We start from the raw sequence: 115,343 nt of genomic DNA, 5'->3' as shown, positions 1-115,343 counted from the left end.
CTGACAGAAAAGTTTCCTGACAGATATCCTGAGTGAGTTGCTCATCACGTGTCATTCCATAGATCATCCGTCTGATACGAGGCTCATACAGCACCACCAGCGCTTCAAAAGCAGTGACTGATCCCTCGCACGCCTCTATAACAAGCCGCGACTCATTTTCTACAGCATTCATCAGAACCATTTTATTGAGCGGCTGATTTCAGTTCCCTCTACGCTAGACAATGCCCATTACTCCTATTTTGTCTCGATCAGATTTTAGCCAGTCCCGTGTTTCTCTTTGAGGGCATAAACTTCCACTCTCTAATTATCAGCAATACAACGCGTAATTTCTGTGAAGTAGTTCACATTTTTAGCGTTCTGGACGCTGAGCGAGGGAGGAAGTCACCTCAATATACCGGGCAAGAATAAAAATCAGATCGGAGAGGCGATTGAGATAACGTACCACTTCGCCGTTCTGGATGACTCCATCATGCAGTAACTTGACCGCCATCCGTTCAGCCCGCCGAATAATAGTGCGTGCGAGATCGAGGGCAGCGCCATCGACAGTGTCGCCAGGAATAATGAACTTATTGGGAATCTCAACCTTGCTCTTTAACTCCTCCTCTATCTGCTCCAGTTGGGCCACATGCTCTTTTGTCATGCGCAGACCCAGGGTCTCATAGTGTTCAGGAGGTGTAGCCAGTTCCCCCATCAAGACATACAGCTCTTGCTGAACACGAAACAGAATATCCTTGACCGTCTGATCCTGTGCCACAGCTCGTGCCAGACCAAGCGCCGATGTTGCCTCATCAACCGTCCCAAAAGTATCGGGACGAGGATCATATTTCGGGACGCGTTGGCTGCCCAATAAACCGGTATAGCCGGTATCGCCCGAACCTGTTGTCACCTTTGCCATAACACCTCTCCTTTCCAGGAAACAGTTTCCTGTTCTCAGACTTTATCAGGAATACCAGTATCCCCTGTATAACGGTAGGCCCGGCTGACACGCCGCCACTCCATCTCTCGGCCTCGCACATGACGTTCCTCATCAACGGGTTCCAGACGATTCGTTGCCAGAAAGCGCCGGCGGAGGTTTGAAAGGTCTACCTGTTCATCTGGCGGGAAGAAGGCCCGATAGAGCAAATTTGCCTCGGCGAGCGTCAAAATGCCGTCGCCTGTTTCTGGCTCCTTGATTACATTTAACGGCAGCGTTTCACGATTCGTCCCGTTGACTTGCTTGCCAGTGCGCCAGCTTCCCTCTTCCTTTGCCATTGTACCCATCTTCCCCATGTCGGCAAGGTAACGCAGAATCAGTTCGGGCTCACGAACGATATATGAGCGCAACGTATGCAGTGCAGCCGAGAGCACCGGCTTCATATCGGGATCAAGTTCTCTTCGTCCCGCCTCTACATCCTCGACGGGCACCCAACCTACATGCAAACTTGGGATTGGCTGCTTATGCAGATTCGGGCGAAGTTGATCGCGATTGGCTCGCAACAGGATACTATGAATCAGCGAGACAGCAGCCCCTTGCTCATTGCTGCCCCATACATGCACCTTCTGTTCTTGCCAACCCGCTTTTAACTGCACCAGCGGAGCGCTTCGCGGCCAGAGCAATAGCGCTTCAAGCGTACGCTCGACCGAATCAAGCACAGCCTCATTCCCCAGAACCAACCGCATAGGCGGGCCCCAGGGCCCCTCACGCAACAGCACCCAGAGCGACCAATCACTGATAGCGAAGGCAACAACGCTTACTGTCACAATCAGCCGTCTTGGCACTGCATCACGTGATGGTTGGGAAGAGAGTGGTTGCTTCGGTCCGGTTCCTGAGATGTTCATACCCGGCCCTCCCTGCGTATCACTCGATGCAACAACACGATCCAGCTTTCTTTCTCCATCGCAACCTTGCTCTTGCGTACATTCATTTTTGAAATAGCTCACTACATGTCTTACGGCTATTCTACTTTATTAGCATCTCTTACGTCCAGTAACAAAACACCAAGAAATACAAATGGGCGTCCTTCTGACGGACGCCCGGGTTATTGTGCCTTTTCTGAGAAGAAGTATTTTCTTAAAAGCCTAAAAGAAGCCGTAGAAAGAAAAGACTAAGGGAAGTCCCGGCACTCGCCAGAACACTCCAAAGCAACATGAGCCGATAGCGCCTGGTTATTTCACGTTGATCGATTGCAATTGCTTTTGCGCCACTGGATGGCTTTCTATAGTGCTGTCTCATATTTCTTTCCCCTTAGCACCGAGAAGTGTTTTCACTCTCTCGTTTTTTCGCTCTTACTGCTTTATACGAATCAGCCAGCGCTTAGTTGTACTCAGGATTGTACCTGACATAGCCGTGAAAAGCAATGAGAAGCCCCTTTCGTCCCCCACAAATACTGGTTTGAGCACCTATTCCACATGATCATCATGCAGTTCATGGGAGCCACCCTGCTTGCTTGTTTCCACCGGTCCAAGCAAGGTAGCAGTTACTCCGGGAACATCGCCTTCCAGTAACGGGTGAATCAGTTCCGCATGTAACTCCAGTAAACGGCGCACCTTACCGTGGTCCTTATCGTGAAATACACGCAATATCTGTTCACATGCAGCCAGTGCTTCAGCCGCCGCAGCCCGTCGGGCCGCGGTCAGCAATCCAAGCAAATCATGTCGTTTTGCCGTTCGAAACAAGACATGTGCCTTCTCCAACACCTCCGCCAGCTCAGCTTTCAACGCCTCGCTACAATGCTGTTCTTCTGTCAATTTCGCGACTCGGGCCAGCCATTGCCCACAGATGTTGACTATAGTGTTGTACTCACTGTTACGTGTTTCCAGTAGCGTTTGGAGAATACGCTGTTCATCATGAGGATCTAGCGCGATCACTGAAAAAATACTTGCCTCTCCACCCATTTCGTGAATATCATGAGCAAGCTGACGAAAGTGCCTCTCAACCTCATCCGAAAAAGGCAACAGATAGACTGAGTTTTGCAGGGCATACGCACCCAAACTTTGAAGTCGTCTCCATACCCACACCCGCTTCTGAGAAGGCTCGCTCGGGACCTTATACGTTAACTGCAACCAGCGCAGGGCCTCGCTCTCTCGCATGAATCTTACCCCTATCGATACGTTCGTAGTAACATGTGTTACTTTGTTTTTTATGGTACCTTGAGTAATCTGTAAAGTCAAGCATAACTTGCTATATCTATGCAAGACGCTGAAAAGGGCAGAAAAGCACCAGAAAATCCGCTCGCAAGCCACCTCTCTTCCCTCCCCAAAAAAGAAATGAGAGAGGCATATTCTGCCCCCCTCACGCTTCAATCGCTCATGCTTTAACGGGTCACATTCTCAAAAACGGCTGCAATCCCCTGACCACCTCCAATGCATAACGAGGCCACACCATACTTGAGCTTCTGCCGACGTAACTCATGCATCAGTGTGAGGGCCAGACGTGCGCCACTCGCAGCCAGCGGATGTCCGATCGAAATGGCTCCGCCATTGACATTTGTTTTGTTGCGATCCAGGCCAAGCCCTTTCTCCACCGCAAGATACTGTGCGGCAAAGGCCTCATTGACCTCAACGCGGTCCATATCTTCAAGATGTAAATCAGCACGTTTCAACGCCTGGCGAATGGCAGGAGCCGGACCAATGCCCATGATTTCAGGCGGCACACCAACTATGCCCCAGGAGACCAGGCGCGCCAGCGGTTTGAGTTGATATTCCTGCACCGCGCTCTCGGTCGCCAGCACCACGCAGGCCGCCGCGTCGTTAATGCCGCTGGCATTTCCAGCGGTGACCACCCCACCCTCACGGAAACGTGCCGGAAGCTTTGCTAACGCCTCCATCGAGGTATCTCGAATACCCTCATCCTGCGTGATCTCCTGCGGCTTCCCTTTGCGGTCCTTCACCGTTACGGGGACGATCTCTTCTGCCAGCCAGCCTGCTTCCTGCGCTTTACGCGCCTGTACCTGACTGCGAAGCGCGTATTCGTCGACTTGCTCACGCGTCAGGCCATACTTCTCGGCCAGATTTTCCGCTGTAATCGCCATGCCACAGCCAATATAGCTGTCAACCAGCGCCTCCCACAGGCTATCTTCCAGTTGAGGCGACATGCCAAGTTTCAGCCCTGCCCGCGCTCCACGGATGACATGCGGGGCCTGTGTCATGTTCTCCCCACCGCCAGCAAGCGCCAGCTTTCCTTCACCCAGACGTAGGAGCTGCGCAGCGCTGACAATCGCCTGCAACCCCGAGCCACAGAGACGATTGACAGTTAACGCCGGAACCTCTATAGGTAAACCAGCTTTTAAAGCAACATGACGAGCAAAATAAATCGCATCTTTGCTCGTCTGTATTACGTTCCCCAGAACAACCTGATCGATCTGTCCGGGCTCGACGCCGCTCCGTTTGATCGCCTCCTTTGCGGCTATAACGCTTAAATCTATTGCACTGATCTGAGACAGTGATCCCAGTAATACGCCTGAAGGGGTTCGCGCTCCTGCAAGCAGATAAATATCCTGCATGTTATCACCTCACTGTGAAAACAAAACACGTAGTATCTGTTTTCAGTCTAACACCTGAAACCTGCTCTCTGCAAGCACTGATTGCACTTTCGAGTCAAGCTCATCCTTGAAAGGGATGTTTCTTCCACATACCCTTTTTCATGCACTGCCAGCCTCACCTGATTCCTTGCCTTATTGGTCTATACGTCCAGACATCTCCCTTTTCCCTATATACTCCCTACGATCCTATATGCTATAATGTGGAAACTACAGAGGATAGACGATAGCGAGCAAGAGTCTGTCCGTATTGCCAGTGGCTCAATAGCATACCCTTCCACACAAAAGCCTATCTTGTAACCAGGAGGAATACTTCGTATGAGTAGCAACCTCAACTTTGAAAACACCGACACCATTTTAAATGAGGATCGTCTATTTCCCCCCAAAAGTGAGCTCGTCGAAAACGCTAACATCATGGCCTATATGAAATCCAAAGGGTTTACAGACTATGATGCCTTCCATAAGTGGTCGATTGAGAACCGCTTTGAGTTCTGGGAGGACATGGCAAAAGAGCTGCACTGGTTTAAGCCCTGGGAAAAGACCTTTGAATGGACCAACAAACCCTTCTTCCGCTGGTTCGTCGGTGGACAGTTCAACATCGTCTACAACTGCCTTGATCGGCATATGGAAACTCCTGTGCGTCAGAAGGTTGCCTTTTACTGGGAAGGAGACAATGGCGAAACCCGCACCCTGACTTATGAAGACCTGTATAAGCTGACGAACCGTCTGGCAAAGGGTCTGCAAAACCTGGGGGTGAAAAAAGGTGATCGTGTCGCGATTTATATGCCCGCGATCCCCGAACAGGTTGCTGCACTCCTGGCCGTTGCCCGCCTGGGGGCGGTCCATACCGTCATCTTCGGGGGCTTTGCTGCAAGTGCACTAAGAGAGCGCATCAATGATGCCGGGGCAAAGGTGGTCATCACTGCCGATGGGAACTATCGCGGTGGTAAGCACATCAAACTCAAGGAGATCACCGACGAAGCGCTTGAAGATACTCCCACCATCGAAAAGGTGGTTGTCGTCAAACGCCTGAGTAATGATGTGCCAATGCAAGCGGGACGCGATATCTATCTTGATGAGTTACTGGCAGACATTCCCGAAGATACTGTTGTCCCCTGTGAGCCAATGGACAGCGAAGATCTGCTTTATATCCTCTATACCAGCGGCAGCACAGGCAAACCAAAGGGGGTTGTTCACGTGCATGGCGGGCATGCCGTTGGTCTCTATATGACCACCCGCTTTGTGTTCGATATCAAGCCGGAGGATGTCTACTGGTGCACGGCAGATATCGGCTGGGTGACAGGCCACAGCTACATTGTCTATGGCCCGCTGATGAACGGCGCGACCAGCGTTCTGTTCGAGAGCACCCCCTATTATCCCAATCCCGACCGCTTCTGGAGCGTCGTCGAGAAGTTCAAAGTATCTATCTTCTACTCATCTCCGACCGCTATCCGTGGTCTGATGCGCTTCGGTGAGGAGTGGCCCGCGAAACACGATCTTTCCAGCCTGCGCCTGCTTGGCTCGGTCGGTGAGCCGATTAACCCTGAGGCCTGGATCTGGTACCGGAAGAATATCGGACACAACGAACTGCCCATCGTTGATACCTGGTGGCAGACCGAGACTGGCATGATCCTGATCAGCCCGACGGTCATTCTGCCGTTGAAGCCCGGCAGCGCGACAAAGCCCATGCCAACCATTGAGGCAGATATTGTTGATAAGAACGGCAATCCGGTTGATGCCACAAAGGGTGGCTTCCTGATCATTCGGCATCCGTGGCCCGCGCAGATGCGCACCATCTATCGAGATCCAGCCCGCTATGAGACCTACTGGGATACAATCCCCGGCGTCTACTTCGCTGGTGACGCTGCCACACGCGACAAAGACGGCTACTTCCGCGTACAGGGCCGCGTTGACGATGTTATCAAAGTCAGCGGCCATCGCCTCGGTTCAATGGAAATCGAGTCCTGCCTTGTCAGCCATCCAGCAGTAGCAGAGGCCGCAGCTATCGGCAAGCCCGATCCACTCAAGGGCGAACACGTCAAAGTCTTCGTTACGGTGAAAGAGGGCTTTGAGGCCAATGACGCGCTCGCCAATGAACTCAAGCAGCACGTGCGCTCAACTGTCGGCCCGCTGGCGACACCGGACGAGCTGGAGTTCCGCCCGACACTGCCAAAGACCCGCTCAGGAAAGATTATGCGTCGTGTTCTGCGTGCTCAAGAACTGGGTGAGCCTGTGGGAGATACCAGCACACTGGACGCGTAATTCTTTCGGGAACAAAGACAATCGCACATCAACACTTATACGCAAGGGCGACCCCCGGGACCTCTTTTCTCCTGGCGGTCGCCCATTTCATGACCTCACTTGACCATTTTTACAAAGCTAGCTATAGTAATTGGAACTACTGGTTTGTGAAGAGAGGGATGCATAATGACAGTCTCCAATGAGGCAGACCACCTGCCAGAATCCCAGCACCAAGATTTACTTGCACATCTTACTCAGCTTGTCAAACAAGCTGCGGCCAAATACATTGAGCAAGAGCAGCTCCAATGTGATGCTGCACAGTTGCCAATCGATCTCCGTTTTTCGGCACAGTCCAGCTTCGGTGATTATTCGATGCCAGTGATGCCCTGGATGCGCTTCAAACTCGGACGAAATCCGCTTCAGATTGCTGAAGGGTTAGTTGAGGCCCTCAAAGGGCTGAACGACCCCATTGTTCAGGAGATCACGGCAACCAAACCCGGCTATGTGAACTTCCGTCTTAACCGCCCTGCTGTCGGTCAGGTAATCATCGAAACTGTTCTTGAGGATGGTCCGGACTTCGGTCAGTCTGAAGTTGGCATTGGTACAAAGGTTGTGGTAGAACATACCGCGATCAATACCAATAAAGCAGCCCACGTCGGCCACCTGCGCAATTCCTGTATCGGCGATACTGTGGTACGTATGCTCCGCTCTCAGGGGTATCATGTCGAGGCAGAGAATTACATTGACGACTCAGGTGTCCAGGTCGCCGATGTCGTTGTTGGTCTGCTCCTTCTCCAACAGGGCAAGCTGCAACTTGCTGAGGGTAATGACCCGCTTCCCGGCGAGACTTATGACTACTATTGCTCACGCGTCTATGTAGCGGTCAATAAGCTTTACAGTGAAAAGGAATCGGAAGAGGGCAAGAACGCGCTTGAACTACGCTCAAAGGTACTGCACGCAATTGAGCATGGAGAGGAGCTTGAGGGAGAACCCGATTATGTCGCAATCGCCTCTGACCTCTCCCATCGAATCGTTCAGGCCCATCTGAAGACAATGGCGCGCCTGAATATCTCCTATGACCTCCTGACCTGGGAGTCCGCTATCCTTCAGGCCCATCTCTGGAAACACACGTTTGATGTCCTCCGCACACGCAACTTACTTGAACACCCCGAGACCGGACCGGCTGCCGGCTGCTGGATTCTCCCGTTTGGCGACGAGGAGAAAAAAGAGCAAGACAATGAGCGCATGAGCGATAAAATCCTTGTCAAGAGTGACGGCACCGCAACCTATACCGCGAAGGATATCGCAAACCAGCTCTGGAAGTTCGGTATCACCGACTCCGATGAGTTTAATGTCCATTTCCACTTTATCAAATGGGGCACGCAACATGACGGGCGCATCCTCTGGACAATGCGCACACCAAAGGATGTCGTCTCCACAGACGAAGAGGCAGACCCACAGCGCTTCGGACATGCAAAACGCGTCATCAACGTTATTGACGTGCGCCAGTCCTACCCGCAACAGGTGGTCTATGAGAGCCTGCGCCGCCTCGGCTATACCGAGCAGGCCGAGAACTCACGCCACCTTGCTTACGAGGTCGTCACCCTCTCCGCCTCAACCGCCGAGAGTCTGGGCATTGATACTTCTGATGGTCGCGAGTTCTACGCGATGTCAGGACGCAAAGGCATTGAGATCAAGGCAGACGATCTCATGAACGAGGCTGTCAAGCGCATGCACGAGGCACGCAAGCGGGATAACAAGCCAGATATCGATGACCATACGGCTGCTGCTCTGGCAGCTTCAGCTATTCGCTACTTTATGATCCGCTTCAACCTTCAGCAGATCATCGCGCTTGATATGGACGAGGTTTTGCGCCCGAACGGCGATACAGGCGTCTATCTGCAATATGCCTATGCTCGCGCAAACAGCATTTTGCGTCGCCTGCAAGAATCGGGATATGAGCTTCCTACACGACTTGAGGCACTCCCGGAGACGCTTGAGCAGAGCGAATGGGAACTGTTACGCCATATTGACGCCTATCCGCGCAAACTGGCAGAGGCAACAGAGCAGCTCTCGCCACCTGCACTGGCCTCCTATGCGTTCGATCTGGCCTCCCACTTCAGCGATTTCTATGAGCATACTCCACCAATCGTCAAAGAGACGGATGAGCGAGTAAAGGCCTTCCGTACGCTGTTGGTCAAGACAACTGTCCAAACTATGAACAACGTGCTTCGCACCCTCGGCTTTGAGCCACTGGAGCGCATCTAATCTCGAAGAAGTATTCCATCCCTTGCGGGGCGGTGAGCGCTCACCGCCCTTCCTGCCTGCGTTCTCTTCCCACTGGCCTTCCCTTCCGAAAAGATGATATAGTTATGCTATAAGAAAATTTGTGAAAGGGCAGCCCATGCAAACCGAGAAACCACTCCGTTTTGGTATCAAAACCTCTCCCCAGGATACCGGTTTTGAGGCGATCCTTGATACCTGGCTTGAAGCTGAAGAGTATCCTGCAATCGAACATGCCTGGATCAACGATCACTTCATCTCAATGGATGAACACCATCTGGATGCCCCGAGCCTGGAAAGCTGGACCGTGTTAACAGCCCTGGGAGCTCGCACATCGCGTCTACGTCTGGGGATTATGGTCATGAGCAATACCTATCGCAACCCGGCAGTCCTTGCCAAGATGGCGGCGACATTGGATGTCATTACTCACGGTCGGTTTGATTTTGGTCTGGGTGCTGGCTGGTATGAACGTGAGCATATCGCCTATGACCTGCCCTTCTACACTACCGCTGAGCGCATCCGCCGCCTTGATGAGGCCTGTGAGCTCATCAAACGGATGTGGACCGAGAAAGCACCCAATTTTCAGGGAACCTATTATCAGTTAAAAGAGGCCTACTGCGAGCCCAAACCGCTGCAAAAGCCGCATCCCCCGATTATGATCGGCGGCAGCGGTGAGAAACTCACCTTGCGTGTGGTCGCACGGCATGCGGATATGTGGAACTATATCAGCGGCACTCCGGAGGATTTTCGGCACAAGAGTAGCGTGCTGGATCGTCACTGTACCGCCATCGGACGCGATACAGCAACAATTGAGCGCTCCGTTCAGGACATTATTAATCTGGATAATCTAAAAGCAGAACGCGAATTACTCGCCCGTTATATCGATTCTGGCGCGACACATCTGATCCTCAGTCTGCGTCCTCCTTTCGTTACAGGGACTGTGAAGCGCCTTGTTACAGAGCTTGTAGAGCCTCTACAGGAGCAATTCTTGCACTAGAAGGACAATCTTGCTATGGCTGACGAAGAGAAAACCGTTTTCCCCAACAAGATGCGAACAATCAACGATTTCCAGGAATTTCATCGCTGGCTTGATAAAAAGAACAACTTTAATACAGACATCTTTCTGAACCTCACACTTCTCAGTGGCGAGGTTGGTGAGGTCGCACAGGTATTGAAAAACGTCTACTCAATGACCGATCCTGCCCGCAATGAAGATGAGATTGTCTCGCTGGATGAAGCCTTGAAGATCCACCGCGAGGACCTGGGACAGGAGCTGGCGGACTGTCTGGCGTACATTTTCAAGCTGGCAAACTATACCGGAGTTGATCTTCAGCAAGCCTACATCGACAAGATGGAAAAGAACGTCCATCGTACCTGGAAATATCACGGGAAAGACAAGCTCTCTTAGAGAAAAATGCAGGTGCTATCATTGTGCATGATAACACCTGCCTATCTTTGTTTACTGATGGCGCCGGGCCTTGTTAATTGCATCACGCAAGCGTTGTGCCTCGCGAGTTGCGGCATGGGCAAAATCAGGACCGCTCCCGGCAAACAGCACCGAGCGTGAGGCCGAAATAATCGCCTTCTCTCCCCGGGCATCAACTCCGGCCCTGACTGCCGCCTCAAGATCGCCGCCCTGTGCGCCGATACCGGGGATCAGGATTGGCAGATCCGGGCAAAGGGTACGCAAACGACACAACTCTTCTGGATAGGTTGCACCGACAACCATGCCGCAGTTTCCCGCCTCATTCCATGCCTGGATACGCTGTGCCACCACTTCGTACAGCGGACGCACCTGCCCATCAGGCCCCTGAACCGGCAAATCCTGAAAGTCGCGCGCGCCCGGATTGGAGGTTCGGCAAAGCAGGATCACACCTTTCTCGCGATAGGCCAGAAACGGAGCGACGCTGTCATAGCCCAGATAGGGGTTAACCGTCACCGCATCACACCCAAACTCATCAAAGATACTGACTGCGTATGCTTTTGCTGTATTTCCGATATCACCCCGCTTGGCATCTGCAATGACTGGTATCTCGGATGGAACCGCCTTAACAACCTGCTGAAACACGCGCATCCCATCAACGCCAAGCTGCTCAAAAAAGGCCAGATTCGGCTTGAAAGCGCAGACATAGGGGGCCGTTGCCTCGATGATCTCACGACAAAACTGAGTAACTGCCCGGTCAAGTGGAAGCGCTTGCAGGTGCGCAGGAAGCCGGGAAAGCTCGGGGTCCAGACCAACGCAGAGCAGGCTGTCATTGTGTCGCGCTGCCGTCAGAAGCTTTTCGACGAACCCCACGTCAGGCCCCCTTTCGTTTCGCCAGGAACGCTCGACCCTTTCCCAGTTCCGTATTCACAGGCACGCCATCCCGACAGAACGGGCAGGCCTCCTCCGTGTAGGTCTCAAGTGGCAGTTCGATCAACGCATGTATCGGAACACCGCCAACCGCTTCGGGAGTCACGCCGCCCCGGTTGCAGAGCGCGCTCAACCCGATGATATGTCCGTTGTGCCTGCGCACCAGCTCAATGGTCTGCTTCGCGGAGTTGCCTGTTGTGAGAATATCTTCGACCACCACAACATTTTTTCCTGCGATATATTTGTCATAGCCCCGACTGAAGAAGAACTGCTTATCGACACCATCAGCCCCCTTTTCGGCGAAGACAGCAAGCGTCTCACCCTGCTTGCGAAGCTGTGTCAAATAATAGGCAGTCCATTGCGAAAGAACAATCCCACCAAGCACAGGAGCCACCACAACATCAACGGTCTCCGGCTCGTACTGTTCCGCCATCAGACGACACAACGAAGAGATGATCGTGGGATGGACATAGAGAGCATCTTTATTGACATATACCGAGCTATGCCGCCCGGAGCTATAGACAAAATGACTACCCATCACAATCGCGCCAACCTGCTCAAACAGGTGCATTATCTCTGTCATATCATCCCTTCCTATTGCTGATTCTCGCGGCGGATACGCTGACCGCGTGCCTCGCCAATCACCTCACCTTGTTGATAGACAATATTGCCGCGTAAGAGGGTCATGATGGGACGTCCAACAAGCTGCATTCCCTCATAGGCAGACCAGCGATTCTTGGTAAAGAGATCCTCTTTTTTGACTTCCCAAACCTGCTCGGTATCGATCACTGTGACATCGGCATCTTTCCCGACCTCAAGCCCGCCTTTCTGGCCAAACCCGAAGATACGAGCGATATTGCGTGACGTCACCTGCGCGATGCGTACAAGCCCTTCTTCCAATGTCTCATGGCCGAACTGTTTGATCCAGTTTGTCACCAGTACAGGCAACGTCTCCTGAATGCCCGGCATGCCCGAAGCTGTCTCCCAGACGTTTGCCTTCTGCTTCTCTTCAAGAGAGTGCGGTGTGTGTTCGGAGATCACGGCGTCAATCTGCCCGTTACGCAACAGTTGCCAGAGCTTCCGCTGCTCCTCAGGTGAGCGCAATGCCGGCGCCACATTGATAAAGTTGCCATACTTCTCGTAGTCGCTGGTATTAAAGGCAAGCTGGTAGGAAGCGATTTCACCATAGACATCAACGCCGATACGTCGTCCGAACGCGACCGCCTCAAACTCCTCTGTCGTGGAAAGGTGCAACAGGTAGAGTTTGACATGGTTGAGCTTCGCCAGCGAGATCATTTCCAGCGCCGAAGTGAGCACAACCGCGAGATTTCGGGCCTCGCTCCATACGGCAGGATCGGTTCGTCCATATTCATCGCGATACTTATGCGTAAAATAGTTGACCAGCTCCTGATTTTCTGCGTGTAGCAGCGCCATAATCTGACGCTCGCCCAGGATCTCAAAGATCTGCGTGATATCGCTCAGATGCGGAATAGTTGTCGGCGTGGTGGCGTGCCCCGCGGTGAAGATCTTCACCCCGGTAATCAGGTCTTTATCGATCTTCCGCAGCTCATCGATATCCTCGACTGCGGTGCCCATATTAATGGTAAAATCGGTGTAGGAGCGCCCGGTGTAGCGCTTAATCTGATCTTTGACGCGTTCTACCGTCGTGGTTGGAGGGCGCACATTCGGCATATCAAACACCGTAGTATAGCCACCAGCAACCGCCGCCCGCGTCCCATGCGGAATATCTTCCTTATACTCAAGACCGGGCTCACGAAAATGCCCGTGCACCTCAATCAGCCCGGGTAAGATATATTTCCCTTTTCTCCGAACATCGATCACCTCGGTACCGTCTTTGGGGAAACCCTCTTCAATAGCAACAATTTTTCCCTCTGCAAGCCGCAGCGTCCCCTCAATGACGCGATCCGGCAGGACAATTGAACCGATAAGCGCTGACGCCATTTCGCTCCTTTCGATACTCCGCCCTGTGGATAGAGACTCTCCATCCAGCAGGGCGATTGATACACAACACACTTACTTCGTCACAGGCACAACCCTGGTAACCAGCTTGCCATCTTCACCGCGGAAGACACGAATGTTCTTCTCCCATTCCTCGCTCATCTGAGGATAGTCGGCGCGGAAGTGGGCTCCACGGCTCTCTTTTCTGACCAGAGCCGAGGTGACAATTGCTTCTGCCGTCTCCAACATATCGCGAATTTCCAGACTGGCCTGAAGCTCCTGCGTGTTGGTCGCCTTGATCTGCTGCGCCTCTTGTTGCAGCTTCTTGATCTCTTCCTGTCCCTTCAGCAGGCCCTCCTCCGTACGGATAATCCCGACATAGTTCCACATGGTATCTTTGATCTTCGACAGTACCTCAGCAGGCTTCGGCCCTTGCTCGCGCTGCAAGTAGGAGTGAATGCGTTGCAGTTCTGCATTGATGAGTTGCTCGCTGATCTCCGGCATCGAGACGCCCTTCACATACTCGGAAGTGCGGATACCAGCACGCCGCCCGAAGACTTGTCCTTCCGCGATAGAGTTGCCGCCAAGGCGATTCGCGCCGTGTACGCTACAGGAAACCTCACCGACCGCATAGAGTCCCTCAACATTGGTCTCACCCCATTCGGTAATGACGAAGCCACCCATCATATGGTGCATCGAGGGCGAGATTTCCATCATCTGCTTGCGAATATCAATCCCGACTTCCATATGTGCCGCAAACACATCAGGAATCAGCTTCTCAACCTTGCCCTCTTCCCAGTGGGTAACGTCCAGATAGACCGCGTTATGCTCGGTACCGCGCCCTTCCTGGATCTCCTGATAGATTGCGCGTGAAACCTCGTCACGGCCAGCCAGTTCCATACGCTGTGGCTGATAGCGGGCCATGAAGCGCTCACCATGCTTGTTCTTCAGAATGCCGCCATTGCCGCGCACCTTTTCCGTCACCAGCGTGCCGCGTTTCTCAGGAGGCCAGGCCATGCCGGTCGGGTGGAACTGCACGAGCTCCATATCAACCATCTCCGCACCCATGTCCAGGCCCCAGGCGTACCCCTCGCCGGTGTTGCTCGGAGCATTGGTGTTCACGCGATACATAGCGCCGCCTCCACCAGTCGCAACAATGACCGCCTTTGCCCGCACAACAGTTTGCTCTCCGGTCAGGCTATTCATCAGGAACGCACCGACCACGCGATCACCCTGCTTGAAGAGACGCGTTGCATAGGTATGCTCCAGATAAGGGACCCCCAGGCGCTTGACCTCCAGCAAGAGACCGCGCATCATCTCACGTCCGGTATAGTCTCCAGCACACAGATTCAAAGGCGCCGACTGCTTCCCGCTGGCCCAGGTAAAATAAGTGCCATCGGGCAGACGGTCAAAAAGGACGCCATAACGTTCCAGATCGTGGATACGGTCGGGCATCTCTTCAGCAAAGATCTTTGCCAGCTTGAAATTATTGATACGCCAGCCGCCGTTAATCGTGTCTTCAAAGTGCTGCTGTGGGGTTGCCGGTTCCTTGATCGCAACATTAATACCGCCCATTGCCCAGCCGGTATGGGCCTCTCTCAGCTCCTCTTTCGCGATAATCAGCACATTCGCACCGCGCGTCGTCGCTTCAATCGCCGCACGCAGACCGGCTCCACCAGAGCCAATGATCAGAACGTCGGTCTCTCTCTTTTGTACAGTTGTGGGCTGCGTTGACATGCTACTGCTCCTTGCTTTTACTCATGACAGAGGAGGAGGGGTAGCCCTCCTCCCCGAATGAAATGGCACTACTTCGCGTTTGTGTACTCGTTCCAGGATTTGATAGGAATGGTCTGCAAATCCTTCTCGGTGATCGCCTTTACGAACAGACGCGCCTGCTTCACTTTCGTGAACAGCGGAATGTTATGGTCAATCGCGTGACGGCGCATCGCGTAATCGTCGTCCACTTCCTTGAGTATATTGCGATCAACAATATTGATAGCCAGATCAACCTTGCCTTCCCTGAAGTACGTCAGGAAGTTTGGCTCCTTCTGTTCATGCAGCTTGTAGAGCATGGTCGTCTCAACACCGTGCTCGCGCAGGAAGTTGGCAGTGTTCTCTGTCGCATAGAGCGGGAGGCCAAGCTGCGCCAGCAAACGGGCGCTCTCAAGGAAGCGAAGCTTTTTATCTTCTCCGCCGAGACTGATAAACACACCTTTCTGCGGAATATGGTTACCCGTCGCGATAATAGCCTTGAGGTAGGCTTCCTCGATATCTTCACCGAAGCAGGCCACCTCGCCCGTGGATGACATCTCAACACGCAGAATTGGATCGGCGCCCTTCAAGCGCGCGAAGGAGAACTGAGGCGCCTTCACAGCGGTAAAGGTCGGGGCGGGCATGCGCACCGCAGGGATTTCTTCATTGAAAAGCGCATCCACGAACAGCTCGATCATGTTCACGCCCATCACCTTCGAGATAAAGGGGAAGGTTCGCGAGGCACGCAGGTTCGTCTCGATCACATAGACCTGATTATCTTTTGCCAGAAACTGGATATTGAACGGTCCGGTGATCTCCAGCGCTTCCGCGATGGCGCGCCCGACCTCTTCAATACGCACACGTGTCTCTTCATTAATCGTCTGTGGCGGCAGGACAATGGTTGCGTCACCGGAGTGCACGCCTGCGTTTTCGATATGTTCAGAGATAACGAAGGCTTTGACTCGTCCTCGCTGGGCCACGGCATCCAACTCGATCTCTTTGACCTTCTGGAAGAACTTCGAGACCGTCACCGGATACTCGGGCGAGACAGCTACCGCTTCATTAATATAGCGTTTGAGCTGTTCTTCATTGTAACAGACGTTCATTGCGCTTCCCGAGAGCACATACGACGGGCGCACCAGCACCGGATAGCCGACACGCTCTGCGAACCAGCGCACATCCTCGAAGCTGGTCACGCTTGCCCATTCGGGCTGGCGAATATGCAGGACATCCAGCAGGTTCGAGAACTTGTAGCGATCTTCGGCGCGGTCGATATTCTCAGCGGAGGTGCCAAGAATGGGGACACCATAGGCACTCAGCGATTTCACGCGATTATTTGGCGTCTGACCACCCACCGAAACGATGGCACCGTATGGGTTCTCAAAATCGCAGATATCAGCAAGACGCTCAAAGGTCAGCTCTTCAAAGTAGAGGCGATCGGACGTATCGTAGTCGGTCGAGACCGTCTCCGGGTTACAGTTAATCACCACCGAACGCTTGCCATACTTTTTCAACGCCAGCACGGTGCTGACCGTTGTCCAGTCAAATTCAACCGATGACCCGATACGGTAGGGACCGGAACCAACAATCACCACGCCCTCCTTGTTGAGCGGCTGAATATCGGTATGGTCGGCGTTATAGGTGGTATAGAGATAGTTCGTCTCGGATGGGAACTCGCCGGCCAGCGTATCGATCTGTAGAATCGCCGGGACAATATTGTATTGTTTTCGGAGTGCCCGCACTTCCAGCCCGGTTTTGCCGGTCAGCTCGCCAATCCGCTTATCGGAGATACCCAGTTGTTTGAGCTTCCGCAGCCGCTCCGCCGAGAGATCCTTAGTCTCCTGTAGCTCTATCTCAGCCTGCAAGATGGTCCGGATACGCTGCAAGAACCAGGGATCGATACCCGTGATGTCATAGATCTGCTCAATCGAATATTGGTTGCGCATCGCCAGAGGCAGCGCGAACATACGCTTGGGTGTTGGCGTGTACAAAAACTTCGCGAGCACATCGGCGTCTCGCTCGTGTCCTCTGAAGACCTTCTCCGAGGTCGCCCCCTCAAAATCGAGATCCAGCATGCGGATCGCCTTTTGATAGGCCTCTTCAAAGGTACGACCGATGCCCATTACCTCACCGACTGACTTCATGCCGGTGCCAATGGTTTGATCCGCGTCCTTGAATTTATCCAGGTCCCAACGCGGGATCTTCACAACAATGTAATCCAGGCTTGGTTCAAAGCAGGCCTGTGTGACACCCGTTACGCGATTGGTGAGGTCGGTCAGGCTATAGCCAAGCGCAAGCTTTGCCGCCACATAGGCCAGCGGATAACCGGTCGCTTTACTGGCAAGCGCCGAACTGCGCGAGAGACGGGCATTCACCTCAATCACATAGTAGCGGGAGGTCTTTGGATCAAGCGCGTACTGCACATTACATTCACCGACAATACCCAGACTCCGCACAATGGTGATCGCAGCGGTACGCAACATATGGTATTCATAGTTCGTCAGTGTCTGACTGGGTGCGACAACAATCGACTCACCGGTATGGATGCCCAGAGGGTCCATGTTCTCCATGTTACAGACGGTGATACAGTTGTCGTAGGCATCACGCACCACCTCATACTCTACCTCTTTATAATGGTGCAGATATTGTTCGATCAGCACCTGTGGAGCAAAGGCCAGGGCGCCATTGACAATCTTCGTCAGCTCTTCTTCGTTTGCAGCGATACCCGATCCCTGGCCGCCAAGCGCATAGCCAGCGCGAACCATCAGCGGGTAGCCCAGTTCACTCGCGATCGTCCGGGCTTCCTCAAGGGTTTCAGCCGTACGGCTCTGTGGGGTCGGAATATGGATATTACGCAGGTGCGTTGCAAACTCTTCTCGATCCTCAGTCAGGATAATCGCCGAGATCGGAGTACCCAGAATACGGACGCCGTACTTTTCCAGGACGCCCGACTTATGCAGGGCGATGCCACAGTTGAGAGCCGTCTGTCCACCGAAGGAGAGCAGAATACCGTCTGGACGCTCCTTCTCAATCACCTTCTCAACAAAGAACGGCGTCACTGGCAGGAAGTACACTTCGTCGGCCAGCTCTTTTGATGTCTGAATCGTGGCGATATTAGGATTGATAAGAACAGTGGAAATGCCTTCTTCTTGTAATGCTTTTAGCGCCTGAGAGCCAGAGTAGTCGAACTCGCCCGCCTGACCAATTTTCAGGGCTCCTGCCCCCAGTACCAACACCTTGCGTAGATTCGTTTTCACCTTCGGCCTATGCCCCCTTCTTGCTCTTTTCTTCTCTTACCACCTTCAGGAAGTGGTCGAACAGCCATTCTGCATCCTCGGGACCCGGAGTTGCTTCGGGATGGAACTGCACGGACAGGAACGGCAGTTCCTCATGTTTCAGCCCCTCATTGCTACCATCATTTGCATTGGTAAACCAGGCAGTGAAGCCCTCGGGAATGGTGCCAACGGCAAACCCGTGATTCTGTGTCGTGATATAGCAGCGCTTTGTATTGCTTTCAATGCAGGGCTGATTCTGACTGCGATGCCCGAACTTGAGCTTATAGGTATCCCCGCCAGCCGCCAGCGCAAGCAACTGATGTCCCAGGCAGATACCCATTGTCGGGATCTTGCTTGCCAGCGCCTTCTGAAGAATCCTGATCGTCTTATCAGCGTATTTCGGATCTCCAGGACCATTCGAGACCAGGATGCCATCAAAGTCAAAGCGATTGGCAGGGTCGAGGAAATCGAAGTCCCAGGGCACTGTAACCACCTGGACATTGCGCTTGAGCAGGCTTCGCTCAATGTTGCGTTTCGCGCCGCAATCAATCAGCACAATTGTTGTATCACCGGAACCGGCTTTCATTACTTCTTTTGTAGAAACGCGCGCCACTAAATTTTCACTGTTGGGGTCATAGAATGGAACATCTTCATCATTGATGAGAATTTTACCGAGCATTGTTCCATGTTCACGAATATGCTGTGTGAGGCGGCGCGTATCTTTGATTTCCAGGCCCGGGATGCCTTCGCGCTGTAACCATGTACCCAGGCTCATCGTGCTCTGTGCGTGAGAGGGCGTATCAATATAGTTCGAGACAATCAGACCGGAGACCCGGATCCGCTCATCCTCCCAGAGAGAAGGTTCTGGCACGCCATAGTTTCCCATAATGGGATACGTCATTGTCAGGATCTGCCCGGTATAAGAGGCATCCGTCATGGCCTCGGGATACCCGACCATACCAGTGCAAAACACCACTTCACCTGCAATCGATTCAGGGTGTCCGAATGAGATCCCCTCAAACCGTGTTCCATCTTCCAGCACCAGCGCGCCCTTTCTGGGCAACTGCTTCTTCTGCTCAGCTAGACTCTTAGAAACATCCTGTAGCAAAGTGTCCTCCATAGTATTGTGCATCGCCGTACACTGATCCTTTCCTTTATGCTTGTCCCAGAATGAGAGCTAGTAGCGCCATGCGGGCGTATAAGCCGTTACGAATTTGTGAGCGCAAATACACGGCTCGCTCATCACTATCCACGGCAGGATCAATTGTTCCGACCCGTGGAAGGGGGTCCATCAGAATCATGTCTTTATTTGCGTAACGTTCCATCATCGCAGGCGTTACAATAAATGACTTTGTTACCACCTGGTCATATTCTTCCAACGATGCGAAACGCTCCCTCTGAATGCGTGTCCAGTACCAGAAGTGACAGTCTCCGGGAATATCCTTCTCGCTGAAAATCTCTATCATTCTGATATTGCGTGATTGCAAGACAGCATAGTCCTCTCGGGAAAGACGCAGCTTCTCAGGCGATAGTAGATACACCGTGTTGTTCGGGAACAGGGACAACCCGCGAATAAGGGAATGCAAAGTACGACTGTTGAGGAGATCGCCAGCCAGCAACCCATTGAGGTTATCCAAACGCCCAAACTTCTCATAGAGGGTATAGAGATCAAGGATGGTCTGAGTCGGATGCTCGTTATTACCATCACCGGCGTTGATTACCGGCACAAATTGGGCGACCCGGGCCGCCTGACGTGCAGCTCCCGGCTGAGGATGACGCAGCACTATCGCATTTGAGTAGGCCTCGAAGACGCGAATCGTGTCCTCAAACGTTTCTCCTTTATTCACGGAGGAGACTGCTTCCGGGTTCTGAACTTCCAGCGTTTGTCCACCCAGGCGCTTCACTGCTGTAGCGAATGATCCGAAGGTGCGGCTGGAAGGTTCGAAGAAGAGCAGGGAGACAATCCGGCCCGCCAGAATATCCGAGGGCCTACTTTGCTCAACAATTCGCCTCATTTCGGGAACCAGGGCAAAAATTTTTTGCAGATCCCGAGCCTCAAACTGATCGAGTGAGACGACATCCTTCCCCGCGAAACTTCCGTGAATTGGCAGAATATCCTGCCGTGCTTGCTTGACGCTCAGCATTCTTAGAACCTCCTGTAACAACCGTCCCTATCGCACCATTGCTATAAAACAGGGAACAACAGGTTGATAGGTCATCATTTTCGTGTCTTACAGCTTTTTAAGGATTAACACAAAGATAATTTCGTTTTCCCTTTTGTCTCTTTATCGACACCTCACGGGAAACCCTCAAGGCAAAAAAAATTCCTCACCCCCAATAATGGAGCGAGGAAAAAAGACTTTTCCCTTGAACGATCGGTCCATCCTGATGATTTTCCGGAAAATGGAAAGGACAATACCAGTCCTGATTATTCATTTGGATTACCTGTGTTACACCGTTCAAGAGCATGATGATATAAGCCTTTGTATCTACTGGTTGGGAAATTACTGTCACAAATTGATCTCAAATTGTTAAGAGTATAACTCATAGTTTTGAGAAAAGTCAAGAGCCACAGGACTTTTTCTCGGCAAGGGGAACAGGAGCGTATTCTTTTCAGGGCACAGCCCCTACCTGTTCCCCACCGTTCTTGTTATCGTCCGCGCGAAGACGTAGGCTCTTTCTTCTCGGGCAGCGGCTCGTTCCCAACGGCGGAGTCGGCCACAACAGCTTCATCCGGCTGCGAGTCGCGCTCACGCAACACCTGATAGAGAATAATCGCTACAATCGTCGCGACACCGATACCACCCATTGAGATACTCCCGATGGTGATACCCGCGTTCCCCACCATACCGGAGCCAATAATCAGCGTTACACCGGCAGTCATCAGGTTACGGCTCTTTGAGAAGTCCACGTTGTTTTCGATCCAGATACGACCACCAGAGACGGCGATTAGACCAAAGAGCACGATAGAGAGACCACCTAACACGCCCTGCGGCATTGTCTGGATTAACGCGCCGAACTTCGGGCAGAAGCTCAACAGCAGCGCCATCACCGCAGCAACCACAAAGAGCAGGGTTGAATAGATGCGGCTCAAGGCCATCGCACCAATGTTCTCGGAATAGGTCGTGACACCCGTACCACCACCGGCACCTGCGATCATTGTCGCAAGGCCATCGCCCAGGAATGCGCGGCCCATATATTTATCAATGTTCTGTCCGGTCATGGCCGCAACAGCCTTAATATGCCCCGCATTTTCAACAACCAGGATCAACACGACCGGAGCAATCAGGCTAATCGCGTTCGGCGAGAAGGATGGGGCCGTAAAGTGAGGTAAGCCAATCCAGGCCGCCTGTTCCACCTTCGAGAAGTCAATCTGGGGTCCCAGGCCCATCAGACTGCCGATTACGTAGGCAATATAGCCAATGATACCACCGATCAAGATTGGAAGACGCCGTAGCCAGCCTGGCAGGAAAACCGCCACAACAGCGACGGCCAGCACAGTGATCGCCGCAATCCAGCCATCAAATGCCGAGCTGCTGGCCTGAGAGATCGCCGAAGATGCCAGGTTCAGACCAATAGCAGTCACAACCGCTCCAGTCACGACAGGAGGCATCAAGAAATCAATCCATTTATAGCCAAGCAACATGACGACCAGACCAACCAGCGCATAGATCGCTCCGGTCACGATAATACCACCCAGAGCTACGCCAATATTCGGGTTGGGGCCTGAGCCCATATAGTGTGTTGCAACGTTGACTACCGCGATAAAGGCAAAGCTCGACCCCAGGTAGCTTGGCACACGCCCACCAACCAGAAGGAAGAAAATCAGGGTTCCGATACCGGAGAAGAAGATAGCGGTATTGGGATCAAAGCCCATTAAGATAGGAGCGACAACCGTCGATCCAAACATTGCCAGGACATGCTGGATTCCTAACATGATGTTCTGTCCCCACGGTAGTCTCTCGTCCGGGGCCACAACACCCTCTTTTTTCAAGCGCCAGCGCGGAAAATATGAACGCCGCTCTGACTCTGTCATCTGTTTCGCCATTGGATTATTTCACCTCACACTTGCTTGTTGTACGGGCATCTGCAACAAATCCAGAAATACAAACACACAAAAAAAATTCCCACATCCACTAAAAGAGGGATGGGGAAAACCGCAAGAAAAAAATATCATACCAGGAAAAAAGTCTCCACCTCCAACGCCGCCAATGAGCGCTACAGAACTGATAGATTCGTACTGTCATCAGGAGAGACCCTTTCCGCTACACAATTGCTAGGCATACACAAATTGACGAAAGTATACACATTTCCTTCCGACTCGTCAAGCCCCCTCACTCTTTTTTTCTAAATCGACTCGCCACACCAAAAGAAAAGGCTCCGAGCTCAAATTGTGACTCGAAGCCGTTGTTCCTCTGCCAGTTTATTTGACAGCAACCAGCGTGACATCAAAGATCAGTGTCGCGTTGGGTGGAATGGTTCCGGTACTATCACCGTTCGGGCCATACCCCAGATCCGCCGGGATAATCAGGCGGCGCGTGCCACCGACCTTCATTCCCTGAAGCCCTTCATTCCAGCCCTTGATCACCTGTGCATTGCCCAGATTTTCTAGCTTAAACGCCTGCCCGCCGCGATCATAGCTACTGTCGAACTTCTTGCCGTCGCTCTGTAACCAGCCAGTATACTGTACATAGACGGTACTGCCTGCTTTTGCTTCGGGCCCGGAGCCAACTTTGAGATCAATATACTGCAAACCGCTCTGCGTCTTTACCGGTGTCAAATTCGTGGGCGGCGGGGTTGCAGGTCCAGCCGAAGGAGTGGGGGAACCAGAAGTCACTGTCTGCATACCCTGCGCGATCATCGTCGCTTCAGCGTTTGCCGCTGCGGTTGCCGCTACATTGGTTGCGGTCGCCTCAACGTTCGCGGTCGCGGTCGCGTGCTGATCTTTGATCCGATTCGCTGCCGCCTCCTGCTCGGCCACCTGACGCTGATACAAAAGAATCGCGGTGACACCAGCCAGAACCAGCACAACAGCCAGAATGGAGATCGTCCAGTTTCGGATACGACGGCGACGGCGCTCACGGCGCATCATTCGCTCTTGTTGGCGCTGTCCAGGACGGCCCCGTTTATCAGAAGCATTATTGTTCTTCATTGTCTGAGACATACAAATATAATCTCCTCCAGTCCTTCGATTCAGAATGAGTGCAAGATGAGGTTCCTCCATCAGAAAAACCGCTGTTCACTCTGGCCTCTGCTTTGTATACAGATACGGGAACTGCCTGAAAGATCCTCTCTTCTCCTGAAAGATAAGTCCGTCTAGAGCCTGAATAAAGAGAAAATACAGCTCACCCTTCACACCAAACACACGAGACTCACATCTCAAACCGGTAGTGTACCTGAAACCTTTCAGGAAACACGCATAATTCCCTCAGCACTCGCAAAATAGGCATTCGCACCTGTTGAACTCAGTATGTCAGAGTAGATCCCCGCCCTGCCTCCCGGATATTATAAAGCCTTTTCTATGCTTTGTCATGAGAGACAACCTGCAGCAAGGGATTCGGGAAAACAGGTTCTAGCCATATGCCGAGGAAACCGGATGATGCAACTGGACCATACAACATCTACAGAAAAATACGTACCCTGCCCTGTTTTTCTTACATAGGAGCCAATTATCCTACTCTTTCTCCTCTGTTGCATGTTCTTGCTTGTCGGCTCAGATGCATTGAGATCCATGTTGTCAGGTGCCTGCTATTGTATCATGAATGGTGTCCTGAGAGCGACCCCTTTCAAGCACAGGCATAGTTGAAGATCGCGCCTGCATTGCGACAAAACTGCGACAAAACATACAACTATTAGAGACAGAAAACTGGTAGTATTACAGCAAGAACATCGCCATCTATACGCTGATTCAGAGAAAAGCGGATCAAGCACACAAAAGAAAGTCAGGATCAAATCATGTCGGTCATGTACGATTACCTTAAAAGAGTTGCCGCTATCTGTTTCAACCTCCTCAATAAGCTGATGGGAGGAAATCTCCCGCCCTTCGGGAGCGCCTGCGTTATCGTGGAAGAAAAAAACCGCTATCTGGTCGTCAAACTTCCCGGCAATCGCGTGGTATTTCCTGGCGGCTTTATGAAGTGGAAGGAAACGCCGCCCCAGGCAGCCGAGCGCGAGGGGCGCGAAGAGACTGGGCTTGAGATCCAGACCACCGGGCTGGTCAACTTTTATACCAAAACGGCAACAAGCTGGACAACGATAAGCAATATCAGCTTTGTATTCGCAGGCAGAATCGTAAACGGGACATTACGCAACAATGTTGAGGGACAGCCCTGCTGGATGGATGAGCATGAATTGCGCCCGTTGCTCGATCCCCATGCGCAGGTGCTGCTTACTGACTACATTCGCTATCGGACAGCGCGAAAAGAGGCAGGCGGAGAGTCTTCTACCCTTCCCCTGGTGTCGTAAGTCGCCATCACGACACCGGGGAAAGATCGAAAGCTCAGACGCTGGAAGGATAGGTCTCCGGAACCTCGCCGTTCACCCATACTTCCGTCTTGTCCAATGGCTCCACCGCATGTGTTTCATCAATATGAATGGCATCAAACTGTAACGGCAAACTGGCGTAAAAGTAGTGGCCGATTCGTTCAGTCCGAGGCAGGTAGATTACCTCCGTTGTAGACAGGGTCCAGTCAATACCTGTTCCACTGTCCCATTATCACGGAGAATCAGATAGTAGTTCGGCTCTCCTGTCACCTTCCCGGCATAGTGCAGCAGCTCTTCGTAGCTGTTAGCAAGACCGGGACGCACGTTCTTTTGCTCGTGCTGACCCCCCCAATCAGTGGCAGCGGTTACCGTTCCGGTAAAAGTGCTGAACCCTATCAACACGGCATCACGCTCGTACTTCTGCCGGACAAGCTGTCCCACATTGAGTTCACCAGCCTCCGCAACGGAGGTTGCTCGTGCATCGCCAATATGCGAGTTATGTTCCCAGACAACCAGCTTTGGCATTTCACCGTTATACTTCAGATGCGAGGCAAGCGCGTCAAGTGTCTCGGCCATATGATGATCACGCAAGTTCCAGAAAGAGACCTTCCCATGAAACATAGCGCGATAGTATTCTTCAGCATTTTTGACCAGACGCGCGTTCTGCTGAGCATAAAAGAGCTCATCTCCCGCCAGCTTGCCATCTTTCTGAAGCAGGTGTGCCTTTTGTTGCTGTAACTCAGTCAACTGCTTCACTACTTCGGACTCGCACGAAGCCGAGAGCTGAGAACTGGCAGCATGACCATACGCCTGTGCATCTTCGCCAAAATGCTCGAAACAGCTATAGCGCTGGCGGGCTCGCTGCGCCGCCTGAGGGTCAACCTTTTCGAGATATTCAATAACCGCTTCGATTGAGGAATACAGGCTATACAGGTCCAGACCATAAAAGCCGACCGGTCGCTGCTTGTCCCTGTTATACTGATGCAGCCATTCAACAAAGTCGAGCACCTCAGTATTGCGCCACATCCAGGTAGGAAAGCGCTGGAAGCCACCCAATGCCACCTGTCCCGATGGATCCCGCTTCTCTCCTCGGATATAGCGATTCACGCGATAGGCGTCGGGCCAGTCTGCCTCAACCGCAACGCCACAAAAGCCCTTCTCAGTAATCAGCCGTTTTGTGATATTGGCTCGCGCCCGATAAAACTCCTGAGTTCCATGCGTTGCCTCACCCAGCAGCACAAAGTGGGCATCACCAATCATATCGAGCAGCGCATCATAGTTTTCTGTTTTACCTGTGAGCAGATGAGCCTCTTCCCTGAGCACTTTTGCCAGTTTCTCCCGTTCCACCTCAGTCATAAGACGCACCCTCTTTACAGCGCAGTACCGATCAACGAAACGCCTGCACCATCATTTCCTCAACGTCGCGACGAGTAGGCAGGGCCGTTCGTGCACCTATCCTGGTTGTTGTCAGCGCTGCCGCAGTACTGGCAAAGTTTCCGGCTTCAATCATGCCCTGCCCTTCGGCAAAGGCGACCGCAAGCGCACCAGCAAATGCATCCCCGGCCCCGATTCTATCGCATATCTGAACCGGGAGACGAGGTAGCCAATGCTCTCCATGCTTCCATACAAGTAGGTTGCCTTTATTTCCGGCTTCGATTGCGACTAGCTTCACGCCTTTTGTCAGCAGTTTCTGAGCTGCCTCCCGGGCTGTCTGCTGATCTGTTACCTTGCAGCCCGTAATGGCGCGTGCTTCCAGAGCATCCGGCTTCATCACCTCGACCAGCCGCAACAACCCATCAGGAAAGATCAGCGGAGGAGATGGATCAAAAAAGATCTTTGCGCCTGCTGACCAGCCAAGTTGCATCACCTCAGCAACGACTTCAACCGATACTTCAAGCTGAACCATAACAATCTTTGCCGAGCGGATCAAAGACGCAGCATTCCTCACATCAGCGATCGTCAATGCATGAGCGGCAGCCAGACCAAGCATCATAAGCCGCTTATCTCGCTCATCTTCCATCACCAGACACATACCGGTCGGTTCTTGCGAACTCCGCCAGAGATACCGAATATCGACACCCTCACGGAGAAATGCTTCTGCAATCGCATCCCCACGTGGATCGTTCCCGATCTTGCCAATAAATGCGACATTGCCGCCCAGACGGGCAGCGGCAACAGCCTGATTTGCGCCCTTGCCCCCGGGCAGTTCCAGCATTGTTCTCCCTACCACCGTCTCCCCTTGCGCCGGGAGCCGGGAGCCCCGCACCATACAATCGGTATAGGCTCCCCCGACAACCACAATTTCCGGATCTGCCATAACGAACACTCCTTGCTTAGTGCAGCCTCGGGATAACATCCCTGCCGTATTCGTTCACAAAGGCCTTTTGATCAGGACCGGCAGAATGCACAATCACATGATCGAATCCAATGTCCGTGTACTGTTTGACAAATTTCGCATGTTCCTCCGGGTCCGCTGAAATGCAATTTGTCTGCTTGATTGTGTCCGCACCTACGACCTGCCCATTTTCTTCTGACATCGCCGGGGTATAGATCTTTTGATTAAAAAGAGCCGGGATATAAGAGCCAGCCCAGTATTGAAGCTGTCCCTGAATAGCGGCATCTGTATCCTGCGTATATTGCACATTTAGCTCAATAATTTTAGGAAGTTCCGCCGGATCTTTCCCAACCTCTCGCGCTCCCTCTTCAAAGTTCTTGATGATCTCTTTATAGAGCTCTATTGGCTTGCCTCCTACGGTAAACAGACCATCCCCATACTTTCCGGCAAACTCAGCGCTCCCGGGAACCATAGCCGAAACATAAATCGGGATCTGCTGTGTTGGAGGCGTATACAATTTAGCCTTTCGCGTCTGATAGTATTCTCCATCGAAAGAAACTGTTTCGCCGGTCCATAACTCACGCATGAGTTCAATCGCTTCTTGTAACCGCTCGCGGCGCTCAGTATAGCCCGGCCAGTACGCCATCACAGGATACTCGTTCAATGCCTCACCGGTCCCTACTCCCAGAAAGACGCGCCCGGGAGCCAGGTTATCCAACGTTGCCGTTGCTTGCGCGATAATAGCAGGATGATAACGCAGGGTGGGACAGGTGACACCCGTTCCGAGCAAGATTCGTTTTGTCCTGGCCGCCACGGCTCCAAGCAGGGTCCAGCAAAATGACGCCTGTCCCTTCTCACTCCAGGGATGAAAGTGGTCACTTGCTTCCACAATATCAAAGCCTGCTTCCTCGGCTGTCACTGCGTAATCAAGCAATTCAGCAGGGGGATACTGTTCTATTCCGCATTTCCAGCCAATCGAGACCATGTATCTTGCTCCTCTCTAACGCTGCAAACTCTCTATGATCCGTCTCTACATCACCCCTTCCCCGCATCCCACACAAGGTACACGTCCCCTATACAAAAAAGGTTTATTGCGCTCGCGCCATGCTCGCTGTCACATTCGTCTCCTGATTGTTCGTGTCTCTTTTACATCACCATTACAGCGAAGGGAACTCCTTTACTATCTCAGCAGAAAAGAGAAGGAGAGATCATGGCACGTGAAGTTGTTGTTATTACAGGTGCTTCAGCAGGGGTAGGACGGGCCACCGCTCGCACATTTGCACGTCATGGTGCAGCAATTGCGTTGTTGGCCCGCGGAGAAGATGGATTGGAAGATGCCCGCCGCGAAGTAGAGGAACTGGGGGGTCAGGCCCTTGCCATCCCGACTGATGTATCCAAGCCCGAAGAGGTCGAAGAGGCGGCGAAAAAAACAGAGCAGACTTTTGGCCCTATCGATATCTGGATCAACGATGCAATGACCTCGGTTTTTTCTCCGTTTAAAGAGATGCAGCCCGATGAGTACCGCCGCGTCACTGAGGTCACCTATCTTGGCTACGTCTATGGGACAATGGCAGCCCTCAAACGGATGCTTCCCCGAGATCATGGAATGATTGTCCAGGTAGGCTCAGCGCTGGCCTATCGCGCAATCCCCCTACAATCAGCGTATTGCGGTGCCAAGCACGCGATCCAGGGTTTTACCGAATCCGTACGGAGCGAGCTGTTTCACGATAAGAGTAAGGTACGCATTACGATGGTACAGATGCCAGCGCTCAATACTCCACAGTTCTCCTGGGTGAAAAGCCGCCTCCCGCGTCAGGCACAGCCCGTTCCCCCCATCTATCAGCCGGAAGTCGCCGCCGAAGCGATTTATCATGCCGCCCATCACTATCGACGCGAGTGGTATGTTGGACTCTCAACGACCATCGCCATTCAGGGAAACAAATTCTTTCCTGGCCTGGGTGATCGCTATCTGGCAAAGACCGGCTATGCATCGCAGCAAACGTCAGAACCGGCAGATCCAAACCGGCCTGACAATCTCTGGCACCCGGTTCCCCCCGATCATGGGGCACATGGGCAGTTCGACGACCGATCACGCTCCTCAAGCATCCAGTTCTGGCTCACCAGCCATCGCACATCGCTTCTGCTTGCAATGGGGGCCTTCATGGGTCTGCTCGGCCTGGGAAAAATCTTTCTCAAAAGTGCCTGAAATGGATCGCAGGACAAAAGAGCAGTCCTTTCCGCTCTTTTCCTCCTGCACCTTAAAGGATCCGCTCTGTTTTCTTACGTATATCCTCATCCATAGATATCTCTCTAAATAGATGTACTCCATATAAAATAGATTGTGTAGGCACCCTGTCAAGCATGAATAAAGCGGGAGCACTTCATTGCCTCTTGCGCCTCTGCTCGAATATAATCTATTGACACCTGAAATCTATGGAAACGAGGCCAGCAAGATGCACAATAATGCTGTATTTCCATTTGCCAGTGAGGCAACGCCTGGAACCGTCTATCTGATTGGAGCCGGGCCCGGTGATCCAGACCTGATTACAGTCAAGGGGCTCAATATCTTGCGCCAGGCAGATGTGGTGCTCTACGACTATCTGGCCAACCCGGTTCTACTCTCGGTTGTTCCCCCTGATGCAGAAAAGCTCTATGTGGGCAAATCAGCCGGAAGCCATGCACTGCCGCAACAGGAAATCAACCGCCTACTTGTTCAGTATGCCCGCTCACAAAAGATCGTCGTACGGCTGAAAGGGGGAGATCCTTTTGTCTTTGGGCGCGGGGGAGAAGAGGCCCTCTATCTCGCACAACATGGTATTCCCTGGCAAGTGGTACCTGGTGTGACCTCTGCGGTTGCCGTTCCGGCCTACGCGGGCATTCCAGTCACGCATAGAGGTTATGCGGCATCCTTTACTGTCGTTACCGGTCACACAGGCACACACCCTGATAACTCATATCTGGACTGGTCCACGCTTGCCCGTTTAAATACCACACTCATTATTCTGATGGGTCTGGGAAATCTTGCTTTTATTGTGGATGAACTGACACAACATGGTCGTCCAGGAGATACACCGATCGCTGTCATTCAGTGGGGCACGCTACCAGAACAACACGCAGTGACCGGCACACTGAATACCATTGTGGAACGGGTCAAAGCCGCGCAGGTACGGCCCCCTGCCCTGATTGTTGTTGGCCATGTAGTTGATTTGGCACAGCATCTTCGCTGGTTCAGTGCAGACGCCGATACCCCGTCCTGAGTCTCTATCGATATTTATCAATAAGAAAACCCCGTAGAGCGAATCTACGAGGTCTTCTTCTTTTGAAAACTACCTAGTGTTTATTACAGTTTTTCTTTCCCGGGGTACAGGTTGGCGTCTTTGACGGCTGTTGCGTCGGGGTGGGGTTTGTCAGTGTAAAGAAAGCCGGTCGATCATCTCCGACTTTGCACTGACCCAATCCATCCTTATTAAAGTTCATGGTGATCAGGCTGTTTTTGCCAATGGCGTTAAAATGATTGGCCGTTGAGAGCTCAAAGACAACAAAGCCATCAGCATTGGTCGTCTTCGTCTGTGTCTCCTGCATATAATCGCCCCAGGTAATCGTAGCGGTAACCGTTGCGCCAGCGACACCTTGAGGGTTGCCGTTCACCAACTGAACAAAGCGTCCATTCGCGCCAAACCTGGCCTGTCCGTTAAGATAAGGAGGTGTTGCATCAGTCACCCAGGCACCACACTGTAAGTTATTCATAGGACTGTTAGGAATATCCTTCTGACTTTTCGAGACATCGATTGTAATTGTTGGTACCGGATTGCTATTCGCAGGTAAACTATTCGCATCAGGACCACAGGCAACCAGCCCGATGCTTAACAGAAATAAAAGAAGGACGAAGCTGCTCGTAATATATCGTGTCTTTTCAGACCTTTTTATTGTGTTCATATCTTCTTTTTTCATCAGACAAATCGCCTCTGAAAGCCCCTGACTTTGAGTTGTGGGGAGGATCCTCAGACCTCCACTCACACGGATACCAGGTACCTCACAGATACGGAGTGGCTTTGTTTGCCGTACAGGCTTTTACTCCGTAGTGTTGCTTTATAGTGTACCGCAGTGGTCAGAGCTGGCAAATGTCCCGACGTTCCTCTTGTATTCACCCGGCTGGAGCTGGGATCACTCCTACAGAGTGTTAGCTGAGACAGGTCAGGTCCAGGCCTGCTCTTCACCCGTCCCCACATTCAGACAGAGGTTCCTGACAAACCCGCAATTGTTCTTCCTACAGATATATACACTTCTATCTGCATTAGCATAGCATAACTATGCCTTATCTGCCCCATTCTGTAAAGCCTCTACCATGAAGTACTATAGCAGAGAGGCAGACAAGCGCGAAAGGGCTTCCACGCACCATAGCGCTGTCACAAAGCGGCCCTCTCCCGCGTGTTCCAAAAGGGTTATGCAGCCAGAGTGCTGCTAAGTCATCTTGATAGTATTTACTCGGTTCCTCCCCATCTATTCGCAGGCAAGAGCATATTTGTATGAATACAAACACGAGGGAGCGCCTTTCATCCCGTGCAAGCCATGCAAGCAACGAAGAAAAGCGCTTCTATCCTCTCTAAGATCAGTATAATGAAAAGGAGGAGAAAAAATTGAATCCAGGTAGCATCTATAGGACGAATCGCCAAGAGCGGTGGTGGGTTGCCTTACGAGGGATCATAGCCATACTTTTCGGCATTCTTGCCATTGTCTGGCCCGGGATGGCCCTGTTTGTTCTCGTCTACCTTTTTGCAGCCTACGCCCTGGTCGACGGCATTTTCGCAGTTACCTCGTCCTTTCAGGCCCGATCCTACTTCCGCCACTGGTGGATCGTCCTGATAGAAGGGATCGCGGGCATCATTTTTGGCATTCTCACATTTATCTGGCCGGGAATCTCGTTTATTGTCCTGCTCACCCTCGTTGGTGGTTGGGCAATTGTTACCGGCATCCTTGAGATCATTGCCGCGATTGAACTCAGTCGGGCTATTACAGGAGAATGGCTTCTGCTTCTGACAGGGGTGCTCTCTATTCTCCTAGGAGTCCTGCTTTTTGCGCGGCCTGTGGCATCCCTGCTTGCAATAGCCTGGATGATCGGCATATATGCGATTCTGTTCGGCATCCTTTTACTTGTGCGCGCCTTCCAGCGCCGTAGCGTCCTTTCCTACTGATCCATTGCGTTGAAAGAGGTAGAGAACTATTATGCCACATGATCAGCATCATTCAGCACAGGAGAACGAAGAAAAGAAAAAAGAAGAAAAATCATCAAATGCTGATATAGAGCAGAACCAGATTGAAGCAGTAGAACAAGAACTCGCTGAAGCCCAACAAAAAGCCTCCGAGTACCTGTCTCTGCTTCAGCGAACCCAGGCAGACTTTATAAACTACAAGCGGAGGGTCAATCAGGAACAAAGCGAGCTGATGTTGACAGCGCAGGCTAACCTGATTTCACAGCTTTTGCCTGCACTGGATGATCTGGGCAGGGCGCTCTCCTCGCCCCCCGCTGAGATCTCAAAGAATGCCTGGGTCCAGGGAATCGGCCTTGTCGCGCGCCAGTTCACTATCAGCTTACAGCAAATCGGACTGAAGCAGATAGGTACGCCGGGCGAACCATTCAACCCGCTCTGGCATGAGGCAATCTCGACCGAGGCTCGATCCGATATCGAGGAAGGAACCATTGTCCATGTTGTTCGCCCCGGTTACATGCTCAAAGATCGGGTAATCAGACCGGCACAGGTTGTCGTCGCAGGCACAGCATCAACCGCAGAGCAACGGAGCGAATAATTTTGGCGTTAACTGTGTTTAATAAGAATGGAAGCAGAGCAACGTGTTAAAGGAGGTATCAGACGAGTATGGCTAAGGTGCTTGGTATAGATCTTGGTACAACGAACTCCGCAGTTGCGGTCATTGAGGCAGGTGAACCAACAGTCCTCGAAAATAGCGAAGGCTCTCGTCTCACACCCTCTGTTGTCGCTGTAACCAAAAGTGGTGAGCGCCTCGTTGGTCAGGTTGCCAAACGACAGGCCGTCACCAATCCAGAGAACACCATTTTTTCGGTGAAACGGCTGATGGGCCGTCGCTTCGATGATCCTGAGGTTCAACGCTCCCTGAAGAGCTCTCCGTATAAAATCACACAGGCCGCAAACGGTGACGCTCGTGTCGTTATGGGAGGGCGCGAATACAGTCCCCCTGAAATTTCGGCGATGATCCTGCAAAAGCTAAAAACTGACGCGGAAAACAAGCTCGGCGAACGCATCACCCAGGCAGTAATAACCGTCCCAGCCTACTTTAACGATGCACAGCGTCAGGCAACAAAAGATGCAGGCACTATCGCTGGTCTGGAAGTGCTACGTATCATCAACGAGCCAACCGCTGCATCTCTGGCGTATGGCCTGGAAAAGAAGAAAGATGAGATTATCGCCGTCTATGATCTGGGCGGTGGCACTTTTGACATCTCAATCCTTCAGCTTGGTGAAGGCGTCTTTGAGGTGAAAAGCACGAACGGTGATACCCACCTCGGCGGTGATGACTTTGACCAACGCATCATTGACTGGCTGGCCGATGAGTTCCGCAAAGAGCAGGGCATTGATCTGCGTCAGGACCGCATGGCCCTACAGCGACTCAAAGAGGCTGCCGAACGCGCGAAAATCGAGCTTTCATCTGTGACACAGACCGAGATCAACTTACCGTTCATTTCGGCTGACGCTAGCGGTCCCAAACATCTGGTGACGACGCTAACCCGAGCCAAGCTGGAACAGCTCACTAATGATCTGATCGAGCGAACACGTGAACCAGTGATGAAAGCGCTGCGCGATGCCGATATCAGTGCCAATCAGGTCAATGAGGTAGTGCTTGTCGGTGGACAGACCCGCATGCCCGCCGTCATCAATATGGTACGCAACATCTTTGGCAAAGAGCCGCATAAAGGCGTGAACCCGGATGAAGTAGTCGCGATTGGCGCAGCCATTCAGGCCGGTGTGCTGCAAGGCGAAGTACGCGACGTGCTGTTGCTCGATGTCACTCCGCTCTCGCTTGGAGTCGAGACGCTCGGTGGTGTGATGACGAAACTGATTGAGCGCAATACCACCATTCCGACCCGCAAGAGCGAAACCTTTACGACCGCAGCAGACAATCAGCCAGCCGTCGAAATTCACGTGCTACAAGGTGAACGCGAACTGGCACGTGATAATACCAGTCTTGGGCGCTTCCATCTGGAGGGTATTGCCCCGGCTCCGCGTGGCATCCCGCAGATTGAGGTCACATTCGATATCGATGCGAACGGTATTCTGAACGTCTCTGCTCGCGACAAAGCAACCGGGCGCGAACAGAAGATCACCATTACAGCCAACAGCGGCCTCTCGAAAGAAGAGGTCAACCGCCTCGTACGCGAAGCCGAACAGCATGCGCAGGAAGATAAGCAGCGCAGAGAAGAGATTGAGGTACGCAACCAGGCCGATAGCCTTGCCTATCAAGCAGAACGAACCCTGAAAGATCTGGGCGATAAAGTCTCCACCGATCTGCGCAGTCAGGTTGAGGAGAAAATAAAGGATGTCCGCGAAGCGCTGAAAGGCAGCGATATGGCTCGCATTCGCGCAACGATGAGCGAGCTTGAAAGCACCGTTCAGCGCATCGGTCAGGAAGTCTATGGTCAAGCCGGAGCAGGCGCAACCGCTGGCGCTGGTGCTGGCCCACAGAACCCCGGTCAGCAGGGCCCCTCTTCGGGACGAGGTGATGACACAATTGAAGGGGAATACCGCGAGGTCTAAAGGTTTAAAAGAACAAGCGTCTCTATCAGAAGTTACTTTGCCGGTAGCGCTTTCTGCTATCGGCAAAGTGGACTTCTTCACAGCCACCTTTTGTGCTCTGTTTTCCTATTTCCTGTTACCCATTTGAGCTTTCTTTTTTCTCAGGAGAACACTATATGGCTGTAGATTATAAGGACTATTACAAAATACTGGGTGTAAGTAAAGGAGCGGATCAGCAAGAGATTCGCAAGGCATTTCGTAAGCTGGCTCGCCAATACCACCCGGATATTAATCCGGGGAACAAAGAGGCAGAAGAGAAGTTTAAAGAAGTTAATGAGGCATATGAAGTTCTTTCTGATCCGGAAAAGCGCAAAAAATATGATGAGATGAGCAGCTACTATCAGCGCTACGGCTCATGGCCCGGCGCAGGAACCGGTGGCTTCCAGAGTGGCGGCCCATACCAGTATCACACGATGACGGAAGAAGATCTCTCCGATCTCTTTGGCGGTCAATCACCCTTCTCTGATTTCTTTAATACGTTCTTCTTCTCTGGCTCACCTACAGGAAGCGGCTTCGCAACCGGTAGCCGACGTCAGCAGACACGTGGGCGTGACGTTGAGTCAGATATAGAAGTGACGCTGGCAGAAGCCTATCAGGGTGTCACGCGCACGCTGGAACTGACCGAGGCCGATGGCACAACCAGGCGTCTACAGGTGAAGATTCCTGCGGGCGTTCAGGAGGGATCACGTATTCGCGTTGCCGGGCAGGGAATCGCTGGAACTCAGGGACGAGGAGACCTCTATCTGCGCGTGCATATTGAGCCCGATCCGCGCTTCACTCGCGAAGGGACCACCTTACGTACCACAATTGATGTGCCGCTAACGGTTGCTATGCTAGGTGGCGAAATACAGGTGCCGACACCCGATGGACGCCGCTTGTTGCTGCGCATTCCTGAGGGGACAAATAATGGACGCTCCTTCCGGCTGCGTGGTCAGGGTATGCCACAACCCGGTAAGACAGATCAACGTGGTGACCTCTATGCAGAGGTTCGCGTAACGCTACCAACACAGCTTACACCTGAGCAGCGCAAGCTCTTTGAGGCATTTGCCCGGTCCCTTGACCAGCAATCCTAGCAACGTTGTTCTAGCCTGAGCCCAAAGCCGGGTACAGTGAAAGGAGGTCGTTATGAGTGACACGCGCACTCATCGTATTATGCTCTACAATAGCTCACAGACCAGATTTTATAGCGAAGAGGAAACGATCCAGATATCACGTCTTGACCCACAACTGATTCGTTCACTGTGCGAGGATGGGTTCATCGGGTGTCACGATATCGTTGAGGAACAGGCTCGCTTCAACACCGAGGACCTGACACTTCTGCGTCGAGTGCGCCGCCTCTATAACGACCTTGGCGTCAATTTAGAGGGAATTGAGATTATCTTGCACCTCCGGAACCAGTTAGAGGCCTTGCAAAATGAGCTGGAACACTATCAGAGGCGTGAGAGATGAACTTCCGTCCCCTCTCACGCTTCCTCTTGTTATGGGGTCGTCACTTTGATCGTGATATGCTTCGGATCGGCTGGAAGTGCCAATCCACCGAGACTATCAGGCTTGAAGTCGACTCCCGTCACACCTGCCTCTTTTAACAGTAGCGGCTTCGCCTCATCCTGTCGTTTTCCAGCAAGCAGCCTGGTGAGCTGCTCTTTCTTACTCTCTGAAGGCTGGAAGATCCATTTTCCCTCTGCCGCGATCTCGACCATTGCAACGTCTTTCAATGCAGAGACCAGTTTCACGTCACCGAACTTCACATTGAGCGGTCCGAGCTCTGTCCCTGGCTTGCTATGCCCTTTCTCTTTCAGCTTTTCCAGTGCGGCCTTCTGTAAATCCTCCTGTTTATATGCCAGAACCGAGCACTCTTCTTTGACGCGAACTGTGACTTCGGTGGCCTCATCATCGATCTTATGATTGGCAGTCGCTTTATCGATACAGATAATGCCCTCATCTCCGTTCAGTGCCACCTTTTCCTCTGGACCAACCAGCTTCTTGACACCCTCCTGACCTTCCGCAACCAACTTGTCCCTGTACGCTTTAACGACTCCGTCAATATCGCTCTGCTGGACCGCCTGATAGTCGCGCTCATCAGCGCCACCGGTAAAGGGATCAGGATTGGACATATCGAACATGATCCCTCCTGTGGTTTTAGAGCTTGTAAAAATAAATGGACCATCCAGAGCATGCGCCGGAATATTGCCTGCCGATCCCGGCTGCATCACGACCGCCTCTACAGTCACTGTTTCCCCCTGCACAAACCTGAACGCCTGAGTCAGAATGTCCAGGCCATTATGCTGTACCCGTTTAAAGGTCGCTTCTGGTTCTGTGCCACTGATATTAGTAAACACCAACTTCCCGGTCGCGCTCTGCGCAATCTGGTGTTTCATGCCCTTGACGGGAACCGTCTTCACCATCTCCCGGGTGGTAAAAACGAGCTTGTGTCCCTTCGCATCAGATACACCGGCAGGGCTGGCAGACTGCTCCGCAACCACGTTAACTATAACCGACTCTTTCAACGGCTGTCCCGCCGAGTGAACCTCAACCGTCATGCTACCAGCAGGCACAAAAAGCAGAACGGCCCAGACGGCAGCACATAGCACAAGCACCACCAGACAACTGCTGATAATGACAAACTTGCGGCCCAGTTTCCTACGCGGCTTCTTTGGCTGCCAGTTATCGGGCGCGATAACTCGCTGTGCAGCACTCGGACCAAAAGGCGGGGGCGTAGAGGCCCCGGGGTATGGTGTCACAGGTGGAGGCGTCAAAGCATCTGACGGGATAACTCCTGGTGTCACAGGCGGCGTAGCATATGGAGACACAACCGGGGGAGTTGTAAAAGCTCTCTCCTCTGGTGAGGGTCCAGAGAATGACTCTACCCATGTTGGCTCAAATGACATAGCAGACTGCGGGTTTTCTGTCTGTTCAACAGGTGAGGGAGTTGTCTGCACTTTTGCTACCGTGAAGTCATCCGCAAGAGTATCAGGCCGGGCTGGTGTGGTAGCTTGTGTCTCGGGCTTCTCTGGCTCACCTTTTGCCAGCACTACATCTTCATCCCCATTTTGCATGGTTCCCTCCTGAGTTTTGACAATGTCACAGGGGTTCACCCGGCCCCACTTTCCACAATGCCAATATATCCCCCTCTGGCATCAATCCTCATTATTCGTTTTCTATTATAAGGTCTACCTCTTCTATTATAAGTTCCCCCTTGATGTAAGCACAACCATTCTCACGAAATTCCCATAAAAATACAATAATCGTCTGCCTTTCCCGCAGATCAGCAGAGAAAGGCAACGCACTGAAATTCAATATACACAGGAATATAATTCGATCTTCAATCGTTTTGCATTGCAGAGGAAGTGCTGGCATTTTCTTGAATTGCGGCCAGAACACGCTCAGGTAGCATTGGAAGCTGTGTAATCCAGACGCCCGTTGCCTGCTGGATCGCGATGGCAACCGCAGAAGCGAACGGGACAAGCGGCATCTCTGCCATGCCACGTGCACCATACGGTCCATTCGGATCAGCCTGTTCCAGTAGAACCGAAACGATTTCATCGGGCATATCGGCGGCTGTAGGTAGCGCGTACTCACCAAATTGGCGAACCAGTGCCCGGCCCTCCTTGAACGGAAAGTCTTCAAGCAAAGCATACCCGATAGCTTGCGCAACTCCACCCTCAACCTGCCCCGTGATCTGTTGCGTATTAATCGCCTTGCCAACATCGTGAACACTGATGACACGCCGAACATGCACAACGCCGGTCTCTCTATGAACCTCAACCTCTACCGCTTGCGCAGCATAGGCATAGCAAAAACCAAGCTGTCCCCGCTGTGGCACAGGTTCCAGCGGAATGGTAGTCGGTGGCTGATACTGTACGGTAGCCTTAGCACTCTCCTGATCGGTATCGCTCCACTTCTCCCGGGCCACCCGGGCAGCCTCCTTGACGGCGCGTCCGGCAACCAGGGTTATGCGAGAAGCCGCTGTACATCCGGCATCTGGAACCGTACCGCTTTCATGACACACCAGCGACACCCGCTCCAGTGGCAACTGAAGCGTCTCAGCCGCGATCTGCTGTAATGTCAGATGCGCCCCCTGTCCGACATCAGCCGCGCCAATCCGAACTTCAGCTCGCTCCGGCTCGGCGGTTCCAAAGACCGCCACCGTCGCTGTGGCCTGCTCAGGGAAGCCAAAGGAATACCCCATACATTTGACGCCGCATGCGAGGCCGATTCCTCTCCTGACCTCCTCGTTCGGCTGTTGGTCCTCTCTGTGCCAACGCTTCTGAACCTCTTCAGCACATTTTTCCAGCACAGCCGACGCGCTCACCCCAGGAGGCAAGGGAGCGTGCGCAAGTTCTGTACTGCCCTCCCGTATCATATTGCGTCTGCGAAACTCCACCGGGTCCAGCCCGAGCTTTTGCGCCAGACGGGTCACCATGCACTCGGTCGCAAAGTGGATCTGCGGCGCGCCAAACCCGCGAAAAGCTCCCGAGACTCCGTTATTTGTATACGCCACATAGCCATCAATTTTGATATGTGGCACCTCATAACAGCCGCTGGTCAGCAGAGCCATTACCTTGAGGATCTCAGTACTGGTAGAGGCATACGCACCACCATCTGCCAGAATCTCGGCCTCTACTGCTGTGATGAGTCCGTTACGGCGAGCCCCCCAACGACAGCGTATCGTTGTCGGGTGCCGCTTATGATGCCCGATAAAAGATTCTTCCCGGCTCCATACCAGCGCAACCGGACGGCGCATCTTCCAGGCAGCGAGCGCCAGGAGTGGCTGGACATACACATCATCTCTACCACCAAACGCACCACCAACCGCCGCATAGCGCACAATAACCTGTTCCTCGGGAAGCTGTAACATACGAGCGATCTGTCTGCGGTCCTCGTACAGCCATTGGCCCGCCGTCTCCACAACCACACGGCCCCGCTCATCAATATAGCTGATCCCGGCCTCGGTCTGGAGAAAGGCATGCTCCTGCCATCCTGTCCGAAATTCTCCCTCTACAATAACATCTGCCTCCTGAAGGGCACGAACAGGATCGCCTTTGCACAAAGGCAAATGCAGCAGACAATTTGAGCCGTGCTGTTCGTGCACCAATGGCGCCCCTTCACAAAGCGCCTCGCGTGGATCAGTGACCGCGGGCAGATCTTCATAGAGAACGTGTATCTGACGGGCCCCCTCTTTTGCCGCACGCTTGTTTTCCGCCAGCACCAGCGCCACACGATCCCCTTCAAAGCGCACCTTCTCCCCGCACAGAACAGGCTGATCCGGTAAGATCGGACCCAGGCGGTTGAAGGGAACATCTTGCGCTGTCAGGACGGCCACAACGCCGGGAATCTGTAATGCCTTCTCAGTCTCAATTGCAAGAATCCGCGCATGCGGTCGTCGCGCAAACACAACCTGAATCTGAAGCATATGTGGCTGTACCAGGTCGGCAGGATATCTGGCCTGACCGGTGACTTTCTCCAACGCATCAGGCCGTGGTAGTGCCTTCCCGATTATCTCTGTCATATCTGCCTCGCAGTGTGAAGAATTGCTTCAATGATTTTCAGGTATCCTGTACACCGGCACACATTGCCGCTCAAGGCTTCACGGATCTGTTCCACATCTGGATTGCGTTTCTCTTCCAGCAATTTTCCCCCGGCCATCAGCATTCCCGGAGTGCAGAAGCCACACTGAACAGCACCACACTCAATAAAAGCCTGCTGTAGCGGATGCATTGTTTTCCCTTGCGCCAGTCCCTCAACCGTCGTTACAGTGGCGCGATGTGCTTGCCAGGCCGGCACCAGACAGGATACAACCGCCTTACCATTCAGCCAGACTGTACAGGCACCACATCTTCCCTCAGAGCACCCCTCCTTTGTGCCAGTCAACCCGAGATCTTCCCGAAGGAGTTGTAACAGTGTCTTCTCCTGCCCCTCGGTGAGCCAGTAGCGCTGACCATTGACCGTCAACTCAAGCTCGCGGGTTACAGGCTCCAGCTCCTCGCTTGTCGGCACTATCGTTTCCAGCAACACCGGGTCACCCTTCCACTCCGGAACTTCCTCCGCGATCTGGTGCAGTCCTTGCGCAACCAGAACAGAGAGCATATGCCGACGGTACTGCGCCGAACAATGGGACATCTCTTCAAAAGAAATATCAGTGCTTGCCAGCCTTCCCGCCTCCTTCCATACGGATGCCTCAAGCTTCTGTCCGAGCAAAAATTGTTCAGCCGAAACAGCGCGTTGCAGTGCCGCACTGGAAGAGCCTGGAACTATCCGAGCCTCGTGAATCATACCGTTCTCAAGCGTAAGCAGGATCGCCAGGTTGACCACCGTCACAATCTGCGCACGTCGAACACCAAGCTTCAGAAAGCAGCCACGCTGGCTTTTCTGCATCGCAGGCACCCGGATCTCCCGTACCAGTTCACCGGTACACAGGGCGGTTTTGTAAGCGCCGTAGTAGAAGTCTTCAAGGGGAATGGCCCGTTCCCCCTGCTTGTCGAGGAGAACCAGTTCAGCCCCAAGCGCTGCAAGAGTAGGGAGCATGTCACTTGTGGGAGCTGCGGTAACGAGGTTCCCGGCAATGGTGCCACGGGTGCGAATCTGTGGAGAGCCAACTTCCCGACATGCCTGTACGAGAGGAAAGGCATACTGTTGACAAACGGCCGATCGAAGAACATCATTGTAGGTAGTCAGAGCGCCTATGGCGATGGTGGGAGTCGCAGTGCTCCTATGATTGTAGCGTATATATCGCAGTTGAGCACTTACACCCGTCAGATCGATCAGGGTAGGAATGGAGCTCTCATCACGTTGCAATTCAGCCAGCACATCATTGCCACCTGCAATCATCCTTGCCTTACCTGCATGTTGCTGTATCAATTCCAGCAATTCATTCAGGGATCGAGGCCTCAAATAGGTCTGCCACATGCCTCACCTCTTTTTCTGTTTCACTCCGGCTGCCACGATACGCCAGACCCACGTGCACTTTTCGGGATATCCACTACTATGAACGTCTACCCTGTCAACTTTTTTCTCACCAACCTGAGTATTGCACACACGTCCTGACTATACGCAACCCCAGAAGAAATGGAAGCATTCACGTGCCGTCATAAAAGAGACGAACTACAAAACGTGCTGCTTCAGCAGCAGGAAAAAACGCTCCATCACCCTGATTGCCTGTGCCACATCCTCAATACATACCGATTCGGCGGGATGATGACTGATACCACCCAGACAGCGCACAAACAGCATCGCGATATCCGTGCATCGACTCATAATCATCGCATCGTGGCCCGCACCGCTCGGTAGAGCACAGGGCATACCTCCCACCTGATCTATAGCCTGCTCAAGCAGTTGCATCAGCCAGGGCGTACAGGGAATAGTCGGCGTCTCCTGCATCTCCTCACGCGCTACCTGAATTCCGCGCCGGGTGCAGATCTGTATTGCCTCCTCAAAGAGCTTCTGATCAGCCTCGCGCCGAATCGCATCTACCTGATGCCGCACATCCAGACTGAGCGACACCCGCCCGGGAATTACATTGATGGCCCCGGGACTCACCTGGAGCTGACCCACCGTCGCCACCAATCCCTCAACCGTACCTGCGTAGCGCTCAACGGCCAGCACAAACTCAGCAGCCGCACACAGTGCATCCCGACGCAAAGCCATTGGTTGTGTCCCGGCATGATTGGCCTCGCCTTCAAACACCAACTTACAGCGACTCAACCCGGTAATAGCAGTCACAACCCCGACTGGAAGTCCCTTCGCCTCAAGTACAGGTCCTTGCTCAATATGCACCTCACAGTACCCCAGCCAATCATCATACCGTTTCTGCTCACTACAATGAAAAATAAGTGCCTCAGGCTTGCCCCCGAAATGTCGAATAGCCTCAATCAGTGGAATACCTTGCTCATCCGTCAAATAGAGAATCGACTTCTCAAGCGATCCTGTCAACGCCTTACTTCCCAGAAAAGGATAGTGATAGCGTAACCCTTCTTCATCAGCAAACCCGATGATCTCAAGAGCAAACGGAAGCCGCTCGCGTCGATCATGTAATAGCTCAATGCCAGCCAGCGCCACCAGCACCCCGAGTACTCCGTCATACTTTCCCGCATCACGAACAGTGTCAAGATGCGAGCCAAGCAGAAACACCTTCTCGCTGCTCCCCTGTCCCTCATATCTGCCGATGATATTTCCCGCGTGATCCTGCCGGGTCGCCATCCCTGCCTGACGCATCCAGGTCTCAACCAGCCGATTGACCTCCTTCATGGGATGTGAAGCAAAACGTCGGGTCAGGCGGCCATGCTCTTCACTATAGCCTGCAAGCACATCACAACGTTCCATTACGGTGCGAGCAACGTCTGCGATTTCCATATCATTTTCTCCCGGATCCTGAAGGGCCACAAACGTTCATCAACTGAAAACGCCGATCCTGTTCACCGTTAATACGAGATCCTGCCCAAATAGATGCTCTCTGTCTCAGTATAGCATAGCTGATGACAGCACCTCTTGTTTCCTCTGAGCCACAAAAAAAAACGAGCAGCAAGCCATCTTCTGGCAGTGCCGCTCATCCCCTTTCTTCCGCTAAGGTGTCGATTCGCCGGGGGCACGCGCGAGAAAATCATCAACGGAGAGATCAGGGGGCCATAACACCTTATCAATCACATGGATGACCCCATTATCTGCCTGAACATCAAGCTCGATCACGTCCACGCCTTCCACTCGCAGTTCATCCTCAACCCCAAAATCGACGCGTAACAAATGGTCGGAGAGCGTTTGTAGCTGCATCTCTTCCACCCGGTTCTCTCCACTGGCCTGCATACTGCTCTCCCAGGCCTCACGCATCTCGCCTACCGACAATCTCAATGGTACAATATGGAACTTCAACAGCTCGGTAAGCTTGCTATTTTCGCGCAAGAGATCAAACACGTTCAATGGTAAATCCTCAAACGCTTTATCATAGGGGGCAAAAAGGGTAACAGGCTGATCTCCCTGTAAGATATATTCCAGCCCTGTCGCTCGAATCAGCGTGTCCAGTGCAGTAAAGGTCACAGGATAGCTCTTCTCCTGCAAGACGTTCTCTATATTGCTCATAGCTTTTCCCTTCTGTCAGCAGTGAGAGTTTGACAAGAGACTCTGCTACACCTAGCACGCTTCCTTTCAATGAAAAGTGACTCTGGCAACGCAAGAGAGACTTGCAGGCTTCCCCGAAGGGCAGCTTTTTCAGGGGAGCGGGAGAAAGCAGCTTGAAGGACATGGGAAGCGCCACCAGCATCACTGGTTCCACGATGGCACTGGTATCTCCTTTGTCGCCCGCGTGAGCAGCGCTCGAACCTCATCATCAGAGGTCTGAGCAAAGTTCTCATACCAGAGCCCGACGCCAAAAAAAGGCTCCGGCCGACGCACACAGACCATCTCATCCACTTCCTCAGCAAGTTCAGCGCACGTCGAAGGTGCGGCCACGGGCACCGCTACAACCACCCGTTGTGGTTGCTTCTGCCTCACAGCCCTGACCGCCGCCCGCATAGTTGCGCCGGTCGCCAGACCATCATCAATCAGAATCACCGTTTTACCACGGAGCACCGGCATTGGACGATTATCACGATACTCCTGTGTTCTGCGTTCCAGTTCTCGCTGTTCCCTCTCGGTGGCCTGTTCAATCGTGTTCTCAGGAATACCAAGCGTTCCGATCACCCCGGCATTTAACACGCGGATGCCTCCGCTGGCGATTGCGCCCATAGCCAGCTCTTCATGGCCAGGAGCCCCGAGCTTGCGTACAAGAAACACATCCAGGGGAGCATGCAACGCCCGAGCAACCTCATACGCAACAGGCACACCACCACGAGGAAGCGCCAGCACCAGCACATCCCGGCGGTTTGCATACTGCATCAGATGAGTTGCAAGCGTTTGTCCTGCTTCCTGACGATCTTTATAGCGTCCTTCCACCATTGCCGCACCTCCTTTCCTTAGCCTGCAAGATAACGCTGAAACCACGTACGCGCCAGAGCCGCGACCTGTTCCAGTGCTCCGGGCTCTTCAAACAGATGGGTGGCGCCCTCAACCACGTCCAGTTGCTTCTCAACCTGTAGCACATCATATGCCTGACGATTGAGTTCCAGAACCTGCGGATCTCGTAAGCCAACGATCAACAACGTAGGAGCTTTTACCTTTTTCAATGCAGCACCCGCCAGATCGGGCCTACCTCCACGAGATACCACCGCCTTCACCAGTAGTGGATGTTGACTGGCCGCGACCAGTGCGGCGGCAGCGCCTGTACTGGCCCCAAAGTAGCCAAGCGAGAACTGCGCCGTTTTCTCGTTGACACTCAGCCACTCGCTTGCCCTTCCGACACGTTCACTCAACAAATGAATGTCGAAGCGGAGCGCCGCTGTCACTTGATCCTGCACCTCTTCATCCCGTGTCAAAAGATCCATCAGCAGTGTGGCAATTCCCGCCTCCTGAAGCACCTGCGCGACATACAGGTTACGCCGGCTAAAGCGACTGCTGCCACTGCCATGCGCAAACAGAACAATCCCCTGAGCGCCCTCCGGTATAGCGAGCGTTCCATCAAGGGTAATCACATCATTGATCGGGATTTGACATTCCTGCTTCTGTACATCAGTCATAATTCTGGCCTTCCTTTCTCGGGAAGGACGTTAAAGCTCAGGTATTTCGCCCTCGTTCTGGACATCAAACAGCCGAGCAATATCGTTCGGTAACTGTGCCTTGAGATGGTCCAGTTGCCCGATCGTAATGGCTTCCGCGAGGACAGCACAGACCACACGAGTATGTCTGGTTGCCTCCTGCAAACCGACGTCCTCGCGCTGGCTCACACGTTGAAAGAACTCATCAAGTGAGAAACGCTCGGCCTCACCACCTGGCCGTGAGCTCCGCATAGAGTCCGCGATCTCTGGTGGCAATTGAGCGGACAAGTTCTGACATTCCTCTGCGGTCAGATGCTCCGAAAGCGTCTCCACAGTGGCCTGAATCGCGTTTTTCGCTTCGACACGAGAGCCAATCTCTGCCCTCTTCATTACTTTGCTGATTATTTCATCAGCTTTCACGGTATCCCTCCTGTTCCTTTGAAAACCTTGCATCTCAGTCCTCTATACCTCACGTTTCGTCAGCAGGGAAAGTGACGAGCAGGAAAAGCGGGAGCCATCCAGAGAGGTCACAGCGTTCGCCCAAAAGAAAAAAACGGCTTCTCAATTCTGGCCTGAGAAGCCGATGCTACATCATCGTGTAGAAAAAAATCAGGGAAGGCGGTTCTCTTCCCTGCTGCGTTGTTCCTATTCCAGAATAAAGCTTCCTGAAAGCTCGCGCCGTAAGGCCGCCTTCTCTTCCTCGTTAATCGGCTGTTTCTGTGCCGACCCCTTCCATACAGACATAGGGCTGGTTGTCTGTGCGGCAAACTCATCTATCATAATTTCCTCCAGGAAAGAGGATTCCTTTTTCTGCTCGTTGCCTTCATCTTTCCCGGTTTCTTGCGCTTGTGGTTGCTGTGTCTCTTCGGACACGACAGGTGTTACATTGTATTCAGTCAATGGAGCCGTAGCTTGCGGTGTCAGCGTATCCACGCGCAAAGCGAAACGTGTTCCACAGATGTCAATGTAGACGCCACGTCCCTCTTTTAATTCCTGAATCTGAAGGCGTAATTCGCGGTTCTCTGCCTCTAATGCCTCCATCACCTTTTGTTGCTGGATAATGGATTGCATAAGAAGCTCAAAGCTGTTACCTCCCATAAAAAGTCCCTCCAAGAATTCTTTCGATCATAAATACCCCACTTACCGAGTTGTCCATTCCATAGAACTGAGAACAACGCTTCCCTGATAGAGACGTATCAATACATGCTACAGTAACATAGAGCAAACCTTTAGTACTGAAAAGAGTGTAAAAAGTCTTCAACCCGTGATCTTTAGTCTTCTCTATTGCTGCATTTCTTCTGATTGGCCTATTCTCTCTTTGTATGGTAGCAGCGCCGCTATCAACACACAGTGAACCGGCTCACATTCATCTGCCTGACCTTCCTCAAAGTGCGAAAAAAAGTGAGCCATCGTCTTGATGGCCCACTCTCAGGATACACATGTAACGCTTTTATTAGTCCCAGCTCTCAACACCCACATCGAGCCCCTGAGCCTCCAGCCAGCGCTCGACATCAATCGCGGCCTTACATCCTTCTCCTGCGGCAGTGATTGCCTGACGATAACGATGATCAGTAACATCACCCGCCACAAACACACCAGGAATGTTGGTCATTGTATGCTCAACCGGGATAATATACCCGTGCTCATCCATCGTAATGATGTCTTTGAACAGCGAGGTATTCGGCTGATGGCCGATAGCGACAAAAACGCCCTGTGTTGCCAGTTCCTGTTCTTTGCCGGTCTTCACGTTGCGCAATTTCACCGCTTCCACAGACTGCTCACCCAGAATATCAACGACCTCTGAATCCATCACGCATGTAATCTTCGGATTCTTCAGGACACGTTCCTGCATGATCTTACTGGCCCGGAAGGTATCACGCCGATGGATCAGCGTCACAGTATTGGCATAGCGCGTCAGGAAGCTTGCCTCCTCCATCGCGGTATCACCACCACCGACAACAACCACATCCTTGCCCTTGAAGAAGAAGCCATCACAGGTTGCACAGGCAGAGATGCCACGACCCTGCAAACGCTTCTCAGCGGGCAATTCCAGCCATTTTGCACTCGCGCCCGTCGCAATAATGACGGTCTGGCCGAAGTACTCGCCGAAATCGGTGGTCACTTTAAAGGGACGCTCGCTGAAATCGACAGCAGTGACATCCTCAGGGAGCAACTCCGCCCCGAAGCGTTGCGCCTGCTTCTCGAATTTCTCCATCATCTCCGGCCCAAGAATACCATTCTCAAAGCCGGGGTAATTCTCTACTTCACTGGTCAACATCAACTGTCCGCCAGCCTGGTAGCCCTGCAACACCAGCACCGACAGATTGGAACGAGCAGCATAAATTGCAGCCGTGTAGCCTGCCGGTCCAGAACCAATTATGATCGTGCCGTAAATCTTTGACATGTATCGTTATCCTCGTTCACTTGTTAGCTTGCTCTGCTATTATTAACATCCACCACCCGGGTTTTATGCCCTGTGCACATACTGCCAGCCACTATTCGACCTGGAGAGCAAGACATCAGGAAGTATCTCCCGGATATTGTATGCATATCGCATGTCTATTGCAGGGATTATACACCCTTTTCAGACTGAGAACCAGAACGCCACCGCTCCAACACCGCGAGAGTATCGATAACCAATTGTTCCAGCGGAGCCAGCGGCACATACTCATCAAAGGTGTGCTCATTGACAACGCCGGTAGAGACCGTAAACGCACGAATCTCCGGACGGAACCCGCTCGTATCGCTGCCGATAAAAGTTGGCCGCAGGCGCAACGTCTCACCACGTGCGGCGAGTACAGAACGGTACACCTGTAACAACGGCTCATTCTCATCTACATGATATCCCTGTGAGTGCGGGCTGAAGGCCACGGTTGCCTGACCACCCATCTCGCGGGCCGCCTGTTCAAAAGCGGCTTCAAGTTCACGCATATACTGTTGCCTGACCGCAAGCGGCTCAAAGCTGCGTAGCTCCCCTTCAATCCGCACCTCGGCGGGAATCGCGTTGCGAGACACACCACCTGTAATCTTCCCGATGGAGATCCGTGTGCGGTCATCAGCCAATGAGCCATGTGGATAGCGTGCCCGATGAAAGATCTCGATCGCGTTCACGGTCCGTGAAAGATCCTTCCCGGGATGCCCGGTCCGCCCGGTTAACACGATATCGAAGGCCTCGTAAGCTGCGCCCTCAGAAACCACAACCCCCGCCTCATAGGCATTATCAAATACCAGACCATCCCGCACATTCCAGGGACGCGATTTCAAGCGCGCTGCCCCACATAGCCCAGCCTCTTCCTGTACGGTAAAGGCCAGCACCAGCGGGGGATGAGGGATCCGCTGCTCCGCCAGACGGCGCACCACTTCAAGGATAATGGTAATCCCGGCAGCATCATCGGCTCCCAGATTGGTTTTTCCGTCGCTGTAGAGCACTCCGTCACGTAGCACTGGTTCATGACCGAGTCCAGGCGGCACCCGATCCATATGTGCATTCAGCATCAAAGCCGGGCCTTCTCCCGGTATGGTCGCAATCAGATTACCAACCTCGTCAACCTCAAACGCTATACCCAGGTGTTCCAGACGCTTCTGAAGATAGGCGCGAACATGATCTTCGTGCCCGGAGGTACTTGGTAAGCGCACAATTTCAACCAGAGTTGTGAAGAGTTCCCTGGAATACATCTTTTCTCTCCTTTACAGTAAAACTGTTTCTACCATAAAAGTTGTGCCAGCACACCCGGCTTGATTATAACAAATAGGCCAGAAAAGTTACCTGATTGTTTCTCGTTCACTGTTCAGCTATAATACAGCGCAAGGGAATACACGTGATGCGGCATTCTCGTCAGCTTTCAGCTAGCACCACTACATGTGGAGGGGGATTTATCGTGCATGTCTCGTAGTTCTACGGAGATCATGGGTACACCAAGTGAGCTTTTCTACTGGATTCCTGGTGAAATGATATTGGTGGCCCGTTTACCGGGTTTACCTATTGATGACTCCACAGACGCCCTTGTTGAACAGATCCGTTTACAACTCAATACCTTTCTCTCACAATATCAGCTTACATTGGAGCTCTATGGCACAGCAGGACGCTGGCGGACAACCCCTACGCTTCCACCGATTCGCCGCCGCTCCTTTATCTTTGGCCTTCACCGCAAGCAACCGCTGTTGGCGATCTTCTTTCATGTAAGCCACACTGATGCCAGCATCAGCGACCCCGTTCCTATGACCATCTCTTACATTCAATCACGGCTGGACTATTTTTCACAACAGGGCTTACACATCGTCTCCGCAATGCCTCACTGGTTGGTGACAACTGCCACCCATTTCTATGGCGAGGGGGGGCCGGCATTTCCTCCCCAACCAACACCAACCCTGGCCGCGCCGTCTCCGAACAATGCACTGGCTGGCTGGCGTGTTAAATTGTTACATCAGCATTTTCCGGTAGATACCCGAGGCGCCGAAGATGTACAGGTTGCGATTCTTGATACCGCGCTGCATCCTGATCGTATCCTGACCGCCGCCAGTCGTCCAGAATTGCGCCGGAACTGGCTGCTTCAGCGTCTTGCCTCCGATCTGCGGCAGAATGATGGCTCTTTTGTGGTTGAATATGACCGTTATGCTCCGACAAACGATGTTCGGACCGGACGCGATATCTACAACGATACTCGCTATTACCCAATGCCCGATCATGGCATCTCGCTGGCTGGCCTGGTTCGCGATGTCGCGCCTCGAGCCCGCATCCGGCTGATTCGCGTGCTGAATGATTACGGGGGTGGAGATCTCTATAGCCTGATCGCGGCTCTCAGCGACCTTGAACGTGAGCTTGTCACAGGCACCACACGCCGCCTGGTTATCAACCTCAGCCTGACAATCATGCCTGATATCCGTCGCCTTCCCTATATCTGGCTCGATCATCGCGACTGGCCTACCACTCAGCTTTCAGGCATCACACGCATTCTAGACCATATTGAAGCTGGCCTACGCCTTCTCTGTGAAAGCCTCTATTCTCATGGAGCACTGCTTGTGGCAGCAGCGGGTAATGATTCGGTCGAGGCGGTCAAACAGGGATTGCCACCTCGTCCGCCGCGTGCTCCTGCTCGCTTCGACTCGACACTGAGTGTAACGTCTGTCAACAGTAATTTTACTCCGGCACTCTACGCAAACGCCGCCAACATTGCCCCTTCGGATACCGGGGTTGCAACCTTTGGGGGGGATCTCTATGGCTCTACCGATAAGCAGGGACTCCCCGACGCAGTTCGTGGTGTATATATTTCGCCCACTTATCCAAATGGAGAAATGAATACATCCGGGTGGGCGGATTGGAGCGGTACATCCTTTGCCGCGGCGATCATTACCGGCCTGGGCGCTCATTTGCTGTCTCAGGGATGGTCGGCCTCAAACTCCATGCTTCGTTTAACCGGTGGGCAAGAGTTTACCAGTGAGCGTCTTTTTGGCATGCCACCAGAAGCCCCGAGCTTGCTCGGGAATATTATTCGAGTGCAACAGCGTTTTGGTTTATGAGGAGCGTCTGCTTGACGCTTCATTTTGTGCAGTATATAATACGGCTAAATAACGCTGTAGATACTGTCCAGTATATCTAGAATCAAGTTCAGGGTTTTCACAACCCTCAGTGAAGAGGTGAATACATGATTGAGCAGAACCAGCAAACGGCGACAGAGGAACAGGTTATCACAATGACCCCTGCCGCAGTCGAGAAAGTCTCGGAACTCCTCCAGCAGGAAAATGATCCCAGCCTTGGCCTGCGCATTTTTGTCGCTGGTGGTGGTTGCTCTGGCCTCCAATATGGTATGACTCTTGATGAAGAGCAAGAAGGCGATACCGTTATCCCGGTCAATGATTTCAAAGTCTTCATTGATGAGATGAGCATTACCTATATCAGCGGTAGCGAAGTAGACTATGTTGACAGCCTGATGGGCGCAGGCTTCACCGTGAATAACCCGAATGCGGTTTCTACCTGTGGTTGCGGCCACTCGTTCCGCACCGCAAACGGTGGTGGTGAGGCTCGCAGCTGCGCTTGCGGTCACTAATCCCGTAACCAAACAGGCATTAGCAGCCCCTCGGGGCTGAGTCTGGATCATACCTGAAAGGTTCCTCCCTGTTGCATTATCGACATGGGAAGGGACCTTTTTTGTTTTTTTCCAGTATTCTCATTTCACAAGGAGTGTGTGCTGATGAGTAGTCGCATTGCCCATCGTCCCCGTTTTCGGGCTCTTCCACCGCAAGCCTTTACGCGTTTCCCCGCTCAGGCATACAAAAAATACTATCTGGCACGCTGGACGTATCGCCCACAGCACTCAACCTATGAAAAGCATCCTCTAGGTTATGGATTGACCCGTATCCCCTACGGGATCAAGCACCTTTTCTTGTTCTCCCGATAAGCTAAAAGGGAAAAAGAGAGATGCCGGAACTATTTGTCCGGCATCTCAACAGTGTTTGCAAGGCCTTCTATGCTTAGTGGCCCTCTTCTTCCCCTTCAGACACAACCGTTTCCGGGGCCTTCATCATCCGTTGCACCAGATCGGGCATATCTTTTGCGAACTTGGAATTCGCAATGACTTTCAACGCTCCCGCCTGTAATGCCTTTGCCCGGGCCTCCAGATCCATATGTGAGCCGAAAGCCAGAACAGGAACATTCTGCGCCCGGGCGGCTCGGATGGCAGCTTCCCAGTCAACCCGTTGAATCGCGATATCCACAATTGCCAGTGCAGGCTTGTCCTGCTCAAGCCGCTGCTCAAATGCGGTCAGCGTGCGCGCAATCTGAGCATCAATCTCGTGATGGCGCAAGGTATCACGAATTTTCACGGAGAAGAACAGATCATTCTCCAGCGCCACTACTTTTACTGTCACAGACGGTCCTCTTCTAGTCTTCGGTACGCTCGTAGACCGGGCGTCGGAACCGATCCCCCAGTTCCTGATTCAAGATATCCAGATTCATATACAGTTCGGGAGTCAGCACATGATGCGTGCCGGTGCAGTACTCCTTCGCACACTTCTTAAAATGGCTGGTCTCCATGATGAGGTTATTATCCTCAACCGTAATCCAGATGCGTTTACGCGAGTAGCCATCACCCCATTTGAGGATCAGACCATCTTTATATTCATCAAAGCGACCCTGTCCATAGAGAAAGTCGCGGTTGAACATCTCAAGAATTTGACGTACACGGCTCACATGCACCACGCGCTCCACTTCCGGGCGCATTTTGGTTGTCGCCTCTTCCGCAAGGTCTTCCTCGGGAATAGTAAGCTGCCGTGAAGTCTGCTGTTCTTCGCGGATCATCTGTTGAATCATTCGGGCCTCTTCATCCGAGAGACTATGACTTTGTCCCAGGATAGACGCTCTTCTTCTCCGCTGTTGTTCCTCAGGATAATCGGCAGGTGCCACGATTCATCTCCTTTTTTCACCTGACAATATTTATGCTCGTTCTCTTACTGTACCACGCGCCCTCCCACTTTTTCCATAGCGCATCAACGTTTCTGCCAGATCCGTTCCACGATGGGAAGAGCTTTCATTGTCACACAGAAGACATCTGGATTGGTCATCATCTTCCACGTTTCAAAACCATAGCTGGTATCAAACGAGTGCAATAAAAGTGCAGTCAGGTTGCCATGCGAGACAAGCAGCGTGCTCTGTGCAGGAGTCGCCAGCGCCTCCTGAACAACGGCCCGCGCACGCTTCTGCGCTGCTCGCCCACTTTCGCCACCCTCAAAACAGAGATCCACATCCACAAAGCTCTGGCGTAAACATTCAAGCCAGTTCTCCAGCGGGCCAGCGCTTAGCACCCGCTCTTTCAGCCGCTCATCCAGCTCAATCTCAAGCCCAAGCTCCCGGGCCAGGGGAGCAATTGAGTCAACCGCCCGCTTATACGGACTGGAGATAATACGCTCAATAGATGCCTGTTGCAGCAAAAAAGCGGCCAGTTCCTCTGCTTGCTCTTTGCCACGTACCGATAAAGGAGCCTCAGGTGCCTGTCCAAGCGCCTCACAATGGCGCACAATATAGATTACTTTTTCCATTGGTTATTTTCCTGTATATCAGAAAAAACGAATTCTTGATACCTTACAGCCAGATACGGCCTTGCTGGCAGCCTACCATGCCTCTACGCCCCATTACAAGCCGGGACAAACTGAGTCCATGAGAGAATAGACAAGCTTGACAATATCCTGACTGACATCTAAAATTATGACTACATAGTCATCATGAACGAACTCATTGTATGAGAAAACACAGCACGGGCAGGAGCCTCAAAAACCGGACCCCCAGGAAGGACAGAGCATGCAGCATACATCCACCTCTCACCGTTCTCTGAAAGAGAAACAGCGTCAGGAACGGGAGCGACTCATCCTTGCGGCAGCCGAAGAGGTTTTCACACAGAAAGGCTACCATGAAGCCTCTGTTGATGAGATCGCTGCTCGCGTTGGCATCGCAAAAGGAACCATCTACCTCCACTTCTCAAGTAAAGAGGAAATCCTTGCTGCCATTTTCGCACGAAGCATGCAGAAGATCCTCTCAGATATTGATTTGACTCTCGATGCCGATACCACACCTCAGGCCAAGCTAGAGGCAATTCTCCTTCAATTTTATACTGGCTTCTATAGCCGACAAATGCAGCTTCTGTATGCAATATTCCATAGCCCGGACTCGAAACGTATTCTAATGGAGAAGAACGAGGGCAACAAGACATTACAAGAGACATGGAGAGCGCTGGCCGATCGGATCGCGAAGGTGCTGGAGGAGGGAAAAGCAAACGGCAGCGTTGATAAAGATACCCCAACAAACATTATGGTCAGTGTTTTCTTCAGCCTGACTTCGCCCCGCAGCTATGAGCGCCTGATTGTCGAAGATCATATGACCCCGGAAGAGGTCGCAAGATACCTCGCTCGCGTCTACTTCAAGGGAGTTGCCGCCCAGGGCTCATAGTATCAAACCCCCCGCAAAAATGGGGACCCGTTTTGAACGAGTCCCACATGGCGCTTATTCGCCTCGCGAGCGCAATTTGTATACCTTAATGGCAACCTGTAAGGTCAGCCAGTTTTTCCGCTCCTGTAAATCAATGCTGCAAAGGGATTGAAGCCGCTCCAGACGCTGAATTAACGTATTACGATGCACATATAAACGTTCCGCGGTTCTGGTCAAGTTCCCCGCACATTCGAGATAGGTTTCGAGCGTATCCAGTAGATCGGTGTTCTTGCGCTTATCGTACGTATCAATTTGCGCAATCTGTTCCTGAAACACATCACGCAAATTATCCATATAGGCAATCTTATATAGATAACGATACACACCGAGGTCATTAAAATGGGTGACACAGAAATGCTCGCGCTGCATACTATCCTGCTCATGATGCAGGCTTGTCCCGATTTGTAGCGCTTCCTGCGCCTCCATAAACCCCTGACGATAATCGGGGATGGTACGACAGGCATTCCCAATACCGATACTCAACACTATCCGATACTCACTATAGAGCTGATACGCCAGATCTTGCAGCCAGCGTTTTAAGCGACCGCCGCTCACATCCTTATGCAATGCAATCAGGAACGTCAGCACATTCTCCTGCTCATAAAATACCGAGCCCGGGAAACTATCCTGCACACGCCGCCACACCATACTGTTAATGCTCTTATACGTCGTCTGGGGCGTGCCCCCCGAGGCGAAGCGCTTTTCCTCTCCTGAACGGCCACTATCAGCAGGCCGCTCCTCCTGGCGCGTGATTTCGACCATCAGCACAGCATGTGGCTTGCTGAGATCGCAACCGAGAAAACGCGCCCGTTGCCGCAGCGAATCTTCCAATTCTAGCCGCCCCTGCATCAGATCCTCAAAGAACCCCTTAACCATGTTCTTCTGCGCAAGCTGATTCATCAAATAACTATTCTTAATCGCCATCGCGACCTGATTGGCAATCGTGGTCAGCAGGGTTTGATCTTCCGACGTAAAGCGACGCGATTTGCTGCTGTAGCAGTTAATCAGACCCAGTTGTTCCGCTCCAGCAATCAGAGGTGCGGAGATCAACGCTTTATATTTCGAGCCACGTAACGGGTTTAGCTGCCCAAAAGAGCCGCCCTCAACCTCCTCCTCTTCTTCCAACGGGGGAACCAGTAGCTCAGGGTTCTGTAATTCGCGTAGCTGCTCCAGTGTATGCCGATCTACGTTGATTGTCTGCATGCGTGCGTGTTCGTTCAGGTTCGGAGCCGTGGCATGCACGGTTAACCGTCGAGCATTGCGCACTCCTTCCCCATCCCGGGTTTGATCCATCAGCATAATCACGCAGAGATCAACTTCCATAATCTGGACGGTCAGAGTGGCAAGCGAGCGAAGCATATCATCTAAATAGAGACCAGAACTGATTGTCTGGCTTAAGACCGAGAGAGAGGTTAAAATACTGAGCTTTCGCTGTGTACTCTCATAGAGTTGCGCGTTCTCTATCGCACTGGCAACCAGGGCAGCGATATTACTGATAAAGCTGCGATGCTGCTTGGTAAATTCATGAGGAGCTACCGCCTGGAGCGTGATGACACCTGTCAACCGATTATCTTTGCCAATAATCGGCACACTAAGAATAGACTGAAACTGCTCTTCATGTAATTCAGGAATATAATGAAAACGTGGATCAGAAAGCGCCTCTTCGCGTAGATAGATCGGCTTACGATGAAGCGCCGCCCACCCCGTGATTCCTTCACCAAGCGCGATCGTAATCCGGCCTACCAGAGATTGATAGTGCTCCGTTGCACTGGCTAACACCAGTCGCTCTTTATCACTGTCATACAGATAAATAGATGCGACATCACAGGAGGTTGCACGCATTACCGCATCCAATAAACGGCGCAGCACCTCATCCATTTTGAGCGTGGACCCAACCGTAGAGATCACTTCATTGAGAAGCGCGTTCTCCTGGGACCGTAGCTCAAGCATTTTCTGTAACCTGCTATTCTCCTGACGCAGACGCTCAAGAGTTTTCTCCACAGGTTCAGCAGAAGAAGGCAGTTGATTTGAACCGGCCCTGGATGACATGAAACCTCCCTTACCTTAAAACAAAGCTATATGGACAAGCAAAAACAGTGCACCTGCAAAAAGAAGGAGGGAAAGTATACGATCAATTCTCTTTTTTGCGCAATCGATTACAAAGGTACCCCTTTCCCTTCCATCAATTGCTGCTACAAATGAACGCAATTATGGACATTCCATACATAATTGCGCATGAGCTATTGTACTCTTTTTCCGCCTACCCGTCCAGTGGAAAGCGCCCTCATGCCATAGCAAAACTCGACAAAAAACCTCCACATAAGATATACTGTAGTATCGTTTCTTCTCCTCAATGCATAACTTCTCTTTCTACAATGCGAGTAGGCTGCTCGCCAAATAATGACAGTCTATTCATGAATCCCCGTATCTTCGTGCAATGTATGCTCACATCTGGTATAGTAGTGATACCTGATCGATAAAAGATGTTTGACCCGCTTCTCCGGTTCACAAAAATTCGATCTTTGCTGCGACTGGATGCGGGTTCTGCCCGAGGGTAGACGTGCCAAAAGCTTGCGGACTGTGTACGAAGGGGTTGTGATGGCAGAAGTACAGCAGCATCAGACAGATATGTTACATACGCCTGCAATAGTCAACGCACTGCTCCACGATTGCAGCGCGATTGTAGACTACCGCACACTACTGGATAGCTTGCCGCGCCGCCTGACCTCACTACTTCATTGTCGCTGCGTTCTCCTGTATCAGCGTATCGAGGACACGCTGCAATTTGTCGCAGGCTCATTTGATGACAAGCCCGGCTGGTCGGCCGCCCTTCTCACTGTCGCACATATCAATCCGTTGAGCCTCACCAGCAACACACCAGAGGCCTGCGCATGGCGCGAAGGACATATTATCTTTGTGCCAGCCACACAGCCGACGCTGCTGGCAGTGCCGCTCGTCTATCGGCACCATCGGATCGGCGTTCTGGTCGCCATTCGCGGTGCAACCTTTGAAGAAAGTGAGCAGGAACAGAGAACACTCCCATCGATATGGAGTGCAGAGGAAGTGCAGATTGTCGGCGCACTCAGTGGCGTCATTGCACTTTTACTCGAAAATAGTCGACTGCTGGAACGCGATCAGGAACGGATGCGCGAACTTACCCTGCTCAATACCATCAATACGAGGCTCCATAGCACCCTGAACGCGCCGGAACGCCTGCATAACCTGGTACTACAGCAGGCAAAAAACATCTCTACCGCAGATGTCTGTGTGCTACTAACAGCTCCCGACCAGCAGGATGACGCTTCCTGGCTTTCGCCCCTGATGCGAGAAGCCCTGTTTCGCCTGTTCCAGAAAAACCACTCCGCTGAGCCGCTCCTGCTGGAACAGCCCGGAACCCCGCAGACTGCCGCACTACTCTCCTATCTGCCAGGCACAATCAAGACCTTTTTTGCCGTCCCGCTGCTCAGTCAACATGGTGAAGCTCCACACCCAGACAAAAACCGCGTTCAGGAGCCGCTGCGCTATCCTCGTCTCCAGGGTATTCTTGCGGGTGGCTTCTATCGTCCCTGGAAAATACGCAAGGGGGAGCTGGCCCTACTGTGCGTGCTGGCAAATCAGGCCGGAGCCATTCTAGAAAACAGCCATCTGCTGCTTGAAGTGATTGAGGCCCGCAATGAAGCGCGAAAGCTGTTACGACAGGTTCTCGACGACCGACGTTTCAAAGAGCTTATTCTAGAGAGTATTCCAAGCGGGCTGATAACAACCGATGCCAACGGCGTCATTACCTCTTTTAATCGTGCCGCAAAGACGATTCTCGGCTATCACTCGCGCGAGGTTATTGGTCAGCCACTAGACCATATTCTTGATCTACGGCACTTTATCCCCAATCCGGAGCTTGAGCTATCTCGCACCGGGGAACACCCGGCCCTGGGCAGCGAGCAATCAACAGGGCCGATCAAGACAGGCAGCAGGGGCACGCTCCAAACCAGAGACCGCCATGAGCGCAGTATTCTGCTGGATGTCAATATTCAACGGCTGCATAACACGCAGGGCGGCACCCTGATTACGTTTACAGATATCACCCTTCTGCAACGGCTTGAAGAAGAGAAACGACGGCTTGACCGGCTGGCAACGCTGGGCGAAATGGCCGCAAATGTTGCTCATGAAGTCAGAAATCCGCTGGCTTCAATCAAAACATCAATGCAATTGATGCTGGAAGATCTAAATGAAAGCCCTACAATCGATGACATGCAAGATCTACAGGGATCAGCGTCTGTGGTTCTCAAAGAGATCGAGCGTCTCGACGCCATTGTGCGTGATCTGCTTCTGTTCGCCAAACCCCGACAGCTACAGCGTACCCCATGCTATCTACCAGAAATCAGCGATCGAGTGCTGCATGCACTACAAAGCCAGTGCGAAGCGGCGCAGATTACCGTTCAACGCGCTTACGAGCAGGTTCCGCTGCTTCGGGTCGATAGTGGGCAGATAGAACAGGTTCTGTTTAATCTCTACCTCAACGCGTTGCAGGCGATGCAGGATGGCGGCACACTCACTGTTCGCTGTCAGCAGCGTTCGGCAGAGGAAGTCTGGCGCGAGAGCCAGGAACAGGCATCAAACCTGACCATGTCCGGCCTGTTGCGCCCGGGAAGTTCCATACCACCGCATGCCGCCTTCTGGGTCGATCTCTCGGTACACGATACCGGACGAGGCATCACGCCTGAGCAGCTTGAACGTATCTTTCAGCCGTTCTTTACGACCAAAGCGCATGGTATTGGACTGGGTCTGGCAATCACCCGCCGTCTGGTCGAAGATCATGGAGGATATATCAAAGTTGAGAGTCACCCGGGCAAAGGTACTACTATGACGGTGCGCCTGCCCGGCATACCCGAAGCTGAAACCCGCCCGGAGCAGGGCAGTATACGAGGTAAGCTATGAGTCTGAGTATCCTTATTATCGACGATGAGCCTCATTTACCGCACCAACTGGCACGATTTCTCAAAAAGCGAGGATACGAAGTCTATACCGCAGCGGATAGCCTATCTGGCTTGCGTGAGCTACAACATAACCCTATTGATCTTGTACTCCTGGATCTTCGTCTGCCCGGTCTGAGTGGCCTGGAAGTTTTGCAGCAGATTCGCACAATGGATGCGGAGCTTCCGGTTGTGATTCTTACCGCCCACGGCGATGTGCAGACAGCAGTCAAGGCGATGAAGCTTGGCGCATCAGATTATCTTCTGAAAGGCTTTGATCTGGAAGAATTGCTATTGGTAGTGCAACGAGCCCTTGAAACAAGTGCTATGTCGCGCGAATTACGCCAGCTCAGACAGGAAAGAAGCGACAACTACCACTTCAGTCATATCGTGGGGCAGAGTGAACGCATGCGAGCCGTCTTTGCGCTGGTAGACAAGGTCGCTCGCAGTGATGCCTCGGTCCTGATTATGGGAGAAAGTGGCACCGGGAAAGAGGTTGTCGCCCGCGCCATCCATGAGCAGAGTAGCCGTTCCTCTGGCCCATTTCATCCATTGAATTGTGCGGCAATCGCTCAAAATTTGCTGGAAAGTGAACTGTTCGGCTATGAACAATATGCGTTCACTGATGCTAAAAAGCAAAAGCGTGGCCTCCTTGAGCTTGCCGAAGGCGGAACGCTGTTCCTCGACGAAATTGGTGAGATGCCACTTGATATGCAGGCAAAACTGCTGCGTGTGCTGGAAACCCGGTCATTCTTTCGGCTTGGTGGGAACAAAGAGGTGAGGATCAACGTCCGCGTTCTGGCGGCTACCAATCGAGATCTCGAGCAGGCCATGAAAGAGGGGCTCTTTCGCTCTGATCTCTATTATCGGCTTGCAGTGCTGAAAATCACGCTTCCACCGTTGCGCGAGCGCCCGGGTGATATTCTGTTGCTGGCCGCCCGCTTTATAGAGGAGTTTAACCGCTCCCTCGGACGTAATGTGCATAAGATCTCGCCTGAAGCGCAACAACTGCTGCTACGCTATAGCTGGCCCGGGAATGTGCGCGAACTGAAAAATGTGATCGAGCGAGCCATGATTCTCAGTTCCAGTGATGAACTACTCCCCGCTCATCTGCCACAGGAGATTGTTGGCAATGAGAAGCAGCGCCCGGCTTCGTCCCTTGATCCCTGGGATCAATGGTTGAACTCTCATCCATTGGGCGCTGTCTCGCTGGAAAAGATCACGGAACAGATAGAGCAACACTTTATTCGTTGGGCGCTGGAAATGACCAAACATAATCGCACCCGAGCCGCAGAATTGCTAGGCTTTGCCAAAGTCGACCAGCTACGCTATCTGATGCGCAAGCATGGTATCGAATAAGAGAGAGGGTCCTATGGTAATGTCAGTAACTCATATTCAATCTCTTTCCAGGCCTCCATCTCTGCTTCTTCCGCAGTAATAGCCTGATGCTGTGCCGCAGCGCGCTGGTAGATCCGGGTGACACGCTGACGAAACGTACTGATCGGTCCTTCCTGTCTCGCCGGTTCGGGCATCACCTTCAGGGCAATTCGAGAAGGAGGATAAAAATCTTCCCTGCGCGTTAATGCCAGCGAGAGGAGGTCACCAAAAGTAGCCAGCAAAGCCAGCCGTGTCTCATTGAAATGCTGCGCAACATGGCTTGAGGCCAGCAAACACCCGGCAATATTGCCCTCAAAACGCAGAGGATATGCAGCGGCACTGACCTCATACTTATCCCGGATAGCAGGGAAAAGCCTGTTGCTGACACGCAGATCATTATCATAGCGGAGCTGCCCGGAATGAATGGCATACCCGGAGAGAGATTCATATCCCAGAAACAGCACCTCGTGTTCAAGGTTTGTGTTCCAGGGATGGACACCTCGCCCGAGACACTGGCGCAGGCTCCACACATTGCCATCCTCACGCGGAGGCATACAGAGAATGAGCCTGACAGCCATACCGGCCTTCTGCGGGTCCAGTTGCTCAAGTGCCTGTTCAAGGATCAGCTCGGAAAGCCGCCAGAAAATCAGGCTTTCGGTTGTCATCGTACGTTCACGCAGGACGCGGGCAAAAAAAGCAGAAGGAATAGTGGAGGAAACACCTTCCATCAGCCAGTTCTGAAAATCGGGATATTGAGCTTGTAATGCGGAGAGGAGATCCTGACGGTAGCTAGAACCTGCCACCTGAGCCAGACGAGCCAGATGCTGTCTGTTGGGTTGGGATTCGCCGTTTGCCCAACGTGTCAGCGTCATCGGGGCGACATGCAACGCCTGAGCCAGTCGGCGGCGCTCTGCCGGAGATTTGATACCGCCCTGCAAAACCTTCATCCAGGGTTGAAGCGATGTACCCATATACGATACGCCTTTTTCATGAACTGTAGCGGTTTCAATTATTCAGATATAACTCTTTTGCCTATGATAACAGAGAAAGTATACAGAGTCAACAGGAAAACGTTCTCTCTTCCTATATAAAATAAAGCAAGCATTGTAGGAAATAGTAATGAAAGTATACCAGTCGTTTCTGTTTGCTTCTATTGGAAAATACAAGCATAAGCGATATGCTGTGGTTGAAGAAAGGATGGAGAATGATGCGGCGAAAAATTCTGGTGGTCGATGACGATAACGAAGTGCGAGAAATTGCCTCTTTTGTCCTTACCCTTCACGGCTTTGACGTCAGCACGGCAGCCAATGGAGCGCAATTACAGGAAAAGCTGGCAATCGAGCGCCTCCCTGACCTCATCATCCTGGATATCACGATGCCCGGCGAGAACGGCTACCGTCTCTGCCAGGTATTACGACACTCAAAGCGGACCAAACATATACCCATTATGATCATTACAGCGCATGCAGAGAGCATCTACGCTCGGATCAGCAAGGATTTGGGAGCAGTGCAGCATGTGTCCAAACCATTTCATCCCCTGGAGCTTGTCAAGCGGGTACAATGTATACTGAGTTGAGGCAGAGACTTAGAATCAGTCGTATACTTAAATAGAGGGAAACAGCCGGGTATCCCCGCTGCTTTATTCCCTGAGCCAATTGGAAACAAAAACACTTGTTTCTACGTCCAAAAGTTGGTATCATTACGAACAGAAGGGTCTATAGAGTTCAAGGAAGCAGAGCCGCTATGCCTAACAGATATGAACGCGAGATAGAGGAAATCCTGCGCAATCTGGAACACTCAGATGCAGAAACAGGAGCACAACGCACACCTGCCTACCGTTCGCGCAAACGGTTTGACTCCTCTGCCTCAAAGCAATCTCGCCCGCACTTCAACCTGCGCTTATCCAAAACAGATTGGCTACTCCTCATCGGCATCCTCTGTGCCCTGATTGGAGGAGGCTTCGCCTACGCTCGACCACACGACTACGCCGACCTTTATACCGGTATCTTTGCAACCATTGCCACACTCTGCATATTCCTGGTTGCATTCTCCCACTTTCTCTTTCGGCCTCACCGTCCCCGTTCGTATCGTTATGGAAACGTCACCATTACGCCGCTACGTCGTGGCCCGTTCGACCAGATCAGGACGCAGTGGAATCTGCTCATGCTCAAGTTGCGCTACAGACGAAAAAAGAAGTAGCAGTTCGTGCGAAATTCCCGGCCCCGGGGTACTTGACAAGTCGGCGGAAGCATGCTATATTTCTATCACGCTAACGGGGTGTAGCGCAGTTGGTAGCGCGCCTGCTTTGGGAGCAGGAGGTCCGCGGTTCGAGTCCGCGCATCCCGATATTGCGGGAGTAACTCAGTTGGTAGAGTGCCTGCCTTCCAAGCAGAATGTCGCGGGTTCGAGTCCCGTCTCCCGCTCTTCTCCCCTACAGGGAAACCCTGAAAGCTCATGCCATCTGCGGGAGTAACTCAGTTGGTAGAGTGCCTGCCTTCCAAGCAGAATGTCGCGGGTTCGAGTCCCGTCTCCCGCTCTCTTCAGTCTCTTTGCTGCGGCAAAGGGGCTTTTTTTTGCCCCCCTACTACAACTCAGTGGCAGGGCATGCTCTGTACCCCTTCTTATCACAATACAGAGCATGCGTACACCCGGCCCATCCTTCAGCTAGCATGGTATAAGCAGATAATATCCTTCATCCACCAGCATTTTGCTCTCTTTCCAGACACCTGATTGATCATACTCTTATCTAATACATATCAATACATAGATTTAGAATGCTCAAAAACAGCATACTCTTATGACATACAACACGAAAACGTCGCTGTGCTAATCTATGATATAAGCGCTTTCACGAAACGCTCAAGTGGTGAGATAGCAATTGGCGCGGGATCTTCGGTGATGCGCTCTTCATAAGCCGGGGACGAAGCATACCGCATTCCCCAGAGCAACAGACCAGCAGCCGTTGCATATGCAGGCTGATTGACTGACTCATTAAAACTATAGAGATCGAATGGTGCACCGACCCGCGTGGGCAGATCCACATACTGGTTCATTGTCGTACGAATTCCCGGCAGGTTCGCGCTTCCTCCCGTCAACACAATGCCCGCGGGCAAGAGCCCTTCATATCCTGCCTTCCTGATTTCATTCAGCACCATACCACACAGCTCTTCAACCCGGGCTTCGATAATCTCTGAGAGGAGCTTGCGCGGCACCAGATCACTACAGCCGGTGATAAAAGGCATCAGATCAATCATATCATCATCCCGGATTGCCGCCGGATTGGAATGCCCATACAGAATTTTCAACTGCTCCGCAACAGAAATCGGAAGCCGCAGCCCGATCGCAATATCATTGGTGATCAGGTTGCCGCCAATAGGAAGCACAGCCGTATGGCAGACAGCGCCATCCGCAAAGATCGCCATATCTGTTGTTCCACCGCCGATATCAAGCACCACAATCCCCATCTCGGCTTCACCCTCATTTAACACTGCTTCGCTCGCCGCCAGTGAGCTCACCACCAGTTGCTCAACCTCGATCCCCGCATGCTGGACGCAGCGCGTCAGATTCAGCAAAGAAGAGACCGCTCCGGTCACGATATGGGTATCCACTTCCAGCCGAAAGCCGGACATACCGATCGGGTTCTGAATGCCATAGACGCCATCCACACTATACCCGCGTGGCACCACATGCACAACTTCGCGATTAGCAGGAAGCGCAACCGCCCGCGCAATTTCAAGGGCACGGTCCACATCGTCCTCAGCAATATCGCGACCATAAGGAGAAATAGCTACACACCCGCTACTATTCAGAGAAGCAATATGCGTTCCAGATACTCCAATATACGCAGTGGAGATTCGTTTACCCGCTAACCGTTCGGCTCGCTCCAGTGCAGCAGCGATTGAGGATATAGCGTCCTCCATATGGATAATCATTCCCCGCTTCAAACCGCGAGCCGGACAAGAGCTCGCACCAGTAATTATCAATTCCCCATCCTGGTCAATCTCACCAATTAAAACGCTGACCTTTGTTGTTCCCACATCAACACTAGCAATAACGCGCTCTTTCATTCCAGGTGCTCCTACAAATCACTACAAATCAGATACCCTTGCAAACAAGCATCTATATACTTATACTGGTTCAGGAGGGAAGAAAGATACCAGATGATTGCGAAAAAGTGAAATTCACGCTATGCCCCAGAGAAAAAATGAGTGGCAAGTGCATCACAGGGAAGGCCTGCACCCATCCCCGCTCAACGCCATCCATGCGCCCGGTACCATTCATCCACCAGTATACTGAGAGGGAAGAAAAGCATCATGCTCCAAAAGTAGAATAACGACCTAGAGAACTCTCCCGCATAATTACGACGAAAGTAGGATATCAGGAAAACTGGAAAGATGACGCCACCTCAGCGACTCTTACCAGACATCAACTTCTTATTTTCCACTTTCTTTATGGAAAAGGCGCTTATCTTTACTCATTATTATCTTCTATAGGTCATCATGAGGGCAAGAGGGACAGGGAGAAAACGCGTATAGTTTGTATTGTCAGAAAAGTGCTTCCCGTCTCTATTACCCTGGAGGGGACGACCAATGAGTGTTGCGCCTGTTCCCCATGCAGCGCTGCGTCTCTTCTGCTTTGTGCTCCGGTTTGACTATCGCTGAAACCAGGAGAAACAAAGGGGTTGAACGCGTACCGCAACCGGTAACACTGCCTTTTCCAGGAAAGGAAGAGAATACGAAGTGATGGACGCTTGCTCTTCAATCCGAGTTGCATGGAGAATTTGTTCAGGACATTTAAGGCGAAGCTGGAGTTGTTTTCACCTCTTCATTTACAGTATACACCAGTTTCTCAAAAATAGTAATCAACCCTGTCGTCTTATCTGGCTGACTCTCTCTTTCAGCATGAAAAACCTATCATCTCTCTATGAACGCTTGCATATACCAAAATTTGTCTATCCATGCTTCCAGACATTCCGACAGGGCAGGAAGTGGACACGGTGTCGCACGCCTTTGCAAGGATCCTCTGAGAAATGTGTAGCACTCGCCCTTCTTGATGAAAGCAGAGCAGCATTCACCAAAAAGGGAATATACTGTCATATTCCAGACCGAGAAGCGACATAAAAAAGCACAACCACTGGATAAAACTGACTACCTATTTCATTTTTCATTTATCGAATTCAGCAGAAAAAGACTTACTGAAAAGCATAAGAATCGGCACAGGGTGCGCTTTCATAGAAAGATGAAACGATTTCTATGGAGATTTATCGCAAATATTACAATCTTGACGAAAGACAATCCAGTATGATAAATAATAAAGACGTTCTACTAAAAGCTGTACCAGATCGCTGCTCGATAAGGTACCCATCTTCCGCTTAGCCACCTTTGAGAGACAGCCTCATCCTGACAAAGCAATGTTGGGAGATGCTTACTGTCTTATGGAGGAAGTTTTTTTACAATGGTTAACTTCATCTGGGTTCCCATTGTCGTGGGCCTACTCGCTGTGCTGTTTGCAGCATACCTTGTCTCCTATGTGCTTCGTAAAGATCGCGGCACACCTGAAATGCAAAAGATTGCAAACGCTATTTTCGCAGGTGCGACAGCCTATCTGAATCGCCAGTATCGTACAATCGCTCTTCTTTCCATTGTGGTGGGGCTGGTAGTTGCTGCAGCGCTTGCCTTTCTTGGACAGGGTTCTCAAGCAGACAAAATTGATCTTGCATGGCATACCGCAGTAGCGTTCCTGGTCGGAGCACTCTGCTCAGGCATCTCGGGATATATTGGAATGTATGTTGCGGTACAGTCAAACAGCCGTACAGCCAGCGCGGCCAGGCGCAGCCTCGGTGAAGCGCTGGTCGTTTCTTTACGCGGCGGCGCTGTTTCAGGCTTTCTGGTTGTGGCGCTTTCGCTCCTCGGAGTCTCCGCCCTCTTTCTCCTTTTTGGGGGATATGTTAATGCAGGACATACACCCTCCTTGCTTGTTGGCTTTGGTTTTGGTGCCAGTTTTGTCGCCCTCTTCGCCCAGCTTGGTGGCGGCATCTACACAAAAGCTGCCGACGTCGGCGCAGACCTTGTGGGAAAGGTTGAGGCCAATATCCCGGAAGATGATCCACGAAACCCCGCCGTTATTGCCGATCTGGTCGGCGATAACGTGGGAGACTGTGCCGGACGCGGTGCCGACCTCTTTGAGTCCACTGCCGCCGAGAATATCGGTACGATGATTCTCGGGGCGACGCTCTATCAGGCAACGGGAAACATCGGCTGGATGCTCTTTCCACTCGTGGTTGGAGCTTTCGGGATTATCGCCTCTGCCATCGGCGTGCTGTATGTTCGCGCCTCAAATGTCATTGAGCCCGATAAGGCCGTGGGACGCGACCCAAGCCAGATCGCAATGAATCAGCTCAATATTGGCTACTACATTACCTGTATCATCTCCGTGATAGGTATTTTCCTGGGAAGCTATCTGTTACTTGGCGGAAATGCGGTTCCAGCAAACTACTCTATCCCGGCCTGGGTCTGGTATGGGTTGGCGGGATGTGTTGGTATCTTACTGAGCGTTGCCTTTGTCTTTATCACCCAGTATTACACTGCCGGAACATGGCGACCGGTTCGCGAGATTGCTGAATCCTCGATCACCGGGCCAGCCACAACCATCATTTCCGGGATCACTATTGGCTTTGAATGTGTTGTCATGCCCGCCCTGGCAATTTCGGCGGCCCTCGGACTCTCCTACTTCTTCGGGAGTCAGGTCCAGTTGCCAGTTGAGCTGCAACGGCTGGGGGTCATCAATGTCAGCGGTATCTTCGGGACAGCGATCGCGACAGTGGGCATGCTGATGAGCTGTGCCTACGTGCTGACAATGGATACCTTCGGCCCCATCACTGATAACGCCGGCGGCATCACAGAGATGAGCGGGCAGCCCGAAGCCGTCCGCCAGATTACAGATGCGCTCGATAGCGTTGGCAACACCACCAAAGCACTGACAAAAGGCTATGGGCTCGGTTCCGCCGCGCTGGCTGCCTTCCTGCTGTTCAGTGCATACCTTGATGTCCTGTATGGCTTCAAGCATGATGCCACTGTCTATCGGGTTGATATCGCTAATATCGCTATCTTTATTGCGGCGCTTCTCGGCCTAACCCTGATTTTCTTCTTCTGCTCTCTGGCAATCAGAGCCGTAGGCACTGCATCCAAACGCATGATTGAAGAGGTACGCCGGCAGTTCCGCGAGATGCCAAATATTATGGCTGATGATCCAGCCGATCGCGTCGACCCAGACTATGCGCGCTGTGTGGATATCAGCACCAATGGAGCCCTGCGAGCAATGATTCTGCCGGGTGCGATTGCTGTGCTGACCCCGATTGCAGTTGGGATGATTCTTGGTCCACAGGCCGCAGCAGGCATGCTGATGGTTAGTACAATGGGCGGCATCGTCGTTGCTCTCTTCCTGAACAATGGTGGCGGTGCCTGGGATAACGCCAAGAAATATATTGAGTCGGGCTTCCTGCGTGCCAATGTGAAAGGGCAGGTCGTCAGTCGCACCGATCCTGAAGGCATTGTCCTCGGAAAGAACAGCGAGGCCCATAAAGCCAGTGTTATCGGTGACACCGTCGGCGATCCTTTCAAGGATACCGCCGGGCCCTCACTCCATGTGCTGATTAAGCTGCTCAGCACGATCACATTGGTCCTTGCACCACTTTTCTATCTCCTGCATGGATAGAAGAGAGAAGGGGGCTACCGTGCTGGTAGTCCCTTTTTAGGGCTGTAAGAGCGCAGGCAAATCAGCAATTGAGGGCAAAATAGCATCCGGCTGAATATGCTCTGGCAGTGCTGTCCCTGCTGAATATTTCCCTGTACAGACCAGCACACCACGAATCCCGGCCTTTTGCGCCCCCGCGACATCGTTGACGACATCATCACCCAGCATAAGCGCCTCCGAGGCCTCAACCCCGAGCGAATGCAAAGCCTGTTCAAAAAAGGCCCGATCTGGCTTGCCAAGCACAACCGCCTGCTTTCCGGTCGCCTGTTCCAACGCGTAAACAAAAGGGCCGCTATCAAGCTGTAGGCCCTCTGTCGTTCGCCAGTAGAGGTTCTTATGCATAGCCAGCAGGGGCGCTCCCTTCATCAACAAGCGAAATGCCTTGTTCATTGTCTCATACGAAAGCAGCTCTTCAGCGCCACCGATTACCACAACCTCGGCATCCTCTTCTGTTAACGGGATACCGGCAAAATCGTCAGTCGTGTCGCCTTTCGAGATCACCCAACAGCGTTTGTCTGGATAGGTCGCGCGAATATAGCTGGCAGTCGCCACAGGAGCTGTGACGATCGCGTCTTCCTCCACTGGCAAACCGATTGCCTGTAAGCGCTCGGCCAGAGTGCTCCGCTTCATGGTAGTTGTATTGGTCACAAAGGCAACACGATAGCCATTGCCGGCAAGCCAGGTTAACGCTTCGGTAGCTCCCGCAACAGGCTGCATACCAACATGCAACACCCCATCGATATCAAGCAGCACGCCACGAATTGTATCTGTCCCTTTCATATACTTTCATCCTTCCAAAGAGGAAGAAACTCTTTTTTCGTCGAGAAGAGAGTATGGACGCTCTATGCATTCTATATCATGCATTCTCCCTCTCCGCAAGAGAGCAGAGAAGTGATATAATAGACGGGACTGGAAAAAATATTCTACACAAGGACCGGGGAAACACCTTTATGCCTGAATTTAAAGTTGAAGCACCTTTTCAGCCAACCGGCGATCAGCCAGAAGCCATTGCAAAGCTGGCAGAAGGGATCAAGAAGGGGTATAAATATCAGACGCTTCTGGGAGTCACCGGAAGTGGAAAAACCTACACAGTGGCCAAAGTGGTCGAGCAGGTACAAAAGCCTACACTGGTACTGGCTCCCAATAAGACGCTTGCCGCTCAACTGTATAGCGAATACAAAGAGTTCTTTCCGAATAATGCTGTAGAGTACTTTGTCTCCTACTATGACTACTATCAGCCAGAAGCCTATATCCCGCGTACAGATACCTATGTCGAAAAAGAAAGCATGCTCAATGAGGAGATCGAAAAATTGCGCCTGTCTGCAACGCGCAGCCTCTTTGAGCGTCGCGACGTGCTTATTGTAGCCTCGGTCTCCTGTATCTATGGTCTGGGTAGTCCTGAAGAATATAATCAGGTGGTTCTTACCCTGAAAGTCGGCGAAGAGCGCCGCCGAGATCGCATTCTACGCCATCTGACCTCGATCCAGTATGAGCGCAATGACGCAAACTTTACTCGTGGTCGGTTCCGGGTTCGTGGCGATGTGCTTGAGATCTTCCCGGCCTATGAAGACCTGGCCGTACGGATTGAGTTTTTCGGCGATGAGATCGAGCGCATGACTGAGATTGACCCGCTGACCGGCGAAGTTCTGGGTCAGCGCCAGCGACTCGATATCTACCCGGCAAAACACTGGGTTACCACCCAGGAACGCCTGAACAAAGCCATTGAGTCGATCCAGCAAGAGCAAGAGGAGCGCCTACAGCAGCTCGAAGCCGAAGGCAAGCTCCTTGAGGCCGCACGCCTGAAACAGCGCACCAACTTTGATATTGAGATGCTGCGTGAGACAGGAATCTGTTCCGGCATCGAGAACTATTCACGCCACCTGTCGGGACGTGCCCCCGGAGAACAGCCCTGGACACTGCTCGACTACATGCCGGAAGACTTTCTTCTTGTGGTCGATGAGTCGCATGTGGCCCTCCCGCAGGTTCGCGGCATGTATGCAGGTGACCGATCGCGTAAGCAGGTATTGGTTGATTATGGCTTCCGCCTGCCTTCGGCCCTGGATAACCGCCCACTGACGTTCTCAGAGTTTGAGCGTCAGATCAAGCAGGCACTCTTCGTATCGGCCACACCCGGCCCGTATGAATATGAGCATAGCACCGCCATTGTCGAGCAGCTTATCCGCCCAACCGGTCTGATCGATCCGGCTATCTCAGTGCGACCAACAAAGGGGCAGATCGATGATCTGATCGCGGAGATTCGTGCCCGCGTCGAAAAGGAACAACGTGTTCTGGTCACGACACTGACGAAGAAAATGGCCGAAGATCTTGCTGACTATATGCAGGAGTTGAATATCAAGGTCCATTACCTGCATTCCGAGATCGACACCATTGAGCGAGTTGAGATCTTACGAGACCTGCGTATGGGCGTCTACGATGTCGTGGTCGGTATCAACCTTCTGCGTGAGGGTCTGGACCTACCAGAAGTATCACTGGTCGCGATTCTGGATGCCGATAAAGAGGGCTTCCTGCGCTCTGAAGGCTCCCTGATCCAGACAATCGGACGCGCAGCCCGCCATGTTGAAGGAAGCGTGATTATGTATGCAGATACCATTACAGGCTCAATGCAACGCGCGATCGACGAGACCAATCGCCGCCGCCGTTTGCAAATCGCCTATAATGAGCAGCACCATATCACACCTCGCGGTATCAAGAAAGAAGTAAAGACCCTCTCGGAACGCCTGAAAGCGATGAGCGGAGCGGAGGAAGCTAATGAGCAGGCTGCTGCTAAAGTGCTGAACGGTATCCCGAAAGATGAAGCGATCCGCTTGATTAAGGATCTGGAAGCGCAGATGCGCACCGCCGCCAAACAACTCGAATTTGAGAAAGCAGCCCAGTTGCGCGACCAGATTATTGAGGTCAGGCGCTCGATGATTGAATAATGACAACAGGGAGGAGGCCTCTGTTCCCTCCTCCTTCTGTCCCCTCACACTCGACACATACTTGAGCGTCAAGCGACAACATACCCTGCCATGCCTCAGATTGTGCTCGCTTGAGCCCGCCTTCAGCATATCTCGATACAACGATCCAATACCTCCCAATCCCGGAGTTATCTATTCCCGTTTCCGAACAGGAAGAAACGGCAGAAGAGGAAAAAGCGATGCTGTTCAGGCCCTTCTGCGGGCTATTACACCTAATGACAACCTTTTTTTCCTATTTAGTGAAACCATAAACTGAGTATTAGGTGGAGAGAAGGCCTGTTCTCTGGATGCAGTCGAACTGATTATTAGGTGGAAGAGATCTATTGCACCCGGTAAAAAAATTCACACTTTTCTTTTGCCAATTACTTGACAAACTACTATATAATATCAACCGTATGCTTTTTGCATGCGACAGATACCATGATTCAGGCACTTAGCCTATTCATTAACCCACGTAACGAAATCTTGTGGAGGAAGATGCGATGCTCGTACACCTGATGTTGGAACTCTACAACATCGACCGTGGTATCCTGGAGAATGAACCGCTGCTCCGCCGTGTTCTCACTGAGTACCCGGACCGCGTTGGAATGGAGAAGGTCAGCCCGGTCCACCTCTATGATATTGAAACTTCTAATCCATTGGATGCGGGGATGTCTGGTTTTGTCGTTATCGCGCAAAGCCATATCAGTCTGCATGCCTGGCCCGAATATGGCGAAGTAGATATCGATATATGCTCCTGCAAAGAATTCAGTCAGGAAGACGCTATAGCATATGCAAAAGAGATTTTCCAGACTGACGATGTAGAATCCCATTTCGTGGTCAGGGCAACGCGCTCACTCCGCCCTGATGAGCCAGATCCTGCCCGCCTCGAAGCAGCTCTCGCCGCTCGCCGGAAAAAGGCGACGGAGGTACGCTAAGGGCACAAAGGGAAAGGCAGATTTTCTATTTGCCATTCATTCTAGCTATACTGGAGGATGAGGAGTATTTATACAGGCATCGTATCTTCTCCCATCCTCCCTCTCTTGCTCCCCAATTCGATTATTTAGATAGCAACCAGGCATTTATCAACGCCTGCATAAATACAGTAAAGGGTCTTGAGGTATGGTCAATCCTCCTGGCATTCAATTCCTGGCACCTGATGCCCCCTATTGTGAGCCAGATAAAGCAAAGGTTATCATTATTCCTGCTCCCCTCGAATATAGCGTGTGCTATATGAAGGGGACCGCCAGAGGGCCAGAAGCGATCCTTGAGGCTTCTGGCCAGATGGAACTGTATGACGAAGAGCTTGACTGTTGCCCGACAGACATAGGCGTGCACACTCGCGCCCCACTGGACTATAGCGGTATGGATCATGCAGCCGCACTCAAAGCCACCGGCGACGCAGTGCGCGAGGTATTGCAACGCGGACAATTCCCGTTCACGCTCGGCGGGGAGCACTCGCTTTCTGCCCCCGTCATTCAAGCAGTCCATGAACACTACCCGGATCTCACCGTAGTCCATATTGACGCACATGGAGACCTGCGCGACACCTACGAAGGTACCCCTCTCTCGCATGCCTGTATCGAGCGGCGCGTGGTTGATATGGGAATTCCCCTACTGGAGATCGGTATTCGCAGTTTCAGCCCGGAAGAAGTTGCGTTTATGAAAACCAGGCCGAACGTCTCCATCGTCTGGGCCTACGAAATCGCACGTGGCACGGCCCAAATTCCCTGGGAGCGTCTGGGCAAACATACCTATATCACGCTTGATCTTGACGCCTTTGACCCTGCCGCAATGCCAGCAGTAGGCACCCCGGAACCCGGAGGCCTCTCATGGTATCAGGTTCTCGATCTGGTGCGGGAAGTATGCCGCCGGTCCACCGTCGTTGGCATGGACGTTGTTGAGCTCTGTCCGATGCCCAATCAGGCTCATGCGGAGTTTCTGGCAGCCCGTCTGGTGCATAAGATGCTCGGGTACCGCTTTTTCGCCAAACAATAACTACTTTCTTTCCCTCTATCGAGACGGAGAGAGGCGTTTCCTCGTTGTAGAAAAAGGGGAGGAATGCGGGAAGAGATCTCACCTCCGATCTTCCCGCATTCTCAGCTTCACCTCACCGGCCCAGGAAGCTCCCGTCTTCAGGCGGGAGAGGAATGGGCCCACCTTTAGCGGGAGGCCATTGACCCTTTTGTATGCTTATTCCCATCGTTGCTATACTGACAAGGGAAGAGTTATACTCTCCTCTTTTTCAAAAAACCGTCTGGTGAATAATTGATGACACGCTTGATAAGACAATTAAAAAGACGCTATAGAGAAACGCAGAAACTCTCTCTTCTGACCTGTTTTTTGCTCTGCCTCCTTACAAGCTGTACCACAGTGCAAAACAATGTCGTGGGCAGCACCCAACCACAACAAAGCGCACCACGCCAGCAGATCATGCTGAACGCAGATGATCCCGCTCAGCCGATTATTCGCACGCTCTACGGCGGCGGCCTGCATGGGACACTTTCCTTCAGCCCACAGATCAGCATTTATAGCGATGGCACATACGTGCTTGGCGTCGAAAAAAAGGGACAGCTTGCCTCAGACAGCCTGCAAACGCTGCTGGATACACTTGCCAACACCTACAACCTGTTTGATTTCTCACGCAAGCAATTCTCTGATATTCAGGATCAAAACTCAACCTATCTACAACTGGCCTTCAATGGCAAGCAAACTCAATTGCAGTATGGGACTTTTGGACACTATCAGGCCAACGCGCAGGATCGTGATGAATACACCCGGCTCGGGAAAGCCCTGACTGCCATCTCGGAGGCGCTCACAGGCCCAACAGAGCCTTATCAAACCAATCACTACGCGCTACTGATCCGCCGCGCCTATGGCGCTGATCCTACGGCCTCTCATCCGGCATGGCCACTCACCGAGTATACTGCGGAACAAGCGGCATATTCCGAGTGCGGCAAAAATCCCGCAAATGAGAACACCCCCAATCTGGAAACAAGCTGCCTGAAATTTACCCTGCCGGCACATGGTCTGCTCCTGACTTCAGAACAGGTTCAGCAATTCAAAGAGGTGATGAAGGGGGCGCAACAGGATTTTGAGGAAAATGGGAACTATTACACCGTCACGTTACGGCCTTTGCTTCCCGATGAACAGGCCAATCATCGGCTTGCCATGTTTGGCAGTGCGCAGAGCGATTTTCGTGCTGTGCCTTTGCTTCAGCAGCCCAAACCAGAGCAAGAAAGTGGCTCCTGAACCGGTCTGGTCAGGGCCAACCGTTTCTATTCTCTTCTTTCAGGGGGATGTGGTATACTGAAGGAGACGTGCTATCTACACAACCGTTGTAGCCACCAACGCGCGTCTCTTATAGTGTGGAAGGATAATGGGAGGCAGCAGGAGGGGCTAGCCGAACTAACCACCCACTTTTAACAACATCCCCCAGCACAAAGTTAAAGCATGAAAGGATTTATGACCAGAGATTTCAGTAAATCAGGGCGAGAAGACAAACGCCCGCCACGCGATATGTCCACCAATCAGTATCGCAATGAGCAGCAAGCGCGTCCCACCCGTGTACGTCTCAGCCGTGAGGTTGTAGATCGGGGTTGGGCCCTGGGCGCTCAAAACAGACATGCTGATTATCAGCCGCGCAATAACGGCTCTATGTATCCTTACCAGAATGGTCGGACACAGTCAGCATCTTCCTCCAATAACGGGTATGGTAGCAGTAGGCGGGGGCAGCGACCACAACATAATCATGCGAATCCGGTATCTCCACACAACAACTACCAGAGTCCCTTTTCCTCAAACCCAAATAGCCGAGGACAGACACCTCGCGACTCCTATCAGAAACCGAGGAAAGGAGGGTATACCCCATATCACGAAAGGAGCAGTCAGCACCAGTCACATGAAACGCGGTACCAACCCCCTTACGGTGGGCAGTACCAGGACAGAAGACCCTCCAAAAATGCTGCGCGCTTCGAGGGAGATTATGAGTCCTTTACTCATACATTTGAAAATCCCGGGCATTCTTCCCAGCATAAACCTACACACCATAAGACACCAACGAACAAACCACCACGACAGGAACGGCATACAACACAGCTCAGTAGTGGTCGTGTTTTAAAGGGTTCGCGGCCCGCTCAACGCAAGCAGGCCCGTTTCTGGCAAGAAATCGAGCAGGATACAGCCGAGCTCTTACAGGGCGTTCGACACAATAAGCCAGAAAATTCCCCTTCTCATGAGCAGAAAAAACGGGCCGAAGGCCGCCAGCATGCTCAGGATGAGGAGAAACAGTAGCCGTTTCACAACGCGTTTCGCACGCTTTTAAAGTTCAGGTTTGTTCATATGGGTGTCCAGTCGTTCTCTGGGCACCCATCCTGTTTCATGTGCAGGCACACTACGAAACATCGATACAAAGCCCAACTTGTGATACACTAATGACGGTTGCACATGGCCCTATTCTGTAATAGACAGCACACGCTATAATCTATACAGGATTATATTTTTTATCTGGATAAACAGGGAGCCTCGTACACGCGCTTTGTTCTGCTCCAGGCCAGGTGCACAATGCCAGAAGATAGACGAAATGGAGAATTCCTGATGAATACAACGGCGGCCACTTTGAGCCGACTCTTTTCCAGTATTCAGGCCGATTTAGACCTTGTCGATAAAACATTTCAGGAAAGGGCATCCTCCGGGCTGGACATTCTTAACTCAGCCTCAATGCATGCCCTGGGCTCCCCAGGAAAGCGGCTTCGCACCGCAATAACCCTCCTGGCAGGAAAACTCAAGAACTACAATATCGAAAAGCTCTTACCACTGAGTGTCGCGTATGAAATGCTGCATCTAGCGACACTGATCCATGATGATATTGTTGACGAAGCCAAAACCCGACGCGGACAGCCAACCGTCAATGCTGTCTGGGGAGATAAGATCGCTATACTGCTTGGAGACTACTACTTCGCCAAAACCGCAGGCCTGATCGCTGATATTGAGGATCACCGCATTGATCACCTCTTCTCAGATACGGTCGCAACTGTCTGTGAAGGAACCATTCTGGAAATGATGACCGCCGGGCAAATTGATCTCACGATTGAAACCTACTACGAGAAAATCAAGCATAAAACAGCCTGTCTGATGGCTGCCTGTAGTAAAGGTGGCGCGACCGTATGCGGCGCTTCGCCTGAAGAGATTGAGCAGCTCTACCTGTACGGCCTGCACCTGGGCGTCGCCTTCCAGATTATTGATGACATTCTGGACTATACGCAGGATCAATCAACCATCGGCAAACCAGCCGGAAATGATCTTCGCCAGGGGATGGTAACGCTTCCGCTTATTTACGCACTACAAGAAAACGCGTCCGCTGACCGACGCCAGCAGATACAGCACATTTTAGGCGGTCAGTCACAGGATGAAGACGAGATTCGCTCTGTCGTTGATTGGGTTGTTCAGAGTGACGCGATCAATCGATCTTTTGAAGCAGCAGAGGAGCACGGAGCAAAAGCGCGAGAAGCGCTCTACAGCTTCGCCCCCTCGTCTCACCGCGACATCCTGGATGAGCTGGTCGACTTTGTGATTGTCCGCAACCGCTGATACAACTCCGATAGGATACATGTCAATGAGCATCAAAACGTCTATGAATCTAGAGGAAAAGTTTCGCGAGACCGGGGGAAAGCGCCCTTATGTCCAGCGTCTCTTTGGCCGCATCGCAGGCGTCTATGATCTGATGAATCGGCTGATGAGTTTGGGATTGGATATCTACTGGCGCAAACGGGCGGCTCGCTATCTGGCTCTAGCTACCGGTGAAACGGGGCTGGATCTGGGAACCGGGACCGCTGATCTCGCTATCACTGTAGTTCGTCAGGCCAAACCTGGTACCCGCATGATTGGCATGGATATTGTGCCGGAAATGCTGGAACAGGGCCGTAAGAAAATTAAACGACTCGGACTTGAGGAAAGCATTGAGCTCCGTACCGGCGACGCAGAACATATCGATCTGCCCGACAATAGTGTTGATGGGTGCTGTCATGGCTTTATTGCCCGCAATCTGACCAACCTTCGCCAGGGCTTTAGCGAAATGTTGCGTGTTGTCCGCCCTGGTGGTCGGGTCGTCTGCCTGGAGATCACCCACCCGCCCGGCAAGATCTTCCGCACATTGTTCTATATCTATTTTTATAAGCTGGTCCCACTTCTTGGCCGTCTGGTTGGTAAAGCACCGGAAGAATACAACTACCTGCCTAATTCCCTGACGGTCTTCCCGGATGCTCCGCACCTCAAGGAGCTGATGGAAGAGGTTGGCTGGAGCGACGTTCGCTATTACTACCTGAACAACGGACTGGTCGCTATTCATGTGGGCACCAAGCCAGAACAATAGAGGCGCTTGTACTGTCGGTGTCAGGGGTACCGCAGTACAAGCCTCTTTCATTACAGCATCCCGCGACTGATCCCCACCAGCAACGCCAGACCAAGAAGGATCATCCCAAAACAGGCACTGGCCCAGAGCCATTCATACCCGGTGCGCAACGGTGGCAGCTCCTCCGGCTTCGGTAGCAACGCAACCTTCTCGCGCTCCTCACCATCGAAATCGATCGCAAACATTTCCGGGAGCATACGCGCCACTGTATCTTCAACAGATGGCTTCTCACGCTCCCGCAGCACAACAACTGTTTCCTCTTTAGGCTTAGTAAGCGAGGGAAGCAGCGCCTGTAGGGCCTGTTGAAGCTCCTCAACCTGCTGATAGCGTTGCGAGGCCCGCGCATGGAGCCCCTTCGCCAGAATCTCTTCAAATTCCTCCGAGAGTTGGGGATTCAAGCGCCGAATCTTTGGAACGATTGCGCTGGTAGCAACCCGGGCCGGAACACTTCCTGTTGCGGCAAAATAGGCGGTAGAGAGCAACGAATAAAGGTCGGCACGAATATCGATCAGACCATTGCCAAGTTCAGGCACGGTATACGGAGAGAGGCGCAGACGCTCAAGGCCCGCCAGATATTGCCAACCGCCCCCGGCCATCACAACAGAGAAGCCAATTAACGAGCTCTTGTGATCTGATCCGCTCAGCAGAATATGTTCTGGTCGAATCCAGCCATGCACAACTGGTGCAGGTTGTTGTGACAGGAAAGCAAGAATATCGAGGATCTGCAAACAGAGGTCCACCACTTCTGCCTCAGAGTGCGCACGTTTGCGTTGACGAATAGAGGAGAGCAGTGTCATGCCCTCGGTTGCCTCAAAAACAAACAGATTGCGTCGCCGCTCGCTAAAAGCATCCCACAGAGCTGGAATACGCGCATGCTGCCCGATCGACAGAAAGGTATTGGTCGCGTTGCGTAGAACCGTCGTCGCCGCTGTATCGTAGGCGGGCAGGCCCACATCACTGATAAAGACTTGCACCCCACCACGTTGCACATCCTGCGCCAGCCAGAACGCCTCATAGGCCCGCTTCTGCCAGACCTGCCTGCTAATCAACCGACGCAGGAGATAGCGACCATTACGTAACGAGCCACCTTCGGCAAGCTCTTCACCAATCAGGCCAAACTTCGGCGTTTGAGGAGAGAGCGCCATAGAAGCCGTTGCTTGTGCTGGCTCAAAGAGAGGCATTGCCTCAGTCGTTCGTTTACGCTCTTTTACAGGCTCCACAAGAGGAAGGGGAGCAGGAGTCTTTTCCTGCATGACCTCCGAAAAAGGATCCCTGCCAGTCACTTCGATTGGTGCGGGCGAATTCCGTTGTGAGCGTTCATCTAAGAGAGCCTTCTGTGGCTGAGAGAGCGCTTCTGATGATTCCGGTAATCGAACAAATAAGCCACAGCGCGTACAGGGTCGTCTGGTTACATCCCATTGCATACCACAGCGTGGACAAACCATCACATATTGCGACGTGCTCTTTCACCTCTTCGCAGGTCACGAAGAAGTCACGCCGCCCTCCTTTCTACTTCCTCCCCACCATTTCCGGGGCTGGGCATTGCCACGTTCTCTCATGAGCAAGGTCTGGCAACCTCACAGCTCGAAAGACCTGTATTATACAAGAAATAACAATTTAGCATAAGAAAGCATGCTATACCGCTTCAAGTATAAAGAACAGGGCACAAAATGTCAATGTGCATATCTATCCGTGCTTCCCCTTCACCGCTTCCGACCAATAGCAGAAAGCCCTCCGAAAAACCCTTCCAGCGTTTTCGCCAGGTCATACAACTGAGTTGCTTCCACCACAGAAATCTCATGCCCCGGATGCGCCACACGATACAGAAGCTGTACCACAGGCTGCTTATGCGGGGCCCTCTCCTCCGAAGCAGTTGAACCAAGCAAGGAAGCGCGCAAGGCATCCACGCTCGCATTCACCTGTTCCAGCTCAGTGATATCGATAAAGCTTGCAGGTTTAGATGTGCTTTTTTCGCGCTCTAATTCCCACTGACGCCGCGCCTTTTTGCCAGCAGCACAATAGCAAAACTCGGGCTTTGTCGAGTCTGAATTGAGGAGTCCCGTATCCTCACAAATAGGGCAGATCGACATACGAAATTATTCTCCTTCTCTGCTAGAATGAATAGCCAGATAGCATCCGCCCCACTACTATACCATAACAGACACTCAGGAGAGACGCACCTTGCCACAGCGATAGTCCTGTAACATCATTTCACAATCAAAAGCCATTGCACCGGAAACCTCTTCAGGAGAACGCCAACAGGGAAGACCCTCACCGGAACCATGCTCGGTCCCTCCTACAATAACGCCTTTATACGCAATAGAGACGGCGCGAAACCGGGGATCTCTTTTCAGCGCAGAATAGATACCAACCAGCCCGACGAGCTGCACCTCGTAGCCGGTCTCTTCTTTAGCCTCGCGGAGCACACATTGCTCGATTGTTTCGCCATAACGCACAATGCCGCCAGGAATGGTAAAGCCGAGTCCATCCGAACGATCTATCAGAAGGATCTTTCCATTCTGCTCAACAATGACACAGGCACTCAAAATAGGAGAGATCTGCCCGAGCGTGCAGAAGGCAATCAAACGAAAAATCAAACCTGCGAGCCAGCCTTTGACTTTTTCCTTCATTCCATCCTCATCGTTACTCGTTACTGCTATTACGCGTTTGCTGTCGTGCCAGTACCTCACGGGCAAGCGTGCAAAAAGCCTGCCCAAACGGCGTTTCTGCCATGCTGATGGCAACCGGAACCCCTTCATCACTCCATCGGGCAGCCATCGGGTCCAGAGGCAACGAGCCAAGAACCGGGACCTGGTCCAGTCTTGTGCGCACTTCCTTGCTATGCGGGTAGATCTCAATCCGCTCACCACAATGAGGACACAATAAGCCATCCATGTTCTGCACGACACCAAGCACCGGCACATCAGCGTTCTGAAACATCGCAAGCGCCTTCGCGGTATCAATTCGCGCAATATCCTGAGGCGTTGTGACCAGAATAGCCCCATCGAGCGCCATTTCCCGACAGAGCGTCTGCTGTGGCTCTCCGTTGCCCGGCGGAAGGTCAAGGATCACATAATCAAGCCTGCCCCAATCGACCGAGTACAGCAACTGGCGGATCAACAAGCCAAGCATATCGGACGAAGCCGCCACGGCCTGCTCTTCTCCGATGAAAAACCCGGCAGACATCACCCTGACTCCATATCGCGTCAATGGAGGAATCTTTTTTTCCGGAGCCAGATTTTTCGCCTCAGCCAGAGGCAACATCGCACGAAAGCCACTGCTTGCCGCTCGCTTGCGCACACCGAGCATCATCGGCACACTCGGTCCATAAACATCACAGTCCAGTAACCCGACACTTGCCCCCGCTCGGGCCAGCGCTACAGCCAGATTGACACTCACCGTTGATTTTCCGACACCTCCTTTGCCGCTCCCTACAACCAATAATGAGCCCACATCTGGTAAACGCTCCCTCTGATTTCCCAACATGACATTTCATCCTTTCAGTAGTAGCAAACACTGCTTTTTCTTCTACTCTTGCTGAAAGTATAAGCACTTACTACCCATTTGACAAGCAGAAACAGGCTTGTCTGTTTGCCAAAGTCAAGAACTGGCAGATATACTGAAGAGGTTTTATTGGCATGCGATAAGCACATCTGTTCATAATCAGGAGTATTCTGTGTATCGACTCTTAGCAATTGACCTTGATGGCACGCTTCTTACCCCCGAGCGCAAGATCACGCCGCGCACACGAGCCGCTATTCAGCAGGCCGTGGCATCTGGCATGGAACTTGTGATAACAACCGGGCAGTCCTATCCCGCGCTGCGATCCCTCTGCGCGGGGCTCCCATTAACAAAACCACAAGTAACCTGTAATGGAGCAGTAATCGTTGACCCGAAAGATGATACTATCCTTCACGAGACTCTGGTTCCCCTCTCTCTGGTGCATGATGCACTGGCGGCACTACGAGAAAAGCAGTTCTTCCGTGTCTATCATACCAATACCTACGTCTATGCAGAGCAGGGCACGCCGGGAGCCGAATTCTGGTATCTGCCGCCAGCGCCACCAACGGTGATAATTGAGGATGTCACCACCATTTATCCACAACCCTGCGTCAAACTGATGGGAGTGGGTGAACCGGCCAATGTGCTACGCTCGCTTCCCTATTTTGAAGAGCGCTTCGCAGGCCAGCTCTATGTGACTCGGGCCGCCAGCGATCTCCTGGAATTCCTGCATCCAGATGTCTCAAAAGGTAAAGCCCTAGCTCGCGTCGCCCGGATGCTCGACGTTGCGCCCGAAGAAATCGTCGCATTTGGCGATAATCATAATGATATTGAGATGCTACGCCTTGCCGGTCTGGGCATCGCAATGGGTAATGCCGCTGATGATGTCAAGGCACACGCCGATTATGTCACGCAAACCAACGCCGAGGAAGGGGTTGCTGTGGCTCTTGAAGAAAAAGTACTCCCACTCCTATCCTCTCAAGTGTAGAGATGTAGAAATACACTGTTTTGTAATACAATAAGGAAGAACACCTGACCGGGCGACAGAGAACCGCTTCCTCTGGAACGCTTCAGGGTAGCTTTTACATCAGGAGGTCCTTTATGCCACAAGCCCCAGCGCTGGAACAGGGACAGATTATCCCTATCTTTACGTTGCCAGGCACTGATGGGATGCCCCATAGCCCCTGGGATTATAAGCAGCATGAAAATTTGCTTCTGCTCATCTTGCAGAGCTCGAGGACACCGGAAGAGCAGACAGTGCTCCAGGCATATGCTCAGCACTATGCTGCTATACGTGAGGAACGCTGTGCTATTCTGAGCATTACAGCCGATCCTGTCATCACAAACCTGCATACACAGGAAACCTTGCATCTTCCATTCCCACTGCTTTCTGATCCACAGGGAACGGTCATAGAGCGCTACACTTCCTGGAAAAACGAGACCCATGAGCTGCGCCCCTGCCTTGTACTGGCAGATCGTTACAATGCCCTGGTAACACATACACCTGTGGAGACCGTGGCAGATCTCCCGCCAATCAGCGACTTGCTTGCAACGCTGCAATACATAAACTGTCTCTGTACACCTTAATTGTGGGGAGAAAGCGCCTGCTTTTCTCCCTCATTTTAGCTTATGGCGAGGTACTCACTTCTATGACGAACAAAAAAGACTGGGATCTCGAAACGCTCCTGATCCACAGCGGACGCACAACCCTGTCTGCTCTGCCAACAGGGACCCCAACCGTTCAGCCGATCCATGCCAGTACTACCTATCTGTATGACTCAGTCGAGGCTCTCGATAAGGCATTCGAGGGAACTACTCCCGAAGGTGAACCGGCCTTCGTTTACGCTCGTCACGGGAACCCCAGCACCAATACGTTTGAAGAGGCCATGACTACCGCTGAAGGGGGAGCAGGAGCCGTCTCTTTTGGCTCTGGAATGGCGGCCATTCACGCCGCAATCCTTGCGGCAGGAGTCGCACCGGGAGCTAAAATTCTCGCCTCAAAAGACCTCTATGGGGCGACAATAGGCCTCTTTCAAAAAGTGTTTGCCCCTCAGGGCGTCACCATTGTTCTGAAGGATCTCTGTACTCCCGACGTTGCCGAGGTGATCGAGGAAGAAGAGCCCGACATCATCTTCGTCGAAACCATTTCTAATCCCCTGGTCAAGCTGGTCGATCTGGATGCGATCAGCACCGCATCCAGAGCCATCGGAGCCGTGACCATCGTTGATAGCACCTTTACCACCCCCTATCTTGTCAGGCCTATTGAGCATGGTTTTGACCTGGTTGTCCATAGTACCACCAAGTATATAGGGGGACATGGTGATAGCACGGGTGGAATTGTGGTAAGCGCCACCAATGCCCTGCTCAGTCAGGTACGCAATTACGCAATCATATTGGGAGCCATTCTCAGCCCCTTTGAGACACACCTGATGACGCGAGGACTGCGAACTCTAGCCCTTCGTATGGAGCGTCAGAGCCAGAACGCTGCCCGCATCGCCGAATTCTTACAGCAACATCCAGCAGTGGCCCATGTCTATTATCCGGGTCTGTCAGAGCATCCACACCACGAACTGGCAAACCGCTTGCTTCGGCCTGGCCTCTATGGGGGCCTGCTTTCATTTGACCTGAAAGAGCAAACGCGTGAAGCAGCCTTCCGTTTTATGGACAGCCTGCAACTCTGCCTTCCTGCTACCACCCTGGGTGATGTGTTCACACTGGTGACATATCCGCCTATTTCATCGCATCGCACACAAACGAAGCGTGAGCTTCAAGAACTGGGTATTAGCGAGGGTTGCATTCGACTCTCCGCCGGAATCGAACACTGCGACGACATTCTACAGGATCTTGAACAGGCTCTCGGGTAATCAAAAAAAAGACACAAAAAAGCCCTCTTTCATCTGAGAGAGGGCTTTCGGATTATTTGGTGTGTCTGATATACTTGCCGGGAACAATCTCGGTTCCGTCGCTGCCCACCGAAGCGGTAAGCACATGCAGAGCGCTCGTTTTAGGATCAACGGATAGATCGTTCACCACATCCCGCACGCCAGAGAACGAGCGGGCAATAACCTCAGCCGTATTCTTCTGCTGCTCGTTGCGCACCGCACCACTCAAGCGCACCACACCCAGACGCGGGTACACCCCAATTGGCAGATCAGCCGTCCGCGGATCGTGCGCCAGTACGGCGGCCAGATCACTGGCAAGCTCATCATCAGCCACCAGGCGGTTCTTAATCTCCAGCAGACCTTCAACACCCAGCGCCTGATCTCTCACAATATCCCCCCGCAGCGAGCTGGAGATATTGCCATCCAGGTACAGGACACCATCAAGCACACGAACGTCCATGCCTTTGAAATCCACATGCAGAGGAGTTAAATCGAACAGGATCTGCTCTACTTCCTTCTGTAGTTCAGAGTCAGGGCGATAACGTGGCAGTGCCTTGAAGACCGACTCAGGAACTGCGGTGGCAATATGCTTGTTCTCAAGTTGCTTGATATACTCTTTGCGAATCATCAGGCTCTGGCCCTGGCGGATACCACGAGCGACGATATAGTTCACTTCACCGCTATCCGGCTCGACAGCAAGCAGAGACAGACTTCCTCTTTCGGATGTCCCCTCATTCTGTACGATACTGCCACTATCCATAACGACGCCAGTAGGCTCGTTTGTGGATGCCTGCGCGAATTCCTCGCTGCTCAACTTGAGGTCCACTCTTTCCCCCGAGGCACTTCTGATACCCTCAAAAGGAACATACATCGTTTTGCCGAAAAGAAAGCCTTTTTTCACACCGATAGCAGCGAGACGACGCGAGGAGGGATCAAGAATGACATGAGTCAGTGTTCCCGCCTCACCATCCGAGCAAAATACCTTACACCCAAACACAAACTTGAGCATCTCTGAGATAGACGTTGTTGCTTCCATATTATAAATCCAGCCTCTTTTATTCAAAGATGTCTGAATGTAGTTCGACTAAAATACTACAATCATTCCAAATTGACAGTGTAACACGTTCTATTTGCCGCGACAAGCTACCTGCCGGAGCCTACGGAAGGAGGTCACCTCCTCACTACTCTATACGGTAAAAGCGACAAAAAAGACCTGGCTTCCAGGAGGCTATGCACACCCTTTTTTCTATGGTAAGCTCTCCTTATAGAGATAGTAGCAAAGGTCGAGCATAAAAGGAAGGGTTCCTCATGTTTGAGCACCAGGACTCATTTGCAACCAATATGCAGCGAGCACAGCAAGCGTTTCGCAACTGTCTGCATGGGCACCTCTACGAAGGAGAAGAACTCCTTTCCCGCACACGCACCTCACTCAAGCGCCAGTGCGGCGATCTCCCACTTGTCCAAACAGAGACCGGCCCTTTCCAGACAGCCACGTTCGAGGCGGCACGGGCCTGGGGCTGGCTTGAATTTGTCACTGGCGTGTATCAATTAGGCCGAGAGCATCCCGGTACCGCCCTGATGTATCTCAAGCGTGCATGGCGCATCTGGCGGCCCTGGGAACGATTGGGGACAACAAGTGAGGAGCAGAACGAGGCAACAAGAGAGCGCTTGCGTGCAAGTCTCTGGTTAGGGGAAGCATGGGCCCGCACGATCAGCGACCGCGCCAGCCGAGCCGCGACCACCATTCTTCACACTACACTTCTCGCGGTTGACAGGCTCCAGGAACAGGCCCTTCTGGAAGAGACTATTCAGCAGCAACGCAGTCTTCCCCTCGCTTTACCGGGCTCACCAGCATGGAATCCGGGAAAGCAGAGCATGCCCTTTCTCTGTCTTCTGCTCGGCACTCAGGCACGCTCTGGCTTTTCTCCTGAATAACGTCGTCAGCTTCCAGCGACCGCCCGCTTCATGCGTCGATTGCGCCAGCGTTTGAGCAACCGCGGCACAGTCAGCAGGAAGAATAGGACAAACAATACAATAACGATCACCATGACAATCGGAGCAAGCAGCGATAACGCTGTTCCAATCAACATACCGATATCTTCAAGTACACTGATAATGGGATTCAAAAAGCCTACACTGGTCGCAGTTGAGGTCACGCGGACTGAGGCCTTCGTCACATGAGCCAGGCCCGCCAGACCGGCTCCAAGTACAACCGGAACCACCAGCCCCGCCCCACTGACCTGATGTTGACTGACCGCCGCTACCAGCGCCCCGGCTAGCGGGCGCAAGACCGTATGAATTACGTCCCAGACATGATCAACACCAGGAATCTTATCGGCAAAGAGATCGGCCAATGCTAGAATAGCCAGCACGATCATAAACCAATCGGATGTAACATACTCAAATGGGGGCTGGACGGTATAGAGATGTAACCAGCGAACTGCAACCGCAAAAGACAGAAGAGGAAGGTATGCATTTATACCGGATGATAATGCCAAACCATAGGATGTCCCTATATCCATGCTTATTCCTTTAGCGCTTCAAAAAGACAAAAGCTCGGAGAAGCTGAGCACGCAAACTCAGCCTTTTTAGAAAAAAACCCCTTTCTATTATAGAAGACGGATCTTTTCGTTAAGATCAAATGATCTAAACAGCCAGTTCGCTTTGTGTTTCCTTCTGCCGGCCGAAGATGGTTTCCAGCGCCTCTGGAGCGTAGCGGGCCACGATCTCCTCTGTAATAGCGTTGGCGCGGCAGATCTCCCCAAACATGCTGGCGCTGGGCCGTGGCGTTCGGACCTGCGTTTTCGGATCAACATCGATCAAGCCGAAACGTGCATACCAGCCATTGTTCCACTCAAAATTATCAGTCAATGACCAGTAAAAATAGCCACGAACCGGGATCCCTTCCTGAATCGCCCGCCATACCATTGCCAGATGTTCTAAGATCGCGCGAGGACGGCGATCATCTAATGCATCACAGAAACCATTCTCTGTAATGTAGAGCGGCTTATTGCCGCGGGTTCGCCGGTAGACACCCTGCAACACCCGGTACATTCCTTCGGGGTAAATCTCCCCAAAATCCTGATCCAGCCCCTTATCATTGCGAAGTGTATCGGGCTTGACAAAACGACGTCCAAAAAGCTCAAAGGGCACCGTCGGATCAAAGCGCACCAGTTCCCGCGTATAATAATTGATGCCATGATAATCACGAGCCCCTGGAGCTTTATAAACTGGCTCCAGTAGCAGCTTCAAAGGAAAGGGAAAGAAACCTGTTTCCGTCGCTCTGAGCGCAGCCCAATTGAAAAAGGTATCCTGAGCACCCGCAACTGCACGATCCAGCGGCCAGCGAGCATCAGCAGGATCAAAGAGACGATAATGCAGGCAATAGCCAATCATGGCCTGTGGCTGAAGCCGTCGAATCACATAGAACGCATCGACATGCGCCTGCATCAGATGATGGAGGACCTGAAACGTCCGCAGAATACTCCCTTCGCCGGGAGGAAAATTCTTCAGGAGATAGCCTTCTACCGCATAAACATTGGGCTCGTTAATCGTGATCCAGAAGGAACAGAGATCCTGAAGTGCGTCTACCACATGATGAACATAGCGCAGAAACAGGCGAATATTCTCTCTTCGAGCAAAACCACCACGTTCAACAAACCAGAGAGGCTCAGTAAAGTGGTGCAACGTGACCGCGGGAGTAATATTGCGCTGTCGCAAGTCCTGCAACATGGCCCGATAGCGATCAATAGCCGCACTGTCCCAACGGCCCTCAGATGGCTCCACGCGACTCCATTCAATACTCAGCCGCAGGGCATTATTCTCCATCTGTTCTGCCAGCTCAAAATCATGTTCGGCAGCCTCCCACCAGTTCGCCGCATCGCCACAATGCTCACCGCTCAAAATACGTCCCTGCTCTTCCCAGCGGTACCATTGATTATTTATATTCCCGCCCTCGCATTGATAGGAAGAAGAGGCAGTTCCCCATAGGAACCCATCTGGAAATGGTAATCTCTGTGAGTTTCCCATAAACGCAGTCTCTCCTTTTCCGCTGACCCGGCCCTCTCCTGCACGGGGAGAGAGGTCAAAGATACATCTATCAGCTATAACACCAGGATACCATTCGTTCTCTGCATTTGCTTTTCGTGTTCATCTCCCAATGCCGATGAAGAGAGAAAAACGGTATGTACAGTATACACTCCTGTTGCAGGAATACAAACAGGAAAAAGAAAAGGCCGAACCCAACAAAAGGGATTCGACCTTTCCTGCTCTACCGAAAACTGCTTATTCGCGGATGCTGCGAGCGGGCAGCGGCCGCACCAGCGGGCTCATGACGGGTAGGCTCTTCTTGCCGCGCGGCAGGCGCTGACGCACCAGATAGTTCGGCGCGTTCGCCAGATCTTCCTTCTCCAGCGTGACATCACTGCCGAAGCGGTTGAAGAACGAGAGCTCGAAGTTCGGCGTCTCGCCCAGCGCACCGTGCGGGCAGACCTCAACACAGTCGCCACAGAAGATACAGCGATCCAGCGCGAAGGAGTAGCGCGTCAGGTGGCGCTCGGCCATCATCAGCGAACCGGTCGGACAGACCTGAACACAGGCACCACAGGACACACAATCAGTGTCGTGCAGGCTGACATTGAACGGCGTCGAGACGATCGTGTCAAAACCCTTACCGAACATGCCGTAGCAGTCCGGGCCAATCACATCGTGACAGACGCGCACACACTGTGTACAGTTAATACACTTGTTAGGATCGCGCAGGATGAAGCTGTGCGACAGATCGAAATCGTAATCGTGATAGTCGCTCGGCTCACCATCATGGAAGCGGTTATCAGCCAAACCATGCTCGATACTGTACTTCTGCAAGTCACACTGACCAGCAGAAGGACAGGCGCACTGCAAACAGCGAGCCGCTTCACGCTGTGCCTGCTCACGCAGATAGCCCATCTCAATAATGCGGAAGTTGCGCTCACGGTCCTCGTACGGAAGCATTGGCATCTTCACCTTAGGCTCAACGGGCTTGTAAGGCACAATGTCGAAGAGATCAGGCTTGCGCTCTTCCAGTTCGAGGCGACGAGCCACTTCATCCATATCCTCACCCATCAGATAGGCATGGATAGCGCGCGCGCCAAGTTTACCCTGAGCCACACATTCGATCACCGTCTTCGCACCCATCTGACAGTCACCACCGGCGAAAACGCCTTCACGGTCAGTCATGAAGTTGTGCGGGTTCGTTTGAATGGTGCTCCACTTGGTCCACTTCACACCAGACTTCTCATCAAGCACCGAGGTATCTGGCTTCTGACCGATAGCCGGGATAACAGCATCACATTCTAGAATGAACTCAGAACCGGGAATCGGCACCGGGCGGCGGCGACCACTTGCATCGGGCTCACCAAGCTTGTTACGCAGGAACTCGACCCCCTTCACCTTGCCATTTTCGGTGACAATACGGGTCTGGCTCACATAGAGCTGAAGATGTGTACCCTCGGCCTCACCGTCCTCAACCTCTTCCTCCGTCGCACCCATTTCGCTACGACCGCGGCGATACATCGTATGTACTTTCGCGCCCAGGCGTAGAGAGGTACGAGTACAGTCAAAGGCAGTAAAACCACCACCGATCACAACGACCTCATCGCCTTCGGTGACAGGAACGGACTTACCTTCAACCTTCTCACCGAGGAATGAGATTGCGTTAACGACGCCCTCTGCATCTTCACCCTCAACGCGCAGAGGGTTACTGGTCCAGGCACCAATGGCGAGGTAGACAGCATCAAAGCCCTGAGCAAAGAGATCATCAATGGTGAAGTCCTTGCCAAGCTCAATGTTGCACTGAAGATCAATGCCAAGCTGGTTCCAGAGCTGGTTCAGCTCGCGGTCCATCATATCCTTTTGCAGACGATACTCAGGAATACCATAGCGAAGCATACCACCAGGCTGAGGCTGCTTGTCAAAGACCTTGACATAGTGACCGCGCAGCGAGAGATAGAACGCACAAGCAGCACCAGCGGGGCCAGCGCCCACCACCGCGACCTTCTTGCCTGTCGCTGGGTCTTTCTCGTATGGCACGGGAGGATCAAGCAAGCAGGTTTCAGCCGCGTGGCCATGCATGCGACAGATCGCGATTTCTTCATCAACCAGCGCGCGACGGCATGCCTTCTGACAGGGTGCCGGGCAGACCAGACCCAGAATGTACGGGAAGGGCAGCACTTCTTTCACCAGACGTGCGGCCTCTTTCATCTCGCCCTTAGCGATCAGTTCCAGATAACCAGGGATATCGATGTGTGTCGGACAATCGACCTGACACGGCGGCTGACAGTAGGCATTGTGGTCGGAGAGCATCATTTCCAGGTTCGTGCGCCGAATATGGAAGAGCTCATCTGAATTGGTGGTAATCACCATGCCGGGCTCAGCCGGAGTGTTACAGGAAGGCAAAGGACGGTCATAGCCGTCAATATGTACCAGGCACATGCGACAGGCCGAGGTGGGTTCAAGCTTCTCGTCATTACAGAGATTCGGGATATCAGTGATCCCATTATCGATCGCCACACTCAGGATCGTCTGACCCTCGTACGCCTGCATCACGCGGCCATCAATGGTCACAGTGAAGCTAGGATGACCCATCTCATTGCGCACCATTGGCGGCTGTGCTTCCCTGGTAGATAGCGAAAAATTATCTCGGATTGATATAGCCATGAATAAGTTTCCTCTACCGAGTTGCTACTTGTTGACTAAGGCAAAACATGTTTCGTCACGAAACGATGAGAGCGCACAGGTACACAGGTTCCTGTCGGGCACTGTAATTCCTGAACGTGCAGAGTGAAATGCTCGGGCCAGTATTTCTTGGCCGTCTTCAACGAGTTCATCGACTGTACCCCAAAGCCACAGATAGAGGAGTTGGGGATATAAGAAGCGAATTCGTCCAGCACATCCAGATCACCATTGACGCCCAGGTCGCTGACGATACCTTCCAGGATACCGGTCACGCGCTTCACCCCGACGCGGCAAGGGACACATTTACCGCAGGACTCCTTACTCAGGTACCGGCTGCGCTCCATTGCCCACGCCACCATACAGGTGTTCGAGGGGAGCAACTCAATGACACCAGATCCAACGATCGCACCGGTCTGCTCAATTGGATCGAAATCGAAAGGCGTATCCAGAAGCGAAAGCGGCAGAGCACCACCTTCAGCGCCACCGACGACCACAGCGCGAACCTCATCCTCGCCAACTGACACCCCGGCATGGTTCAAAATCTCACGCAGAGTGGTGCCAAATGGAACCTCAACGACTTTCGGTTCTGTGCTACCAACGCCATAGATAGAGAGAATCTTGGTGCCTCCGGTGACACCGGTACCAGCGCTGGCAAACGCAGCGGGACCATTACGCACAATCACAGGCACATTTGCTAATGTCTCAATGCTATTAATAGCGGTTGGCTTATCCCACAGACCATACTGAGCCGGGAACGGAGGGCGCTGCTCCGGCATACCACGGCGGCCCTTAATCACCGCGATTTGAACTGTCTCTTCACCGCCCATAAAGCCCATATCGTAGCCCATGACAGTGATAGTACAGCTAAAATCGGTTCCAAGAATATCACGGCCTACCAGATTAGCTTCAGTCGCTTCCTGTAACGCGGCCTGAAGCGCCTCAACACCCTCTTTGTAGAGGGAGCGTGTGACAAGGAACGCCTCTGACGCGCCAACAGCATACGCCGCGAGAACGATACCCTCAATTACCTGATGAGGGTTAAAGGCCAGGAGCGAACGGGCTGCATATGACCGGCTATCGGCATCATACGCATTACAAATAACATACTTCTGATTATCTTCAGTGCCTCGTACAATGCGCCACTTCTCGCCCGCAAGTCGCCCGGCACCACCCAGGCCACGCAATTTCGCATCAATGACCTGTTGAATAATCTGATCCGGTGTCAATTCGCGCACCGCTTTCTCTAAAGCGGAGTAGCCACCGGCTTTCCGATAAGCGGCAAGAGAACGAACATCAGGATCATCTTGCCGCCGCAAAACCATATATGACTTCTGAAAATCAGGCATTTGGCTGCCTCACATGATGAATATTTCCCCAGACGCCGCGCTTATCGGGAGCCAGACCGCGCTCAGGCTGGTCATCACGCCGGATACCCTTCACCGCGGGGGCTGGTTTAAACTTGGGACTCATTGTGGCAATGCCAAAAACGTCGCTCAAGTCTACGCCACGAGCCTGAACCACACGCTTCGCCGCTTGCAGGGGAAGGTAGCCATAGTGATCCATAATCGCATCAAGCAACGCGGGCAACGCGCTTGCCTCATATGACCAGCTCGCAAGCAGCTCATCGACCTTGCTCAAATCAATCTCAGGCTCCAGATGATCTTTTACTGGCATTGCAACGCAGGGAGCAACTGGCTTGTTGTAGTAACGCACTGCATATTCCGAGATACGCTGAGTGTAGAAGCCAGCTTTCGAGATACCAGATGCAGGCGGGATCTTGCGTGGAGTAAACTTTTCTGCGCCCTCACGGATATAAGACTTGAACCAGGGGCGCTGTCTCCAGCTATACATTGGTTCATATTCAATCGTGATAGCGCGAGGTGGGCACGCCTTTTCACAAAGAAGACATGCCTCGCATTTCAAATTGAACTCTGTTTTGAGGCCCTCTTGCGCAATCAACTGAATGAGTCCACGGCTGCGTGGAGGCAGTTTCGGTTTTTCATAGGGGTAGAGACGAGTCACCTTCGGCCGAAACAGGTGGCTGAAGGTAAGATTCATACCTTCTAGAATACCGCGCATCGATTACACCTCAATTCCCTTCTCGCCACGTACCTTGAGACCCTGCTTGGCAATCTTCTCTCGCAGCTTGAGAATACCTTCAATCAGTGCCTCTGGACGAGGTGGACAGCCAGGAACATACACATCAACAGGGACAATAGTATCCACACCCTGAACTGTGTAATAGCTATCATAGAACTCACCACCGGAGTTCGCACACTGTCCCATACTAATCACCCACTTGGGTTCAGGAATCTGTTCCCAGAGCAGGCGTAAACGCGGTCCCATTTTCACAGAAACAGTGCCAGCTACAATCATCAGGTCGGCCTGTCGAGGACTGGAACGAAACACCTCTGACCCGAAGCGAGACAGGTCATAGTGCGACTGCGCCGAGGCCATCATCTCGATGGCACAGCATGCAAGTCCATAACTCATCGGCCAGACAGACTTCGAGCGTGCCCAGTTCTGTGCCCACTGTAACATATCGGCCAGACTGGTCAACTGGACTGGCAACTCCTGATCTCCAGGAATATATTCATAAGGGCCGGTCGCCATAGCAAGTGGCACCGGTTTGCGCCGCCCGGGGACGGAAGGCACATTCCCTTTTTCAGTGATATTGCTGCTCATCAGTAAGAACTCCTGTGCAAAGGTTTAGCAGCACCTATTGCTCGGTTGAGATAATGCAGGGTAATAAGAACATTGGGGGGTGATGTATATTCTGTACATTCCACCTGCCCTATTATAACACGTTACCGCCTGCTATGCCACACAGATAACGAGCGAGTTCACCTTCGCTGAGCCCCCCTCTATCCTATCACGAATAACCCCTTCTCACAGGATACCAGCACCTACCAAGCGGTTTATTTCCTCACTTGTGCCACTGCGGGCAATGGGTTAAGATAACGGCAAAGACTACTCTCAGTTTTGAAGGAGTTTCACCTTGGGTAATTACACAATCACCGTTCTGGCCGGCGATGGCATTGGTCCAGAAGTTACGGCACAGGCTGAAAAAGTGCTGGAAACCGTTGCCCAACTCTATGGACACACCTTTACGTTCCAACGTGGGCTGGTCGGGCTGACCGCGATAGAGGCAGAAGGCGCGGCTATTTCTGATGAGACGGTAGCGCTTTGTGAGCAGAGTGATGCTATCCTCTTTGGCGCAGTTGGTGGGGCAACGCCAGGAGCAAAGGTCAAACCAGAGCAGGCGCTATTCCGACTGCGTAAAGGCTTTCAGTTCTTTGCCAACCTGCGCCCGGTTCACACCTTCCAGGCCCTGCTCAACGCCTCCACAATCAAACCCGAAGTCTTGCAGGGGACCGATCTGATCGTTGTACGTGAGCTGACCGGCGGGCTGTATTACGGGCATCTTGAGCCTGCTGTGCCAGGAAAACCGAGCGAGATTCGCCAGACCGAGCGTGGAACCGAGGCTATTGATACCCTGCTCTACACCGAGGAAGAGATTGAGCGCATTGTGCGGGTCGCCTTTGAGATCGCCCGTGGACGCCGCAAGAAAGTGACCTCCGTCGATAAAGCCAACGTTCTGAGTTCGTCAGTGCTCTGGCGGCGGGTCGCCGAACGGGTCGCCGCTGAGTATCCTGATGTCACTTTTGAACACCTGCTGGTTGATGCCTGCGCCATGCATCTGCTTCGCCAACCGAGCAGCTTTGATGTCATCGTCACCGAAAACCTGTTTGGCGATATCCTGACAGATGAAGCCTCTATGCTGGCAGGCTCAATGGGTATGCTTCCCTCAGCAAGTCTGGGCACACGCCGCACTGCACACGGTACCTTTGGGCTGTACGAGCCCATTCACGGGTCTGCCCCCGATATCGCAGGCCAGGATAAGGCAAACCCCCTGGCTGCTATTCTCAGTGCTGCGATGCTCCTGCGCCACTCTCTGGGGTTGGAACACGAAGCCACAGTCATTGAAAAAGCAGTCGAGCGCTGCATTGATGAAGGCTATCGCACAGCGGACCTGCGCGAAAGTGGAAAAGAGGTTATTGGGACCAAAGAGATGGGTAATCGCGTAATCGAAACAGTCAAGCGCATTGCACAGGAAAAAGCCTAACCCATCATCGGCTTAGGACAAGGGCCCAGGAGACGAAACTTCTCCCGGGCCTTTTTTAACTGTTCTTCTAGCTCGGCAGAATCTGCCTGTTCCGATACAGCACCATCCTCCTGTGCGGGAGCCGCTTTCTTCGCCTCCAGCGCTGCTATTTCATCCAGAATCATCTGTCGTTCAACATACCAACGCGTAACAGCTCGTTCAACTCCCATCAGGATCAGCTCCTCACTGAGACACTCGCTGGCCCGCGGTACAGCTCCTCTTAGCGGGAAGAGGTACCATAGACCAGTGAAGACAGGGTATTCAACAAATCTTCATCCTGATATGGCTTGATTACATAGGCGCTTGCACCCAACTGCATCGCACGCTGCTGGTGTTTGGCAGCTGCGCGCGAGGTCAGAACAACCAGCGGCAGCGAGCGATACTGCTCCTGCGCACGTACCGTTGCAATCAACTCATATCCATCCATACGCGGCATCTCGATATCAAGTAGCACCGCGGCTGGTGTCTCATACGAGATCATTTCCAGCGCCTCGACTCCATCGCGGGCGGTTTGAACCTCCCAGCCGTTCTGCTTCAACATATTACTGACAACACGGCGCACACTGGGGCTATCATCAACAACGAGAATATGTCGACCGCGGTCGGCTGCCGCAGGAGACGCTGGTGACGGTCGCATTGCAGCCGTCGTTGGACGTCCTGCAGTATCGACATATTGCCGCATGGCGCCCTGCTGATTGCCCGTAATATTTGCGACCAACTTGGTACGTTCTCGGGTGGAGAGCAGGTCGTTTAGCTCAAGGACCAGCACCACCTGACCATTACCAAGCACGGTTGCACCGGCCACCCCATGCACATTGCGCAGATGCGGGCCAAGACTCTTCATCACGATGTCGTAGCGCCCCTTGATCTCATCGACCACAAGTGCTACATGGTGTCCACCGGCGTGAACAATCAGCAACTGCGATTTCTCGTCAAGCTGGCCAATTGGCAGCCCCAGATACTGGGCAAGCATACGAAGTGGATAGTGCTGATCCTGAATCAGGACCGCCGGCTGTTGATCGACCACAGTACGCTTGAAGCTATCCAGACGTCCAATCGCTTCCACCACCAGCGTCGGGATGGCAAACTGCTGTGTCCCGATGCGCACCATCATCGCGTTCTGGATGGCAAGGCTGGTCGGGAACTTCATTGTGAAAGCAGTTCCCTGACCCGGCGTTGTCTCAACCTCAAGCGTTCCACGCAAGCGCGAAACGGCATCGCGAACAACGTCCAGACCAACACCGCGCCCACTCACTTCACTCAATACTTCAGCAGTAGAAAAGCCAGGCTGGAAGATCAGGCTTACCACATCGCTCTCACTCAAAACCTGTTCCGGGCGGATCAGGCCGCGCTCAATCGCGATCTGCCGTACCCGTTCGGGGTCAATACCGTTTCCATCGTCACGGATCGTAATCACAACCTGATTACCTTCGTAACCGGCAGAGAGCTTAATCTGCCCCTTAGGAGACTTGCCTTTTAAGGCACGAATGTCGGGAGCTTCAAGACCATGGTTCACCGCATTCCGCATCAAATGCTCCAGAGGGCCAACAATCTCCTCAAACACCGTACGATCAACCTCAGTCTCGTTGCCTTCCAGATCGAAATCAAAATCTTTTCCCTGCTTCAGTGCGACCACACGCGCGGCGCGGTACAAACGCGGGGTCATGGTGGAGAGAGGGACGAGACGCACCTTCATCAGGCGATCCTGGAACGTCGTGCTCAGGCGATTCTCTCGCGCGAACACGTTTTCACATTCACGGATAATCGCCTCCATTTCGGCACTCAGCGTCGCCATATCCGAGATACTCTCACTGAGACCACGGGTAAGTTGGTGGAATTCGGTATAGCGGTCAAGTTCCAGCTCATCGAAGTCTGCCAGGTGAGCTGGTTCTTGCTGCTCAGTCTTCTCATTCGTTAAGATCAGGCTCTGCTCACCATTATTCGAGACGACCTTCACAGAACGACCACTGGGCAACATAACCGCTTCAAAGCTAGTTCCCAGGCGCTGACCGATATCATTCAAGCGGTTACTGCTGACGCTGGCATCCGCAACCAGACGAGCCAGACGCTGGATACGCTCTTCAAGAACACTACGGTTTACCAGGAGATCACCGAAGAGGTTTACCAGTTCGTCCAGCTTTTGCAGACGGACACGCACATTCAGATCCCGACTCGCAACCTGTCCTTCAGCTTTCGCTCCCCCTTCAACCACGCTGGACACGTGCGGCGCGTTCGGGTGCGCGTTCGGATGCTCGTCTTCCTCATCGATATCCATATCCGGGGCGGGACCAATGGCAGCCACACTATGCTCGCCGAGAAGCTGCGTATAGCGCGCGCGCATCTTCTGTACCAGCCCTTCAGGGTTACTGGCGCCCTCACCACGGCCATTAATCAGCATATCCAGCGCCTCAGTGGTATCCAGGATAATTCCCAGAACCTGCGGCGTAATGGGTGTGGTCCGCTCCATAATGCTATCAAGGAGGTCTTCCGAGATATGGCTGAGATCTGCGATCGGGCGGAAGCCCATCATACCGGCCGCACCTTTCAGCGTATGCGTTGCACGGCGAATCGCCTGAATCAACTCCAGATTCCCGGGGTCTTTTTCCAGAGCAGCAGTTCGAGCACTAATCGTCTGCAAATGCTCCTCTGCTTCCATTCGGAAAATCTCGGCAGCTTCTTCACCAAAGTCGCCCCCCATCGGATTCTGCTTTGCGGGCTCTGGTGGCTGTACTTTGGGGGCCTGGAGATTAGTTGGCACCTGCTGAGTTGAAGTGTTGCCAACGCCAAAGTTCAACGCAATAGCCCCTGCATCATTTTTAGTCAACGATTGGGGCATATCGGAGATGCTCCCCGAATGGGAGATCTGGTTCAAGAATTCCTGACGAACCTGAATCTCGATCTCACTGCGCAGTCGACGCTCCAGTTCACGCAACGCCTCCTGATCCATGGATCCGGCAAACGCGCGAGCTTTCGCGGTCTCCTTCGTCTCAACCTCGCGCAGCGTCTCCTCACGAACGCGGCGTGCAACCTCTTCGATCTGCGATTGTGCCTGCGCCTGCACAGCTTCGATCTCCCGGCGCATCTCCTCTCGAAGCTGGGCCTCAACCTCGGCCCGAATAGCAGCAGGATCGCCCTGACGCTCAAAGGTTACCCGTTGACGCAACTGCGCTTGATCCTGCGAGACCTGCATCTCCCATGGGCTCCATCCTGTCCCTGAGAGCGAGGCAGACGGTTGAGCCGGAACCTGCATCTGAAGGATCTCAGCCTCACAGGTTGCAAGCGACTCCTGGACCTGCTGGATAGTCTCTAGCAATTGAGAGTCCGCCCCCTCAATACGGGCCGCTATCTGTTTGAGTATCTCAAGCACCTTTTTCAGCTTGCTGTTGGACACCCACATGACCGAAAGTGGAAGATACCGCCGCACTTTCTCAGGGCTGTTCCGTAGATTCAATCCCATCGCGCGCCCGGCCCAATCTTCCATGCGTTCTAACGCATCCTTCGAGCCATCCAGGAAACTCCGGAACTCAGTTCGCTGATCCTCAACCACCGAGATCGCAGAACGAACCTGCGATACCAGATCCTTGAGCGTGACAAGCTGATTCTCCAGGGTCTGGATATCATTGCGCACGGTATGATATGCCTGCGGTAACTGAGGCTCCTGTGGTACAGGAAGTGGCGGCTGCGGGCTCGGCTGAGGAGTGGCAGCCAGAGAAGAAAAAATATCATATCCCTGCTGCTGTCCCGATGCATTATGCTGCGTCTGCGGCTCGTGAAACCCGGAAGAAGTCAGCAAAGAGAAAGCATCCTGAGAAGCAGGTTTCTGAACTTCAGGGACCTCACCAATGGAGGAGGAAGATATCAAAGCTTCAAGAGCACTGGAAGAAGACAGTTGAGACGACGAGGACTCATTCCAGTCGTTCGATTGTGGCGCCGGCTCAGGCTCTTCACCAGGTGGAACAAGATCTTCAGGCCAGGCGATATCCTCTCCGGCAGACAGCGAAGGCGTGCGGAAGGCCTCTACCATTTCATCCAGAGAAGGCATTGAAGGGGTAGAAGACAGGGCAGGAGAGAACGCATTCTGAGTTTGAGTAAACGCAGAGAAATCAAAGTTCTGAGCAGGAAGAGACGAATAAGGAGCCATCCCTTCTGTTCCAAAGGGAGCAGGAGAGGCAGGAACATCCATCGTCTGAGCCTGTGGTGTCGCCTGAGGGGGATTGCCTCCCTCAGCCGCATCCATCATAGCTCGATACTGCGCGTAATCCTCATCATCTTCAGCAACAATCGCCTCTTCGTTCACACCGCTACGGATGCCTTCAACGAGTCGGTATAAACGACCCAACGAGCGACGCAAAAGACCCAAAGTAGGCTCATCTAAAGATGCTAAACCATCCAGAGCATCGCCCAAAATGTCTTCCATGCCATGAGCCACATGAGCCAGACCAGGGAAATCCATCATGGAAGCGGAACCGCCAATCGTATGAGTACGACGGTACGTTTCCTCAAGAGCATCCATGTCGCCGGGTGACTGTGCCAGACGCTCAAGGTTTGCCTCGATTTCCGGCAAATAACTATTCACCTCTTCGATAAACGAATCGAGGATTGATAGTTTATCAAACGTATTCGACATGTTGCGCAAACCCACTTAACTAACATTTGTGTTCTGAGCAAGTAGCGGCTTCCTTCATCCTTCAATAACGCCCATGACCTTACCCTTGAAAAAGGTTCAAGCTGTACCCCATTTACATGTTTGCTAAATGGGGTACAGTATACCAGAGTGAGAACAAGCATTATGTCAGGAACGTTTCGGCACTAGCTTGCTACTTTATCCGAAACAACCCATCCCATAAAAAGCTTAGAAGGGTTTTTGATCCTGGTTAAAAGAGAACTGGTCTGGATTCTGCTGCGGTCCTCCCTGCTGCCGCTGACGTGAGGCAGGATTACCAGCCTGTCCCGGTTGTGCAGTCGGCAAGAGGCCAGAGTTTGAAAAGGCATTTGGCGTGCTGCCAGGATTCGGAAAAGCGAACTGATTCTGATTCCCGATACCCGACATGGACCCCTGGAAATTCCCGAAGCCCTGCTGCTGACCATCAAAGCCATTCAAGTCGGCAAAATCCTGCTGCCCGAAAGGCTGACTTGAGAAGCCAGAATTGGAGGGCGAGAACTGATTTGGCATCCCCGGGAGACCAGAGAACGATTGAGGACCACCAAAACCCGCCTGATTCCCAAACTCGGGCTGACTATCGAAACCGAACTGTCCAGAACGCGACCCGAGCGCCAGCAGAGACTCATTGTCTTCAGGCTCAGGCAGCGGCGGGAAGTTACCCGAAAAGCCCTGTTGCCAATCCCCACCATCCGGGCTGGAGATAAAGGGCGCCGAACCAAACTGACCGTTGTTCTCATCGGACAGCTCACTCACAGAGGTCATGTTCGGGAACGAGCCAGAGATATCATTGGTGACCCGTTCGGGCAGGCGGAAGGTAGACACCGAGGCGCGCAACTGTTCGGCCAGCTCGGCCAGATAGCTTACACTGACAGCGGCTTCCTGCGTGCTGGCGTCGGTCTGACGAGTAATCTCCGAGATACGAGCCATTGCCACAGCCACAGCCTCAGAAACGCTTGCCTGCTCATTTGCAGAGCGAGCAATGCTTTCGATCATCTGAGCCTGTCGTTCCACATCAGCGTAGATAGAGTTCAATGCATTTTGTACATTGTCAGCAAGCTGTGATCCTTTTACCACCTCTTGCGTGCTATCTTCCATTGCCACAACAGCTTCATACGTATCACCCTGAATACTCTTCACCAGATTGGTGATACGCTTCGTTGACTCGGTCGAGCGTTCAGCCAGCAGACGGATTTCATCGGCAACGACTGCAAAACCACGACCGTGCTCACCAGCCATAGCAGACTGAATCGCAGCGTTCAAAGCCAGCAAGTTCGTCTGGTCAGCGATGTCAGCAATAATACGAACGATTTCACCGATTTCGTTTGAACGTTCACCCAGGCGCTTAATCTTTTTCGCAGTCTCCTGCACGTTCTCACGAATCAGCTTCATACCTTCAAGCGTCTGGCCCACGGCTTGCTGACCGGCAGCGGCATTTTTCAACGCTTGCTGTGCCACATCAGCACTCATCTGAGCGTTACGCGCAACGTTCTGGATGAAGTTCGCCAGAGCTTCAACGGATTCGGTCGTCTGCGAGATCTGTTGCACCTGAGCTTCAGAGGCCTGGGTCTGCTCCTGAGAGCGATCAAGAATACGCCGGGTGGCGTTTGTCACCTGAACAGCGGTTGACTGCACGCGCCCCACGACCTTTGCCAACTCCTCAATCATGTAGTTAAAGGAGTCAGCAAGAACACCCAGGGTGTCAGGTGTCACCTCAGCCTGCACCCGTAGGTCACCATCACCCACCGCACTGACTTCTTGCAACAGTTTTTCAATTTGCGCTTGCAGAGCAGCCGCATCACCGCTGCCACCGAGAGTATTATTCGCATTATTCCCTTGATTTTCCAGCAGCGAATTGAGCGAAAGCGCAAGTACAGCAAAATCGTCGTCGCCATCAACCGATGCGCGCACATTGCGATCGCCAGCCGCGTAGTCGCGACAGACCTCAATGAGGCTCTGCACTCGGCCCAGGACTTTCGTTCTCACCATCATATTGGTGATGAGGACGCCACCAGCCGCCACTGCCGCCACCACGACCAGGATAATAATAAAGGTCGTAGCCTGCGCGAGCAGTGCCGGGAAGAGTGTAAGCGCGAGAAGCGCAACAATGGCAAGGGCAACGATTGGGATAAGGGCAGAACACACCAAACCCACCTGCATAATCGCATCAATGGTCATTCCACCTTTATTGCGATCAGGATTCATCCGCCAGACCTCCTGTTGAACTGAATTCATTGTCAAGCTGGACACCCATAAGTTTATTCTTCTACATAGTTTTAACTAATGGCCTGATAGCGCTGCATTTTTTCGGAGAAAAGAAGTCGTGCCACATCTAATAAAATCAGCATACGATTAGAGAGCAACGCACACCCAGCAGCAAAGGGGACAGCCCAGTGAGGGATAGTAGCCTGACGTATATTTCCAGCAGTGATTGCAGCGGCAGGAACTGGTAACATCTCGCTGACAGCATCTACCACGAAGCAAATGACCATCTCATTACACTGCAATGATAACAGGCGAGTGCGAGGGGTATAAGCCACCTGTTCCAGCCCAAGAAACATACGTAGATCAACCACCGACACGATAGCTCCACGCAAGTTCATAACACCACGAACCCAGGGAACCACATTAGGAACAGGAGTCAGATCACCAAGACGCTCAACTCCCTGCACGTGCTCCGCTTTGACAGCATACTCGCGCTCTGCCAGCGTAAACACCAGATACTGCTCACCGACAACAGCCGGTTCAGCGCCTTCAGCCACATCTTGCTTTCCCTGCAAGTGGGAGAGAGAGGACAAGCGAGCCTGGAGTTGCTGGAAGGCAGCGAGTCTATCACGTTGCAACATCTTCAGATCATCACTGGACACAAAAACACTCCAAAGGGCAAAAGGCGCGTAGACACCTTCAAGCCATATAAAAAATAAGTACCGCTTTCTTTCAAGCGGCGAGGCTGGTAGGTTATACCAGCCGTCGCACGCTAGCAACAAGCTCCTCATCGTTAAAAGGCTTCGTAATATACATATCGGCACCCTGGCGCAATCCCCAGGCTTTATCCAGGGGAGTATTTTTACTGCTGATTAGGATTATCGGAATATGCCGACTCGCCTCATAACTTTTAAGCTTGCGACACAACTGAAAACCATTTTGTTTTGGTAACACTACATCCAGGACAATGCACTGTGGACGTTCTTTAAAAACTTTTTCCACCGCTTCATCTCCGTCTACCGCAGTGACCACCTCAAAGCCACTGTTTCGTAGAGGAGTCGCTATCATTGTCAGTTCTGTCCAACTATCATCCACAACGAGTACTTTTTGCCCAGGCATCCAATTATAACCTTTCCTATACAAGATTTACCAGTGAATTGGGAAATAAAGGCTATTGCACGGAATGCACCTTACTGGTCATCATTCACCGATAAAGTGTACAAGAACGGCACACTAGCCCCGACGGTAGCGCACACGCTGGCGAACTGGTTGCTGCACAGGCATGCGCTCTTGCCAGTTCGCAAGATGCTTTTTCACCGTCTGTACTAATTCCGCAGAATCAAAGGGTTTTGTCAGATATTCCGTAGAACCAGCCAGACGGCCACGCATCTTGTCAAACAAACCGTCCTTCCCACTGAGCATAATAATTGGAATTTGGCGAAACTGCAAGCTTTTTCGTATTATCTGGCAAATATTGTACCCATCCATGCGTGGAAGCTGGATATCCAGCAGAATCAAAGCAGGCATCTCATCGGCTACTGAAGTCAAAGCGCTCAGCCCGTCACTTGCGGTGATGACACGGATGTTCTCTTTTTGCAATGTCATCTGTACAATCTTGCGAACGGTGGGACTATCGTCTACCACCAGTACTGTTGGTTCAGCGGCCATTTTAGATTGTCCTCCTTTGTGTCTCAGGCGACCAGTAATCTCCATCATTCTCTGAGGTTGACCATCCCTGCATCAGATTTAATGATGGTGTATTCGCCCGGCTATCGCGTCCTCGTGCCTTCTGTGTTTTCCGATGAGCACGATAGATCTGATACTGCTGTACCTCGTGGTCAATCTCTGATAAAAAGACCTTCCAGGCAACGTTGATCTGGCGGCCAGTATGGGAGTTTCCTACCTCATCCTGGAGCATTTCAGAGAACACAATGCGTAAAAACGCTGCAAGTCCTAACACCGCTTCCCAATAAAACTCTTCTAGCTGTTCGCCTTTGACCACTTTATTAAGAGTGAGTATATCATTACAATCAAGCTGTCCATTGACAAAGCTTGCTGTCTCTAAAATAGCATATTGCTTCTGAGCCAGGTTCTGCAAATGAGGATAGAAGCGCTGCTCAATATATCTGACCACCTCGGCGGAAGGGACATGACCACGACCGCGCAAAGCCCGTGCATAATGCCCATGATGGCCCAACAGCCCATTGATGCATTCAGCAATAGTCGCGATCAAACCCAGCAGGAGTTGATCAGCGTTAGAGGCGTTGCGATGGCGCGCCAGCATATACTGACTTTTAATGATGATATTTGAAAGATCTTGTTGAAGCTCAGCCTCTAACGCGGTATCCACCACCTCGATCAGTCTGAGTTCAATTAAACGAACCATGATGCGGGCAACCCGGGCCTCAGGCATCAAGAGCGCGAGCGAGACAGCCTGCAAGGGGAACTCCCCATTAGAGAGGCATAGCACATCAATACTTTCCTGACCCAGTCCCAGACTACGCACGTCATTACGCACCTGCGGCTTCCAACGGGCCACGGTGGTACGGGTAAAACCGGTAATGCTTCCCCCTTCCGCCATGATCTCCGCCCATTCGTCTGCCTGACGCAGAGCCTCCAGAAGCACTGAGTCCACGTCAAGCGGTTGCATTCCGGTATCGGCAGGAATAATCTGCAAATAAAAGACAAAACGCCCATTCACCCAACGAAGCGCATGGCTGATCGCCTGGGTGACAAAAAATTCCAGGCGTTGCTGCATTTCCGCCGGACTCATCCACCCTCGCTCTACCAGTAAAGCCAGGGTATGCTGTATATTGCCGCGTGCAGCATCTCGCACCATCTGCGCTTGCGCAGGAGTCAACCTGTTCATCAGGCAGAGCATGCCCAACAGATCGGGCTGAGGAATACCCTCTTCATGCAAGCCAACAATCTTGCCTTTACGCAGCCCGATTGAGAGCGTCTCTGGTCCTGAGGAGACAAATAATTTTCCGGTTTTCTCGCTCAGGGCTAGCATTTTCAAAATGGACTGAAGGCCTAATGTTTGCAGGTCTCCATCCATTATGCGGTCTTGCTGCGGTTCCATTCTATCCCTAGATCCTTAAAAGTGAAGACTAACTTACACATCTCAGAAATTTGCGTATTGCCTGCCTCTTCCCCTCTATGAACTGGCACCTGAACTCTGCATGCATGCCTGTTCAACCATTGTCAGTAATTCTCCCATCCGAAAGGGCTTCTGCACATACAGAACTCCTTTCGTCGGCAAATATCCACTCTCAGCAGGCCGTACTTTCTGCGTCAATGCAGTCATCACGATAAACGAAGGCATCATTTGTACTGTTCCGGCAGCTAAACAGCGCATTATCTGATATCCATTCATCCAGGGCATAATCACATCTGTAATAATACAGTGTGGTTGCCAGTCAAGACATACTTCTAATGCCTCCAGACCCTCGTGAGCCACTACGACATTGTAGCCCAATTTCTCTTCAAGACTCTGCCGAATTGTCTTTGCAACAAAAGCATCATCATCTACAACCAGCACCCGAATCTCATCGGTGCAGCTCCGCACTCCCATCTGTTCACTCTCTGTGGGCGCGATCAGCCGCCCCAATACCTGTACATAACGTTGCAACTGTTTCATCTCGAACGGTTTCTGTAAGAACGCAATCGCCCCCAGTTCTTCCAGCATAACGCGCGACACTGAACCACTTCCCAGGGCGATAAGTAAGGGCAGTTTTCCCCATACAGGCGCTATTCTGGTCCCACTTCCCACACCTCCCACTTTCTGCTCAGCTTTCCCCGCTTCCTGCTTTGAACCGGAAGAGCGAGAGACCATATCCAAATCATACAACAAGATGTCACTCTCTGTATGTATGTTTGTCTCCATGTTCCAGATGTGTTCGGGAGAAACAATAACTGCTTCATATCCCCAACGCACAATATTGGAGACGAGTATCCGATAAAAGCTACTCTCGTTGCCGGTAATACATACGCGCATTGATTTCTTCTGCACCATTCGGATTACCTCTATAACATCCCCCAGATAACACCTCTTTTCAGCTCCGGGCTGCCTCCGCTCGCGAGGGAGTGCCGCACATCCATACCTTTCTGTCCATGCAGTCCCCTCAGGGGATTCTCTGCCCTTCAGTGTATAGAACATTCTCCGAGTTTGCAATGAAAATATTCCCTTTTGACATAAAAATTCTATTAAATATTTTCTCTCTTCATAGGAGAACGGAATACATATCCTACGCCAGGTTCAGTTATAATATAGCGTGGCCGCGACGGCTCCTCTTCTACTTTCAGCCGCAACTGCCGAACATAGACACGTAAATAGTCCGCTTCATCGCCATACTCTGGCCCCCAGACCGAGCGCAACAACTGTCGATGGGTCAGAACTCTCCCTGAATGCTGCATCAGGTAGCGCAATAACTCGAACTCAGTCGGTGTTAAGCGTACATCCTGCCCACCCACCCGCACCTGACGCCGCACCACATCCATATAAATATATTTGTCTTCACTGACCAGCAGTTCTGGTTCTTCTTCCTCTTCGGTCTCTGTGGTCTGGGCCCGGCGTAAACAGGCTCGCACCCGCGCCATCAGTTCGTTATTGCCAAATGGCTTGGTCAGATAATCATCCGCTCCCAGATCCAGCGCCCTTACCTTCTCCTTCTCATCGATCAGCGCCGACACAACGATAATCGGGGTTTTCCCCTGCTTGCGCACTGCGACGCACACATCCAGCCCGCTGACCGGACCCGGCATACAGAGATCCAGCAGGATGAGATCCGGCTGATGAAGGCGTACTATCTCTAATGCTTGCTCTCCATTGTAGGCTGCAAGTACCTCATAGCCACTTGCATGCAACGACTTCCGTAGAATACGCTGGATTGGCAATTCATCATCAACAATGAGTATACGTTTCCCCTTCGGCCTCATTAGCTCCTTCCCCTTACATAATCAAGGTGTTGCGGTATCAGCATTCTCTGCCTGTCTACCTTTTCTCAACAGGTGTATCTCCCTTTTCAAGGAGAGGAAGAGTAAAGACAAAACAGGCTCCCTTGCCCCCTTTGCCATCCTCATCAACCCTGTTTGGCTCAACCCAGATATGACCGCCATGAGCTTCTACTATACCTTTGCAGATAGCTAAACTGAGCCCATTACCATAGGAGCGAGAGCTATAAAATGAAGTAAAGATACGCTCACGTTCATAGCCATGCGCAGGGATCTCGCTTCCAAGATCAACCACGCGTACCTCTAATTCATTTTCCCTGACCGCCATACTGACCGTGATTTCCTCATCCTCGGGTATATGTCGCGCCGCATTCTCAATCAGATTATAGAAAACACGCTCAAGTTGTACATGATCTACATATATCAGTGGCACCGATGGGACAATTTCTTCCTTTACATTCCTCTCCCCCAGAATACGCCCTAATTTACTTAACGCACCATGTAGCACTTCAGCAACATCACACCATTCTCTCGCCAGTACAAGCGCTCCCATCTCAATACGAGACAATTCTACCAGCGCGTTAACCAGTGCCGTCAGATGGTCTGTCTCCGTCTCGATATCCTCAAGGATCATGCGCTTGTCTTCTTCATCCCATTCCACCCCCTCCTGCAAGAGCCCGGAGACCGCCGCCTTGATCGTGGTCAGTGGCGTGCGCAGATCGTGCGAGACCGAGGTCAGCAGGGCTGAACGATGCTTTTCTTCCCGCACTTCTTCGGTAATATCGTGTACCTGTAGGACATGCGCAACCAGTAAGCCATCATGGTTTGGCAGCGGGTGCCGCGTAAAGCGATAATAGCGATCACCCGGAAAGATTTCGGAAAGAGGAGTTCTATGACATCCTTCTCCAACCTGCTCCTTTTCCGAGACCGGTGCAGGCGCCAGAATACAGCGGATCTCCTGCCGGCTGTTGCCTTCCTGCCCGAAGTCATGCAAGTAGCGCAAAACTTCCGCACGATTTCGCATGCGAGGAATAAGTTTTACAAAGACGCTTTCAAGCGAGGCTGCCTCTGGCTCACGCGAAAGAATCGTTGATGAGTTATATAAACGTGACATCCCCTCAATTCGAGTCTCACAGAGCGCCTCGGCCTCCGGGTTCATGTAGGTACAGCGTCCCTCAAGATCGATCACCAGCCAGGCATCATTAATGCCATTTGACTTGATCATCAATGGGGTCAGTTCACCCACCATGCCGGTCCCTACCAGTGCTGCTTCAGCCGCCCTGGTCAACAGAGCAACTGTGTTCGGCACGTCGTCCCTGGGTTCGGGTTCCTCACCATCCGCCAGTGGCTGTAGTTCGAGGTCTTCTGGCAGCACCTCAATGGGCACGCTCTCCAGCTTTGCCTCTTCATCAATCCTACGATCCGCCAGTTCTGCGAACATGGCAGCCTCAAGCGTCTGTTCCCTGAGCGTCAATAGATGGTCGCTGACGAACCGCAACAGACTACTGAATTTAATACCGAACGTACGCTTTGTCTCTTTGTGGATCTGTTCCAGTAATCTGAGTTCTTCTCGCAGCACTTCCCCGTCATCTTGAGCGACCAGGCGCTGCTGCTGTGCACGCTCCAGCTTCTCTATTGCTCGCTGGAAACGACTGCGTCGGTGAGCAGAATCCAGCAAGAGACCGTTATGAATGGCAAAGGAAGCCTGCCCGGCAAAAAGCGCAAGAATATCGGCTTTCAGCGGCGTAAAGCCCCCCGTCTCAGGCGAACAGAGCAGAAGAGCGCCAAACACCATATTCCCGGTGTGCAGCGGATAGCTCAAAACCGAGTGAATACCGAGGCGACTGGCAAAAAAACGACTGGCCGGAAACTCCTCATCTACCGCGATGTCGTTTGAGACAACCGAGTTGCCCGCGTGAATGGTGCGACTGATAATGCAGCCATCACGCACTGGTAACGTTTCCTGAAAGACCTGTTCCAGTTCCTCAGCATCTCCCTGAAACCCAGCATGTGCTGCAAAGCTCAAACAGTTTCGCCGCCGATCCACAATCACAATGGCAGAAGCCACATTCAGGGCATGCGCAATACCCCTGACGATACGATGTAAAATAGTCGGGATATCCAGCTTCGATGTCAGGGCATTGGTGACAGCCTTTAGCGCCTCACGCTGGCGATTCTGAAGCTCGGCACTTCCTCCTAGCTGAGCACTCTCAATCGCTGCCGCTAGAACCCGAGCGACTGCATTCACCAGACGCTGCAAGGTCTGATCCGCGTAAACCCCGGAATCAACGCTTCCAAGCTCTAATGTACCGAGCACTCGATCCTCGACTACCAGCGGTGCGATCAAGGTCGAGTGAAGCTGAGGGTACGAGCTCAAGGCATCCCCACACACTGCGGGCGCCCCATCCAGCCCCTCCGGGTAGTCATTGACCAGGAGAATAGGCGCCTTCAGCATTCGCTCAACCATCGAGCCGGATAGAGGATGCTGGCGGTGCTCTGTTACCCATTTTCCTTTTTCACGACGACAAATCACTGCCCGAATCGCCTTGCGATCATGACGCAGCAAGACAACACCGAACACGTCAAAGGGTAATGTTAGCTCTAATTCTGCAACCAACAGGCTATAATCCGACTTTGCACCGCGTACGGTGTTCATGATTCGCGCAACACGCTCAACGATAGCAGATTCATCTACTGGCGATGCGTCTGTTTTTGCTTCCATTGCTTCCATGCCAGTCCTACCCGATACATATGTCTAAACGCCCTCAACTCAGCCTCCCTTGATTGTGACTGTCCAGAAAATCATCAGTCACTCTCTGCACAAAAGCAGAAAAAGAATTGGCACCGAGCAGGACTGAAGATATACATATTTCTACAGTAAAAGCTGAAAAGCATTCTCCTGTTCTTTTTTCTGCATTCAGGAGAACAATTTTCTCTGTCTGATGTTTCTTATCTCAGAACACGCACAACAAGCAAGTTACATGTACGCGACATGTACGATACGAATTACAACATACATCTCGCACATCGCAACAAAGTATACCATACAGATGCATGCCGTCGTCAATAACTCAGCCATCAATAGGGAGAGAGAGAAAGATCTCCCATCAGTGTAACACATCTTTCACACCTTTCGCCCTGTCTTTCCACCTCAAAAACACTGAATCTTTTTTCATACAGACAAAAGGATTTGAGCACTGGGATGATTTTTCTTTCACTTTTCTCCTTATCTCATACTACATGGTATCTTTTGTTACAATTTTTCAATTCTCTTTATCACTATACCTTCTTTCTTCTCTTTTTCGCATTTCAGATGGTACTCAAGAAGAATCTCTATGACATTTTGGCCTCCTACAGCGTACATGTTAGAGCACAGATATGCCTTGCTCTATTTGCACCATCAAGGCAGAACAACGTAATATAAAGGCACATCTCCAACGGTTGAAAGGATTTAAATGAGCACCATGCCACACCTGAGTATTGGCCCGATTCTACGCGCTATTGACTCCTCTCACGCTCTCCTCTGGGCAGAACTTTCAGAGCCCTGTATTGTTACCGTCATTGCCCAAAAAGAAGGAGCCTCGGCGCTTGAACGTGTCACCGCGTATGCGCATACCATTCGCGTCGGGAATCACTACTTTGCTGCGGTTCTGCTACAGGGGTTGGAACCGGCAAGCTGGTATAGATATACCATGCTCACCTCAACAGAAGCGGACGGAACCTTAATCCCTCTCCCAACCGAGCAACTTCACTACCTCCGCACCTTGCCCGCTTCGACATCTGCCCATCAGCTCCGCTTTGTGTACGGCTCCTGTCGGCAGTTCCATCCACAACATACTGATCCTTTGAGCCTGTTCGGAAATTGGCTCCAGGCCCATGCCACCGACAAAGAGCAGCATTGGCCACATCTCCTGCTCCTGATTGGCGACCAGATTTATGCAGATAGGCCTTCCGCTTCCTTTATTGAACGCTATCCTCAATTTCGCGAGGGAGCTCATACATTCGACGATTTCGCGTTCCTCTATCACTATGCCTGGACCGCGAACGAGGGTATCCGGCAGGTTCTGGCAACCCTGCCAACCTATATGATGTTCGACGATCACGAGATCACCAATAACTGGAATACCTCGCCCACCTGGCGGCAGGAAGCGCTGCAACAAGGTCTGGAACAGACAATTATCGATGGGATGGTAGCCTACTGGGTTTACCAGGGTTGGGGAAATATCCTGCCTCATCTCTATCCACAGCACCCGCTCCTGCGTATTATGCAGGAAGCTGAGCAGAGCGGCACAGATTGTCTGGAAACTTTACGCAATGTTATGCGAGCAGCGATTTATAAAAACTATGAGCTGCCCTGGCACTACACTATTCCAACCTCTCCCACCATTTTCGTCACCAATACCCGGGCTGATCGCACCTCGGTCCTCCAGCCAGAGAGCGACGCACGTTTCGCCCCACTTCAGATTATGGGTCCACAGCAGATGGCAGATCTGGAACAATGGCTGCAAGCTCAGACTCAGACGCCCGCGCTCATAGTTTCCTCGGTTCCGTTGCTTCTGCCACCACTGATCGGCTGGTTTGAATATATGGCGGGCGTACGCGGCTCATCAAACAACTGGTTTAAAAAACAACTTGCACGCTTTGGCCTGTTTCTGGCGAGAAAAGGCGACTTCGATCACTGGCCACTCTACCATGTCACCTGGAACGCGCTACGTCAGCAGCTTGCTCGGAGACAACTGGATACGCTCTGTTTCTCGGGTGATGTCCACTTTTCCTATGCAGCGACAGCACAGGAAAGCAGCGGAGCGCGGCTGCATCAGCTCGTCTGCACGCCAATCCATAACAGTCTTGCCCGCAAGCATCGGCTCATGATTGAAACCCAGTCCTATGTGACCAGAGCCAGCTATGGGCACCTGCGTACACGCATACTCCCGCTTCAGGCCCTTGCTCCCTCGGTCCAACTAAAGCGTCACCTTCTCTATCAGGATACGCTGGCACTTGTTCAGCTCCAGACGGCTCCAGATGGCCGCTATACCCTGACGCAGGAGTATCTCAGCGAGGTCAACGGACACCTTCAGCCAGTAGCCGGTATTCAATTGCCCTGAAGCCGCAGTTTTGAGTCAAGTACCATTTCCACAAATCGACGGGCAACCGCGGGCAATGGCCCCACGCGCCGATAGGTGATGGCAAAGAGAAACTCTTCTACAACATCAACTATCGGCAAAATGGCCAGCCCGTCATCACGCTGCTCAACTGGCACAAAGGCCGCTGTCACCAGCGAGATACCCACTCCATGTCGCACAAGCTGCTTTAACCCTTCAACGGCATCGATCTCGATAATAGGCTGAACCGCAATGCCACGCTGAAGCAGCACACGATCAATAATCCGACGCAGGCGAAAAGTTGAGCGTAACAGCAAGAGCGGCTCAGAGACAATACGCTCTATGGTGATCTCCTCCGCAGGAACACGAGTCAGGGGATGCTGCGCCGGAACAAGCAGTTGCAGCGGCTCCCGAAAGAGCTCCTGCACAACCAGCAGTTCAGGCCGCACCAATGGATCAAAGAGAAAGCCAACGTCGATCTCCCCCTGCTCTACCAACGTGAGGATCTCGTCAGTCAAGGCCACGCGTACGTCAAGATAAATATGCGGGTACTGCTGATGAAAATGAGTCGCCAGCGAATACAGCAACGTCGAAAGCAGCGGCTCGATACATGCGATGCGCAGTGTGCCGCTGAACTCTCCCTGAAGCCGCGCCATTGAAAGCTGGCCCTGTTGAAGCTGTTCGAGCGCCTGCCGTGCATACGCCGCAAACTCATGCCCTGCTGGCGTTAGAAAAATGCGCTTGTTCTTGCGCTCAAAGAGCTCAACCCCGAGTTCCTGTTCCAGCGCTGCGATCTGGCGGCTTAACGCAGATTGAGCGACATAACATAATTCCGCTGCCTTGCGAAAATTCTGGGTCTCTACCGCCGCCAGAAAGTAGGTCAGTTGTCGAATCTCCATGCCATCCCCCACTTGATGCCGCCACGGCATCAATCTTTTCTCAAAGAAGTGTTAGACATATCAACATCTATCTATTATACTTCAGAATGAAGAGAACAACGATCTGATTGCAACAAAGCCGCTGCCTTCAGCATACTTCCCTATATCTTTCTTACACATCTCTTTTTTGTACTGTCTGAAAAACGACATCAATTCTCTGCTGAATACGCGGGAGTACCTATTCTCTATGCTGACAAAAGAACGAACAACTGATTTTCTCGCACATGCAGCCGTAACAATAGAAAGAAATGAAGTCCAGACAGGTTTACGTCCACTTGCCTGGTGGTCTGCTCTGGCTTTCTCCTGTATTATTGGCTTTGCGCGCTTCTCCTATGGCCTGCTTATTCCGACCATTCAGGACTCGCTGCATGGCTCCTATAGCATGCTTGGCCTGATCGGGACAGCGAACTTCGCGGGTTATCTGCTTGGAACACTGGGCCTTCCCTTCCTGCTCATGATGTTCCGTGACCGCATCAAAATGAACTGCATCAGCCTGTTTCTGATGAATGCCACCATTCTGGCGTCTGCCTCCAGCACCGACTTTCTTCAGCTCGGGATCTGGCGCTTTCTGGTCGGCTTCTTCTCAGCGGTCGCGAACCCGCTCACCCTTTCACTGCTGCTTGAGCGGACCCCGCCGGCAAAACAGAGCGATGCTACCGGCTTTATCTGGATCGGAAGCACTTTCGGTATTGTCATCACAGGCCTGATCGCACCGCCCGTCCTGCAACTTGGAAGCGGTTTCTCCTGGCGACTAATGTGGGCCATCATGGGGCTGCTCGGGCTGATCTGCACCTACGGTCTCTATCGCTCGCTACAAGCAAACCGACATCGGCAGCTTGAGGCCTCATCCTCGGCACAGGCGCATATATCGCCGCTCGTCTTGCTGCTTGAAGTTCTCTCTCCACGAAAGCTGCTTTTTCTGATGCTGTCGATGTTCAGCTATGGTTGTGGCTATATCATCTTCACGACCTACTTCATCTCGCTGGTCGTTCAGCAGGGCCTGCCTTCTATTCTGACGGGGATTGTCTGGGGAGCAATGGGCATTTTCGGCATTCTCGGAGGCCTGGTCTGGATCAAATCGCTGCAACGCTGGCCGAACGGTTTTCTGATGGGCATATCAATGCTGATCGGCACGGTGGGCACGCTGATTTCGGCAGCTTCGCACGTCTTCGCTATCGGGATTGGTGCCGCATTAGCGGGGGCAGCACTCTTTATCGGGCCTCCATTGATTTCAACTGTCGTTCAGCGCAATGCGGTTGATCCCGACCATTTCACCGGTAGCCTCAGCTTTATGCTGGCTATCTTTGGTATCGGTCAGCTTATCGGTCCTACGCTTGGCGGTGCTATTGTCGACACCTACGGATTGAGAGCAGGTATCGTGGTTGGTGCTCTGATCCTCGGCTGTGGCGCGCTGAGCTCTTTCCTTCACGGTGTCATCGAACATCGACGCAGATAACCACTCATTTTGCCTGCCTTCACGGCATGGGGAAAGGGGAGAACAACAATGTGCCGGTTGTTTCTCCCCTCCCTTTTTTGTGCGCTACTCTTTGTTGACACTCCCCAGACCCTCGCCGGGGAATGCTTCTTTCAGCCAGCATTCTTGCAAACCACCGCAGCACGACGACCCGCTATCCCAGAAGCGTTTGACGAGGGGAGCTCACCGGTGCCCATCTGCCTGGGGGTACCTCTGTATGAAAAGAAACAGAGCACAGGTAAGCTCCATCATCAAGCAATGCTCACATTCTCTGCTCAGAAAGCGCAGATACACCTTTCATCCACATGGCTCAAGCCAGTGCTTTCCGGTGTGTTTTTATTGACACTCCCCAGACCTGAAGGCCGGGGATTCTTCCTTCATCCAGCCTGCTTGCGCGGCGCCGCAGTGCGACGACGCGTAGCGGCAGGCTGTCCAGAAGCGTTCGACGAGACACCCTCGTCGGTTCCCGTCTGCCCGACGGTACCCTGTAGCGCTTTGTGCAAGATATTTAAGGCGGCATTGTGATCGCGGTCGAGGAGCAGCCCACAGCCAGGACACAGATGCGTACGCACACTCAAGCTCTTCTTGACCCGCTGCCCACAACGAGAACAGTCCTGGGTTGTAAAGGCCGGTTCCACCCCGATCACCGGAACACGATGCAGCGTGC

Annotated in this window: 95 protein-coding genes and 3 tRNA genes (1 of these 98 running past the window's edge); 38 read left to right on the top strand and 60 right to left on the bottom strand. The window is 52.4% G+C overall.

All coding sequences use genetic code 11. From position 1 onward, the window contains the following. From EI42_RS12430 to EI42_RS12410, 6 genes are all read right to left on the bottom strand, one after another. Positions 1-172, bottom strand: partial view of an RNA polymerase sigma factor gene (locus EI42_RS12430; RefSeq protein WP_170142574.1) — the 5' portion only. Its footprint begins 422 nt before the window's first position; only the first 172 of its 594 coding nucleotides appear in the window; the start codon lies at positions 170-172; the stop codon falls past the left edge of the window. A 177-nt stretch (positions 173-349) separates the two neighbouring features. Further along, positions 350-895 carry a cob(I)yrinic acid a,c-diamide adenosyltransferase gene (locus EI42_RS12425; protein WP_111322343.1) on the bottom strand — a complete coding sequence of 182 codons (546 nt, stop codon included), beginning with the start codon at positions 893-895 and terminating at the stop codon, positions 350-352. Between the two features lie 35 nt (positions 896-930). Next, on the bottom strand, positions 931-1,818 hold the full coding sequence (locus EI42_RS12420) for a hypothetical protein (RefSeq protein WP_111322341.1): 888 nt from the start codon (positions 1,816-1,818) through the stop codon (positions 931-933). Between the two features lie 232 nt (positions 1,819-2,050). Continuing rightward, entirely contained in the window at positions 2,051-2,212 is a 162-nt protein-coding gene (locus EI42_RS32490; RefSeq protein ID WP_170142573.1) for a hypothetical protein, read from the bottom strand. 167 nt (positions 2,213-2,379) lie between these two features. Next, complete coding sequence (locus tag EI42_RS12415; protein WP_111322339.1) at positions 2,380-3,069, bottom strand: Chromate resistance protein ChrB; 690 nt, start codon at positions 3,067-3,069, stop codon at positions 2,380-2,382. 224 nt (positions 3,070-3,293) lie between these two features. After that, positions 3,294-4,481, bottom strand: coding sequence for an acetyl-CoA C-acetyltransferase (locus EI42_RS12410; RefSeq protein ID WP_111322337.1), 1,188 nt, complete (start codon positions 4,479-4,481; stop codon positions 3,294-3,296). Between the two features lie 354 nt (positions 4,482-4,835). Between EI42_RS12410 and acs the strand changes: the two genes are divergently transcribed. The 4 genes from acs (at position 4,836) to EI42_RS12390 (ending at position 10,449) form a co-directional block, all read left to right on the top strand. Further along, entirely contained in the window at positions 4,836-6,779 is a 1,944-nt protein-coding gene (gene acs, locus EI42_RS12405; RefSeq protein ID WP_111322335.1) for an acetate--CoA ligase, read from the top strand. Between the two features lie 165 nt (positions 6,780-6,944). Continuing rightward, the gene (locus EI42_RS12400; protein WP_111322333.1) at positions 6,945-9,026 is read left to right on the top strand and encodes an arginine--tRNA ligase; all 2,082 of its coding nucleotides are present in this window, start codon (positions 6,945-6,947) and stop codon (positions 9,024-9,026) included. A 136-nt stretch (positions 9,027-9,162) separates the two neighbouring features. Then, positions 9,163-10,038 (top strand): LLM class F420-dependent oxidoreductase, encoded by an 876-nt coding sequence (locus EI42_RS12395; RefSeq protein ID WP_111322331.1) that lies wholly within the window; start codon positions 9,163-9,165, stop codon positions 10,036-10,038. Positions 10,039-10,053: 15 nt separating this feature from the next. After that, on the top strand, positions 10,054-10,449 hold the full coding sequence (locus EI42_RS12390) for a MazG nucleotide pyrophosphohydrolase domain-containing protein (RefSeq protein ID WP_111322329.1): 396 nt from the start codon (positions 10,054-10,056) through the stop codon (positions 10,447-10,449). A 51-nt stretch (positions 10,450-10,500) separates the two neighbouring features. Here EI42_RS12390 and pyrF read toward each other — a convergent pair whose 3' ends face one another. The 9 genes from pyrF to EI42_RS33225 all read right to left on the bottom strand — a co-directional run bounded on the left by pyrF (position 10,501) and on the right by EI42_RS33225 (position 23,544). Beyond that, entirely contained in the window at positions 10,501-11,337 is an 837-nt protein-coding gene (pyrF, locus tag EI42_RS12385) for an orotidine-5'-phosphate decarboxylase (RefSeq protein ID WP_111322327.1), read from the bottom strand. Between the two features lies 1 nt (position 11,338). After that, positions 11,339-11,977, bottom strand: a complete 639-nt coding sequence (locus tag EI42_RS12380) for a phosphoribosyltransferase family protein (RefSeq protein WP_111322325.1) — start codon at positions 11,975-11,977, stop codon at positions 11,339-11,341. Between the two features lie 11 nt (positions 11,978-11,988). Beyond that, positions 11,989-13,356: a dihydroorotase gene (locus EI42_RS12375; RefSeq protein ID WP_111322322.1), complete on the bottom strand. Its 1,368-nt coding sequence runs from the start codon at positions 13,354-13,356 to the stop codon at positions 11,989-11,991. Between the two features lie 72 nt (positions 13,357-13,428). Next, positions 13,429-15,090 carry an L-aspartate oxidase gene (locus EI42_RS12370; protein ID WP_111322320.1) on the bottom strand — a complete coding sequence of 554 codons (1,662 nt, stop codon included), beginning with the start codon at positions 15,088-15,090 and terminating at the stop codon, positions 13,429-13,431. Positions 15,091-15,158: 68 nt separating this feature from the next. Further along, entirely contained in the window at positions 15,159-18,362 is a 3,204-nt protein-coding gene (gene carB, locus EI42_RS12365; RefSeq protein ID WP_111322318.1) for a carbamoyl-phosphate synthase (glutamine-hydrolyzing) large subunit, read from the bottom strand. A 7-nt stretch (positions 18,363-18,369) separates the two neighbouring features. After that, positions 18,370-19,500 carry a glutamine-hydrolyzing carbamoyl-phosphate synthase small subunit gene (gene carA, locus EI42_RS12360; protein WP_170142593.1) on the bottom strand — a complete coding sequence of 377 codons (1,131 nt, stop codon included), beginning with the start codon at positions 19,498-19,500 and terminating at the stop codon, positions 18,370-18,372. Positions 19,501-19,534: 34 nt separating this feature from the next. Next, positions 19,535-20,524 (bottom strand): aspartate carbamoyltransferase, encoded by a 990-nt coding sequence (pyrB, locus tag EI42_RS12355; protein WP_111322314.1) that lies wholly within the window; start codon positions 20,522-20,524, stop codon positions 19,535-19,537. Between the two features lie 506 nt (positions 20,525-21,030). Then, the gene (locus tag EI42_RS12350; protein WP_111322655.1) at positions 21,031-22,416 is read right to left on the bottom strand and encodes a solute carrier family 23 protein; all 1,386 of its coding nucleotides are present in this window, start codon (positions 22,414-22,416) and stop codon (positions 21,031-21,033) included. Between the two features lie 387 nt (positions 22,417-22,803). Then, positions 22,804-23,544: an FKBP-type peptidyl-prolyl cis-trans isomerase gene (locus tag EI42_RS33225; protein WP_211326143.1), complete on the bottom strand. Its 741-nt coding sequence runs from the start codon at positions 23,542-23,544 to the stop codon at positions 22,804-22,806. A gap of 800 nt (positions 23,545-24,344) precedes the next feature. Here EI42_RS33225 and EI42_RS12340 point away from each other — a divergent pair. Beyond that, on the top strand, positions 24,345-24,845 hold the full coding sequence (locus EI42_RS12340) for an NUDIX hydrolase (protein ID WP_211326142.1): 501 nt from the start codon (positions 24,345-24,347) through the stop codon (positions 24,843-24,845). A gap of 198 nt (positions 24,846-25,043) precedes the next feature. On the opposite strand, the gene EI42_RS12335 is transcribed toward EI42_RS12340, so the two are convergent. From EI42_RS12335 to EI42_RS12325, 3 genes are read right to left on the bottom strand one after another with little or no spacing between them, the layout of a single operon-like run. Then, positions 25,044-26,219 (bottom strand): erythromycin esterase family protein, encoded by a 1,176-nt coding sequence (locus EI42_RS12335; protein WP_211326141.1) that lies wholly within the window; start codon positions 26,217-26,219, stop codon positions 25,044-25,046. A 31-nt stretch (positions 26,220-26,250) separates the two neighbouring features. Then, complete coding sequence (locus EI42_RS12330; RefSeq protein ID WP_170142572.1) at positions 26,251-27,180, bottom strand: PfkB family carbohydrate kinase; 930 nt, start codon at positions 27,178-27,180, stop codon at positions 26,251-26,253. A gap of 16 nt (positions 27,181-27,196) precedes the next feature. Then, positions 27,197-28,183 (bottom strand): TIGR03557 family F420-dependent LLM class oxidoreductase, encoded by a 987-nt coding sequence (locus EI42_RS12325; protein WP_111322308.1) that lies wholly within the window; start codon positions 28,181-28,183, stop codon positions 27,197-27,199. 225 nt (positions 28,184-28,408) lie between these two features. On the opposite strand from EI42_RS12325, the gene EI42_RS12320 reads away from it, so the two are divergent. Together EI42_RS12320 and cobA are read left to right on the top strand one after the other, a co-directional pair. Then, the gene (locus tag EI42_RS12320) at positions 28,409-29,404 is read left to right on the top strand and encodes an SDR family oxidoreductase (protein WP_111322306.1); all 996 of its coding nucleotides are present in this window, start codon (positions 28,409-28,411) and stop codon (positions 29,402-29,404) included. Between the two features lie 178 nt (positions 29,405-29,582). Then, positions 29,583-30,455 (top strand): uroporphyrinogen-III C-methyltransferase, encoded by an 873-nt coding sequence (cobA, locus tag EI42_RS12315; RefSeq protein ID WP_211326140.1) that lies wholly within the window; start codon positions 29,583-29,585, stop codon positions 30,453-30,455. A gap of 73 nt (positions 30,456-30,528) precedes the next feature. On the opposite strand, the gene EI42_RS12310 is transcribed toward cobA, so the two are convergent. After that, positions 30,529-31,134 (bottom strand): hypothetical protein, encoded by a 606-nt coding sequence (locus EI42_RS12310; RefSeq protein ID WP_137686232.1) that lies wholly within the window; start codon positions 31,132-31,134, stop codon positions 30,529-30,531. Between the two features lie 701 nt (positions 31,135-31,835). Here EI42_RS12310 and EI42_RS12305 point away from each other — a divergent pair. The 5 genes from EI42_RS12305 to EI42_RS12285 all read left to right on the top strand — a co-directional run bounded on the left by EI42_RS12305 (position 31,836) and on the right by EI42_RS12285 (position 36,473). Further along, positions 31,836-32,390, top strand: coding sequence for an HdeD family acid-resistance protein (locus EI42_RS12305; RefSeq protein ID WP_211326139.1), 555 nt, complete (start codon positions 31,836-31,838; stop codon positions 32,388-32,390). Positions 32,391-32,421: 31 nt separating this feature from the next. After that, entirely contained in the window at positions 32,422-33,003 is a 582-nt protein-coding gene (locus tag EI42_RS12300) for a nucleotide exchange factor GrpE (protein ID WP_111322302.1), read from the top strand. Between the two features lie 68 nt (positions 33,004-33,071). Further along, positions 33,072-34,985, top strand: coding sequence for a molecular chaperone DnaK (gene dnaK, locus EI42_RS12295; RefSeq protein ID WP_111322300.1), 1,914 nt, complete (start codon positions 33,072-33,074; stop codon positions 34,983-34,985). A 155-nt stretch (positions 34,986-35,140) separates the two neighbouring features. Then, on the top strand, positions 35,141-36,097 hold the full coding sequence (locus EI42_RS12290; RefSeq protein ID WP_111322298.1) for a DnaJ C-terminal domain-containing protein: 957 nt from the start codon (positions 35,141-35,143) through the stop codon (positions 36,095-36,097). 52 nt (positions 36,098-36,149) lie between these two features. Then, complete coding sequence (locus EI42_RS12285; protein ID WP_211326138.1) at positions 36,150-36,473, top strand: chaperone modulator CbpM; 324 nt, start codon at positions 36,150-36,152, stop codon at positions 36,471-36,473. Between the two features lie 29 nt (positions 36,474-36,502). Here the strand turns inward: EI42_RS12285 and EI42_RS12280 are convergent, their stop codons facing one another. The 11 genes from EI42_RS12280 to EI42_RS12230 all read right to left on the bottom strand — a co-directional run bounded on the left by EI42_RS12280 (position 36,503) and on the right by EI42_RS12230 (position 49,318). Beyond that, on the bottom strand, positions 36,503-38,080 hold the full coding sequence (locus tag EI42_RS12280) for a hypothetical protein (RefSeq protein WP_111322296.1): 1,578 nt from the start codon (positions 38,078-38,080) through the stop codon (positions 36,503-36,505). Between the two features lie 266 nt (positions 38,081-38,346). Next, positions 38,347-40,533 carry a xanthine dehydrogenase family protein molybdopterin-binding subunit gene (locus EI42_RS12275; protein WP_111322294.1) on the bottom strand — a complete coding sequence of 729 codons (2,187 nt, stop codon included), beginning with the start codon at positions 40,531-40,533 and terminating at the stop codon, positions 38,347-38,349. Beyond that, complete coding sequence (locus tag EI42_RS12270) at positions 40,530-41,930, bottom strand: FAD binding domain-containing protein (protein ID WP_111322292.1); 1,401 nt, start codon at positions 41,928-41,930, stop codon at positions 40,530-40,532. The genes EI42_RS12275 and EI42_RS12270 overlap by 4 nt, the downstream gene beginning before the upstream one ends. A 195-nt stretch (positions 41,931-42,125) precedes the next feature. After that, entirely contained in the window at positions 42,126-43,373 is a 1,248-nt protein-coding gene (locus tag EI42_RS12265) for an allantoate amidohydrolase (protein ID WP_111322290.1), read from the bottom strand. A 210-nt stretch (positions 43,374-43,583) separates the two neighbouring features. Next, entirely contained in the window at positions 43,584-44,093 is a 510-nt protein-coding gene (locus EI42_RS12260) for a fasciclin domain-containing protein (protein WP_111322288.1), read from the bottom strand. Between the two features lie 180 nt (positions 44,094-44,273). Continuing rightward, a complete protein-coding gene (locus EI42_RS12255) occupies positions 44,274-44,948 on the bottom strand; it encodes a phosphoribosyltransferase (protein ID WP_111322286.1) in 675 nt (224 codons plus the stop codon). 17 nt (positions 44,949-44,965) lie between these two features. After that, complete coding sequence (locus EI42_RS12250; RefSeq protein ID WP_111322284.1) at positions 44,966-45,625, bottom strand: dienelactone hydrolase family protein; 660 nt, start codon at positions 45,623-45,625, stop codon at positions 44,966-44,968. A 30-nt stretch (positions 45,626-45,655) separates the two neighbouring features. Beyond that, positions 45,656-46,063 (bottom strand): DUF2267 domain-containing protein, encoded by a 408-nt coding sequence (locus EI42_RS12245; protein WP_170142571.1) that lies wholly within the window; start codon positions 46,061-46,063, stop codon positions 45,656-45,658. Positions 46,064-46,288: 225 nt separating this feature from the next. Beyond that, positions 46,289-46,741 carry a hypothetical protein gene (locus EI42_RS12240; protein ID WP_111322280.1) on the bottom strand — a complete coding sequence of 151 codons (453 nt, stop codon included), beginning with the start codon at positions 46,739-46,741 and terminating at the stop codon, positions 46,289-46,291. A 355-nt stretch (positions 46,742-47,096) separates the two neighbouring features. Continuing rightward, positions 47,097-48,047, bottom strand: coding sequence for a thioredoxin-disulfide reductase (trxB, locus tag EI42_RS12235; protein WP_111322278.1), 951 nt, complete (start codon positions 48,045-48,047; stop codon positions 47,097-47,099). 167 nt (positions 48,048-48,214) lie between these two features. Beyond that, a complete protein-coding gene (locus EI42_RS12230; protein WP_111322276.1) occupies positions 48,215-49,318 on the bottom strand; it encodes a M20/M25/M40 family metallo-hydrolase in 1,104 nt (367 codons plus the stop codon). 231 nt (positions 49,319-49,549) lie between these two features. On the opposite strand from EI42_RS12230, the gene EI42_RS12225 reads away from it, so the two are divergent. From EI42_RS12225 to EI42_RS12215, 3 genes are all read left to right on the top strand, one after another. Beyond that, the gene (locus EI42_RS12225; RefSeq protein WP_170142570.1) at positions 49,550-51,160 is read left to right on the top strand and encodes a S8 family serine peptidase; all 1,611 of its coding nucleotides are present in this window, start codon (positions 49,550-49,552) and stop codon (positions 51,158-51,160) included. 125 nt (positions 51,161-51,285) lie between these two features. Then, a complete protein-coding gene (erpA, locus tag EI42_RS12220; RefSeq protein ID WP_111322272.1) occupies positions 51,286-51,687 on the top strand; it encodes an iron-sulfur cluster insertion protein ErpA in 402 nt (133 codons plus the stop codon). Positions 51,688-51,831: 144 nt separating this feature from the next. Next, entirely contained in the window at positions 51,832-52,038 is a 207-nt protein-coding gene (locus EI42_RS12215; RefSeq protein WP_111322270.1) for a hypothetical protein, read from the top strand. 73 nt (positions 52,039-52,111) lie between these two features. On the opposite strand, the gene EI42_RS12210 is transcribed toward EI42_RS12215, so the two are convergent. The 3 genes from EI42_RS12210 to EI42_RS12200 form a co-directional block, all read right to left on the bottom strand. Beyond that, on the bottom strand, positions 52,112-52,507 hold the full coding sequence (locus tag EI42_RS12210) for a PleD family two-component system response regulator (RefSeq protein WP_170142569.1): 396 nt from the start codon (positions 52,505-52,507) through the stop codon (positions 52,112-52,114). Positions 52,508-52,520: 13 nt separating this feature from the next. After that, positions 52,521-53,042 (bottom strand): hypothetical protein, encoded by a 522-nt coding sequence (locus EI42_RS12205; protein WP_111322266.1) that lies wholly within the window; start codon positions 53,040-53,042, stop codon positions 52,521-52,523. Between the two features lie 83 nt (positions 53,043-53,125). Beyond that, a complete protein-coding gene (locus EI42_RS12200) occupies positions 53,126-53,674 on the bottom strand; it encodes a histidine phosphatase family protein (protein WP_111322264.1) in 549 nt (182 codons plus the stop codon). A gap of 259 nt (positions 53,675-53,933) precedes the next feature. Between EI42_RS12200 and EI42_RS12195 the strand changes: the two genes are divergently transcribed. After that, complete coding sequence (locus EI42_RS12195; RefSeq protein WP_111322262.1) at positions 53,934-54,578, top strand: TetR/AcrR family transcriptional regulator; 645 nt, start codon at positions 53,934-53,936, stop codon at positions 54,576-54,578. Positions 54,579-54,632: 54 nt separating this feature from the next. Here the strand turns inward: EI42_RS12195 and EI42_RS12190 are convergent, their stop codons facing one another. Then, positions 54,633-56,666: a GAF domain-containing protein gene (locus EI42_RS12190; protein WP_111322260.1), complete on the bottom strand. Its 2,034-nt coding sequence runs from the start codon at positions 56,664-56,666 to the stop codon at positions 54,633-54,635. Between the two features lie 549 nt (positions 56,667-57,215). On the opposite strand from EI42_RS12190, the gene EI42_RS12185 reads away from it, so the two are divergent. Together EI42_RS12185 and EI42_RS12180 are read left to right on the top strand one after the other, a co-directional pair. Then, positions 57,216-59,552, top strand: a complete 2,337-nt coding sequence (locus EI42_RS12185) for a sensor histidine kinase (RefSeq protein WP_170142568.1) — start codon at positions 57,216-57,218, stop codon at positions 59,550-59,552. Beyond that, entirely contained in the window at positions 59,549-60,946 is a 1,398-nt protein-coding gene (locus EI42_RS12180; RefSeq protein WP_111322256.1) for a sigma-54-dependent transcriptional regulator, read from the top strand. Before EI42_RS12185 ends, EI42_RS12180 begins: the two co-directional genes overlap by 4 nt. Before the next feature lie 11 nt (positions 60,947-60,957). Here the strand turns inward: EI42_RS12180 and EI42_RS12175 are convergent, their stop codons facing one another. Further along, positions 60,958-61,935, bottom strand: coding sequence for a GAF domain-containing protein (locus EI42_RS12175; RefSeq protein WP_111322254.1), 978 nt, complete (start codon positions 61,933-61,935; stop codon positions 60,958-60,960). 233 nt (positions 61,936-62,168) lie between these two features. On the opposite strand from EI42_RS12175, the gene EI42_RS12170 reads away from it, so the two are divergent. From EI42_RS12170 to EI42_RS12150, 5 genes are all read left to right on the top strand, one after another. Beyond that, on the top strand, positions 62,169-62,540 hold the full coding sequence (locus tag EI42_RS12170; protein ID WP_170142567.1) for a response regulator: 372 nt from the start codon (positions 62,169-62,171) through the stop codon (positions 62,538-62,540). A gap of 167 nt (positions 62,541-62,707) precedes the next feature. Beyond that, positions 62,708-63,163, top strand: a complete 456-nt coding sequence (locus EI42_RS12165; protein WP_111322250.1) for a hypothetical protein — start codon at positions 62,708-62,710, stop codon at positions 63,161-63,163. A gap of 74 nt (positions 63,164-63,237) precedes the next feature. Next, positions 63,238-63,310, top strand: a tRNA-Pro gene (locus tag EI42_RS12160). A 4-nt stretch (positions 63,311-63,314) separates the two neighbouring features. After that, positions 63,315-63,387 (top strand) — tRNA-Gly (locus tag EI42_RS12155). 40 nt (positions 63,388-63,427) lie between these two features. Then, positions 63,428-63,500, top strand: a tRNA-Gly gene (locus tag EI42_RS12150). A 295-nt stretch (positions 63,501-63,795) separates the two neighbouring features. Here the strand turns inward: EI42_RS12150 and ftsA are convergent. Further along, entirely contained in the window at positions 63,796-65,031 is a 1,236-nt protein-coding gene (ftsA, locus tag EI42_RS12145) for a cell division protein FtsA (protein WP_111322248.1), read from the bottom strand. 1,387 nt (positions 65,032-66,418) lie between these two features. On the opposite strand from ftsA, the gene EI42_RS12135 reads away from it, so the two are divergent. Further along, the gene (locus tag EI42_RS12135) at positions 66,419-68,677 is read left to right on the top strand and encodes a sodium-translocating pyrophosphatase (RefSeq protein ID WP_111322244.1); all 2,259 of its coding nucleotides are present in this window, start codon (positions 66,419-66,421) and stop codon (positions 68,675-68,677) included. Between the two features lie 36 nt (positions 68,678-68,713). Here the strand turns inward: EI42_RS12135 and EI42_RS12130 are convergent, their stop codons facing one another. Continuing rightward, positions 68,714-69,496 (bottom strand): TIGR01458 family HAD-type hydrolase, encoded by a 783-nt coding sequence (locus tag EI42_RS12130; RefSeq protein WP_111322242.1) that lies wholly within the window; start codon positions 69,494-69,496, stop codon positions 68,714-68,716. A gap of 170 nt (positions 69,497-69,666) precedes the next feature. Between EI42_RS12130 and uvrB the strand changes: the two genes are divergently transcribed. The 7 genes from uvrB (at position 69,667) to EI42_RS12095 (ending at position 78,043) form a co-directional block, all read left to right on the top strand. Continuing rightward, complete coding sequence (gene uvrB / locus EI42_RS12125) at positions 69,667-71,655, top strand: excinuclease ABC subunit UvrB (RefSeq protein ID WP_111322240.1); 1,989 nt, start codon at positions 69,667-69,669, stop codon at positions 71,653-71,655. 521 nt (positions 71,656-72,176) lie between these two features. Further along, complete coding sequence (locus tag EI42_RS12120; protein WP_111322238.1) at positions 72,177-72,611, top strand: S-adenosylmethionine decarboxylase family protein; 435 nt, start codon at positions 72,177-72,179, stop codon at positions 72,609-72,611. Between the two features lie 184 nt (positions 72,612-72,795). Next, positions 72,796-73,671, top strand: coding sequence for an agmatinase (gene speB, locus EI42_RS12115; RefSeq protein ID WP_111322236.1), 876 nt, complete (start codon positions 72,796-72,798; stop codon positions 73,669-73,671). Positions 73,672-74,046: 375 nt separating this feature from the next. Next, positions 74,047-74,925 carry a hypothetical protein gene (locus EI42_RS12110; RefSeq protein WP_137686230.1) on the top strand — a complete coding sequence of 293 codons (879 nt, stop codon included), beginning with the start codon at positions 74,047-74,049 and terminating at the stop codon, positions 74,923-74,925. A gap of 213 nt (positions 74,926-75,138) precedes the next feature. After that, a complete protein-coding gene (locus EI42_RS12105; RefSeq protein ID WP_111322232.1) occupies positions 75,139-75,966 on the top strand; it encodes a hypothetical protein in 828 nt (275 codons plus the stop codon). A gap of 303 nt (positions 75,967-76,269) precedes the next feature. Then, the gene (locus EI42_RS12100; RefSeq protein WP_170142566.1) at positions 76,270-77,262 is read left to right on the top strand and encodes a polyprenyl synthetase family protein; all 993 of its coding nucleotides are present in this window, start codon (positions 76,270-76,272) and stop codon (positions 77,260-77,262) included. 43 nt (positions 77,263-77,305) lie between these two features. Continuing rightward, entirely contained in the window at positions 77,306-78,043 is a 738-nt protein-coding gene (locus EI42_RS12095) for a ubiquinone/menaquinone biosynthesis methyltransferase (protein ID WP_246046366.1), read from the top strand. A 50-nt stretch (positions 78,044-78,093) separates the two neighbouring features. Here EI42_RS12095 and EI42_RS12090 read toward each other — a convergent pair whose 3' ends face one another. The 4 genes from EI42_RS12090 to EI42_RS12075 all read right to left on the bottom strand — a co-directional run bounded on the left by EI42_RS12090 (position 78,094) and on the right by EI42_RS12075 (position 81,568). After that, positions 78,094-79,530, bottom strand: a complete 1,437-nt coding sequence (locus EI42_RS12090) for a serine/threonine-protein kinase (RefSeq protein WP_137686229.1) — start codon at positions 79,528-79,530, stop codon at positions 78,094-78,096. A gap of 255 nt (positions 79,531-79,785) precedes the next feature. Next, complete coding sequence (locus EI42_RS12085) at positions 79,786-80,172, bottom strand: hypothetical protein (RefSeq protein ID WP_111322226.1); 387 nt, start codon at positions 80,170-80,172, stop codon at positions 79,786-79,788. A 75-nt stretch (positions 80,173-80,247) separates the two neighbouring features. Further along, positions 80,248-80,712 carry an NUDIX domain-containing protein gene (locus tag EI42_RS12080; protein WP_170142565.1) on the bottom strand — a complete coding sequence of 155 codons (465 nt, stop codon included), beginning with the start codon at positions 80,710-80,712 and terminating at the stop codon, positions 80,248-80,250. A gap of 13 nt (positions 80,713-80,725) precedes the next feature. After that, complete coding sequence (locus tag EI42_RS12075; RefSeq protein ID WP_111322223.1) at positions 80,726-81,568, bottom strand: P-loop NTPase; 843 nt, start codon at positions 81,566-81,568, stop codon at positions 80,726-80,728. A 190-nt stretch (positions 81,569-81,758) separates the two neighbouring features. On the opposite strand from EI42_RS12075, the gene EI42_RS12070 reads away from it, so the two are divergent. From EI42_RS12070 to EI42_RS12060, 3 genes are all read left to right on the top strand, one after another. Beyond that, positions 81,759-82,571: a Cof-type HAD-IIB family hydrolase gene (locus EI42_RS12070; protein WP_170142564.1), complete on the top strand. Its 813-nt coding sequence runs from the start codon at positions 81,759-81,761 to the stop codon at positions 82,569-82,571. Between the two features lie 113 nt (positions 82,572-82,684). Continuing rightward, positions 82,685-83,170 (top strand): redoxin domain-containing protein, encoded by a 486-nt coding sequence (locus EI42_RS12065; RefSeq protein ID WP_111322219.1) that lies wholly within the window; start codon positions 82,685-82,687, stop codon positions 83,168-83,170. Positions 83,171-83,232: 62 nt separating this feature from the next. Then, entirely contained in the window at positions 83,233-84,447 is a 1,215-nt protein-coding gene (locus EI42_RS12060; RefSeq protein WP_111322217.1) for a trans-sulfuration enzyme family protein, read from the top strand. Between the two features lie 52 nt (positions 84,448-84,499). Here EI42_RS12060 and EI42_RS12055 read toward each other — a convergent pair whose 3' ends face one another. Continuing rightward, on the bottom strand, positions 84,500-85,501 hold the full coding sequence (locus EI42_RS12055; protein ID WP_111322215.1) for a BON domain-containing protein: 1,002 nt from the start codon (positions 85,499-85,501) through the stop codon (positions 84,500-84,502). 272 nt (positions 85,502-85,773) lie between these two features. Here EI42_RS12055 and EI42_RS12050 point away from each other — a divergent pair, with 272 nt between their 5' ends. Next, positions 85,774-86,400, top strand: coding sequence for a hypothetical protein (locus tag EI42_RS12050; protein ID WP_111322213.1), 627 nt, complete (start codon positions 85,774-85,776; stop codon positions 86,398-86,400). A 5-nt stretch (positions 86,401-86,405) separates the two neighbouring features. Here EI42_RS12050 and EI42_RS12045 read toward each other — a convergent pair whose 3' ends face one another. From EI42_RS12045 to EI42_RS12020, 6 genes are all read right to left on the bottom strand, one after another. Further along, positions 86,406-86,987, bottom strand: coding sequence for a DUF4126 domain-containing protein (locus EI42_RS12045; protein WP_111322211.1), 582 nt, complete (start codon positions 86,985-86,987; stop codon positions 86,406-86,408). Between the two features lie 124 nt (positions 86,988-87,111). Then, positions 87,112-88,494 (bottom strand): glycoside hydrolase family 1 protein, encoded by a 1,383-nt coding sequence (locus tag EI42_RS12040; RefSeq protein WP_111322209.1) that lies wholly within the window; start codon positions 88,492-88,494, stop codon positions 87,112-87,114. Positions 88,495-88,749: 255 nt separating this feature from the next. Next, entirely contained in the window at positions 88,750-91,161 is a 2,412-nt protein-coding gene (locus EI42_RS12035) for an FAD-dependent oxidoreductase (RefSeq protein WP_111322207.1), read from the bottom strand. Positions 91,162-91,196: 35 nt separating this feature from the next. Then, positions 91,197-92,501: a complex I 51 kDa subunit family protein gene (locus EI42_RS12030; RefSeq protein WP_170142563.1), complete on the bottom strand. Its 1,305-nt coding sequence runs from the start codon at positions 92,499-92,501 to the stop codon at positions 91,197-91,199. Between the two features lie 16 nt (positions 92,502-92,517). Next, the gene (locus EI42_RS12025) at positions 92,518-93,258 is read right to left on the bottom strand and encodes a hypothetical protein (protein WP_111322203.1); all 741 of its coding nucleotides are present in this window, start codon (positions 93,256-93,258) and stop codon (positions 92,518-92,520) included. Positions 93,259-93,261: 3 nt separating this feature from the next. After that, positions 93,262-93,864, bottom strand: coding sequence for an NADH-quinone oxidoreductase subunit B (locus EI42_RS12020; protein WP_111322201.1), 603 nt, complete (start codon positions 93,862-93,864; stop codon positions 93,262-93,264). A 313-nt stretch (positions 93,865-94,177) separates the two neighbouring features. On the opposite strand from EI42_RS12020, the gene leuB reads away from it, so the two are divergent. Further along, the gene (gene leuB, locus EI42_RS12015) at positions 94,178-95,305 is read left to right on the top strand and encodes a 3-isopropylmalate dehydrogenase (RefSeq protein WP_111322199.1); all 1,128 of its coding nucleotides are present in this window, start codon (positions 94,178-94,180) and stop codon (positions 95,303-95,305) included. Here leuB and EI42_RS12010 read toward each other — a convergent pair. From EI42_RS12010 to EI42_RS11965, 10 genes are all read right to left on the bottom strand, one after another. Then, positions 95,302-95,514, bottom strand: a complete 213-nt coding sequence (locus tag EI42_RS12010) for a hypothetical protein (RefSeq protein WP_111322197.1) — start codon at positions 95,512-95,514, stop codon at positions 95,302-95,304. The genes leuB and EI42_RS12010 overlap by 4 nt on opposite strands. Before the next feature lie 50 nt (positions 95,515-95,564). Further along, positions 95,565-99,971, bottom strand: a complete 4,407-nt coding sequence (locus EI42_RS12005) for a hybrid sensor histidine kinase/response regulator (RefSeq protein WP_137686228.1) — start codon at positions 99,969-99,971, stop codon at positions 95,565-95,567. Positions 99,972-100,196: 225 nt separating this feature from the next. Next, a complete protein-coding gene (locus EI42_RS12000) occupies positions 100,197-102,239 on the bottom strand; it encodes a methyl-accepting chemotaxis protein (protein WP_111322193.1) in 2,043 nt (680 codons plus the stop codon). 41 nt (positions 102,240-102,280) lie between these two features. Then, positions 102,281-102,871 carry a chemotaxis protein CheW gene (locus tag EI42_RS11995; RefSeq protein ID WP_170142562.1) on the bottom strand — a complete coding sequence of 197 codons (591 nt, stop codon included), beginning with the start codon at positions 102,869-102,871 and terminating at the stop codon, positions 102,281-102,283. Positions 102,872-102,962: 91 nt separating this feature from the next. Then, positions 102,963-103,328 carry a response regulator transcription factor gene (locus tag EI42_RS11990; RefSeq protein WP_111322189.1) on the bottom strand — a complete coding sequence of 122 codons (366 nt, stop codon included), beginning with the start codon at positions 103,326-103,328 and terminating at the stop codon, positions 102,963-102,965. Positions 103,329-103,442: 114 nt separating this feature from the next. After that, the gene (locus EI42_RS11985; protein WP_111322187.1) at positions 103,443-103,877 is read right to left on the bottom strand and encodes a response regulator; all 435 of its coding nucleotides are present in this window, start codon (positions 103,875-103,877) and stop codon (positions 103,443-103,445) included. A 1-nt stretch (position 103,878) separates the two neighbouring features. Beyond that, positions 103,879-105,291, bottom strand: coding sequence for a DUF4388 domain-containing protein (locus EI42_RS11980; RefSeq protein ID WP_111322185.1), 1,413 nt, complete (start codon positions 105,289-105,291; stop codon positions 103,879-103,881). A 75-nt stretch (positions 105,292-105,366) separates the two neighbouring features. Beyond that, the gene (locus EI42_RS11975; RefSeq protein ID WP_170142561.1) at positions 105,367-106,206 is read right to left on the bottom strand and encodes a response regulator; all 840 of its coding nucleotides are present in this window, start codon (positions 106,204-106,206) and stop codon (positions 105,367-105,369) included. A gap of 209 nt (positions 106,207-106,415) precedes the next feature. Next, a complete protein-coding gene (locus EI42_RS11970) occupies positions 106,416-107,147 on the bottom strand; it encodes a response regulator transcription factor (protein WP_111322181.1) in 732 nt (243 codons plus the stop codon). A gap of 55 nt (positions 107,148-107,202) precedes the next feature. Then, a complete protein-coding gene (locus EI42_RS11965; RefSeq protein ID WP_170142560.1) occupies positions 107,203-109,884 on the bottom strand; it encodes a sensor histidine kinase in 2,682 nt (893 codons plus the stop codon). A gap of 733 nt (positions 109,885-110,617) precedes the next feature. On the opposite strand from EI42_RS11965, the gene EI42_RS11960 reads away from it, so the two are divergent. Continuing rightward, complete coding sequence (locus EI42_RS11960; protein WP_111322177.1) at positions 110,618-112,267, top strand: alkaline phosphatase D family protein; 1,650 nt, start codon at positions 110,618-110,620, stop codon at positions 112,265-112,267. Here EI42_RS11960 and EI42_RS11955 read toward each other — a convergent pair. After that, entirely contained in the window at positions 112,255-113,163 is a 909-nt protein-coding gene (locus EI42_RS11955) for a LysR family transcriptional regulator (RefSeq protein WP_170142559.1), read from the bottom strand. The genes EI42_RS11960 and EI42_RS11955 overlap by 13 nt on opposite strands. A 226-nt stretch (positions 113,164-113,389) precedes the next feature. On the opposite strand from EI42_RS11955, the gene EI42_RS11950 reads away from it, so the two are divergent. Continuing rightward, positions 113,390-114,658 (top strand): YbfB/YjiJ family MFS transporter, encoded by a 1,269-nt coding sequence (locus EI42_RS11950; protein WP_111322174.1) that lies wholly within the window; start codon positions 113,390-113,392, stop codon positions 114,656-114,658. Between the two features lie 395 nt (positions 114,659-115,053). On the opposite strand, the gene EI42_RS11945 is transcribed toward EI42_RS11950, so the two are convergent. Further along, on the bottom strand, positions 115,054-115,343 hold a 290-nt coding region (locus tag EI42_RS11945), incomplete at its 5' end, for a zinc ribbon domain-containing protein (protein WP_146505360.1).

Origin of the sequence: Thermosporothrix hazakensis (genome assembly GCF_003253565.1) — a bacterium.
GTDB lineage: Bacteria > Chloroflexota > Ktedonobacteria > Ktedonobacterales > Ktedonobacteraceae > Thermosporothrix > Thermosporothrix hazakensis.
This window is presented reverse-complemented; position numbering and strand designations above follow the sequence as displayed.

Coding starts and splice junctions, on each gene's coding strand:
- EI42_RS12425 (WP_111322343.1), bottom strand. CDS start 895: ATGGCAAAGGTGACAACAGGTTCGGGCGATACCGGCTATACCGGTTTA.
- EI42_RS12420 (WP_111322341.1), bottom strand. CDS start 1,818: ATGAACATCTCAGGAACCGGACCGAAGCAACCACTCTCTTCCCAACCA.
- EI42_RS32490 (WP_170142573.1), bottom strand. CDS start 2,212: ATGAGACAGCACTATAGAAAGCCATCCAGTGGCGCAAAAGCAATTGCA.
- EI42_RS12415 (WP_111322339.1), bottom strand. CDS start 3,069: ATGCGAGAGAGCGAGGCCCTGCGCTGGTTGCAGTTAACGTATAAGGTC.
- EI42_RS12410 (WP_111322337.1), bottom strand. CDS start 4,481: ATGCAGGATATTTATCTGCTTGCAGGAGCGCGAACCCCTTCAGGCGTA.
- acs (WP_111322335.1), top strand. CDS start 4,836: ATGAGTAGCAACCTCAACTTTGAAAACACCGACACCATTTTAAATGAG.
- EI42_RS12400 (WP_111322333.1), top strand. CDS start 6,945: ATGACAGTCTCCAATGAGGCAGACCACCTGCCAGAATCCCAGCACCAA.
- EI42_RS12395 (WP_111322331.1), top strand. CDS start 9,163: ATGCAAACCGAGAAACCACTCCGTTTTGGTATCAAAACCTCTCCCCAG.
- EI42_RS12390 (WP_111322329.1), top strand. CDS start 10,054: ATGGCTGACGAAGAGAAAACCGTTTTCCCCAACAAGATGCGAACAATC.
- EI42_RS12380 (WP_111322325.1), bottom strand. CDS start 11,977: ATGACAGAGATAATGCACCTGTTTGAGCAGGTTGGCGCGATTGTGATG.
- EI42_RS12375 (WP_111322322.1), bottom strand. CDS start 13,356: ATGGCGTCAGCGCTTATCGGTTCAATTGTCCTGCCGGATCGCGTCATT.
- EI42_RS12370 (WP_111322320.1), bottom strand. CDS start 15,090: ATGTCAACGCAGCCCACAACTGTACAAAAGAGAGAGACCGACGTTCTG.
- carA (WP_170142593.1), bottom strand. CDS start 19,500: ATGGAGGACACTTTGCTACAGGATGTTTCTAAGAGTCTAGCTGAGCAG.
- pyrB (WP_111322314.1), bottom strand. CDS start 20,524: ATGCTGAGCGTCAAGCAAGCACGGCAGGATATTCTGCCAATTCACGGA.
- EI42_RS12350 (WP_111322655.1), bottom strand. CDS start 22,416: ATGACAGAGTCAGAGCGGCGTTCATATTTTCCGCGCTGGCGCTTGAAA.
- EI42_RS33225 (WP_211326143.1), bottom strand. CDS start 23,544: ATGTCTCAGACAATGAAGAACAATAATGCTTCTGATAAACGGGGCCGT.
- EI42_RS12340 (WP_211326142.1), top strand. CDS start 24,345: ATGTACGATTACCTTAAAAGAGTTGCCGCTATCTGTTTCAACCTCCTC.
- EI42_RS12335 (WP_211326141.1), bottom strand. CDS start 26,219: ATGACTGAGGTGGAACGGGAGAAACTGGCAAAAGTGCTCAGGGAAGAG.
- EI42_RS12330 (WP_170142572.1), bottom strand. CDS start 27,180: ATGGCAGATCCGGAAATTGTGGTTGTCGGGGGAGCCTATACCGATTGT.
- EI42_RS12325 (WP_111322308.1), bottom strand. CDS start 28,183: ATGGTCTCGATTGGCTGGAAATGCGGAATAGAACAGTATCCCCCTGCT.
- EI42_RS12320 (WP_111322306.1), top strand. CDS start 28,409: ATGGCACGTGAAGTTGTTGTTATTACAGGTGCTTCAGCAGGGGTAGGA.
- EI42_RS12310 (WP_137686232.1), bottom strand. CDS start 31,134: ATGAACACAATAAAAAGGTCTGAAAAGACACGATATATTACGAGCAGC.
- EI42_RS12300 (WP_111322302.1), top strand. CDS start 32,422: ATGCCACATGATCAGCATCATTCAGCACAGGAGAACGAAGAAAAGAAA.
- dnaK (WP_111322300.1), top strand. CDS start 33,072: ATGGCTAAGGTGCTTGGTATAGATCTTGGTACAACGAACTCCGCAGTT.
- EI42_RS12290 (WP_111322298.1), top strand. CDS start 35,141: ATGGCTGTAGATTATAAGGACTATTACAAAATACTGGGTGTAAGTAAA.
- EI42_RS12285 (WP_211326138.1), top strand. CDS start 36,150: ATGAGTGACACGCGCACTCATCGTATTATGCTCTACAATAGCTCACAG.
- EI42_RS12280 (WP_111322296.1), bottom strand. CDS start 38,080: ATGCAAAATGGGGATGAAGATGTAGTGCTGGCAAAAGGTGAGCCAGAG.
- EI42_RS12275 (WP_111322294.1), bottom strand. CDS start 40,533: ATGACAGAGATAATCGGGAAGGCACTACCACGGCCTGATGCGTTGGAG.
- EI42_RS12270 (WP_111322292.1), bottom strand. CDS start 41,930: ATGTGGCAGACCTATTTGAGGCCTCGATCCCTGAATGAATTGCTGGAA.
- EI42_RS12265 (WP_111322290.1), bottom strand. CDS start 43,373: ATGGAAATCGCAGACGTTGCTCGCACCGTAATGGAACGTTGTGATGTG.
- EI42_RS12260 (WP_111322288.1), bottom strand. CDS start 44,093: ATGAGCAATATAGAGAACGTCTTGCAGGAGAAGAGCTATCCTGTGACC.
- EI42_RS12255 (WP_111322286.1), bottom strand. CDS start 44,948: ATGGTGGAAGGACGCTATAAAGATCGTCAGGAAGCAGGACAAACGCTT.
- EI42_RS12250 (WP_111322284.1), bottom strand. CDS start 45,625: ATGACTGATGTACAGAAGCAGGAATGTCAAATCCCGATCAATGATGTG.
- EI42_RS12240 (WP_111322280.1), bottom strand. CDS start 46,741: ATGGGAGGTAACAGCTTTGAGCTTCTTATGCAATCCATTATCCAGCAA.
- trxB (WP_111322278.1), bottom strand. CDS start 48,047: ATGTCAAAGATTTACGGCACGATCATAATTGGTTCTGGACCGGCAGGC.
- EI42_RS12230 (WP_111322276.1), bottom strand. CDS start 49,318: ATGTATTCCAGGGAACTCTTCACAACTCTGGTTGAAATTGTGCGCTTA.
- EI42_RS12225 (WP_170142570.1), top strand. CDS start 49,550: ATGGGTACACCAAGTGAGCTTTTCTACTGGATTCCTGGTGAAATGATA.
- erpA (WP_111322272.1), top strand. CDS start 51,286: ATGATTGAGCAGAACCAGCAAACGGCGACAGAGGAACAGGTTATCACA.
- EI42_RS12215 (WP_111322270.1), top strand. CDS start 51,832: ATGAGTAGTCGCATTGCCCATCGTCCCCGTTTTCGGGCTCTTCCACCG.
- EI42_RS12200 (WP_111322264.1), bottom strand. CDS start 53,674: ATGGAAAAAGTAATCTATATTGTGCGCCATTGTGAGGCGCTTGGACAG.
- EI42_RS12195 (WP_111322262.1), top strand. CDS start 53,934: ATGCAGCATACATCCACCTCTCACCGTTCTCTGAAAGAGAAACAGCGT.
- EI42_RS12190 (WP_111322260.1), bottom strand. CDS start 56,666: ATGTCATCCAGGGCCGGTTCAAATCAACTGCCTTCTTCTGCTGAACCT.
- EI42_RS12185 (WP_170142568.1), top strand. CDS start 57,216: ATGGCAGAAGTACAGCAGCATCAGACAGATATGTTACATACGCCTGCA.
- EI42_RS12180 (WP_111322256.1), top strand. CDS start 59,549: ATGAGTCTGAGTATCCTTATTATCGACGATGAGCCTCATTTACCGCAC.
- EI42_RS12175 (WP_111322254.1), bottom strand. CDS start 61,935: ATGGGTACATCGCTTCAACCCTGGATGAAGGTTTTGCAGGGCGGTATC.
- EI42_RS12170 (WP_170142567.1), top strand. CDS start 62,169: ATGATGCGGCGAAAAATTCTGGTGGTCGATGACGATAACGAAGTGCGA.
- EI42_RS12165 (WP_111322250.1), top strand. CDS start 62,708: ATGCCTAACAGATATGAACGCGAGATAGAGGAAATCCTGCGCAATCTG.
- ftsA (WP_111322248.1), bottom strand. CDS start 65,031: ATGAAAGAGCGCGTTATTGCTAGTGTTGATGTGGGAACAACAAAGGTC.
- EI42_RS12135 (WP_111322244.1), top strand. CDS start 66,419: ATGGTTAACTTCATCTGGGTTCCCATTGTCGTGGGCCTACTCGCTGTG.
- EI42_RS12130 (WP_111322242.1), bottom strand. CDS start 69,496: ATGAAAGGGACAGATACAATTCGTGGCGTGCTGCTTGATATCGATGGG.
- uvrB (WP_111322240.1), top strand. CDS start 69,667: ATGCCTGAATTTAAAGTTGAAGCACCTTTTCAGCCAACCGGCGATCAG.
- EI42_RS12120 (WP_111322238.1), top strand. CDS start 72,177: ATGCTCGTACACCTGATGTTGGAACTCTACAACATCGACCGTGGTATC.
- speB (WP_111322236.1), top strand. CDS start 72,796: ATGGTCAATCCTCCTGGCATTCAATTCCTGGCACCTGATGCCCCCTAT.
- EI42_RS12105 (WP_111322232.1), top strand. CDS start 75,139: ATGACCAGAGATTTCAGTAAATCAGGGCGAGAAGACAAACGCCCGCCA.
- EI42_RS12100 (WP_170142566.1), top strand. CDS start 76,270: ATGAATACAACGGCGGCCACTTTGAGCCGACTCTTTTCCAGTATTCAG.
- EI42_RS12095 (WP_246046366.1), top strand. CDS start 77,306: ATGAATCTAGAGGAAAAGTTTCGCGAGACCGGGGGAAAGCGCCCTTAT.
- EI42_RS12085 (WP_111322226.1), bottom strand. CDS start 80,172: ATGTCGATCTGCCCTATTTGTGAGGATACGGGACTCCTCAATTCAGAC.
- EI42_RS12080 (WP_170142565.1), bottom strand. CDS start 80,712: ATGAAGGAAAAAGTCAAAGGCTGGCTCGCAGGTTTGATTTTTCGTTTG.
- EI42_RS12075 (WP_111322223.1), bottom strand. CDS start 81,568: ATGTTGGGAAATCAGAGGGAGCGTTTACCAGATGTGGGCTCATTATTG.
- EI42_RS12065 (WP_111322219.1), top strand. CDS start 82,685: ATGCCACAAGCCCCAGCGCTGGAACAGGGACAGATTATCCCTATCTTT.
- EI42_RS12060 (WP_111322217.1), top strand. CDS start 83,233: ATGACGAACAAAAAAGACTGGGATCTCGAAACGCTCCTGATCCACAGC.
- EI42_RS12055 (WP_111322215.1), bottom strand. CDS start 85,501: ATGGAAGCAACAACGTCTATCTCAGAGATGCTCAAGTTTGTGTTTGGG.
- EI42_RS12050 (WP_111322213.1), top strand. CDS start 85,774: ATGTTTGAGCACCAGGACTCATTTGCAACCAATATGCAGCGAGCACAG.
- EI42_RS12045 (WP_111322211.1), bottom strand. CDS start 86,987: ATGGATATAGGGACATCCTATGGTTTGGCATTATCATCCGGTATAAAT.
- EI42_RS12040 (WP_111322209.1), bottom strand. CDS start 88,494: ATGGGAAACTCACAGAGATTACCATTTCCAGATGGGTTCCTATGGGGA.
- EI42_RS12035 (WP_111322207.1), bottom strand. CDS start 91,161: ATGGCTATATCAATCCGAGATAATTTTTCGCTATCTACCAGGGAAGCA.
- EI42_RS12030 (WP_170142563.1), bottom strand. CDS start 92,501: ATGGTTTTGCGGCGGCAAGATGATCCTGATGTTCGTTCTCTTGCCGCT.
- EI42_RS12025 (WP_111322203.1), bottom strand. CDS start 93,258: ATGCGCGGTATTCTAGAAGGTATGAATCTTACCTTCAGCCACCTGTTT.
- EI42_RS12020 (WP_111322201.1), bottom strand. CDS start 93,864: ATGAGCAGCAATATCACTGAAAAAGGGAATGTGCCTTCCGTCCCCGGG.
- EI42_RS12010 (WP_111322197.1), bottom strand. CDS start 95,514: ATGGGAGTTGAACGAGCTGTTACGCGTTGGTATGTTGAACGACAGATG.
- EI42_RS12005 (WP_137686228.1), bottom strand. CDS start 99,971: ATGTCGAATACGTTTGATAAACTATCAATCCTCGATTCGTTTATCGAA.
- EI42_RS12000 (WP_111322193.1), bottom strand. CDS start 102,239: ATGAATTCAGTTCAACAGGAGGTCTGGCGGATGAATCCTGATCGCAAT.
- EI42_RS11990 (WP_111322189.1), bottom strand. CDS start 103,328: ATGCCTGGGCAAAAAGTACTCGTTGTGGATGATAGTTGGACAGAACTG.
- EI42_RS11985 (WP_111322187.1), bottom strand. CDS start 103,877: ATGGCCGCTGAACCAACAGTACTGGTGGTAGACGATAGTCCCACCGTT.
- EI42_RS11980 (WP_111322185.1), bottom strand. CDS start 105,291: ATGGAACCGCAGCAAGACCGCATAATGGATGGAGACCTGCAAACATTA.
- EI42_RS11975 (WP_170142561.1), bottom strand. CDS start 106,206: ATGCGCGTATGTATTACCGGCAACGAGAGTAGCTTTTATCGGATACTC.
- EI42_RS11970 (WP_111322181.1), bottom strand. CDS start 107,147: ATGAGGCCGAAGGGGAAACGTATACTCATTGTTGATGATGAATTGCCA.
- EI42_RS11965 (WP_170142560.1), bottom strand. CDS start 109,884: ATGGAAGCAAAAACAGACGCATCGCCAGTAGATGAATCTGCTATCGTT.
- EI42_RS11960 (WP_111322177.1), top strand. CDS start 110,618: ATGAGCACCATGCCACACCTGAGTATTGGCCCGATTCTACGCGCTATT.
- EI42_RS11955 (WP_170142559.1), bottom strand. CDS start 113,163: ATGGAGATTCGACAACTGACCTACTTTCTGGCGGCGGTAGAGACCCAG.
- EI42_RS11950 (WP_111322174.1), top strand. CDS start 113,390: ATGCTGACAAAAGAACGAACAACTGATTTTCTCGCACATGCAGCCGTA.